The 115,343-nt window shown below is 39.3% G+C and carries 94 protein-coding genes and 1 pseudogene (1 of these 95 running past the window's edge); 48 read left to right on the top strand and 47 right to left on the bottom strand.

The genetic code is table 11. From position 1 onward, the window contains the following. Both H4J65_RS07025 and H4J65_RS07020 read right to left on the bottom strand, forming a co-directional pair. Nucleotides 1-309, bottom strand: partial view of an acetolactate synthase large subunit gene (locus tag H4J65_RS07025; protein WP_404851941.1) — the 5' end (the start) only. 1,332 nt of this gene lie to the left of the window's left edge; only the first 309 of its 1,641 coding nucleotides appear in the window; its start codon is at nucleotides 307-309; its stop codon lies off the left edge, out of view. A gap of 147 nt (nucleotides 310-456) precedes the next feature. Next, entirely contained in the window at nucleotides 457-2,211 is a 1,755-nt protein-coding gene (locus tag H4J65_RS07020) for a S9 family peptidase (RefSeq protein WP_182197016.1), read from the bottom strand. A gap of 375 nt (nucleotides 2,212-2,586) precedes the next feature. Here H4J65_RS07020 and H4J65_RS07015 point away from each other — a divergent pair, with 375 nt between their 5' ends. Continuing rightward, nucleotides 2,587-3,114 carry a hypothetical protein gene (locus tag H4J65_RS07015; RefSeq protein WP_182197013.1) on the top strand — a complete coding sequence of 176 codons (528 nt, stop codon included), beginning with the start codon at nucleotides 2,587-2,589 and terminating at the stop codon, nucleotides 3,112-3,114. A gap of 343 nt (nucleotides 3,115-3,457) precedes the next feature. Here the strand turns inward: H4J65_RS07015 and H4J65_RS07010 are convergent, their stop codons facing one another. Together H4J65_RS07010 and H4J65_RS07005 are read right to left on the bottom strand one after the other, a co-directional pair. After that, entirely contained in the window at nucleotides 3,458-4,219 is a 762-nt protein-coding gene (locus H4J65_RS07010; protein WP_182135870.1) for an ABC transporter permease, read from the bottom strand. Next, complete coding sequence (locus H4J65_RS07005) at nucleotides 4,216-5,133, bottom strand: ABC transporter ATP-binding protein (protein WP_259367554.1); 918 nt, start codon at nucleotides 5,131-5,133, stop codon at nucleotides 4,216-4,218. The genes H4J65_RS07010 and H4J65_RS07005 overlap by 4 nt, the downstream gene beginning before the upstream one ends. Nucleotides 5,134-5,470: 337 nt before the next feature. Between H4J65_RS07005 and H4J65_RS07000 the strand changes: the two genes are divergently transcribed. After that, nucleotides 5,471-6,322, top strand: coding sequence for an ABC transporter substrate-binding protein (locus H4J65_RS07000; protein ID WP_182197009.1), 852 nt, complete (start codon nucleotides 5,471-5,473; stop codon nucleotides 6,320-6,322). Between the two features lie 242 nt (nucleotides 6,323-6,564). Here H4J65_RS07000 and H4J65_RS06995 read toward each other — a convergent pair whose 3' ends face one another. After that, the gene (locus H4J65_RS06995) at nucleotides 6,565-7,749 is read right to left on the bottom strand and encodes an NAD(P)/FAD-dependent oxidoreductase (RefSeq protein ID WP_182197007.1); all 1,185 of its coding nucleotides are present in this window, start codon (nucleotides 7,747-7,749) and stop codon (nucleotides 6,565-6,567) included. Between the two features lie 284 nt (nucleotides 7,750-8,033). Between H4J65_RS06995 and H4J65_RS06990 the strand changes: the two genes are divergently transcribed. Then, complete coding sequence (locus tag H4J65_RS06990; protein ID WP_182135866.1) at nucleotides 8,034-9,557, top strand: hypothetical protein; 1,524 nt, start codon at nucleotides 8,034-8,036, stop codon at nucleotides 9,555-9,557. Nucleotides 9,558-9,918: 361 nt separating this feature from the next. Here H4J65_RS06990 and H4J65_RS06985 read toward each other — a convergent pair whose 3' ends face one another. Continuing rightward, nucleotides 9,919-10,392: a peroxiredoxin gene (locus tag H4J65_RS06985; protein ID WP_182197005.1), complete on the bottom strand. Its 474-nt coding sequence runs from the start codon at nucleotides 10,390-10,392 to the stop codon at nucleotides 9,919-9,921. A 516-nt stretch (nucleotides 10,393-10,908) separates the two neighbouring features. Between H4J65_RS06985 and H4J65_RS06980 the strand changes: the two genes are divergently transcribed. Beyond that, a complete protein-coding gene (locus tag H4J65_RS06980; RefSeq protein ID WP_182135864.1) occupies nucleotides 10,909-12,267 on the top strand; it encodes a dicarboxylate/amino acid:cation symporter in 1,359 nt (452 codons plus the stop codon). Between the two features lie 122 nt (nucleotides 12,268-12,389). Here the strand turns inward: H4J65_RS06980 and H4J65_RS06975 are convergent, their stop codons facing one another. Genes H4J65_RS06975 through prlC form a run of 3 tightly spaced genes read right to left on the bottom strand, consistent with a single transcriptional unit; the run spans nucleotide 12,390 to nucleotide 15,932 of the window. Beyond that, on the bottom strand, nucleotides 12,390-13,181 hold the full coding sequence (locus H4J65_RS06975; protein WP_182197003.1) for a class I SAM-dependent methyltransferase: 792 nt from the start codon (nucleotides 13,179-13,181) through the stop codon (nucleotides 12,390-12,392). Next, nucleotides 13,171-13,884 (bottom strand): DNA-3-methyladenine glycosylase I, encoded by a 714-nt coding sequence (locus H4J65_RS06970; RefSeq protein ID WP_182197001.1) that lies wholly within the window; start codon nucleotides 13,882-13,884, stop codon nucleotides 13,171-13,173. The genes H4J65_RS06975 and H4J65_RS06970 overlap by 11 nt, the downstream gene beginning before the upstream one ends. A 5-nt stretch (nucleotides 13,885-13,889) precedes the next feature. Further along, nucleotides 13,890-15,932 (bottom strand): oligopeptidase A, encoded by a 2,043-nt coding sequence (gene prlC / locus H4J65_RS06965; protein ID WP_182196998.1) that lies wholly within the window; start codon nucleotides 15,930-15,932, stop codon nucleotides 13,890-13,892. 258 nt (nucleotides 15,933-16,190) lie between these two features. Here prlC and gorA point away from each other — a divergent pair, with 258 nt between their 5' ends. From gorA to H4J65_RS06945, 4 genes are all read left to right on the top strand, one after another. Continuing rightward, on the top strand, nucleotides 16,191-17,543 hold the full coding sequence (gene gorA, locus H4J65_RS06960; RefSeq protein WP_182135860.1) for a glutathione-disulfide reductase: 1,353 nt from the start codon (nucleotides 16,191-16,193) through the stop codon (nucleotides 17,541-17,543). A 217-nt stretch (nucleotides 17,544-17,760) separates the two neighbouring features. Then, nucleotides 17,761-18,672, top strand: a complete 912-nt coding sequence (gene menA, locus H4J65_RS06955) for a 1,4-dihydroxy-2-naphthoate octaprenyltransferase (RefSeq protein ID WP_220465104.1) — start codon at nucleotides 17,761-17,763, stop codon at nucleotides 18,670-18,672. A gap of 531 nt (nucleotides 18,673-19,203) precedes the next feature. Then, on the top strand, nucleotides 19,204-21,948 hold the full coding sequence (polA, locus tag H4J65_RS06950) for a DNA polymerase I (protein ID WP_182196993.1): 2,745 nt from the start codon (nucleotides 19,204-19,206) through the stop codon (nucleotides 21,946-21,948). A gap of 449 nt (nucleotides 21,949-22,397) precedes the next feature. Beyond that, nucleotides 22,398-25,247 (top strand): pitrilysin family protein, encoded by a 2,850-nt coding sequence (locus H4J65_RS06945; RefSeq protein WP_220465103.1) that lies wholly within the window; start codon nucleotides 22,398-22,400, stop codon nucleotides 25,245-25,247. Nucleotides 25,248-25,573: 326 nt separating this feature from the next. On the opposite strand, the gene H4J65_RS06940 is transcribed toward H4J65_RS06945, so the two are convergent. Both H4J65_RS06940 and H4J65_RS06935 read right to left on the bottom strand, forming a co-directional pair. Beyond that, nucleotides 25,574-27,097, bottom strand: coding sequence for a S10 family peptidase (locus H4J65_RS06940; protein ID WP_182197048.1), 1,524 nt, complete (start codon nucleotides 27,095-27,097; stop codon nucleotides 25,574-25,576). A gap of 460 nt (nucleotides 27,098-27,557) precedes the next feature. Then, a complete protein-coding gene (locus H4J65_RS06935; RefSeq protein ID WP_182196991.1) occupies nucleotides 27,558-28,136 on the bottom strand; it encodes a HutD family protein in 579 nt (192 codons plus the stop codon). 252 nt (nucleotides 28,137-28,388) lie between these two features. On the opposite strand from H4J65_RS06935, the gene H4J65_RS06930 reads away from it, so the two are divergent. Then, nucleotides 28,389-28,895, top strand: coding sequence for an outer membrane beta-barrel protein (locus H4J65_RS06930; RefSeq protein WP_182135855.1), 507 nt, complete (start codon nucleotides 28,389-28,391; stop codon nucleotides 28,893-28,895). 172 nt (nucleotides 28,896-29,067) lie between these two features. Here H4J65_RS06930 and H4J65_RS06925 read toward each other — a convergent pair whose 3' ends face one another. Together H4J65_RS06925 and H4J65_RS06920 are read right to left on the bottom strand one after the other, a co-directional pair. After that, entirely contained in the window at nucleotides 29,068-29,688 is a 621-nt protein-coding gene (locus tag H4J65_RS06925) for a cytochrome c (protein ID WP_182184224.1), read from the bottom strand. 243 nt (nucleotides 29,689-29,931) lie between these two features. Beyond that, nucleotides 29,932-31,164, bottom strand: coding sequence for a cytochrome c (locus tag H4J65_RS06920; protein WP_182184225.1), 1,233 nt, complete (start codon nucleotides 31,162-31,164; stop codon nucleotides 29,932-29,934). A 196-nt stretch (nucleotides 31,165-31,360) separates the two neighbouring features. Here H4J65_RS06920 and yihA point away from each other — a divergent pair, with 196 nt between their 5' ends. Further along, the gene (gene yihA, locus H4J65_RS06915; RefSeq protein WP_182196989.1) at nucleotides 31,361-32,017 is read left to right on the top strand and encodes a ribosome biogenesis GTP-binding protein YihA/YsxC; all 657 of its coding nucleotides are present in this window, start codon (nucleotides 31,361-31,363) and stop codon (nucleotides 32,015-32,017) included. 336 nt (nucleotides 32,018-32,353) lie between these two features. On the opposite strand, the gene msrA is transcribed toward yihA, so the two are convergent. Continuing rightward, the gene (gene msrA / locus H4J65_RS06910; protein ID WP_182135852.1) at nucleotides 32,354-32,851 is read right to left on the bottom strand and encodes a peptide-methionine (S)-S-oxide reductase MsrA; all 498 of its coding nucleotides are present in this window, start codon (nucleotides 32,849-32,851) and stop codon (nucleotides 32,354-32,356) included. Nucleotides 32,852-32,854: 3 nt separating this feature from the next. Next, entirely contained in the window at nucleotides 32,855-33,298 is a 444-nt protein-coding gene (gene msrB, locus H4J65_RS06905; RefSeq protein ID WP_182135851.1) for a peptide-methionine (R)-S-oxide reductase MsrB, read from the bottom strand. A 288-nt stretch (nucleotides 33,299-33,586) separates the two neighbouring features. On the opposite strand from msrB, the gene H4J65_RS06900 reads away from it, so the two are divergent. Next, nucleotides 33,587-34,048, top strand: coding sequence for a nuclear transport factor 2 family protein (locus H4J65_RS06900; protein WP_182196987.1), 462 nt, complete (start codon nucleotides 33,587-33,589; stop codon nucleotides 34,046-34,048). Between the two features lie 620 nt (nucleotides 34,049-34,668). Here the strand turns inward: H4J65_RS06900 and H4J65_RS06895 are convergent. The 8 genes from H4J65_RS06895 to H4J65_RS06860 form a co-directional block, all read right to left on the bottom strand. Next, nucleotides 34,669-36,219: a LytS/YhcK type 5TM receptor domain-containing protein gene (locus H4J65_RS06895; RefSeq protein WP_182196984.1), complete on the bottom strand. Its 1,551-nt coding sequence runs from the start codon at nucleotides 36,217-36,219 to the stop codon at nucleotides 34,669-34,671. Nucleotides 36,220-36,234: 15 nt separating this feature from the next. Then, nucleotides 36,235-37,773: a PAS domain-containing methyl-accepting chemotaxis protein gene (locus tag H4J65_RS06890; RefSeq protein WP_182197046.1), complete on the bottom strand. Its 1,539-nt coding sequence runs from the start codon at nucleotides 37,771-37,773 to the stop codon at nucleotides 36,235-36,237. 1,124 nt (nucleotides 37,774-38,897) lie between these two features. Then, nucleotides 38,898-39,629 (bottom strand): ABC transporter substrate-binding protein, encoded by a 732-nt coding sequence (locus H4J65_RS06885; protein WP_182196982.1) that lies wholly within the window; start codon nucleotides 39,627-39,629, stop codon nucleotides 38,898-38,900. 511 nt (nucleotides 39,630-40,140) lie between these two features. Beyond that, the gene (locus H4J65_RS06880; RefSeq protein ID WP_182196980.1) at nucleotides 40,141-40,920 is read right to left on the bottom strand and encodes an ABC transporter substrate-binding protein; all 780 of its coding nucleotides are present in this window, start codon (nucleotides 40,918-40,920) and stop codon (nucleotides 40,141-40,143) included. 292 nt (nucleotides 40,921-41,212) lie between these two features. Further along, nucleotides 41,213-42,871 carry a glucose-6-phosphate isomerase gene (gene pgi / locus H4J65_RS06875; RefSeq protein ID WP_182184147.1) on the bottom strand — a complete coding sequence of 553 codons (1,659 nt, stop codon included), beginning with the start codon at nucleotides 42,869-42,871 and terminating at the stop codon, nucleotides 41,213-41,215. 16 nt (nucleotides 42,872-42,887) lie between these two features. Then, complete coding sequence (locus H4J65_RS06870) at nucleotides 42,888-44,063, bottom strand: AGE family epimerase/isomerase (protein WP_182196978.1); 1,176 nt, start codon at nucleotides 44,061-44,063, stop codon at nucleotides 42,888-42,890. Nucleotides 44,064-44,074: 11 nt separating this feature from the next. After that, nucleotides 44,075-45,055 (bottom strand): carbohydrate kinase, encoded by a 981-nt coding sequence (locus H4J65_RS06865; protein WP_182196975.1) that lies wholly within the window; start codon nucleotides 45,053-45,055, stop codon nucleotides 44,075-44,077. Nucleotides 45,056-45,076: 21 nt separating this feature from the next. Next, nucleotides 45,077-46,345, bottom strand: a complete 1,269-nt coding sequence (locus H4J65_RS06860; protein ID WP_182196973.1) for an MGH1-like glycoside hydrolase domain-containing protein — start codon at nucleotides 46,343-46,345, stop codon at nucleotides 45,077-45,079. 255 nt (nucleotides 46,346-46,600) lie between these two features. Here H4J65_RS06860 and H4J65_RS06855 point away from each other — a divergent pair, with 255 nt between their 5' ends. The 4 genes from H4J65_RS06855 to H4J65_RS06840 all read left to right on the top strand — a co-directional run bounded on the left by H4J65_RS06855 (nucleotide 46,601) and on the right by H4J65_RS06840 (nucleotide 53,377). After that, entirely contained in the window at nucleotides 46,601-49,054 is a 2,454-nt protein-coding gene (locus tag H4J65_RS06855) for a TonB-dependent receptor plug domain-containing protein (protein WP_182184157.1), read from the top strand. Nucleotides 49,055-49,183: 129 nt separating this feature from the next. Next, complete coding sequence (locus H4J65_RS06850) at nucleotides 49,184-50,764, top strand: sodium:solute symporter (protein WP_182196971.1); 1,581 nt, start codon at nucleotides 49,184-49,186, stop codon at nucleotides 50,762-50,764. Nucleotides 50,765-50,806: 42 nt separating this feature from the next. Beyond that, on the top strand, nucleotides 50,807-52,075 hold the full coding sequence (locus tag H4J65_RS06845; RefSeq protein WP_182196969.1) for a glycerate kinase: 1,269 nt from the start codon (nucleotides 50,807-50,809) through the stop codon (nucleotides 52,073-52,075). 144 nt (nucleotides 52,076-52,219) lie between these two features. Beyond that, on the top strand, nucleotides 52,220-53,377 hold the full coding sequence (locus H4J65_RS06840) for an ROK family transcriptional regulator (RefSeq protein ID WP_182184164.1): 1,158 nt from the start codon (nucleotides 52,220-52,222) through the stop codon (nucleotides 53,375-53,377). Nucleotides 53,378-53,763: 386 nt separating this feature from the next. Here the strand turns inward: H4J65_RS06840 and H4J65_RS06835 are convergent, their stop codons facing one another. The 5 genes and pseudogenes from H4J65_RS06835 to H4J65_RS06815 all read right to left on the bottom strand — a co-directional run bounded on the left by H4J65_RS06835 (nucleotide 53,764) and on the right by H4J65_RS06815 (nucleotide 59,059). Further along, entirely contained in the window at nucleotides 53,764-54,063 is a 300-nt protein-coding gene (locus H4J65_RS06835; RefSeq protein WP_182196967.1) for a hypothetical protein, read from the bottom strand. Nucleotides 54,064-54,546: 483 nt separating this feature from the next. Further along, a complete protein-coding gene (locus H4J65_RS06830) occupies nucleotides 54,547-55,593 on the bottom strand; it encodes a metal-dependent hydrolase (protein WP_182196965.1) in 1,047 nt (348 codons plus the stop codon). 209 nt (nucleotides 55,594-55,802) lie between these two features. Continuing rightward, a pseudogene (locus H4J65_RS06825) lies at nucleotides 55,803-57,254 on the bottom strand (sugar porter family MFS transporter); the annotation flags it as partial. A 157-nt stretch (nucleotides 57,255-57,411) separates the two neighbouring features. Next, a complete protein-coding gene (locus tag H4J65_RS06820; RefSeq protein WP_182135839.1) occupies nucleotides 57,412-58,497 on the bottom strand; it encodes a FecR family protein in 1,086 nt (361 codons plus the stop codon). After that, nucleotides 58,490-59,059, bottom strand: a complete 570-nt coding sequence (locus H4J65_RS06815; protein ID WP_182135838.1) for an RNA polymerase sigma factor — start codon at nucleotides 59,057-59,059, stop codon at nucleotides 58,490-58,492. Before H4J65_RS06815 ends, H4J65_RS06820 begins: the two co-directional genes overlap by 8 nt. 992 nt (nucleotides 59,060-60,051) lie before the next feature. On the opposite strand from H4J65_RS06815, the gene H4J65_RS06810 reads away from it, so the two are divergent. The 5 genes from H4J65_RS06810 (at nucleotide 60,052) to H4J65_RS06790 (ending at nucleotide 67,151) form a co-directional block, all read left to right on the top strand. Continuing rightward, nucleotides 60,052-62,889 (top strand): TonB-dependent receptor, encoded by a 2,838-nt coding sequence (locus H4J65_RS06810; protein WP_182184398.1) that lies wholly within the window; start codon nucleotides 60,052-60,054, stop codon nucleotides 62,887-62,889. A gap of 116 nt (nucleotides 62,890-63,005) precedes the next feature. Then, nucleotides 63,006-64,559 carry a tryptophan halogenase family protein gene (locus H4J65_RS06805; protein WP_182135836.1) on the top strand — a complete coding sequence of 518 codons (1,554 nt, stop codon included), beginning with the start codon at nucleotides 63,006-63,008 and terminating at the stop codon, nucleotides 64,557-64,559. A 47-nt stretch (nucleotides 64,560-64,606) separates the two neighbouring features. Further along, nucleotides 64,607-65,320 carry a SapC family protein gene (locus tag H4J65_RS06800; RefSeq protein ID WP_182196960.1) on the top strand — a complete coding sequence of 238 codons (714 nt, stop codon included), beginning with the start codon at nucleotides 64,607-64,609 and terminating at the stop codon, nucleotides 65,318-65,320. Nucleotides 65,321-65,354: 34 nt separating this feature from the next. Beyond that, nucleotides 65,355-66,065 (top strand): DUF6445 family protein, encoded by a 711-nt coding sequence (locus tag H4J65_RS06795; protein WP_182184378.1) that lies wholly within the window; start codon nucleotides 65,355-65,357, stop codon nucleotides 66,063-66,065. 105 nt (nucleotides 66,066-66,170) lie between these two features. Continuing rightward, nucleotides 66,171-67,151: a Gfo/Idh/MocA family protein gene (locus H4J65_RS06790; protein ID WP_182196958.1), complete on the top strand. Its 981-nt coding sequence runs from the start codon at nucleotides 66,171-66,173 to the stop codon at nucleotides 67,149-67,151. 194 nt (nucleotides 67,152-67,345) lie between these two features. On the opposite strand, the gene H4J65_RS06785 is transcribed toward H4J65_RS06790, so the two are convergent. The 3 genes from H4J65_RS06785 to H4J65_RS18025 all read right to left on the bottom strand — a co-directional run bounded on the left by H4J65_RS06785 (nucleotide 67,346) and on the right by H4J65_RS18025 (nucleotide 69,335). Further along, entirely contained in the window at nucleotides 67,346-67,576 is a 231-nt protein-coding gene (locus H4J65_RS06785) for a TIGR02922 family protein (RefSeq protein ID WP_182135832.1), read from the bottom strand. 620 nt (nucleotides 67,577-68,196) lie between these two features. After that, on the bottom strand, nucleotides 68,197-68,916 hold the full coding sequence (locus H4J65_RS06780; RefSeq protein ID WP_182184376.1) for a cytochrome b/b6 domain-containing protein: 720 nt from the start codon (nucleotides 68,914-68,916) through the stop codon (nucleotides 68,197-68,199). A gap of 26 nt (nucleotides 68,917-68,942) precedes the next feature. After that, complete coding sequence (locus H4J65_RS18025) at nucleotides 68,943-69,335, bottom strand: DUF3240 family protein (RefSeq protein ID WP_259363145.1); 393 nt, start codon at nucleotides 69,333-69,335, stop codon at nucleotides 68,943-68,945. Nucleotides 69,336-69,494: 159 nt separating this feature from the next. Between H4J65_RS18025 and H4J65_RS06770 the strand changes: the two genes are divergently transcribed. The 3 genes from H4J65_RS06770 to H4J65_RS06760 all read left to right on the top strand — a co-directional run bounded on the left by H4J65_RS06770 (nucleotide 69,495) and on the right by H4J65_RS06760 (nucleotide 72,343). Continuing rightward, nucleotides 69,495-69,986, top strand: a complete 492-nt coding sequence (locus H4J65_RS06770) for a LuxR C-terminal-related transcriptional regulator (protein WP_182196956.1) — start codon at nucleotides 69,495-69,497, stop codon at nucleotides 69,984-69,986. Nucleotides 69,987-70,575: 589 nt separating this feature from the next. Further along, a complete protein-coding gene (locus H4J65_RS06765) occupies nucleotides 70,576-71,607 on the top strand; it encodes a CNNM domain-containing protein (RefSeq protein ID WP_182135829.1) in 1,032 nt (343 codons plus the stop codon). A gap of 199 nt (nucleotides 71,608-71,806) precedes the next feature. Then, the gene (locus H4J65_RS06760) at nucleotides 71,807-72,343 is read left to right on the top strand and encodes a hypothetical protein (RefSeq protein ID WP_182196954.1); all 537 of its coding nucleotides are present in this window, start codon (nucleotides 71,807-71,809) and stop codon (nucleotides 72,341-72,343) included. A gap of 88 nt (nucleotides 72,344-72,431) precedes the next feature. On the opposite strand, the gene H4J65_RS06755 is transcribed toward H4J65_RS06760, so the two are convergent. Then, on the bottom strand, nucleotides 72,432-73,580 hold the full coding sequence (locus H4J65_RS06755; protein WP_182196952.1) for an iron-containing alcohol dehydrogenase: 1,149 nt from the start codon (nucleotides 73,578-73,580) through the stop codon (nucleotides 72,432-72,434). Nucleotides 73,581-73,738: 158 nt separating this feature from the next. Here H4J65_RS06755 and H4J65_RS06750 point away from each other — a divergent pair, with 158 nt between their 5' ends. Further along, nucleotides 73,739-74,635, top strand: coding sequence for an AraC family transcriptional regulator (locus H4J65_RS06750; protein WP_182135826.1), 897 nt, complete (start codon nucleotides 73,739-73,741; stop codon nucleotides 74,633-74,635). 306 nt (nucleotides 74,636-74,941) lie between these two features. Here H4J65_RS06750 and H4J65_RS06745 read toward each other — a convergent pair whose 3' ends face one another. From H4J65_RS06745 to H4J65_RS06720, 6 genes are all read right to left on the bottom strand, one after another. Beyond that, nucleotides 74,942-75,283: a hypothetical protein gene (locus tag H4J65_RS06745; protein WP_182135825.1), complete on the bottom strand. Its 342-nt coding sequence runs from the start codon at nucleotides 75,281-75,283 to the stop codon at nucleotides 74,942-74,944. Between the two features lie 386 nt (nucleotides 75,284-75,669). Further along, nucleotides 75,670-77,304 carry a methyl-accepting chemotaxis protein gene (locus H4J65_RS06740; RefSeq protein WP_182135824.1) on the bottom strand — a complete coding sequence of 545 codons (1,635 nt, stop codon included), beginning with the start codon at nucleotides 77,302-77,304 and terminating at the stop codon, nucleotides 75,670-75,672. 177 nt (nucleotides 77,305-77,481) lie between these two features. Then, nucleotides 77,482-78,150 carry an alpha/beta fold hydrolase gene (locus H4J65_RS06735; protein WP_182196949.1) on the bottom strand — a complete coding sequence of 223 codons (669 nt, stop codon included), beginning with the start codon at nucleotides 78,148-78,150 and terminating at the stop codon, nucleotides 77,482-77,484. Between the two features lie 198 nt (nucleotides 78,151-78,348). After that, nucleotides 78,349-79,248: an endonuclease/exonuclease/phosphatase family protein gene (locus tag H4J65_RS06730; protein WP_182196948.1), complete on the bottom strand. Its 900-nt coding sequence runs from the start codon at nucleotides 79,246-79,248 to the stop codon at nucleotides 78,349-78,351. A 158-nt stretch (nucleotides 79,249-79,406) separates the two neighbouring features. Next, entirely contained in the window at nucleotides 79,407-80,132 is a 726-nt protein-coding gene (locus H4J65_RS06725; protein WP_259367551.1) for a PepSY domain-containing protein, read from the bottom strand. Continuing rightward, complete coding sequence (locus H4J65_RS06720; RefSeq protein WP_259367550.1) at nucleotides 80,129-81,022, bottom strand: PepSY domain-containing protein; 894 nt, start codon at nucleotides 81,020-81,022, stop codon at nucleotides 80,129-80,131. Before H4J65_RS06720 ends, H4J65_RS06725 begins: the two co-directional genes overlap by 4 nt. A 345-nt stretch (nucleotides 81,023-81,367) precedes the next feature. Here H4J65_RS06720 and H4J65_RS06715 point away from each other — a divergent pair, with 345 nt between their 5' ends. From H4J65_RS06715 to ahpF, 3 genes are all read left to right on the top strand, one after another. Then, a complete protein-coding gene (locus tag H4J65_RS06715; protein WP_182184369.1) occupies nucleotides 81,368-81,787 on the top strand; it encodes a hypothetical protein in 420 nt (139 codons plus the stop codon). 1,245 nt (nucleotides 81,788-83,032) lie between these two features. Next, nucleotides 83,033-83,602: an alkyl hydroperoxide reductase subunit C gene (gene ahpC / locus H4J65_RS06710; RefSeq protein ID WP_182135820.1), complete on the top strand. Its 570-nt coding sequence runs from the start codon at nucleotides 83,033-83,035 to the stop codon at nucleotides 83,600-83,602. Between the two features lie 110 nt (nucleotides 83,603-83,712). Beyond that, nucleotides 83,713-85,314 (top strand): alkyl hydroperoxide reductase subunit F, encoded by a 1,602-nt coding sequence (ahpF, locus tag H4J65_RS06705; RefSeq protein WP_182196945.1) that lies wholly within the window; start codon nucleotides 83,713-83,715, stop codon nucleotides 85,312-85,314. Nucleotides 85,315-85,551: 237 nt separating this feature from the next. On the opposite strand, the gene oxyR is transcribed toward ahpF, so the two are convergent. Further along, entirely contained in the window at nucleotides 85,552-86,454 is a 903-nt protein-coding gene (gene oxyR / locus H4J65_RS06700) for a DNA-binding transcriptional regulator OxyR (protein WP_182135818.1), read from the bottom strand. Between the two features lie 278 nt (nucleotides 86,455-86,732). Then, nucleotides 86,733-87,035 (bottom strand): hypothetical protein, encoded by a 303-nt coding sequence (locus H4J65_RS06695; protein ID WP_182135817.1) that lies wholly within the window; start codon nucleotides 87,033-87,035, stop codon nucleotides 86,733-86,735. Nucleotides 87,036-87,318: 283 nt separating this feature from the next. Here H4J65_RS06695 and lexA point away from each other — a divergent pair, with 283 nt between their 5' ends. The 5 genes from lexA to H4J65_RS06670 all read left to right on the top strand — a co-directional run bounded on the left by lexA (nucleotide 87,319) and on the right by H4J65_RS06670 (nucleotide 93,204). Then, nucleotides 87,319-87,933 (top strand): transcriptional repressor LexA, encoded by a 615-nt coding sequence (gene lexA, locus H4J65_RS06690; RefSeq protein ID WP_182135816.1) that lies wholly within the window; start codon nucleotides 87,319-87,321, stop codon nucleotides 87,931-87,933. A 586-nt stretch (nucleotides 87,934-88,519) separates the two neighbouring features. After that, the gene (gene coxB, locus H4J65_RS06685; protein ID WP_404851940.1) at nucleotides 88,520-90,076 is read left to right on the top strand and encodes a cytochrome c oxidase subunit II; all 1,557 of its coding nucleotides are present in this window, start codon (nucleotides 88,520-88,522) and stop codon (nucleotides 90,074-90,076) included. Between the two features lie 12 nt (nucleotides 90,077-90,088). Then, nucleotides 90,089-91,693: a cytochrome c oxidase subunit I gene (ctaD, locus tag H4J65_RS06680; RefSeq protein WP_182135815.1), complete on the top strand. Its 1,605-nt coding sequence runs from the start codon at nucleotides 90,089-90,091 to the stop codon at nucleotides 91,691-91,693. 11 nt (nucleotides 91,694-91,704) lie between these two features. Continuing rightward, the gene (locus H4J65_RS06675; RefSeq protein ID WP_182135814.1) at nucleotides 91,705-92,289 is read left to right on the top strand and encodes a cytochrome c oxidase assembly protein; all 585 of its coding nucleotides are present in this window, start codon (nucleotides 91,705-91,707) and stop codon (nucleotides 92,287-92,289) included. A gap of 30 nt (nucleotides 92,290-92,319) precedes the next feature. After that, nucleotides 92,320-93,204, top strand: a complete 885-nt coding sequence (locus H4J65_RS06670) for a cytochrome c oxidase subunit 3 (protein WP_182135813.1) — start codon at nucleotides 92,320-92,322, stop codon at nucleotides 93,202-93,204. A 70-nt stretch (nucleotides 93,205-93,274) separates the two neighbouring features. Here the strand turns inward: H4J65_RS06670 and H4J65_RS06665 are convergent, their stop codons facing one another. Further along, entirely contained in the window at nucleotides 93,275-93,484 is a 210-nt protein-coding gene (locus H4J65_RS06665) for a DUF2909 domain-containing protein (protein ID WP_182184364.1), read from the bottom strand. A gap of 51 nt (nucleotides 93,485-93,535) precedes the next feature. Between H4J65_RS06665 and H4J65_RS06660 the strand changes: the two genes are divergently transcribed. Genes H4J65_RS06660 through H4J65_RS06640 form a run of 5 tightly spaced genes read left to right on the top strand, consistent with a single transcriptional unit; the run spans nucleotide 93,536 to nucleotide 97,519 of the window. Continuing rightward, nucleotides 93,536-94,282 (top strand): SURF1 family protein, encoded by a 747-nt coding sequence (locus H4J65_RS06660; protein WP_182196943.1) that lies wholly within the window; start codon nucleotides 93,536-93,538, stop codon nucleotides 94,280-94,282. A 52-nt stretch (nucleotides 94,283-94,334) separates the two neighbouring features. Continuing rightward, nucleotides 94,335-94,895: a hypothetical protein gene (locus H4J65_RS06655; protein WP_182184362.1), complete on the top strand. Its 561-nt coding sequence runs from the start codon at nucleotides 94,335-94,337 to the stop codon at nucleotides 94,893-94,895. Next, complete coding sequence (locus tag H4J65_RS06650; RefSeq protein ID WP_182196941.1) at nucleotides 94,896-95,903, top strand: heme A synthase; 1,008 nt, start codon at nucleotides 94,896-94,898, stop codon at nucleotides 95,901-95,903. 9 nt (nucleotides 95,904-95,912) lie between these two features. After that, nucleotides 95,913-96,830 carry a heme o synthase gene (gene cyoE / locus H4J65_RS06645; RefSeq protein WP_182135808.1) on the top strand — a complete coding sequence of 306 codons (918 nt, stop codon included), beginning with the start codon at nucleotides 95,913-95,915 and terminating at the stop codon, nucleotides 96,828-96,830. Beyond that, nucleotides 96,830-97,519 (top strand): SCO family protein, encoded by a 690-nt coding sequence (locus tag H4J65_RS06640; protein ID WP_182196939.1) that lies wholly within the window; start codon nucleotides 96,830-96,832, stop codon nucleotides 97,517-97,519. Before cyoE ends, H4J65_RS06640 begins: the two co-directional genes overlap by 1 nt. A 238-nt stretch (nucleotides 97,520-97,757) precedes the next feature. On the opposite strand, the gene H4J65_RS06635 is transcribed toward H4J65_RS06640, so the two are convergent. Continuing rightward, nucleotides 97,758-98,807, bottom strand: a complete 1,050-nt coding sequence (locus tag H4J65_RS06635) for a polysaccharide deacetylase family protein (RefSeq protein WP_182196937.1) — start codon at nucleotides 98,805-98,807, stop codon at nucleotides 97,758-97,760. A gap of 101 nt (nucleotides 98,808-98,908) precedes the next feature. Here H4J65_RS06635 and H4J65_RS06630 point away from each other — a divergent pair, with 101 nt between their 5' ends. Next, nucleotides 98,909-100,240, top strand: coding sequence for an MATE family efflux transporter (locus tag H4J65_RS06630; protein WP_259367549.1), 1,332 nt, complete (start codon nucleotides 98,909-98,911; stop codon nucleotides 100,238-100,240). A 6-nt stretch (nucleotides 100,241-100,246) separates the two neighbouring features. Here H4J65_RS06630 and H4J65_RS06625 read toward each other — a convergent pair whose 3' ends face one another. Together H4J65_RS06625 and nfuA are read right to left on the bottom strand one after the other, a co-directional pair. Continuing rightward, nucleotides 100,247-100,483 carry a hypothetical protein gene (locus H4J65_RS06625; RefSeq protein ID WP_182196935.1) on the bottom strand — a complete coding sequence of 79 codons (237 nt, stop codon included), beginning with the start codon at nucleotides 100,481-100,483 and terminating at the stop codon, nucleotides 100,247-100,249. Between the two features lie 27 nt (nucleotides 100,484-100,510). Beyond that, nucleotides 100,511-101,089 carry a Fe-S biogenesis protein NfuA gene (gene nfuA, locus H4J65_RS06620; protein ID WP_182135896.1) on the bottom strand — a complete coding sequence of 193 codons (579 nt, stop codon included), beginning with the start codon at nucleotides 101,087-101,089 and terminating at the stop codon, nucleotides 100,511-100,513. A gap of 235 nt (nucleotides 101,090-101,324) precedes the next feature. Between nfuA and H4J65_RS06615 the strand changes: the two genes are divergently transcribed. Beyond that, nucleotides 101,325-103,877 carry a M14 family zinc carboxypeptidase gene (locus H4J65_RS06615; protein ID WP_182196932.1) on the top strand — a complete coding sequence of 851 codons (2,553 nt, stop codon included), beginning with the start codon at nucleotides 101,325-101,327 and terminating at the stop codon, nucleotides 103,875-103,877. Nucleotides 103,878-103,881: 4 nt separating this feature from the next. Here the strand turns inward: H4J65_RS06615 and H4J65_RS06610 are convergent, their stop codons facing one another. Continuing rightward, nucleotides 103,882-104,649 (bottom strand): ComF family protein, encoded by a 768-nt coding sequence (locus tag H4J65_RS06610; protein WP_182196930.1) that lies wholly within the window; start codon nucleotides 104,647-104,649, stop codon nucleotides 103,882-103,884. A gap of 78 nt (nucleotides 104,650-104,727) precedes the next feature. On the opposite strand from H4J65_RS06610, the gene bioH reads away from it, so the two are divergent. From bioH to H4J65_RS06595, 3 genes are all read left to right on the top strand, one after another. Then, nucleotides 104,728-105,510 (top strand): pimeloyl-ACP methyl ester esterase BioH, encoded by a 783-nt coding sequence (gene bioH, locus H4J65_RS06605; RefSeq protein ID WP_259367548.1) that lies wholly within the window; start codon nucleotides 104,728-104,730, stop codon nucleotides 105,508-105,510. A gap of 150 nt (nucleotides 105,511-105,660) precedes the next feature. Next, the gene (locus H4J65_RS06600) at nucleotides 105,661-105,969 is read left to right on the top strand and encodes a hypothetical protein (RefSeq protein WP_182196928.1); all 309 of its coding nucleotides are present in this window, start codon (nucleotides 105,661-105,663) and stop codon (nucleotides 105,967-105,969) included. Nucleotides 105,970-105,974: 5 nt separating this feature from the next. Beyond that, a complete protein-coding gene (locus H4J65_RS06595; RefSeq protein ID WP_182196925.1) occupies nucleotides 105,975-106,982 on the top strand; it encodes a putative metalloprotease CJM1_0395 family protein in 1,008 nt (335 codons plus the stop codon). A 114-nt stretch (nucleotides 106,983-107,096) separates the two neighbouring features. On the opposite strand, the gene pyrE is transcribed toward H4J65_RS06595, so the two are convergent. Together pyrE and rph are read right to left on the bottom strand one after the other, a co-directional pair. Then, nucleotides 107,097-107,738 (bottom strand): orotate phosphoribosyltransferase, encoded by a 642-nt coding sequence (pyrE, locus tag H4J65_RS06590; RefSeq protein ID WP_182196923.1) that lies wholly within the window; start codon nucleotides 107,736-107,738, stop codon nucleotides 107,097-107,099. A gap of 18 nt (nucleotides 107,739-107,756) precedes the next feature. Next, nucleotides 107,757-108,470 (bottom strand): ribonuclease PH, encoded by a 714-nt coding sequence (rph, locus tag H4J65_RS06585; RefSeq protein ID WP_146879660.1) that lies wholly within the window; start codon nucleotides 108,468-108,470, stop codon nucleotides 107,757-107,759. A gap of 167 nt (nucleotides 108,471-108,637) precedes the next feature. Here rph and H4J65_RS06580 point away from each other — a divergent pair, with 167 nt between their 5' ends. The 6 genes from H4J65_RS06580 to H4J65_RS06555 all read left to right on the top strand — a co-directional run bounded on the left by H4J65_RS06580 (nucleotide 108,638) and on the right by H4J65_RS06555 (nucleotide 115,172). After that, nucleotides 108,638-109,201, top strand: a complete 564-nt coding sequence (locus H4J65_RS06580; RefSeq protein ID WP_182196922.1) for a thioredoxin family protein — start codon at nucleotides 108,638-108,640, stop codon at nucleotides 109,199-109,201. Beyond that, complete coding sequence (locus tag H4J65_RS06575) at nucleotides 109,179-109,949, top strand: gluconate 2-dehydrogenase subunit 3 family protein (protein WP_259367547.1); 771 nt, start codon at nucleotides 109,179-109,181, stop codon at nucleotides 109,947-109,949. The genes H4J65_RS06580 and H4J65_RS06575 overlap by 23 nt, the downstream gene beginning before the upstream one ends. After that, a complete protein-coding gene (locus tag H4J65_RS06570; protein WP_182196921.1) occupies nucleotides 109,946-111,670 on the top strand; it encodes a GMC family oxidoreductase in 1,725 nt (574 codons plus the stop codon). Before H4J65_RS06575 ends, H4J65_RS06570 begins: the two co-directional genes overlap by 4 nt. Nucleotides 111,671-111,794: 124 nt before the next feature. Then, complete coding sequence (locus H4J65_RS06565) at nucleotides 111,795-112,658, top strand: YicC/YloC family endoribonuclease (protein ID WP_182196920.1); 864 nt, start codon at nucleotides 111,795-111,797, stop codon at nucleotides 112,656-112,658. Nucleotides 112,659-112,859: 201 nt separating this feature from the next. Next, nucleotides 112,860-114,131, top strand: a complete 1,272-nt coding sequence (locus tag H4J65_RS06560) for a tyrosine-type recombinase/integrase (protein WP_182196919.1) — start codon at nucleotides 112,860-112,862, stop codon at nucleotides 114,129-114,131. Nucleotides 114,132-114,569: 438 nt separating this feature from the next. Next, entirely contained in the window at nucleotides 114,570-115,172 is a 603-nt protein-coding gene (locus H4J65_RS06555) for a hypothetical protein (RefSeq protein ID WP_182196918.1), read from the top strand. The last annotated feature ends 171 nt before the right edge of the window (nucleotides 115,173-115,343 follow it).

Below are 115,343 nucleotides of genomic sequence, written 5' to 3'. Positions count from 1 at the left end.
TTTTTTAATCGGCTTTTGTCCCGTGATCATAATTAAGGGCATACCCCCTAAGTGAGCATAAGCCGCAGGCGTTGCTAAATTTGTTGCGCCAGGTCCCAGTGTTGCCATGCAAACACCAGCTTTGCCAGTTAGGCGACCATAAGTAGCCGCCATAAACCCAGCGCCCTGTTCATGGCGAGTTAAGACTAATTTAATGGATGATTTTCGTAAGGATTCGACCATATCCAAGTTTTCTTCTCCTGGTACCGCAAATATATGGTCTACCCCTTCAGCTTCCAGTGCTTGCACAAATAAATCAGATGCTCTTATCTTGTTATTATCACTCATAATTTTTCCTTTATCAGTCTGCAGACAATGATGTTAAAAATGTTTACTTAACCACATTATCATTAACAATACTGAAAAGTATCTGCAGGCGTATTAATAACAGAATAATTTTAGCGGGTGAAACATTAATCAGAATGCATAATGTGTTGCTTGACTAGCCACAATCACCCAAGTGATGATCAAGGCGTTAATAAAGCCGCCGGTATAAACCCGACCGGTAACACGGTAGGCGATCGTAAAAACGACTGACGCTATGGTCATTAATGGCACAAACTGCAATGCGATAATCGACCACAATGGCTCACTGGCTATTAACAGTGTGTTACCCATTAGCAGCGGCGTGTATTGTGCGATCAATAGCAGCAGGTAACCAAGGTTCAATAACAGCCAGTTCACCGCTAGCTCTTGACTAAAGCTCCAGTTATCGCGCCGCAGTTGGCCATGTAACACACTAGCCACAATAATAAAAAACAGGCTGAACGGAAGCAGATATAACAGAGCAATACCCATTTGCAACGGGCTTAACAGTTTGATGGCAAAGACCCAAATACGATAGTCGACATCAAATAAATAGTCGGTTAATACAAGTGATGTATAAAGTACGCCAACAACAGCAAATGCCAATAAAAATGAGTGCGCAATAGAGGATAATTGCACTTGGCCGTTCCAAGTTAAGCCATAGCTTGCAAAACTAGCACCGGTTTTACGGTTCAACAAAAAATGCCAAAGTAGAAACAGTGACATTGAAATAAGCCCAGTCAGCAGCGCCCATACTATAATTTGAGTGCTGATGTTCTGAGCGAACAAAGCTGATGCTTGCCATCCTAGCGTTTCGCTGATGCCTTTAAACGGGAACAGTGTTAGTGCAGGCAAGGTGGTAAATATCAGTGCGCCTAGCCACCAACTTCGTCCGGTTAAACTGAACAATTTAGGTGTTGATGCTTTAAGTGAATGGAATGTTGAGGTTTGAACTAGCCTGCTTAGGGCAGGCGCGATGAGTATGACCATACCGATTAAAGCCAGTAATGTGCCGATTTCTTTCCATAGCCAAATTTGGTCGGTGGATGGAATGGGATGTGCACCGGCTAAAGTTTGATCAAACCAGTCGATAGCATGTCCTATTGCTACCGATGAAAAGTGAACGCCAGGATGAGTAACCGCTGGTTGATGAAAAATGCGTGCGCTACCGTCTGCAATATTGCCATAAAGTTTGCCTGCAATGACTTCTTCAGGGGTATCAAACAGAGTTTTAAGTTTATCGGCTTTTGTAATATCTGTTGGTATATCAACGCCCCACATCAGCGATGAAAACTCATCGTACTTGGAAAAAATAACCGCGATATTACGCGGCCAATCTGGAGTTCCTTCAGGCGCACCATAAGTACCGGGTGATGAACCCAGTATCACCAATGATTGGTAGTCATTTGGATAGACACCGGCGGCCACAAGTGATGCCCAACCGCCCATAGAGTGACCTTCAAGGCCAATATTATTTTGATCAACGAACGGCAATGTCTTGATATAAGCCAGTGTATCTATACCGCCAAAGCCATTAGCGAAAGCGGCGGGATCGGAATAACCATGGCCGGTTTGATCCGGCGCTAGTACAACGTAACCACGTCGCGCAAACTCGAGGGCAAAAACTGCTTGGGTTTCATTTGAGTTGATATAACCGTGTGTAGCAACAATGCCAGGTGCTGGGTTTGCGTTTGAAACGCCATTAGGTACGTAAAGCCGTGCGTGGGTAATAATGCCGTCGTTGCCGGCAAAGCGAACATGACTCACTTTTACCGTACCGCCATTCGTTTGTATTTGATTAGCTAGAAAGCCGCCAGACAGGATCAGTGCCACGGCTAATATCAGCACTCTGGGATAGTATTTCATCTACAGCCTTAAGGTATTTATTGTCTTTAGAAAGACGTGGAATTTTTGAATCTTATGATGTTATTCTGCATTGCGGAATTAAGTATTGCAATATTTTAAACAGTATCAGGATAGGCAGTAAGTTAATTAACCCTATGTTACTGCAAAATTTTATAGATAATGATGATGTAATGAGCGATTATGACCAACACCAAGCATTAAAATGACAACAAAACATAAGTGGCTGGCAGTGTTATTAAAATCAGGGAAATGGCAACAGCGTGCTGAGCTTAAATATCTATTGCGAGTGCGGCTTTATCGCGTCAATACGTTTCACCCATTAATGCACAACTCATGTAACTAAACACAACGAAAACATAGCTAAGGCAACTTTATATGTCATCTAGAGTAAGACTGATTCTTTCTGCCCTTATCTCATTTTTTTTCTATTTCGCCTGGTCATATTGGGCTAATAGTATTACTAGTGATGATCAAGCATTGGTCTTAAGATCGGCGTTAGTACAAGGTACATTAAGTGCCACTATTACGCTTTTATTTACTTTTATACTGGAAAAACTGGTATCAAAATTTGGCCAAAGTTATCTATCTTTAATCTTTATTGTGCCTATTATTTGCACGGTACATGCTAAAACCAAACAAAATATCGCTATCTTTAGAAGCTTCAGAAACGCCTTAAACCGCTCGGCCAAATACCTAAGTAACAACGCGATACCCGGCACCTTGTTGCTACCACTGTTGCCGATAGCGATCCAATCGAGTATTGCTATCGGGGTTAACTTCGTTAATCAAACCCCCAACTTATGGTTAACTGTTGCCCCTAGTATAGTAATTACCGCTATTTATGGCTATGTCTATACTTTTACCTTGCTGGCTAAGCCGACAGAGCCGGTTTTATCAGAGTAAACATTGGGTACTTATCACTTGTGGAAAGTAGGGGGGGTTGGTTGTTTCAAAAACCATGTTATGGGACGAGATTGAATGAGAGTTGAATGAGAGTCGAGTGATAGCCAAATAAGTGCCATAGAGACACTTATTCACCATAGTTTATCTTGAGTAACTTGGTTGGCAGGCTCATGCAGTATTTTTGCCTAATTATCAGCCATTATCATTAATAACTTGACCATTAAGCGGTTGAATTATTAGCTTTAAATAGCGACATTGACGGGCATAAAAAATATAAGTTTTCAGAAAAACACAGCATGTTTAAACAGTAAAAAATGCTGTGTAATGTTTTAGCTTAACCTTATTATTTTCTTATCTGATAACCACTTTTAAATATCCAAGTAACCGCTAATAAACACAAGGCTAAAAAGCCGCCCATCACACAAAGACTTGTGATTAAACTTACATCAGCCACTTCATAAAAACTCCATCGAAAGCCACTGATTAAATAAAATACCGGGTTAAACTGCGTTACTGTTTGCCAAAAGGGCGGCAACATACTGACAGAATAAAAAGTGCCTCCTAAGAAAACTAGTGGGGTAATAATAATCAGTGGGATCACTTGTAGTTTCTCAAAGTTGTCGGCCCAGATACCAATAATAAAACCAAATAAACTAAAGGTAATGGCGGTCATTACTAAAAAGAATAACATCCAAAAGGGATGGGCTATTTCAAGTGGAACGAAAAAATGCGCGGTGGCTAAAATAATCAAGGCTAATAACGTTGACTTAGTCGCTGCCGCACCAACATATCCGAGTAACACTTCAAAAGAAGATACTGGTGCAGAAAGTAATTCATAAATAGTGCCGGTAAATTTTGGAAAATAAATACCGAATGACGCGTTAGAAATACTTTGGGTTAATAGCGATAGCATTATTAATCCCGGTACAATAAAAGCACCGTAACTAACGCCACCTATTTCAGTGATACGAGAGCCAATCGCCGAGCCAAAAACCACGAAATAAAGTGAGGTAGAAATTACTGGAGAAATAATACTTTGAAAAATAGTGCGTTTAGTGCGAGCCATTTCAAATTTATAAATAGCCGCAACAGCGTAACGATTCATGTTGCTTCCCTTACTAATGAGACAAATATGTCTTCTAGTGAGCTTTGGTCGGTTTTGATATCTTTAAAGGCAATACCGGCGACTGACAAATGCTGAAGTAAAACAGAAATTCCCGTGTGCTCTTCGGTGGTGTCATAACTATAAATTAACTGCAGTCCATCATTTTTAAGCTGTAAATTAAAATCAGCGATATTGGCGGGTATTTCAGTTAAGGGTTCTTTTAAATCTAGAATTAATTGTTTAGTACCTAATTGATTCATTAACGTTATTTTATCTTCAACCAAAATAAGTTGACCATTTTTAATCACGCCAATACGGTCTGCTATCTCTTCCGCTTCTTCAATATAATGTGTGGTTAAAATAATAGTGACGCCATCGTCACGTAATTGTCGTACCAATTGCCACATGTCTTTGCGCAGTTCTACATCAACGCCTGCCGTGGGTTCATCTAAAAATAAAATAGCTGGTTCATGCGACAGTGCTTTAGCAATCATCACTCGGCGTTTCATACCGCCAGATAACTCGATGAGACGGTTATCTTTTTTATTCCAAAGTGACAATGATTTAAGTGTTTTCTCGATAAAAGCGGGGTCGGGTTTTTTGCCAAATAAACCACGACTAAATGACACAGTAGTCCACACCGTTTCAAAGGCATCTGTGGTCAACTCTTGTGGCACTAAACCAATAAGTTTACGGGTGTGTCGGTAATCGCTAACAATATCTTTACCGTCAACGGTGATTTGTCCAGAGGTTGCATCAACAATGCCGCAAATAGCACTAATGAGTGTGGTTTTACCGGCACCATTAGGGCCTAACAAGGCAAAAATTTCAGCAGGTTTTATTGATAAGTTAATATTATTAAGTGCTTGAAAACCACTAGCATAAACCTTATTAACATCGGTGATTTGAATCATTGGCTGCAAGATTATTTTCCGTCAAAATTTGAATGCTACTAAGGTATACGAGATGCCCTATTGATGGCTAGGAAAATCATTAAACTAACCGGCTAAATTTTTCTGCATGCTACTCACTAGTAGCAAAAGATGGTCGCTCTTTATCAAGCAGGAGCATGCCAGCAAAGACTAAGTTAGAGACCATAGCTCAGCGTTAGTATGCTTGATGACAACAAAAGTTTTACCTTAGCAGTACGCGATTAAAAATAACTCTTCCCAACAGATAAGAAAAAAGTGCTAAAAAACAATAATGTTTGTTAAATAAAACTAAGTAATCTGGCTATTTAATCATAGGAAAATGAATTTAATATATGTATCGATCAGCTTAATTAATATGCGAAACTTTGTTATCATGATTCACCAAGAGCTTGATATTCATCTTTTAATGAAAAAATTTATTTTAAAATCAATGGGGTTGTTTTTTTTCATGCTGCCTCAGCTAAAAGCATTTCAATATCCATCATCTATTGAAAATATCTCTTTTTACACTGAAAATTATCCACCGTCTAATTATATAGAAAATGATAAGCTTAAGGGAATTTCAGTTGATACATTAAAGGCGATATGGAAACATCTAAATATACCAGAACAAAAAATATTTTTAGTACCTTGGGTACGTGGCTATAGATTTACCTTGGATAAAAATAATACCGCTTTATTGACTGTGTCTAAAACTCAAGCGCGTGAAGGTTTATTTAAATGGGTAGGGCCTTTTTTCTCCTCTACTTATGTTTTGATAGCAAAAAAATCAAAAAACTTTAACTTTTCCAGTTTAGGGCAAGTTTTTGACCATACCGTTGCAACAGTGCAAGGTGATATTTCAGAAATATCACTGCAGCAAGTGGGTTTTCCCTCGCCGAATATGGCAACAACGTCTCAATTAAAACAAGCCTTTCTAATGATGCAAGCAGACCGTGTTGACATGATCGTTGTGGCTACTCATGGTTTTGCCCATTTAGCGACACAACTTAAGTTTGATGTTAATGAATATGAACAGGTGTGGGTGGTCAACAAAAAGGCGAATTACTTGGCATTTAATATCAATACACCAGATAACGTCATAGAAACTTATCAAACAGCCTTTGACAGTATTGCCAAGCAAAGATTAAGTATTAAAGAGCATTATAAGTTATCTCAAGCTGATTACTAATGCGATGATTTTTCTGCCAGGGTCGTTCTTGCTGCTGGAAAAAACAAGTTAATTTCACTTAGGGTCACTAAAAATCACGCTGGCTTAAAGCTGCACTGCTCGAGCACAACTTTGAAAAACGATTGTTTTAGATGACCTAAGGCGATCTGAAGTAACGAGTTCAATAGAAAAATTAATGTCTATTGAACTAGTGATATTAAGCTAAATATGCGAAAACCCTATTAGCAAATCATAAACAACTATTAAACCGCTTGCCCACAAGCAACGCCGCTGCTCCAGGCAAACTGGAAATTATAGCCGCCTAACCAACCGGTTACATCTATTGCTTCACCAATAAAATATAAGCCTTTGGCTTTCTTCGCTTCGAAGGTTTTTGATGATATTTCGTCAGTGTCTACGCCACCTAAAGTCACTTCAGCCGTGCGGTAGCCTTCCGTGCCATTGGGCTTTATTTTCCAGTGATGTAGATATTGGCCTAGGTAAGTAACTTCGTCATTACTGATTTGGTTGATGGCTTTATCAGGAATATCTTTTTGTTTCACTAAAGCTTCAATAAAGCGCTTGGGTAGCACAGTTGAGAGCATATTTTTTAATGATTTTTGCCCACTGGTTTCACGCCATTCATTGATTAACTCATCGACAGGTGATGCTGGCAGTAAGTTAATGCTTACCGCTTGTCCTGCACGCCAGAATGACGAAATTTGTAAGATAGCGGGGCCAGATAAACCACGGTGGGTGAATAAAATATTTTCTTTGAATTTTGTGCCATCTTCACTGGAAACTTCAGTCGCTATGCTGATACCTGATAACCCATCAAACTTTTGTTTGTCGTGATCGTGCAAGGTAAAGGGCACTAATGCGGCGATTGTCGGTAATACCTTTAGGCCAAATTGTTCGGCAACTTTATAGCCAATTGGGCTGGCACCTAATTTCGGCATGGTTAAGCCACCCGAGGCAATAATTAATGACTCACATTGGTAGCTTTCATCGGCGGTAATAACTTCATATCCGGTCGCATTTTTGTTGACTGAGGTCACTTCGCTGCGCATGGCAATATTGACACCGGCCCATTCACATTCGGTCATCAAAATATCAACGATGTCTTGAGCACTGTTGTCACAAAATAACTGCCCTATGGTTTTATGATGATAATTAAGGCCATGGCGGTCAACAAGCTCAATAAAGTCTTGCGCGCTATAACGGCTAAGGGCAGATTTTGCAAAATGAGGGTTTTGGCATAAGTAATTTTCTGGACTGGCATTTTCATTAGTGAAATTACAGCGACCACCACCAGAAATTAAAATTTTTCTGCCCGGTTTTTTACCCATATCAACCACAGTAACACTGCGGCCTCGATAGCCCGCAGTTGCTGCTGCCATTAAACCTGCGGCGCCGGCACCAATAATAACTACATCAGAAAATATCAACGAAATACCCTAATTTATGCTTTAAATGCCAGCATTATACGTGAGATGACGAAGCAGGGCGATAAGATAAAGCGCAAAGTTTTTTAATCCAAAGCTAACGCGATAAGTGAGTTTTGTAAAGAAAGGTATAGATAAGTAAAGAAGTGCAAAGATACTGTGAATTCTCGAACTTAATCCTAAAATACAGCTCTACAAAGTGCTTTTTAGCTGTTTCAGCTGTAAGCATAAACTCTCTGGCAGCAACCTCTGCGCAGTGATAGCCATTAACTTTATTGGAACAATATATGCGCTTAAAATCCAACCTATTTTCAACTATTTCGTCTGCAAAGCTAGTGTTATTTTCATCAGCATTATTAGTACTTGCTGGCTGCGGCGGCAGTGATGATAGTGATAATGTCGGTTATGTTAAATTTTACAATAGTTCAAAAAATGCTCCTGATATTATTTTAACCCTTGATCAAGACCTTGAATCAGACGATGACGACGACGCCGATAATTATGAAGTAAGCTTTAATGGCGTTGCCTACACTGAAGCCTTAAGTAAATTTGAAATAGAGACCAACAACTATTTTTATGAAATGGCTTGGCAAGATGAAGACAGCAGCGACCGAGACGATTTAGAGATAGTTGCGCAAGGGCAAATTGCAGTAACCACAGATACTATTCAACTATTAGTGCTAACTGATGATATTACGTCGCCACAAGTTGAAAGCTACAGTATCGAGGTACTTGACGATGACGAGGATGATGAGGAGGACTTATTTAACTTACGAGTGTTAAATTTACACCCAGAGTCAGTCGGTGTTGATTTTTACATGTCAGGGTCGGATGAAAGCTTTAATGAAGCCATATTAGTGGGTCAATATAACTATAAGCAGTTATCAGATAATCAAAAATTTGACCAAGACGAATATATTTTCTATATCACTAAGTCGGGTACTCAAGAGGTTTTGTTTACTTCAGACGAGATAGATTATGCCTATGCGGCACAGTATGTGATGATTGTGCGCGAAAATACCGGTTCAGGTGTTTCCCCTTATGCCTTGGATAGAATGTCCAACTCATCAATAACCGAGCATTTAGACACAGATTCTGAAGCACAGTTTAGAGCCTATAACGCGATTAAAGCACATGAACTGATCCCAAATTATACCGGTAGCTTGGATATTTATATTAATGGTGTTGACGATGAAGCTGAAATAACAGCACTTGCGCAGGGTAACTTCAGTTCGACAATAGTGCAGAACAAGGGGGATTACAGCCTAGATTTATTGATTCCAGGTAGCTCAGAACGCCTTTTAAGTAACCACTTACTAAGCTTGGCTGAAAACAGCAATAAAACCGTTTTCTTTTATTTGAATGAAGAAAATGTTGATCATGACGGCGATGGTGACGTAGATGAGGATGGTGATGGTATTGTTGATGAAATTGAAGTGACCATTAATTCGCTTGTGGTCCCTAATAGTACGCGTGAAAGTATCTACGATCATAAAATTACCATGATTGATTTAGTCGATAGTGACGATTTTAATCTGGTAAAATTCTATTTTGTTCGTAGTAATGAAACCATAGAAACCGCCCTGTATAACCGCAGCGCTGTGTATACTCAGCCTGAATCAATTTACCTACAAAACAATACGTATCAGGTGTTTGCAATAGCAGAGGTAGATAGTAGTGAGATTATTTTATCGAGTTTTCAACTGATACTGGATGCAGAGTCAGATGAGCTATTTTTAATCGCTGAAACTGATATTAATGCGCCAACCGGTTATCGCATCGAAATGATAAAGCAAACTGACGACGAGTAACTAACGACTAAGTTGATTGAGTATAAGCTCCTAGCTTGACAAAAAACTTTACAATAGCTGGGCAAATACAAAAGGCTTACCTCAATTAATAGGTAGGCTTTTTTTTTGTTGATTTTACTTTGATATCAACGAAAAAATCTAATTTATGTTTTAAAAAAAACAGCGTTATAGGTGAGATAAGGCACTAGCGCGATACGATAAAATGCGCTTGTTGCTCTCTAATATTCGCTGGCTTGCTTACTTAGCCTTGAGGTTATTTACTTCGAGGGTTATTTGTCTTGCTGTAACCGGTAAAAAAACAGTGGGCAATAAAAAGGGAGCCATTGCTCCCTTTTTGCTTTAATAGCAGATTAAATTGCTTTTACAGCTGTTTAAGAATAGTTTCAGCATTACTGATTTCAAATTCTTGAGGCTTTTCAACGTTTAAGTTTGTTACAACACCATTGTCGATCACCATAGAATAGCGTTGCGAGCGTAAGCCACCAAACGCTGCTGTGTCCATTTCAAGACCCAGTGCTTTGGTATAGCTACCATCGCCATCAGCCAACATCATCAGGTTTTCAGCATTTTGTGCTTTACCCCAAGCTGACATTACGAAAGCGTCATTAACCGCGACGCAAATAATAGCGTCAACGCCTTTTGCTTTTAACTCGTCAGCTGCAACCACATAACCAGGTAAATGCGTTACCGAACAGGTTGGGGTAAAGGCGCCAGGTACGGCAAACATCACCACTTTTTTGTTAGCGAAAAGTTCTGACGTTTTGTGGGTGATCATCTCACCATCTTTTAATTCTTGAAGTTGCCCATTAGGCATAGTTGCATTTAATGTGATCATAATATTTCCATTGTTGTGGTTATTGAGATAAAAGCCGTCTTACGGGTTTACATAGATAATTTTAATTGTGCGGCTCGAGTATAGTTTCTACGAAGAAATCTAGGCTTATCGATAATATGAGCAAGCTTATATCCATTTCTTTTTCTTAAGTTTACGTAAAGACTTTACCATGCGCGCACTAGCTAAATAAACCTGCTTTTAGTTTAGAATAATGCGAGGTACTGCGCACGTAAATGCATGAATAATTATTATATCATTTAATGGCTGTGTTTTAAGCGCTCTGAAATTTTGCTGCTTAAGCGTTATCACTCGTTTCCTAACAGTGAGGACTTGTGAAACCTTGATATTAATCAAAATGATCTTAATCTTTCCTGATTTTAGCGCTCGTTGTCATGGTAATTACGCTAATAGTTATTATGCTTATATCAGGAAAATTCTCAATCTTTGGTTACGCCATTAATCAAGGGTGAGCTGGTAGTGTAAGGGTAAAACCAGCATCAATAATCAGGACTAAAAATGACACAATCAAAATTATTTTTTAATCCATTAAAAAACTTAGCTGACCAATTTGATAAATTGGTTGAAGGTAAACTATGGCTGAAAGTTATCATTGCCTTAGCACTAGGGGTTATTTTTGGCGTGTTAATGGGGCCTGATTTAGGCTTGCTTTCAGCTGGAACCGTTAAAATTATAACGGCTTGGCTTGCCTTACCCGGACAAGTGTTTTTAGCGATTATTCAAATGATTGTTGTGCCCTTGGTGGTTGCTTCAATTGTTAGAGGTCTGGCGGCTAATAATAATCCGGCAGCGATGAAAAAAAATGGCATGATCGCTTTATTATTTATCATGGTATCAACGGCATTTGCCGCCGCAGTGGGGATTGTGCTGGCGCTTAATATACAACCAGGGAATTTTGTTGATGCCACCTCATTAATTGATGCTAACGTGGCACCTATGGTTAATAACGTGGCTAAAGGATTTCCTGCCGCCGCAGAGTTCCCTAGTAAAGTTTCAGCCCTGATACCTAAAAATCCACTGGCATCTATGGCCTCTGGTGAAATGTTGCAAGTTATATTGTTTGCCGCCGTTTTAGGCGCGGCTTTACTGTCTATTCCTGCGCAGCAGTCTAAACCATTATTTGACCTTTTAGGTGCTTTACAAGAGGTAAGTTTACGTATTGTGTCATGGGCCATGCTCTTAGCACCTTTAGCTGTTTTTGGCTTAATTACCCGCTTAGTCGCCAACCTTGGTTTGAATGTGCTAACCGGCATGGCTATTTACATGGCCACGGTATTATTAGGCCTATTGATTATTGCGATTGCTTATTTTATTGTCGCCAAAATAACCTTGGCACAGCGTTTTGGCGAGTTTTTTGTGAACGTGCGAGAGTTACTTTTACTGGCGTTTTCCACCAGTAGCTCGGCTGCGGTAATGCCATTAACCTTGCAAGTTGTTGAAGATAAGTTAAAAGTAAAACCTGAAATATCCCGATTCTTAGTGCCATTGGGGGCAACCATTAATATGACAGGAACGGCACTTTATCAAGGCGTAGCGACAGTATTTCTTGCGCAGGTTTTTCATGTCGATTTAACCTTAACCAGTTATATATTTATTGTCACTATGTCGGTGGCGGCATCGATTGGCTCACCCGCAACGCCAGGAGCAGGGATTATCATTTTAAGCATGGTACTCGAAGGTGTGGGTATACCCGCTGCCGGTATTGCACTGATTCTTGGGGTTGATCGGATATTAGACATGTGCCGAACCTCAGTCAATGTGCTTGGCGATGTGGTTACCTGCACAACCGTACAATACGTGACGACCAACGCGGCGCCAGACGAAAGTATCTCAAAGCTGGATAGCCCTGTTGGATAACTCAACTGTGAGCGTTAATTGCAGTGATGGCAGTGTGAAGTTTGGTCGTTCTAGGGAGCAAGGGCAAAACATGACAGGATTAAAAATAAGGCATGCAAAGTACAGAGCATGCCCATATTTCGTTAATTATGTTTCGGGATCGCTTGATTTACATAAACATCAAAGCGATTTTTTTTCATATTAATACTGGTTGACGGTGCTTTACCGGCTAGCGGTGGTGCATAGCTTGGGCGTTTAACCACCACACGATACTTGGCTAAGGCAATGGCAGGCGCTAGTAAGTTGTCAGCATCTAGGTCTTCACCTACTAGTGATTGAAATACACGCATTTCTTTTTTAACGGCGGCTGACTTCTCACGGTGCGGATACATAGGATCAAGGTAAATTACATCAGGTTGTTGGGCTAACGGAATATCTGCAATTAATGACGAGCTAATTAAACTCATGCGCTCGGTAATATCATTAATTTCAGTGCTGAGTTTTGCACGCTCTAAACCGTCTTCGAGTAAGGCGGCTACAATCGGCATACGTTCCATCATGGTTACGTAACAACCTAATGTTGCTAAGACAAAGGCATCACGGCCTAAGCCGGCGGTGGCATCAAGTACCTTGGGAGTAAAACCATGTTTTAAGCCCACCGCTTTAGCAATATCTTGACCTCGGCCACCACCAAATTTTCGCCGATGGGCGGTTGCGCCATCAACAAAGTCAACGCAAATAGCGCCAATTTTTGGCTCATCAAGTTTACTCAGTTCTAAGCGTTGCATATTAACTTGTAAGGCAAACAGTAAGTGAGGATGATTTTTTATTGCGGCAATATCACCGATATAATCAAGTTGCCATTTTTTGGCGATTTTTTTTGCCTTGTCGACATCGACAGAATCTACATAGGCAACAGCAATGTTATTCAGCATCGAGAACCTCTTCTAAATGAACATGATTATCACCCGTTGCGTAAGCAATTAAACGACTGAGTTGGCCGAGTGACAAGTCACACTGTGTTTGCCAGTCATTAAAGCTTGCTTGAATGGCGTTTAAGCTAGATTTTGTTTGAATACCACCAGTGATAATGTCGTGAGCGCGAAAATAAGCTTCCACATCTCGGCTTAGAATAAAGGTGTCTTTGCCTAACGCGCGCAGCGCATAAGGCCCAGTATTTCCGCCTAGGCGTTGACCCTGTTTTTTCAAATAAGCCCATAAGCCAATAATGTCAGCACTGGGCCACTGGGCAATAAATTCAGCAAAGCTATGGCCTTGTTGCTGCTGGTCAAAGATCATCAGCGCATTAGCTTTAATGGTTTTAACTTTATTAAAGTTACGGATTATTTTAGGATCGCTGGCTTTTCGCTCCATCATTTCTTCTGGCATCATTAAGACTTTTTCAATAGTAAAATTGAAAAAGCTTTCTTCGAAATTGGGCCATTTATTTTCCACTACGCGCCAAACAAAACCCGATTGAAAAACCTTTTTACTGAACTCAGATAAAAATCTGTCGTCAGTTATTGTGGGCAATAAATGATCTCGGTTACCTGGGCCTAATAATATATTAAGTCTAGCCGCACCACCTTTGCGGGCAGCGGCGCGTTGATAAATATCATCAAATTTTTCTAATGCCATGGTGATTAACCTGTAATGCCACTGTGACGCAGTAAAGCATCTATTTTAGGTTGTCGACCACGGAAAGCTTGAAAGAGTTCGCTTGGCTCTTTTGAGCCGCCCATTTCCAGTATATTGGTTAAAAAGTCATGACCCACGCTTTGGTTGAAAATACCTTCGTCTTCAAAGCGAGAAAAAGCGTCACTTGATAAGACCTCGGCCCATTTGTAGCTATAATAGCCAGCGGCATAACCGCCACCAAAAATATGGCCAAAGCTGTGTTGAAAACGGTTGAACTCAGGCGCTTTAATAACCGCGTAGTCTTGGCGTACTTTATCTAGCACTTGCTGAATTTGATCACCTTTTTCTGGGCAATATTCTGCATGCATTTTAAAATCAAACAAGCTGAATTCAAGTTGACGGATCATTTGCATTGCGGATTGAAAGTTCTTGGCCGCTAACATTTTGTCGAGCATGTCTTGCGGTAAAGCTTCATCAGTTTGGTAGTGACCTGAAATAAAGGCCAGTGCTTCTGGCTGCCAGCACCAGTTTTCTAAAAACTGGCTGGGTAGTTCAACCGCGTCCCACGGCACACCGTCGATACCCGAAACACCCGCCGCGTTAATTTGCGTTAGCATGTGATGAATACCATGGCCAAATTCATGGAATAAGGTCACGACTTCGTCATGGGTAAATAATGCCGGTTTATCGCCGACTGGGCCATTAAAATTACAGGTCAGATAAGCAACCGGGTATTGCATATCACCATTAGCTAATTCACGACGGCCGACACAATCGTCCATCCAAGCGCCGCCACGTTTTTTCGAACGGGCGTATAAGTCTAAATAGAAGCTGCCTCGACGTTGCTGTTTACTGTCAAAGACATCGAAAAATTTGACATCTTTATGCCAAGTATCTACCCCTTTACGTTCGCTGATATTTAAACCAAACAAGCGATGCACCACTTCAAATAAGCCGGCAACCACTTTGCTTTCAGGGAAATAAGGTCGTAGTTCTTCGTCAGAAATGGCGTAACGCTCTTGTTTTAGTTTTTCACTGTAATAGGGTAAATCCCATGCTTGTAAATCACTTTGGGCAAAATTTTGTTTCGCAAAGGCGGTCACTTCGACTAAGTCTTGTTCACCTTGCGCTTTTGACTTAACCGCTAGGTCTTCTAAAAAGCCTAATACTTCATGGCTGTTATTGGCCATTTTTGTTGCCAATGATTTATCGGCAAAGCTGTTAAATCCTAGTAAGTTGGAAATTTCATGACGCAAAGAAAGTAATTCCGCCATAATAGGGCTGTTGTCATATTCGCCGCCGTTTGGCCCTATTTCAGAGGCGCGGGTAACATAGGCGCGATACATTTTTTCGCGTAGCGCTTGATTGTCGCAATAGATCATCACGGGTAAGTAGCTTGGAATGTCTAAGGTAAATAACCAACCGGTTTTTTCTTGTGCTTGTGCTAAAGCTTGTGCCGCTTCTTTTGCGCTTTCAGGTAAACCGGCTAAGTCTGCTTCATCAGTAATATTAACGCTAAAGGCTTGCGTGGCGTCGAGAATATTATTACCAAAAGTTGAGCTAAGTTCTGATAAGCGGGTCGATATTTCACCGTAGCGCTTTTTATCTTGCTCGTTCAGTGCAATGCCTGAGAGTTTGAAGTCTTTTAAGGTGTTACTGATGACTTTTTGTTGCGCTGTGTTAAGTGCTTTAAACGCTGCACTGCCATTTAATTGCTGGTAGGCCGCAAATAATCCGGCGTGCTGGCCAACAAAAGTACCGTATGCAGATAAAAGTGGTAAACATGACTCATAAGCATCGCGCAGCTTATCACTATTGACCACTGAATTCATATGCGAAATGGGTGACCATAATTTACCTAACACATCATTTACTTCATCAATAGGGGCAACTAAATTGTCCCAAGTGAATTGGGTATTGTTTGCTAATACATCCGCAATCACTGTTTTACACTCTTTGATGGCTTGTTCAACCGCAGGTTTAACATGTTCTGGCTTGATTTTCGAAAATTGCGGCAGTGATGTCTTTTGTAATAATGGATTGGTCATAAAATTCGCATGTTTGCTAGATGATGCTGTAGATGTAATGGCAGATCAGTCGATAATCAAGGTGTAGCTTTCACTATTTAACACTAGAGAGGCAATTGAGAGAAAAATTTGAAATTTAATCGTTAAATATTATGTCATTTGCTGTCATAAAGAGGCAATAATGACCGGCATTGGCTGCGATGCTTGAATTTTGATGCTTTAAGTGCAATATAATCACTTGATGCTTTAAGCGCAATATAATCACATAGGAATAATAATATGACACAACATTTTGACTACATTTCGATTGGCGCCGGCAGTGGCGGTATCGCTTCTGCAAACCGAGCTGCACGTTTAGGCAAAAAAGCCGCCGTTATTGAAGCTAAGCATATTGGTGGCACCTGTGTGAATGTCGGTTGTGTACCAAAAAAGGCGATGTGGTATGCCGGACAAATTGCCGATGCATTACACTACGCGAATGACTACGGTTTTAAAGCGCCATTACAAAGCTTTGACTGGTCAAAGTTAGTAAAAAATAGAGAAGCTTATATTGAACGCATTCATGCGGCTTATGCGCGTGGTTTTGCCAGTAATGACGTTACCGTGATCAAAGGCTTTGCTAAGTTTGTTGATAAAAACACCTTAGACGTTGACGGGGTTTTATATACCGCTGACCATATTACCATTGCAACAGGTGGACGCCCAAGTCGTCCAGATATTGAAGGGGCTGAGCATGGTATTGACTCAGATGGCTTTTTTGCTTTAACCGAACAACCTGAAAAAGTTGCCGTGGTGGGGGCGGGTTATATTGCTGTTGAGCTTGCCGGTGTGTTGCATGCGCTAGGCAGCGAAGCTCATTTATTAGTGCGTAAAGAAAAGCCATTACGTAATTTTGATGACATGCTAAGCGATACGTTAGTAGAGCAAATGGCCAAGCATGGTCCAACACTACACACCATGAGTGTGCCAACGCGGGTTGAGAAACATCAGGATGGCAAATTAACCATTCATTTAGAAAATGGCCATAGTGTCGGCCCAGTAGACAGCTTAATTTGGGCGATTGGTCGTGAGCCAGCAACCGATAATATTAATATTGCCTCAGCAGGTATTGAGCTTGATGAACGGGGTTTTATTCCCACAGATAAATATCAAAATACGGATGTTGATGGTATTTATGCCGTTGGTGATAATACTGGCCGAGCCCAGTTAACGCCGGTTGCCGTCGCTGCTGGACGCCGCTTATGTGAGCGTTTGTTTAATAATAAGCCAGATTCGTATTTAGACTATTCCAATATAGCTACAGTGGTGTTTAGTCATCCGGTTATTGGTACGGTGGGTTTATCAGAAAAAGAAGCGATAGAAGAGCATGGCGAAGCGCAAGTTAAGGTTTACAGCTCTCAATTTACCGCTTTATATCAAGCGATTACTGAAGATTATCGTGACCCTACTCGCATGAAATTAGTCTGTGTAGGTAAAGAAGAAAAAATAGTGGGTATTCATAGCATAGGTTTTGGTAGCGATGAATTATTACAAGGCTTTGCGGTGGCGATGAAAATGGGCGCAACTAAGGCTGATTTTGATAATACTGTGGCTATTCACCCAACCTCAGCAGAAGAATTTGTCACTATGTAATTCATTAGGCTGTAGCTAATGATGCTTTAGTTTATTAGGCTTTAGGTTATTAAGCGTGTTTTTGCGTTAATGTAAACGCTGTATTCGTCATAGGGTACAGCGTTTTTTATTTTTCAAAGTTTAAGTTGATCTAGCTTCTTTTATGTCTAAATATTGGCTAGTCATTGTCTACATATAAGATAAGGTCAATAACCCTAATACTTCAACAGCCAAGCTAATGTTAATAAAGTCGCCGCTCAAGTCTCAGCTCAAATCTCAGATCAAATATTGGTGGCTGGCCATTCGGCCTCGCACCTTACTCGCCTCCATGGGTCCCATTTTATTAGGCACAGCATTGGCGACCCGTGAGGTTGACATTAACAAGGGTATATTTTTCTCGGCCTTAGTCTGTGCTATGTCATTGCAAATTGCGGTTAATTTAGCGAATGACCTTTTTGATAGTTTATCTGGGGTGGATAACGAACAAAGAGTGGGGCCGGTAAGAGTGGTGCAAGCGGACTTAATCTCATTATCAGCGATAAAGCTTGGCTTAGCACTAACATGCACTGTGGCCATGCTTTCAGGGCTTTATCTTGTGGTTGAAGGGGGTTGGTGGATATTGGCGCTTGGCGTGTTGTCATTTTTAGGCGTGTTTACTTACAGTGCTGGACCCTTTCCATTGGCGTCAAATGCTTTGGGTGAAGTTACCGTGTTAATTTTCTTTGGCTGGGTGGCAGTGCTTGGCAGTTATTATTTGCAAACGGGCAGCCTTTCATTACTCGCCTTTGGCTTAGCCACCAGTGCAGGATTGTATAGCAGCGCCATTATGCTGGTGAACAATATTAGAGACATTGCTACGGATCAAGCGGTAAAAAAATATACCTTGGCGGTTATTTTAGGTGAACACAAGGCCAGAATGTTACTCGCTATGCTCATTACAGCTGCGTTAATTATTCATGCAATATTTGCCATACAGGTATCGTTTATACTTTGGCTCACTACTATTTTACTTGTGGCGCCAAGTTATTATGTGATTAAAAAAGGCTTTACCTTGCAAGGATCGGCACTTAATTCATTATTAGCTAATGTTGCTCAAGTAGGTTTTTTATATTGCTTTAGTGTCGCTTTGAGCGTGATGATATTTTTGTAATAACGGGGTGACAGTGAATGGAAAAATAGATGTACGATTTTGTCATGTTTTGTCATAGTGAAGACCAAGATTATTTAAATTTTTACAACAATTAAATTTATATAATTAAGCTAGCCCTTGTCAAATATAGCTTATGTTTTTTTGTTATTTAAAGGTGTCATAAAACGGTAAAAATAGTTTAACAATTGTCTGGTAATGAGGTTGTTTTCTGGTAACCTCTTAGCTCGCTTATTTATGTTGTTCGTTAATTAAACAGCTAAATTTAAGCTGAGAGATTTATTTATCCACATAATAAAAAAATAATAATAAATATTTGAAAAGGATTTCAGACTTACCTTTTTTCATCTAATACAAGTAGTTAAATAATAGTTGCCGTAAAGTTCGCCAGAACTTTAAGGTTTTTCATTGTGGTTTTCAACATACTTATCCACAATTATTGCTAATTGATGCGCCTAAATATAATGAATAGCTAGAGACAATTTGCCGATTATGGCATGCTTAGCCAATCTTTCTCCCAGTTATAAAATTATCATGCCAACTTCTGACCAATCACCGCTTATTTTAGTCGATGGTTCATCTTATTTATTTCGTGCTTATCACGTGCCATATTTGCAAGCTTTATCCACTTTAGACGGCCAACCTACCGGTGCTATTACTGGCGTTTTGAACATGTTCAGAAGTCTAAAAAAAGACTATCCCAATGGCAACATCGTGGCGATATTTGATGCCAAAGGGAAAACCTTTCGTAATGATATGTATGCTGAATATAAAGCTAATCGCCCGCCCATGCCGGATGATTTACGCACGCAAATTGCGCCAATACATGAAATTATTGTTGCCATGGGTTTACCGCTGTTAGTTATTGATGGCGTGGAGGCTGATGATGTTATTGGCACTTTATCGCATCAAGCCACCGCTTTAGGCATTGAAACCGTGATTTCAACCGGTGATAAAGATATGGCTCAGTTAGTTAACCCGCATGTGCGTTTAATTAACACCATGACCAATGTAGAAATGGATGAAGCAGGCGTTATTGAAAAATTTGGTGTTCGCCCTGATCAGATCATCGACTACCTTGCCTTGATGGGCGATAAAGTTGATAACATTCCTGGCGTGGAAAAGTGTGGACCTAAAACAGCGGTAAAATGGTTAACCGCACACCCTAGCTTAAAAGAAGTTATGGCACATGCCGACGACGTTAAAGGTAAAGTAGGTGAAAACTTACGTAGCGCTTTAGTACACCTGCCGCTTTCTTATGAACTTGCCACTATTAAGCTCGACGTTGACCTTGAGCAAAGCGTTGCTGAACTGCAACCCAAAGCACCTGATACTGAAACATTAAGAACGCTTTACCAAAAATTTGAATTAAAACGTCTATTAACTGATTTAGACGCTGGCGATAGCAAAGCGGATACTGCAGTTAAACCAAGTAGCGAAGCGGTTGCCGACTTGCCTGCTGACGTTGACACTGAATATGACATTATTATTGATAAAGCCAGCTTTAATGTTTGGCTTGAAAAATTAAGCGCTGCTGAGCTGTTTGCTTTTGATACTGAAACCACCAGCGTTAACTATATGAAAGCTAAACTGGTCGGTTTATCATTTTGTATTGAAGCCGGTAAAGCGGCTTATGTGCCACTAACGCATGATTATATTGATGCGCCAGAGCAGCTAGAGCTCGACTGGGTGCTTGAGCAACTTAAGCCATTATTAGAGAGTGAAACCTGCTGTAAAGTGGGGCAAAATTTAAAATACGATGCCAATGTGCTCTCGCATTATAATATTGCCATGCAAGGTATTGCTTTTGACACCATGCTTGAGTCTTATTGTTTGAACAGTGTGGCAACGCGCCATAACATGGACGCGCTAGCAGAAAAATATTTAGGCTATAAAACCGTACATTTTGAAGATATCGCTGGTAAGGGCGCAAAGCAGCTGACCTTTAATCAAATAGAAATTGAAAAGGCCGGTCATTATGCCGCTGAAGATGCTGATATTACCATGCGTTTGCATCAAGCCATTTACCCACAATTAGCCAAAGTGAGTTCGCAGCTCTCTGTTTTTACCGATATTGAGATGCCGTTATTGCCTGTACTTGCCCGCATGGAACAACATGGGGTATTAATTGATTGCGATATGTTGGCTCAACAAAGCCAATCCATTGGTACACGTTTAGCTGAGTTAGAGATTGAAGCGCATAACCTCGCAGGTAAAAGCTTTAACTTAAGCTCGCCTAAGCAATTGCAGGTCATTTTGTTTGAAGAGCTAAAAATACCGGTTATTAAGAAAACCCCTAAAGGTGCGCCTTCAACGGCAGAAGAAGTGTTACAAGAATTAGCCTTAGACTATCCATTACCGAAAGTGATCTTAGAAAACCGTGGCTTAAGTAAGTTAAAGTCAACTTATACCGACAAGTTACCCTTACTAGTCGGGGCAACCACTAACCGTGTTCATACCTCTTATCAACAAGCGGTTACCGCAACAGGGCGTTTATCTTCGACCGATCCAAATCTACAAAACATTCCTATTCGTAGTGAAGAAGGACGTAAAATACGTCTGGCTTTTATTGCTCCGCCTGAGCATAAAATTGTTGCGATAGATTATTCTCAAATTGAATTACGCATTATGGCGCATTTATCAGACGACCCGGGCTTAGTTAAGGCGTTTTCTGAAGGTAAAGACGTGCATAAAGCAACGGCAGCAGAGATATTTGCCGTACCGCTTGATGAAGTCACTATAGATCAACGCCGCAGCGCGAAAGCGGTTAACTTTGGTTTGATTTATGGTATGTCGGCATTTGGCTTAGCAAAACAACTTAATGTGCCTCGCCATACTGCACAAGCCTATATTGATAAATACTTTGAGCGTTATCCTAATGTTTCTCAGTATATGGAAGATACCCGTCAACAAGCCACTGAAACAGGTTATGTAGAAACCTTATTTGGTCGTCGACTGTATTTACCGGACATTAAAGCAAAAAATGCCATGCGCAAAAAAGCCGCTGAACGTGCAGCGATTAACGCACCTATGCAAGGTACTGCGGCTGATATTATCAAAAAAGCCATGTTGGCGGTTGATGCTTGGATACAAGCGCAAAACGATCCTAGAATCAAAATGACCATGCAAGTACACGATGAATTAATTTTTGAAATTCACCAAGATATTGTTGAGAAAACCACAGCAACCTTGGTTGAAATTATGAATAATGCCATCACCATGAGTGTGCCATTAATTGCCGAAGCCGGCATTGGTGATAACTGGGAACAAGCGCATTAGTGATATCAAAGGGGGGTATTACTCTAGTATTTTGAACTTGTGAATAAACAATATTTAATGTACTTACTATTGTTTGGTTGAAATTAATATCCTTGCTTCACGTTCTTATTAAATAACGCCGAGTGATCCCTTCATGGTGTGTTGTTATTCAGGTCTCTATCCAGAGGCCTTTTTTTTCACCATTTTTCTCTTATTCAATATTCACTCATTCAAGCTCTAAGGCATGTGTTGAATGAAGCAACTGTACTTGTGATGTTTATCTGCCTTCGGTCTATGGCGACTAAATTACCTTAGACGAGCAAGCTCAGGCATAGGCACAGGTGAACTTTACATTAAGCTAAAGGTCAACAGTGGAATAATATCACTTAGCTATTGTACTTATGCACAATGGCGATAAAATCATAGCCGCTCTACTAAATTTATATCATGATTGAATCGAGGAAAATATTTTGAAGAAATGGACGTTACCGCTGTTACTGACTTGTTTAGTCGCCTGTGAAAATACCGATAAGTTGCAAACCCAAACACCTGATCGCATTGTTGATGGCATCACTTTTGTTGAGCAAGTGCGAACAGCAGCGAAAAAAACGGTGATCCCATATCAAAAATATGTTTTAGACAACGGTTTAACTTTGATTTTGCATCAAGACAGTTCAGACCCTTTGGTTCATGTTGATATGACCTATCACGTGGGCTCTGGCCGCGAAGAAATTGGTAAGTCAGGTTTTGCGCATTTTTTCGAACATATGATGTTTCAAGGCTCAGAAAATGTTGCTGACGACGAGCACTTTAAAATAGTCACTGAATCTGGCGGCACCATGAATGGCACCACCAACAGCGATCGCACGAATTACTTTCAAACCGTACCAGCGAATCAACTAGAAAAAATGTTGTGGCTTGAAGCTGACCGCATGGGATTTTTAGTGGATGCCGTGACACAAGAGAAATTTGAAATACAACGTGAAACCGTAAAAAACGAACGTGGCCAAAGTTATGAAAATCGTCCTTATGGGCTCTTGCGAGAACGTGTTGCGGAAGCTATGTATCCTGTAGGTCATCCTTATTCATGGCAAACCATAGGTTATATTGACGATTTAAATCGCGTTAATGTGAATGACTTAAAAGCCTTTTTCTTGCGTTGGTATGGCCCTAATAATGCCACATTAACCATAGGCGGTGATCTTAATGTTGCTGACACTTTGGCAATGGTGAGCAAATATTTTGGCACTATTCCTCGTGGCCCAGCGGTAAAAATGCCTGAAAAATCTAGCTTTACACTCGAGGCTGATCGCTATATTTCTATGGAAGACAATGTGCATTTACCTTTAGTGTATATGTCGTATCCAACGGTGAGTGTTAGGCATAAAGATGAAGCCGCATTAGATTTACTCTCGAGTATTTTAGGTGGAGGTAAAACCTCATTACTTTATAAAAACTTAGTTAAAAATCAGTTGGCTGTGCAAGCCTCTGTCAGTCATCCTTGTGCTGAGCTCGCCTGTACTTTTAATATGTTAGCACTTCCGCATCCAGCGTCAGGTAACACCTTGGCAGATATGGAAAAAGTGATTCGTGCTAGCTTGCTTGAATTTGAAAGTCGGGGTGTTGAAGATGACGATTTAATCAAAGCAAAAGCCGAAATGGAAGCTAACTTTGTCTTTGGTTTGCAAAGTGTAGCCGGTAAAGTTAGCCAATTGGCAGCGAATGAAACCTTTAAAGGCAATCCAAATTATATTGAGCAAGACATTGCCCGTTATGCCAAGGTCACCAAAGCTGATGTAATGCGTGTTTATGAAAAATATATCAAAAATAAACATGGCGTGATCATGAGCATAGTACCAAAAGGGAAAAAATTATTAGTTGCTGCGCCAGATAATTTCACACCACCAGCACGGGTTATCCCTGAACGTGCGATGACTTCAGATACCGACTTACAAGTGCGTAAAGCACAAGACAATTTTGACCGCAGCCTTATGCCAGTTGCTGGCGCAAATAAAGCCGTTGAAGTACCCAAAATGTGGCGCGAAACTTTTGCTAATGGTATGAAAATACTAGCAACACAAAGCAGCGAGACACCAACCACCTCAATGTTGATCAAAATTCCTGCGGGTCATTATTATGAAAGTAAAGAAAAGGCCGGCACAGCAGCACTTTTAGCTGCCATGTTAAATGAGTCTACCAGCAAACGTAGCGCTGAAGACATGAGCAAAGCTCTGCAAAAACTGGGTACTTCGGTTAGTATCTCAGCGGGTAATGACTATTTAGCGGTCAATATAAATACCTTAACTAAGCATATAGACGCCACGCTTGCCTTAGTTTATGAAAAATTAACCATGCCGGCGTTTTTGCCAAGTGAATTTGAGCGTAATAAAAGCAATGCCATTCAAGGTGCTATTAATGGTAAAAAAGATGCCGGATATTTAGCGTCAAATGCTTATCGCCAGTTACTGCATGGCGATAATATTGCGGCAACTTCTAGTGCGGGTTCAGAAGCCTCATTAGCTAATATCGAATTAGCCGATATTAAAGCGCTTTATCAAGAGCAAGTGCAGCCAAAAGGTAGTGAAATAATATTGGTGTCAGATTTAAACCAACGCGATATTTTGCAGTCTTTGAGTATCTTCAAAGCATTGACGGGCGCAGGCAAAGAGCTGTTATTAACCTTACCCGACTCAAATGCTAAGCGTGGCGTTATTTATTTAGTAAATAAAGACAATGCTGCGCAGGCTGCTATTCGCATAGGTAAACGCTCAATTACTGAAGATATTACCGGTGAATACTATCGAGCTTACTTAATGAACTTTGCTTTAGGCGGGGCATTTAATAGCCGTATTAATCTAAATTTACGTGAAGATAAGGGCTACACCTACGGTGCGCGTTCGTATTTTTATGGTGATAAATTCTCTGGCACCTTTACCGCAAGCGCAGAGGTGCGGGCTGATGTAACAGACAAGTCGATTGTTGAATTTGTGAAAGAAATTACACATTATGCGGAGCAAGGAATTAGCGATGAAGAGTTAGCTTTCATGCGCAACGCCATCAACCAAAAAGATGCGTTAAAATATGAAACACCAGGTCGTAAACTCGGATTTTTAGCACAAATTTTAGAACACGATCTAACGGCTGATTTTGTCAAAGAGCGCAATGACATTGTGGCTAATATCAGTAAAGCAGAAATTAACGCGTTAGCGAAAAAGCATTTAGTTTTAAGCGAAATGCTAATGGTGGTAGTGGGCGACGCTAAGACCTTAAAACCTCAACTTGAGGCCTTAGGTTACCAAGTGATTAATTACGAAATTTAAACGAACGTAATGCTACTCAAGGCTGCCAATGGGTGGCCTTTTTACTTTCTGTAGTCCTGCTGATTATTTTCCGGTGAATTATTTTTTGTTTTTTACAGGGAGGAAACAATGAGAAGGGATTAAGGGAAGTTTAACGACAAGTTTTGAGCTGTCAGCTGTCAGTAAGTTAACATACGTTTTAAGCTTGGTTTTGTTGTGCTTTTCCTCCTGTAGTCCTCCTGTTTTTCTCCCTGTGAGATATTTTTATTTTTACAGGGAGGAAACAATGAGCAGGGAATGAGTAGGGCACTGACAATCTTGATTAACGCAGTAAAATATTGGCTAAATTAGCGTTTGCTGGGATATTTTGCTGGTGTGGTTTTATTCGGTAAGGTAGCTTGCATAAATTCACGAAGATCTTGGTTAGACGCTTCTAAATCTTGATAACGTAAATACATCATATGGCCACTTTTATAACCCTTAAATGATAATCTGTCTTGCATTTTACCACTTGGGTCAATTTGGGATAAGGTATATTTAGCATCAAAATAGTTGGTGGCACCATCATAGTAACCTGACTGTATCATCACATTTAAGTACGGGTTTTGCGCCATCGCTAAACGTAAGTTTTCACCGGTTTTATTGTTGCTTCTATCCCAAGGGTGCACATTACCGAACATATTGTATTTAAGGTCGGTTTTATAATTGAGTTCTTCACGTAAATAATAATTTATTGCTGGCGTAAAACTGTGCAACCAAGAGGTTAATTCAGCGTTGTAATCAGGACGGCTACCAGTCACTTTTTCATCGATACCTAAATAGCGAGAATCTAAACGACCCACGGTTTGCTCGCGATTACGCAGTATTTCCTTCCAAAAATAAGACGCTTCAATATCTAAGTTATTACGCAAGACTTCTTGTACCGATAAACCAGAATATCGAGCGACTTGTTCGGCGATGCGCTGCTTTTCATCTTGAGCAATAAAGCCACCTTTGGCGAGCGCGGGCAAGTACTGCTCAAGGGTGAATTTTTCAATTTCAGGTAAAATGTCTAATAGATCTTTATTTTGCAAATCGTCAGCAAGTGCTTTGTGGTACCAAGCGGTTGCAGCAAAATAAGGTAAACGATTGGCTGCTTTTACCGGGCCGTCACGTTTGATACCAATATCCGTGGGTGACACTAAAATAACGCCATTAAGGTACATCCACTGGCGCGATTGTAGTTCTAACGCTAAGCCTGCAACACGGGTAGTGCCATAACTTTCGCCAATAAGGTATTTGGGTGACTGCCAACGGTTATGGCGGGTAACAAAGGTGTTAATCCACTCTGCCAAGTACTTAATGTCAGCATTTACGCCAAAGAACATTTTCTTTTGCTCTTCTTTTGACGGCATTTTACCTTCTTTATTCGGTAAAACTCGTGAATAGCCGGTATTAACTGGGTTAACAAAGACAATATCAGCGCTGTCTAAAATGGAGAAGTCATTGGTTTTTACGCCGTATGGCTGTAATGGAAAACCTTCGTTGTTGACATTAAGTACTTTAGGGCCGGTATAAGCGACATGCATCCAAACTGAGGCAGAGCCGGGGCCACCATTGAATGAGATAAGTAACGGCCGATCGGCTTTATCTTTTACATTTGCGCGTTGATAATAGGTATAAAAAAGGCTGGCAGTAGGCTTGCCTTCTTCGTCCCAAACCGGTTGAGTACCGGTCGTGGCGGTGTAATCAAATTTCTTGCCATTCACTTTTGTACTATGAGTGCTGGTGTTACTTTCATCAATGGCAATTTTGCGGTCAAACTCTGCATTGGCCAAGGGTGATAACAGTAACAGTAGGCTAGCTAACCTTATAAAATATTTAATGGTCATCATATTGTCCTTAGGGTTAAGGCGTAATTTTTATTTTGTCTCTTGAGCCTACGTCAGCATGAAGAAAAAGTCATAATTAAAAGTTAGAACGAGTATTTCTAGCGATTAGTAACCTTAACGACTGATTAAAACTCGGCGTACTAAAATAGGGTTTGTTTATGTATTTGAATGAGTAAGTCAGTTTAAAAGCTTAGTTATCACCTGTAGGTCGGTATTCATTTTAAAGACGGTTAAATTTCATTTAACTTAATGGACTAAAGTCCACTCTACATTGGACCCAGATTGAACCTAGACTGGGCTTGCATTCAGTCTGTATTGAGCTTACAAAGGGACTATGTATGGTGCTGTGGTTTTAGGTTGTTTTTTTTGTAGGTCGGACTTTAGTCCGTCAACTGTTAGTGCGACCACTTAAAGTCTTACTTAAGTGGGTAAACTGTGTCAATTACACCGGCCTAAAAAGTCAGGTGCAATGGGTTAGATAAACAACAATAAGGTGCTCACCGCTTAGGCTGGCGAAGTTGTTGGGTAAGTCGGTTATTTTTACTAAGTGTTGAGCAGGCAAGGTGATGACTTCTTGGCTCTGGTTTAAGGTCAGTGTGGCGTCTTTGAATAAGCTATAAATAAAGCACAGGGCGCTTGTTTCAAGTAAATAATTCTTCGCACTTCTTTGGCAGTTTACCTTGCTGTTAAAGGCCGATGTTTGGGTGATAACATTAAAGTCGGTTATTTCATTAGTATGTAAGTTGCCAACAGTTTTATTACCACCATCAAAAGTAGCCAGGTCTAATAGCTGGGTTAAACGGTCAATTTTATTATCATTGTGTTGTAAGTTGATGCCGTCTCCGTCAATTAAAATGAGGTTGCGAGTATAGCCAGTAAAATTAGAGAAAACGCCATCTTCAACCACACTTGCCATACTTAATCGCCAGTCGAACTTGTCTAAGCTGCCGCCTGGGTTTATCGCCATTTCAATGGTTTCTCCTTGACCATTTTTCCATGGGACGGTTTTAAATTGTCTGGGTTGAATAATTTCTATCATCTTGTGTATCCTGATTAAACCGGCATATTCTGCTCATTGTTTAGATCATAGCGTGAAACTGAACCCAATGTCTTTGGCAAATGAGGTTTATTTAGCGATCAGGCTAAAGACATAACCTATTACTTATTTTTTCTGATTTAACCCGGACAAAATAATTGCATAACGCAAGGCGCATTGTTAGCATGCGCGCTTTATGATCTCCCTTAACTCACTATTTAAACTCACTATTTAAATTAATAAAAGGATATTATTGTGTTTAAAAAATCTTTAATTGCACTTTCTTTATTGGTATTACCTTTAACGGCTTCGGCTAACTGGTCAGCTGGCGCAGGCTATGCAGACTTATCACTTGAAAACCTTTCTTTAGGCGCTATTTATGGCGCTGTTGCTTATGAATTTGTCGAAGAGGGTAGTAAATTTTCACTAATACCTGAATTGCGTCTTGGCACCGGTATATCTGATGATAAAAGTCATAGTGTTAAAGTAGAAGTCGAACGCTTCACGGTACTTTCTGTTCGTGGCCAATACAATTATGATAATGGTTTTTATGTTTATGTGATGCCGTCATATGCCAACCTAGATCTGAAAGCCAGTTTCCGTGGCACGTCTGTCAGCGATGATGAATGGGAATTTGGTTTTGGTGTGGGTGTGGGTAAAAAACTGAACGAAAAAGTTAGCATTGAAGCGTCTTTTGAAAATTATGACACCACTGACACTGATACTGATGTGATAACTGTTGGTTTTAAATACGCTTTTTAAGCGCTTAAATAAACTTTATTATTTAAAAGGGCAGCCATAGTGCTGCCCTTTTATGTTCATAAAGAACGATGTCACTATCACATGCGAAAGCGTGACTGAATATAAAAAGCAGCGATTAACGCTGCTTTTTATAAATATTAACTTTTAAAAAGCTAATTAAATGGCTTAGGACTTATTTTAATGATGATGCGTACTGTGACAGTGCGGTAATGTCTTCATCAGTTAAATTCGCAGCAACACCTCGCATCATGCCATTCATGTCATTATAACGTGAGCCATTACGAAATGCGTCTAACTGAATCTTTAAGTATTCAGCATTCTGGCCAGCAAGAGCAGGAAAACCAGCATTTGCCATGCCTTTACCATCAACACCATGACAGGCCGCACAGGCGGTAATTTCCATTTCGGCATTACCACCTAAATAAAGTTTTTTACCTTTCGCATTAGCGGTACCGTTGCCATCAGTGACTTTTTGATTGGCATAAAATGCTGAGATATCAGCCATGTCTTGCTCACTAAGTGCCATTGCCATACCACCCATGATGGCGTTTACACGACCTGATTTACCACCAGAGGTCATGCCTAATTTAAATTCAGTAAGTTGCTTAACTAAGTAGTTAGCACTCTGCCCCGCTAACTTAGGGTACATAGGCACAAGACTATTACCGTCAGCACCGTGACAAGCAGCACACATGGCTGCTTTGCCTTTACCTGCTTCGGCATCGCCTTGCGCTGCATTGGCAGTAGTGACTGCACTTAATCCTAATAAAACAGTAATGATAAATTTTTTCATTGATTTAGTCTCTGCTTGTCGTAAACACGATAACGGGTTTACTTATAAAATTTGCTAAAATGTTGTTTTGGCATTCTACACGAATTTAATGGCTGTGAAATAATGTCATTAAAAAAACTAGTGAATACCAGTGCAGTAAATTTTTTTGCTGTACTGGCAGTATAAAATCACGGCAATAAAAAGCAGCGATAAACGCTGCTTATATTGAGATTAACTAGCTGACGTTAGCCCATTAAAAAAATATTACTTCATTGACGCCATGTATTTCGCTAACTCATCCATGTCGCTAGCTGAAAGCTTAGAAGCAACACTGCGCATCATGGAGTTGTAATCGTTATAACGCTCACCGTTTTTGAATTGCATTAATTGTGCTTTTAGGTACGCTTCGTTTTGGCCGGCGATAACTGGGAAGCCAGCCTTACCGGAACCTTTACCGTTAACACCGTGACAAGCAACACAAGCGGTGATTTTACGTTTTGCATCGCCACCTAGATAAAGTTTCTTACCAATCTTAGAGCCTTCCAAATCAGCAACAATAATTTTTTGAGCGGCAAAATAGCTGGCAATCTCTACCATGTCTTGCTCACTTAATACTGACGCCATAGACGACATAACCGCATTTTCACGTGCACCCGATTTAAACTCTTGTAACTGTTTTACAATGTAATCTGCATGTTGTCCTGCAAGTTTTGGGTAGATAGCAACAAGGCTGTTACCCTCGGCGCCGTGACATGCAGTACAAGTTGCGGCTTTGGCTTTACCAGCAATAACTTCAGCAGTTACCGGAGCTGATGGCGTTACTCTACGTGAAACCACGTTAGCAACGGCAGCAGTGTCAGCAAAGTAAGCTGCCATGTCAGCAATCTCATTGTTAGTCATGTTACCGGCAAATTGGTTCATGGCGTAGTTAATGCGATCTTTGTTTTTAAAATTCATTAACTGTGTTGCAATGTATTCAGGATGTTGATTGGCCAGGTTCGGATAAATTAATACCTTGCTGTTACCTTCGCTACCATGACAACCAATACATGAGGCAATATTGCGAGAAGGATCGCCTAATTCAAATAAGCTCTTACCCGCTGCAGGGTCAGGTACGTAAGCAGTAGGTGCTTTAATTGTCGCTGCGCTTGTACTTGCTTCAGTAGCGCTAGCATCTTGGCTTGCGCCATTACGCGGTAATGCTTCAAAGTAAGCCGCCAGATCAGCCATATCTTGCTCAGATAAACCTGCTGCCATTGAATACATTAATGAGTTTTCACGCTCACCTGATTTGAATGCTTTCAGTTGTACTACAATATAATCAGCATGTTGTCCCGCTAAATTAGGAAAGGTATCACTAATGCCAATACCATTTGCACCATGACAGCCAGCACAAGTAGCGGATTTAGCTTTACCTGCCTCTGCGTCACCAGTGGCGGCAACAGCAATATTAATACTTAGTAAGGTTATAATTAATGAAGTTAAAATATGTTTCATAGGAAAATTCTCAACATGCTTTGGTGTTTTTTATTGAATACATTCAATAAGCCAGAAAAATCGGGGATATCATACACCATTAAGGCTATTGCGCGGCTTGTTTAATAAAAAAAATTACCTAAATTCTAATACTATTGCATCTTTAGTATAAAAAAACGATATAATGCGGTTTTAATTTATATCGTTGGATCTAATCTTGTCATCTACAGCCATTCATCTAAGCAAAGCGACTTTTACCCTTAGCGCACCTGATATCCGTCGTTTACCAGCCGATAGTGGTATTGAAGTGGCATTTGCAGGTCGCTCTAACGCAGGTAAGTCAAGCGCGTTAAATACCCTAACAAATCAAAGAGGCCTTGCACGTACCAGTAAAACACCGGGCAGAACTCAGTTGATTAACATCTTTGAAATTGCCGAAAACAAGCGCCTAGTTGATTTACCTGGCTATGGTTTCGCTAAAGTGCCTATGGAAATGAAGAAAAAGTGGCAAAAAGCTTTAGGCGAATACCTAGAAAAACGCGAATGTTTGAAAGGTTTAGTGATACTGATGGATATCAGACATCCATTAAAAGACCTTGATATGGACCTAATTCAATGGGCTGTAGACGGAGAATTACCGGTTTTAGCCTTATTAACTAAAAGCGACAAACTTTCTCAAGGCAAAGTCAGCGGGCAAGTACTTGCGGTTAGAAAAGAGCTAGCAGCATTAAATGCTGATATTAAAGTGCAGGCGTTTTCGTCATTAAAACGTACTGGCTCAGAGCAAGCAGACAAAGTCATTTGCGATTGGTTTCAAGATGAAAATCTGCAAGCCTTAAGTGAATTAGGTGACGCGCCTTTAATAGAAGAATAAAAGTCAGAAGAATAAAAGTCAGAAGAATAAAAGTCAGAAGAATAAAAGTCAGAAGAATAAAAATAGCCAGTTGAGCAATACAGTACTCAACTGATTATATTGACATAACAACCTAATAAGTCACGTTGTACTGTAAGTAGGGTCAGTTTTTTGTTCCAGACAAAAACTAAATACCGACCTCCTTGTCGGCAATGTCATGACCACATGGTTCTGAAAGAGTGACCATGTACAGGCCGCTCTTAGCCATTTATGGCTCCCACGCCACGACATCATTGCTCGCCTATCAGTTGAAATAAACCACTCTTATGCAAAGCCTTTTAGGCCAGTTGCCTAGCCTTATTGTTCAGGTAGCACCCAATCAGGTCTTGGAAAATGGCAAGTGTAGCCATTAGGCATACGCTGTAAATAGTCTTGATGTTCTACCTCGGCTTGCCAAAAATCACTCACGGGCTCAACTTCAGTAACCACTTTACCTGGCCATAAGCCAGAGGCATCAACATCAGCAATGGTTTTTTCTGCCATGGCTTTTTGCGCTGCGCAAGTGTAATAAATTGCCGAACGATAGCCAGTGCCTAGATCATTGCCCTGCCTATTTTCTGTAGTAGGATCATGTATTTGAAAAAATAATTCTAAAATTTTTCGATACCCGATCACAGTATTGTCAAAGTAAACCTCAAGGCCTTCTGCATGAGTACCGTGGTTTCGGTAAGTCGCATTTTTAACATCGCCACCGGTATAACCGGCAGAGGTTTTTGTGATGCCGGGTAATTTGCGAATTAAATCTTGCATACCCCAAAAGCAACCGCCGGCTAATACGGCTCGTTCAATGGTCATATTCTATCCTTCTACTTGGGTTAAATAGGCTTCATAACCTTCAGCGGTCATATCGTCACGGTGAATAAACTTCAGTGAAGCTGAGTTAATGCAATATCGTAAGCCACCTTGTGCTGTCGGACCGTCAGTAAATACATGGCCTAAATGACTATCACCATGTGCTGAGCGGACTTCTGTGCGCACCATGCCATGATTTTCATCGCTAAGTTCACTGACATTCTTGCTTTCAATGGGCTTAGTAAAACTAGGCCAGCCACAACCTGCGTCAAACTTATCAGCTGAAGCAAACAAAGGCTCACCTGAAACCACATCAACATAAATACCTGGTGAGGTATTTTCCAATAACTCGCCAGTCCAAGGGCGTTCAGTACCGCTTTCTTGTGTAACACGATATTGCTCAGCGGATAACGCAGCAATAGCATCGCTTGATTTGGTATATTGTGACATAAGATCTCCTTAGTGGTTTGATGGCGATTAATGATTTATTGCAGCAATAAATTAATGAAATATGACTTTGCTCATTACTGTTTAACAATAGACCGGAAATGTCATGATTAATTCACCATAGTATTGAAACTATATTGAGCAAAAATTCGATATAACAAGGCTTACCTAAGGTAAACCAGCCGACTAATGTAAACCTGCTATATTTAAGGGGCGATAATCGCAAATTCGAGTTTACTGAGAAGTGCGTTGTTTAGTAGGCCTTGTCGAAATATTAACAAGGAAGATAAAATGAACTTCAAATTAACCATAGCACTAATCGTCACGGTTAGTGCTTTTAGCAGCTATGCTGAACGTTGGAATGAACAGCAAACACAAGTATGGAATATAGTTTTAGCTTCATATGAAGATATCGAGAAACGCGATAATAATTGGACAGATAAATGGGTAACCGAAGACGCCATGGTTTGGGGAAATAGTACCCCAATGCCGCGTGACCGAAGTGCAGTAAAACGATGGGAAAAATTCAGTTTTGAAGATGGCTCAACTAACAATGTTGCTGAATATAGCCCAACAGCCATTGTTGTTCATGGTGATACCGCCGTTGCACATTATTACTATTCTAATGGCACTACAGCTAAAAAAGGAGAGCAAAAGGTTACTCATGGCCGTTGTAGTGATGTGTTAGTCAAAGATGATAAAGCGTGGAAATTTGTCGCTTGGCATTGTGCTGATGAAGCGAAAAAATATTAATTAACTTTGTTTGAAATTAACTCTGTTTGAGATTAACTCCTAGCTGATGTTGAGCTAGGTTTTTTTTGTTAATTTTTCAGGGTGAGAACAAAAGCTAAATTTTAGACATAAAAAAACCGATGACCAAAGGGGTCATCGGTATGTAAGCTTGGGGAAGCTAGAATTCAAAATTAATACAACAGGTTCAAACGAGAACAACGTTATTATAGAGCAACAACTCTACAAAAGTAAAGCCTTTACTCTAAAATAGTTTATTTAGATCAAAAAAAAGACAGTTTTAGCTGTGTAGATCGCAGGAAATAATGAGATCTGCGACAGAAAATGAGATTGAGACGTTTTATGCAATATTCACTATGGCCACTTTGCTGACCTAAATTAGTCCTGAAAATTAGGCAAGTTTATGTTCACTTAGATACGGACGTTCCCCGCAGATATAAATATGAATTCTTTGACTATAAATATTACCAATTAATCGAATAACCTGACTAGCAAAAATGCCACCATTGCAATCGTTCGGAGGTTACATAATTAGTTTTCAGGAAGACGTTAATTATTGCTTGCATTGCAAACACTGTCAGGCCGTTTAGTGCCATTAGCCACTGCTGGGAACTACTTAGTCGTTAGATATCATTAAATTTATCCCTAATAGCTAAAAACTCATCTAAATTGTCAAAAAATATATCAATTAACTTGGGATCGAAGTGCTTTCCTTTCTCATCTTTAAATAGGTTGAATATTTTTTCTTCATCCCATGCTTTTTTATAGCAACGTTCGCTACCAAGAGCATCAAACACATCGGCCAATGCCGTTATACGCCCGTATATATGTATATTTTCGCCACTAAGACCTTGCGGGTAGCCACTACCATCATATTTCTCATGATGTTCATAAGCTACGATAGCTGCCGTTTTTAGAAGTGGTCTTGATGAGTCCATTAGCATATCACGACCGATCTGCGCATGTGTCTGCATGATTATCCATTCTTCAGCATCAAGTTTACCTGGCTTATTTAAGATCGCATCGGGTATGCCTACTTTTCCAATATCATGCATTGGACTTGCCTGCTTGATAAGCTCTGCTTCATCTTCACCTAAACCAGAATGAAGAGCCAACAACTTTGAATACTCAGCAACCCTTCTTACGTGATTGCCTGTCTCTTTGCTACGAGTTTCACCAATTTCCCCCATCCTGAAAATAACTTCACGCTGCGTTTCTTCTATTTCTTCGTGGAGTTGTTCGATTTCTTTTCTATCTGTAATATCGAATCTTGTGCCTATATATCCAATATGCTTTCCATCAGAATCGAATTCAGGTTCTAATTGTGACTCTACCCAATAATGCCCCCCACATTTCTTTTTATTTTTCAATGTAATGTGGAAACTCTTTTTTTGCTGTATTGTTTTCCATAAGTTTTCAAATACTGATGAAGGCGTATCTGGATGCCTTACGATACTATGTGACTGTCCCACCAACTCATTCAATTCGAAACCACTTATTTCACAAAATGCTTTGCTAGCATGCGTTATTTTTCCTGTTAAATCTGTTTTTGAAAAAATAACATTCCTATCAAAATCATCGAGTGTTTTACTTAATGCCTGCTCTGTATTAATACGGTCTTCAACGTCTTTTAAAAGCATGCCTAGGAATGCTGTAGCGGGTGTAAAAACAAGAATGAGCGGAAAAGCAATCAATGACACTAACCCCACAACAACATCTGCTGGTAGCTGAGTAATAAATAGTATTTCGACAACGTGCACCAAAAGGCCAAATAACAGGAGCTGTATGATGTTAACTTTCATCAAGCCTTTATGAACACAATAACGATAGCCTAAACCAAGGCAGGTAGATGCGATAACGACTGCAACACCAACATAAACGCCCCCACCACCAAGAAATAACCGATACCCTCCTGTAAGGGCAGCAGCAATAACTGAAACGACGGGGCCACCGAATAAGCCCGCCATACTCAGGACTACCGTACGGGGGTCGAAAATGACTCCTGGGATAATTTCAATCGGCAGCATCATGCCTATAATGCAAATCCCTCCAAAAATCCCCCCTGACACTACTTGTTTTATAAGTCCATTTTTTTTTATAAAACGAACGGAAAAGCTTTGTAATAAACAAAGTGACATTAGTAGAGCCGCAGCCTTGATGAGTTCAATTATCATAAGTGTAAAGGTTTCTTATTTAAAGGTTGTACTTAATTTTCCTATATCTTCAGCACTTTTATTTACGGCTATTCCATAGTTATTCACTTGCGAAGCAAGTATGGTGTTTTTCTTAGAAAGATCATCTATGGTATGAACACTATGCGTTATTTGATTGGCAACAACACTTTGCTCTTCAGCCGCCGTTGCAATTTGAGCTGTCATATCGCTAACATCATTAACATTGCCAATAATATTTTCCATGGCTTGTTTTATTTTAGTGCTATCTTCAGAGCATTCTTCGGCATTAGCTTTACTAGCAAGCATCACCTGACTCCAATTTTCTAACGTTTTTTGTAATTCCGTTACTGAGCTTTGGATCTGAACGGTTGCTCCCTGAGTCCTACTCGCAAGAGTTCTTACTTCATCGGCAACAACAGCAAAACCTCGACCCTGTTCACCCGCTCTTGCAGCTTCAATTGCAGCATTTAAGGCAAGTAAATTTGTTTGATCCGCAATTCCCTGAATTTCAGACATGATCGTTGAAATTTTATTGACATCGGTTACCAATTCAAGCGCATTGCTGGCCGCTTTTTCAACATCATCCGCTAAACAATTAATTTTGTTTTGGCTGATTTCGATAACATTGATATTTTCCCGACATTCGTTTTGTACGATTAAAACTTTGTCATGTGTCTGATTGGTATTTAAACTGACTTCAGCAATCGTCGCACTCATTTCAGTGATGGCGGTTGCAAATTGTGCAAGATGTGAGTTCTCTTCTTCTATACTTTCGAGCATTTCTATTGAAGAGTACTGTAATTCAGTAGCAAGCCTTACCAGTTCCTGTCCGGAATCATGACTTCGTCCTAGTATTGTTCTTATCTGAGCTTTATATAATTCGAGAGGGTAAGCGATAATACCCAATGCTCCCTTTCCCGAGAAAATTAGACGTGACGGACTATCAAATAGTTTTTTCGTGGTCGTTACATAATTTGGAAAGGTGAACAGTTCGGGTGAAAAAATAAGAGAAAGCAAAGCGATACAACTTAGCAACACGATAGATGGAACTATTGAGCTTGTATATGCCCAAACACCAAAAGATGCCAGAGTAATGAGAACAATAGCAAATAACCTTCTCATGTTAACGTTAGTCTCTAAACCTGAGACTGAATGCCCATTATTCAGAGTATCATATAGCTGTTGAGCGTTTTGTTTTTGCTCGTGACTCGGCAATGTTCTAACGGACTGATAGCCGGTAATTTTTCCATTTTCATAGACGGGGGTTATGTAGGCATCGACCCAATAGTAATCGCCATTTTTACAACGATTTTTAACCATACCTCGCCAGGAATTATCTTGTTTAAGTTTACTCCATAAATCAGCAAAAGCAGCTTTAGGCATGGATGGATGTCGAACTATATTATGATGTTGTCCAACGAGCTCATCAAGAGAGTAGCCGGCAATTTCACAGAACTCCTTATTAGCGTAAGTTATTCTTCCCTCAAGATCAGTAATAGATACTAATTGTTCATTTTCTGAGAAATTTCTTTCACTACCTGATGTATGCTTCATAACACTCAATATTAATACGCCAATAAAAAGCCAGTATTTTAGATTGATTAAAAACAACATCAAAGCTAATAATTCCATGTAAATTAAAATAAAAACTAATAATTTGATCTAGATCAACATAAGTACTAATTAGCAATTAACATTAAAGCAGGTGCAGAACATAATCTTAGATGATTCTGGTATCTCAGCAATATAAAAAGGCGGTCAACGGTTAGCCCATTGTTAATATTTCACAAAAAAAAGGGGATTTTATCATTCTAACGGGACAAATCACCGCGTACTTGACGGGGAGGATTAGTGCATAGCCTTTGATTAGTAACGACCGCTGTTGGCTAGTTGAAGAAGTCTCTAATAATCACTAGCCCAATGTTAACAAAGATACGTGAGCGGACATCAGCCAGAAATACCTACTAATGTCGTCTATGCGGACCAAGAAGACCTTTGCAGTAGAACATCTCATGGAGGTTAAAAATAATTATCTAAGGCTCACTAATGCCACAAAGCCGACTTAATATTGAAACAAAAAATCAGCCCTTTAAGGACTGCTTAGTGCCATAAGGGACCGTTCATAGCTTACTGCTTATGCTTTACCCAGCAATTATTTTTTCACCCCAGAGGGCACAGAGACTAAAGATGTATAGGGATGACTTGTAACAGTATTCAGCTATATTCAACAGATGCTAAACGTAAACGATATATTCAACGCAACCACACTCGATACTGCCTATTGATGGTTGTGTAAGCAGCGGCGTAACTTTCCCACCAATGCAGACATCTGGCATCTGCGTTTTCATTGGCACAGAATTCGATGGGAACTGCTGCAAACACTAAGTGTTTAACGCATCAAAAATAAAATAAATTCTATTTTTCAACAAACCTGACCCCGCAGGTTCGCAAATAAAGTGGGTAATTAAACACACGAAATGTAGCAAAAATCAGGTCAATTGAAGCTGTAATTCAACACTACGATTAATAGCCGAAATTAACATTTTATGAGTGAGTAGAATCAGTACCAAAGGCGATAAGCCAAAAATAGTCGTTGTGGTCGACATCATAATGGGATTATTGACCACTGTGCTTAGTAAAATTAAGAAGCCCTGCATGGTAATCATATCGAATGGCTGCTATTGGATGGGTAAATCTAAGTTAGTAAATTCCGCTTTCAACTTTTCAATCAATTTTGCATCAGTACCAAGACTTGCCGCTAGGTAGAATTCTTCTGATAATTTTTTAAAAACATAAAGTGTTTTGAAGTCTGAATTAGCGCACCCTGTATTTTGACAGTAGAACTCAATAATCTGTTGGTTGGAGGGAATTGTTTCAATCCGACCCTTTTCCAGCATTCGCATAGTCGACATTGTGGATACAATTTCAACTAACTCTTTACCGTATTCAAAGCCATTATTATTCAAAAATGTGGCAACTGCGTCCTGTCGCTTCACGCCAATTTGAGTGTTTTTAAGTTCAGAAAGGGTTTCAACGGGCTGTAACTCACTATCTTTTAATGTAATCAGTTCGGTGCGTACCTGTGCTACTTTACCAATCCAAATAAATTTATCTTCACGTTCGGACGTTCTCACCAAGGAAAATATAATAGTATTAGGTCGCACCAACGCAACTTGATGAGCGCGCGCCCAAGACATCACCTCTATAGTGCTTTCCGGTAAGACTGTCTTCATTAGTTTTTGAATTTCAATTGCAACAAGACCACCGATCAGTTTGTTATCTTTACTAATTTGATAGGGAGGTAAATGCTCAGTAACAATGAGGACATCCAAATCAGCAACATTAGCCTTACTATGAAAAGCTAAGATTATACATACAGCGCCTAATGTTCTTTTTAAAATTGAAAGCATAGTTATTAAGCCTTTAGAGATTATCTGCATTGGATGAAAAGCAATGTCACTATATTTATTCTATTCAAAAGAATGCCGAACAAAAAAAATAAAACACAATTTCGAGTATAGGTAAAATAAAACGTCATTTTTCCTAAAATCAAAATACATAATGCCTTATATTTTCCATATTGACATTTATTTCATATTCTTAAGGGAGTGAAAGTCGGTTGTTTTTTGTCAATTAACCAACTGTTTCTACTTAATTCAGGATTCAAGACAAGCGCCTCCCGCTGTTGTGCAAACCAGTTTTGCTTATGATGATGAACTGCTTTTATTCAAACAGACTTATCTGAGGCGGTGCTGAATTTTCGCCGCTATTTTCGGCGTTAGATATCTGCTTTCAGCGCGAAGTTGGTGTTTAGACGATTGAGAAACGAACCACCCCACCGACCGCTGAAAGCTCATTACTGTCGTTTATATTCGATTTTTAATCGTTAACTATAAACGGGCAACGGAAAATTATAGTAATTTAAATTTGGTTTTGCCAATCAGATACACCGTATTTTTCTAAAATAGTGCTCAAAATTCCCTTACGGCGAATTAGGTCAAGTCCATCATCAATACTATTAATGACTTCAGGACGAATTGTTGGAGAGTAACCTAAAAATAAAGGTACAAAACCACCTTCACTACGAGCATATATTAGATCAACAATATTATTTTTATTCACTTCATATTGAATATTATATCTATAATCAAGAAGCGACGAAATACGTCCTTTTTGTAACATCTCAATATTTTTCGTTAAAGGAGAATCACCAGTAGCTTGAAAAATATTATCAGTATATTTAGACTTTAGACTGTTAATGTATGGACCATAGTCATACCCTTTAATTATCCCTAAAGTTTTACCTGAATTTAAAAAAGCGTCTAAATCATTAAGTTTATTAGGCGACCAATCAACGTTTTTACTGATGTAAAAGTCATTTTGCCAACCACCAAAATACTGGTTACTACTTTGTAATTTGTGATCTGTAATGTGAGATTTTGTTACAGCTAATACAATATCTATTTCAGATCTACTAGCCATTATAAGAGAGCGTGATAGAGAAATTATTTCAATATTAACCGTCATTTTTTTTGCTGTGGCTATTTCATTTAAAACCTCAACTAAAATCCCTGGAGCTTTCTTATTATCACAGATATAGGGGCACCAAATGTCAGAAGCTACATGTAACGTCTCAGCTCGAATATTGGAATTTGAAATTAATAACAAAAAAAGTAAGTTGTAAATTTTTTTATCTAACATTTATTGACTACTCCCTTTATTAAGATGGTTCAGCACAGCACGATAACAACAGCGAAAATAATGTTATGAACAGGTAAAGTATATTTCAACAAAGTATCAAAACTTACCCATATGGAATGAGTAAAACTATACCTTACTTTAATCAAAAACCAAGCATCAGTAAAGTGCGAGCTAAAGGGGATTACCTTAACCCATTAAGATCACTTTGTGCGCATAGACGACATTAGCAGGTAGTTGTGGCTAAGGTCTGCTTCAAGCTCATTCCTGTCCTACAACAGTCTTTTCTATTCGATTACTTTGCCGAACAATAATATTCAAGTAAGCCTTTGGTTGAACTATCATGGCTCTTGTTAATATCGCCGCTTGTTAGCTCTTTCACAATGGCGTTAGCTAAGCCTTTACCCAACTCAACGCCCCATTGATCAAAAGAACAAACCTGTAAAATAATGCCTTGAACAAATATTTTATGTTCATATAAGGCGATTAAACTGCCTAACGATTTAGGCGATATTCGCTTCATTAACAAGGTATTAGTCGGCCTGTTTCCTTTATGTACTTTATGAGGTGCTACTTTGTCAATATAGGCTTGTGGTCGCCCAGATCTTTTAAGATCCTCTCTAACTTGTTGCTCATTCACGCCAGACATTAATGCTTGAGTTTGAGCAAAAAAGTTGGCCATTAATGTTTCATGGTGTCCTTGAACGGGCGTCACACTTTCTACAGAACCAATAAAATCAGCAGGTACAATATTATTACTTTGATGTAAATATTGATAAAAAGCATGTTGACCATTTATACCTAGCTCACCCCATATAGAAGGAACCGTGGGGTAATCAATTTCATGACCATCCCAAGTGACCGACTTACCATTACTTTCCATTTCGGCCTGTTGCATATAAGCCGATAGCATGTGTAATGATTGATCGTAAGGTAGTATAGCTTGAGATTGTGCGCCTAAAAACGTGCAATTCCAGACGCTTAATAAGGCCAAAATAACTGGCGCATTTTCTGCTAAAGGTGCTTCACGAAAGTGGGTGTCTACCTCATACGCACCTTCTAAGAGTTCGATGAATTTTTCAAAACCGATATCCAATGCGATAGGTAAACCAATGGCTGACCATAATGAAAAGCGCCCTCCAACCCAATCCCATATATCAAAAATATTATTCTCATCAATGCCAAAGGCCATGGCATTAGTTTTATTCGAACTAACAGCAACAAAATGTTTTGATACGGCTTTGTAATCAAAAGAGGAAGACGTTAACCAATTTAGCGCAGTGGTTGCATTTGTCATTGTTTCTGTGGTGGTAAAAGTTTTGCTTGAAATGATAAATAATACCCGCTCAGGTTTTAATGGACGTAAAACCTCGGCAATCTGCGTACCATCTACATTTGAAACATAATGAACATTCACACTATCATCGCTGTATTGTTTTAATGCTTCAGTCACCATTTGCGGTCCAAGATTCGAACCACCCACCCCAATATTTACAATATCTGTGATGCGTTTTCCTGAGTAACCTAGCCATTTTCCTTGCCGTACTTTATCGGTAAAAGCTTTCATTTTACTCAATGACACTTCAACATCGTCGGTAATGTTTTTTCCATCTAGCATTATCGCTTGTTGACTTCTATTGCGTAAAGCCGTGTGTAAAACCGCACGATCTTCTGTGCGATTAATACGCTCTCCCGCGAACATTTTATCGCGCCAAGACTCAACTTCGCAATCTTTTGCCAAAGCAATTAATTTAGCTAAGGTTTCATCGGTAATAAGATTTTTTGAATAATCAAGTAGCATTGCTGGCAATTGAACCGAAAATTTCTCAAAGCGATCTTTGTCTGCATTAAACAAGTCGTTCATATGCTGAGTTTTCATTTCCTTGGCATGTTCAACCAAAGATTTCCAGCTTTCGAGTAAAACTCGATTGGCAGGCAAGTTATTTGTATTCATAAGAAAAACCTATCTATTAAAGCGAAAATGTTCGTAACGTTTCTAAACAAGCACCTAACGAGTGATAATCACACTTGGCACCCGCACTGCTTTTTTCGTTCGAGTATTTTTGATTACTGCGATTGAGTAACCTAAACCATGCACCGTGTTGATGATCAATCATGTGCTGCCAACTGTATTGCCAAAGATTATTGTAATGCGTTAAATAAACTTCATCTTTGGTGGTTTGATACAACATAGCGGCGGCAGCAAAACTTTCTGCTTGCACCCAAAAATACTTATCATCGTCACACCATTTACCTTGGGGATCAAAACCATAAATAAGGCCACCGTGTGTTTTATCCCAAGCAAGTTCCATCGCCCGATCAAATAAGCTTTTAGCCGCTTTAACTAACCAATCAGCGGGACGATGGCGATGAAGCATTAATAACAGTTTGGTCCATTCTGTTTGATGTCCAGGCTGAAATCCCCAAGGCCGATATAAATTTTTAGGGTCATTTTTATTATATTCCCAGTCAGGTAAGAAGTTTGTTTGATAATGCTCCCAAATCAAACCATCTGTATGGCTGGCTTGACGTTGAACAATATTTTCAGCAATCAAAAATGCTCTGTCTAAAAACATCATCTCGTTGGTGGCTTCATAAGCCGCTATCATCGCTTCGCACAAATGCATATTGGCATTTTGGCCACGATAATCACTTAAAACACCCTCGACATTAATTTCATCCGCGTACAAACCAAACTCTGGCTGCCAAAAACGTTTTTCAAGTAGGTCATAGGTGGCAATAAGTGGCGTATTAGCACTAATAATGTCGGCTTTTTTGGCGGCCGCATAAGCCAATAACACAAAGGCATAACCATAAGCCTGTTGCGTCATATCTACCGCTTGGTGATTTTCGAGGGTCCAGGCATAGGTTTGGGTGTTTTCTTGCCAATGAACCTGCTCTAAATAATTAAGACCATGTTCGGCTATTTCACGATACTCGGGTTTATTTAAAGCGATACTCGCCATGGCATAATTGACGATGATGCGTGTGCTACTCACTAATTGGCGAAAGCCGGCATTAAATGTTTTACCATCATCATAAAAATTTTGAAAATAACCGCCCGTTTTGTCTACAACACGTGGATCATAAAAATCTAGAATAGATTGACTATGGTTTGTTAAAAATTCAGCATTATAAAAATTCATTGGTAAACCCTCTAAAGTTGTTCCGTTTGCACATTTTGCCAATGTGAACTGACATCGGCAAACGTAGGTAATGCAGGAAATGCTCCTTGTTGAGCAACCGCGTGAGCACCACAATGTGCTGAAAATGATATCAATGGCACAAATAATTTTGCTTGAGACAGAAATTTTTTAGGTTGACTCACTTGGCTTAAGCCAAATAAAAATGCACCAATAAAGGCATCACCGCCAGCAGTGGTATCAATAGCTTTGACTTTAGGCGGTGTAATAACACCACATTCATTAAGGCAATGATAATGAATGATATTGGCACCATCAGTAACAAGAATAAGTGAAACGCCTTGCTTAAGTAATGTAGCGATATAATTTTCTTCGTCGCCTTGCGCAAGATAAATCAGCTCATCTTGTGAATATTTTAGTACATCTGATTGCTCAGCGAAGGCGTTAACTCGCGCTATATCCACTTTTCCATCAGGCCATAAATTATGCCTTAAGTTCACATCAAAGCTTATTACCACCCCAGATTCTTTGGCTAAAGTAACCGCATATTGAGTGGTGTTCCCAATAAAATCATCTGTGAGTGTATTACTACAAAAATGAAATATACCTGTTGATAAAAACCAGTCTTTGTTAATTTGTGATACGTCAAATAACATGTCAGCGGTGTTATCACGAAAGAATGAGAAACTGCGATCTCCTTCTTCATCGAGCATCACGAAAGCAAGCGCCGTTTTAGCGTGCGGGTGACGACTCATTAGCTGGGTATCAACGTGATAACTCTCTAAAGATTGCTGGAGAAAATCACCAAAAGAGTCCTTACCTACTTGCCCAGCAAATAAAGCCTTACCACCTAACCGGGCAATCGCTACAGCAACATTTGCTGGCGCACCACCGGGATACTGTCGAAATTCATTTAACCATAACGGCTGTTCCTCAAATCGATTTATATTTAAAAAATCGATAAGGGCTTCACCAAAACAAATGACTGATTTCATCAAACTAACCTCTTTCATTTGCTATAAAAACCAATGCAAGGCAATGGCCGCTGTCCAAGAAAAATCATCACCACCGCAACCAGCACCCGTTTCACAATTGAAATATTCAAAATAGCCTGATTTCTCAATAAGCGTTTGAGATGCTTCTTTTAATTGCAAACTCTCTTCATTAAAACCGTAATGTTCTGCACCTAATGCAAGTAACCAATTGATGTGTAACCATACAGGGCCACGCCAGTAACGTTGAGGTTCATATTGAGCACATTTAGCATAGGTAGAAGATATGCCAAATTCTGTTTCATCTAACCAGCTTTTCATTAATATTTTTAATTTGGCTGATTGTTCTTTATTAGCGAGTTCGCCATAAATAGCCATTAAAGTACCGGTTGTTAATACGGGAAAAGATTCTTTTGTAATTGCGTCTGTGTTTAAAAAGCTATTTTGCTCATCACTCCACAGTGTATTAATAGCTGATTCAGTTAAAGCAATTTGCTTATTAAACCAGGTAACATGCTGTTCATTTACTTTTGAAGTTTGGCATAAGCTAACAAGATCTTTTGTGGCTTTATGTAGGATAGAGATAATACCCACATCATACATTTTATAAGGACAATCTCGGTAAATAACCTCACTATCAAAGTTCGATTTTTTGAAAAAATCAACTAGATATAAATAACGGTCATATTCATTGGCATGGGGGCGTTCGTCTGAGTCAACATGTTCAAGATCTTTACGCTTATATTGCCAAGTTACAGGAGGTACTGCAGCTAAACTTTTATCCCAAGCAGGACTATTATCCATACCCGACTCCCATGGATGATAACTAACTACCAAACCAGTATTTTCAGGATCTCTGTCGTTATACCACCACTGATGATAAGCAATAAGTTGAGGTAACATTTGAGTGAGTTTTTCTTGAGCTAATTTTTGATCTTTAGCTTGCTCAGCCATCATTTTAACAATACTAACTAATACAGGAGGTTGAGAAATAGCCGTGGTAGGTATGTCTTTATCTACTCCCCATACTTTTGGTCCAGGAAAATAACTATCGACTTCTTGATGAAAAATAATATGTGGCACCATACCATTATCCCACTGCCCCTTTAATAGCATTTCAATCTCTAACCAAGCACGTGATTCATCAGTTTTCATCCAACCAAGAGCGGTAATAGCGGCATCCCAATTCCATTGAAATGGATATAAACCATGTGTTGGTACGGTATAACCATCTACATCGTTTTTATATAAAATATCCTTTGCTTGCTCTATTAATTTTTCATTGTTTTTCATAATATTCCCAATATTTTTAACACTACATGAACCCGATATGGGTATTAAAACACTATTCAAAGTCAGTTATCAAGTTATTAATACTTATTTTGGGTTGTAATGGCAAAAACTATATGCTTAACTGTAGTGAGTAATTAGTAAACAAAATAAAACCAAGTGCAAAGTATTGAGTTCAGTTTTGATAGATAAATTGCTGAAAATAATATGACTAAAAAAATAAACATAAACATGTAAAATGAGAAATGGGGAAATAAAATGAAACTAACTAAATTATCAAAAATCATTATGATGGCGCTTGCAACATCAGCAAGTACAGCATGGGCAGCAGAAGAAATAAAAAAAGAAAAAGATGATACAGAAATAATTATTGTCACTGGCTCTAGTGTAAAACGAACAGAAGCAAACACACCCGCTAAAACAACCTTGTTTAACAATGAAGATATATCTCGTCGAGGTTTTACTAGCCAAGCTGATATTCTAATGAGTGTGCCGGGTATCAAAGTAGAAGGTGGTGGTGGTGAAGTTGCAACCAATGCTTTTGTTAGAGGGCTACCCTCTGGCGGGCAATTTCAATTTACGCCATTAAATTATGATGGTATGCCTTCATTTCAATCGGGTATGTCATCTTCAGCACAAGATGTTTACTTTAGACCTGATATTGGTATCGAAAGAGTAGAATTTGTTGGTGGTGGTGTTTCTAACTTATTTGGCCCTGGTTCAGTGGCTGGTATCATTAACTATATTTCAAAAACGGGATCTGATGTTCCTGAAAGCACTGTTCAAGTGGAACTTGCAGAAGATGGCCGCATGAGAACTGATTTTTTCACTGGCGGCGCTTTATCGAGTGACGAAAACTTATACTATGCTATGTCTGGTTATTATCGTCACGATGAAGGCCCATTAGATACAGGATTAGCAACTGAAGGTTATCAATTACGCGGAAATATTCTTAAAGAATTCAATAATGGATTTTTGAAGGTTTCAGGTCAGTTAATTAATGATTCAGTACAATTTTTCTTACCTTTACCTTTAGATGGAGGAAGCCGAGAGCGTTTAACCGGTAACGACGGTGAGACGGTATACGTTGCTCAAACAGTGGCGGCTGCTGAACTATCTTACCCAACATCAACAGGTAAGTATGAGTCAACAATTAGAGATGGCGTTTCAACAGAAGGTGGTTCACTTGCTGTCCACTTCGAGAAAGAGCTTACTAGTACTTGGACTTTAACCGGTAAGGCAAAAGCGGCAGATTACATACATACGTTTAACTTATTCCTTGATGGTGACGGCGTAGCCAACTCACCTGAGCCGCAAGATGGTTATGCTGCTAACCCTAGTCATGGTTTCGGTGGTGAATCTTTAACTGATTTATACGGAACAGCTAACTACACATGGTCTGAAACAGGTAATGCTTTACCTGACGATTATCTTTTATTTGGTAACCGTTTATTAGACCGCCAACGTGATGGTAGCTTCTATAGTACTGAATTTAACCTTACCGGTGCATTACAAGGCAGCACATTTGATCATACCGTTAATATAGGGACTTTCTTTATTCACGCAGAGCAGATGGACTACAATATTATATCAAGTTATTTAGCCGATTTTTCTAACGGTAAAAATGCTCGCTTGGTTGATCTGTCTTTCACTGATGACCAAGGCAATGAAGTTCAGTACTCTAAAAATGGTGTTGTAGGTCCTGGTACCAGTTATACCAATAAGCGTTTAACGTCTGATCGCGTAGCGATTTACGTCACAGATCAAATGGAAAATGACACCTGGGCAATAGATTTGGGTGTTAGGGTCGAGCAGGCAACAGGCACGCAAAAATCTGAAGGAAGTGAGTTTGTAACCGTTTCTAACGATCCTGGTTTAGCGCCTAACCTACAAGTTAATAAAGCAGGTAATGGCCAATTTACTTACGGTGAAGTGTCAACTACTGAAGCGGCATTCTCAGCGGCTGTGCTTTATAAAATGGATGACAAAAACCTTAATCTTTACGCTAATGCGTCACAAGGTTATTTCTTCCCACAACTAAGAAGTATTAAATTCGATACCAATGGCGAACCACAAAGCTACGAAGGTGAAGATATCACGCTAGCGTCTATTGGTTTTAAATATTTCCCTGATGACTTATACATTGATGCTTCATTGTTTATGGCCAACTTGGATAATAGACGCAACGTTGATTTTGTAAATGATGGTTCTGGTGGCCTTAAGGAAACTGTTACTACGCTTTCAACAGCAACCCAAGGGGCTGAAGTCATTGCTCGTTGGAATATTTCTGATGAATTTACGGTAGATGGTAATGTTACTTATCAAAATGCTGAATTCTCAGAAGGTGCTAATGATGGTCTAGAACCTGCCAGACAACCAGAGTTCTCTGGTAACCTTGGTTTAGCATACGACAATGGTTTTCTTGATGCACGTTTAGCCGTAAGTTACTTTGGCGATAATTTTGCCAATAACAGTAATACGGTAAAATTAGACAGCCACAGCATTGCAACCTTTGATGTTGGTTATACTTGGGAATTTGCTAATGATGAGCAAATTAGATTAGGCCTAGGGGTGTTTAACGCTTTTAACAGTGAGGGAATTACTGAAGGTTCACCGCGCCAAGGAAATAGTCAGGTTTCTGGTGGAGATTTCTTCGTTGGTCGTCCTATTTTACCACGTAGATTTAGCATTACTGCACGATACGATTTTTAATCGGTAATCGCTAACCTAAGAGCATGTCATGTTAATTGGCATGCTCTATCTCAATGTAATTTTCAAGCATAGCAATGTTAATTGCTATGCTTTATCTCAATGTAATATTCACTTTAGGATACACTTTTCATGAATTACTTTGATTACGGTATTATTTGTATTTACCTTTTTTTACTCATATTTATGGGGTATAAATTACGTGGTCAATCCACCAAATCTGACTACTTTTTAGGTGGGCGTACGGTAGGTTGGAAACCGTTAACTTTATCTGTTATGGCTACGCAGCTCTCTGCAATCAGTTTTGTTTCAGCCCCCGCATTTGTTGGTCTAAGAGAAGGTGGCGGCATGCAATGGCTGTCTTACGAACTCGCTGTACCACTTGCGATGATTTTAGTACTAAAAACAGTACTGCCGGTATTATATCGTTCAGGTGTTGTTAGTATTTATGATTATTTAGAACAACGATTTGGTCGTTCTTCTCGTTTATTAATTAGTTTTGTATTTCAATTTAGTCGAGCATTTTCTACCGGTATTATGATTTATGCAGTATCCCTGATACTTATTGCCACTATGGGGATTACACTTTGGCAATCTATTGTTATTGTCGGGGTTATAACGCTTCTTTATTCATTGCAAGGTGGCATGAAGGCGGTGGTCTATGGTGATGCCATCCAAATGGTTATTATCATATTAGGTACTATCGCTTGTGTTTATTTTGGCTTAAGTAACTTGGGCGGTATCGATGAGTTAGTGGCTAATGTTGATCATTCTCGTTTACAAGCTATCAATTTCTCTTCGTTTGGCACTGAAGGTGATGGTTTCGGCTTTTTACCTATGGTTTTTGGTGGCATTGTTTTGTACGCATCTTACTATGGTTGTGATCAAACACAGGCGCAGCGTGCTTTATCAGCTAAAAATACAACAGACTTAAAAAAGATGATGATGGCGAATGGTCTTTTACGTTTCCCTATTACCTTACTTTACTGCTTTTCTGGATTAGTTATTGGCACGCTAGCCATAACGGACGCTAACTTTTTTCAACTGATTCCTGAGGGTAAAAGTGACATGATGATGCCTGTTTTTATTATCAATTATTTACCTCACGGTATGATTGGTTTATTAATTGTTGCTATTTTGTCTGCCGCAATGTCGTCTTTAAGCTCAACAATCAACTCACTTTCAGCGGTATCGGTTGAAGATTATTGCCGTATTACCAACAAAGAACCCGATGATAAAAGTTATATGACCTATGCAAAATATACCGGGGTATTTTGGGGTATAGTTACGCTAACTCTTTCATTATATGCTGGCGATATTGCAGCAACGGTAATCGAAGCGATTAATAAAGTAGGCTCGGTATTTTATGGTCCTATTTTAGCGATATTTATTTTAGCTGTTTTTGATAAACGACTAAGCGCTATTCAAATTAATGTCGGTTTATTAGCGGGTGTTGCCTTTAATATTTTCCTATGGCTTTGTGTACCGCAACTTTTTTGGTTTTGGTGGAATCTAGTGGGTTTAATTGTAACCAGTTTAACGGCCTATTTGGTGCTGTTATTTACCAATAATGACCGGATAAAATACAACCCCTCGTTAACATTGCTTTCCAATAAAGATGACATTTTAACGACAAAAGATATTGTTATTCTCGTGTCCTATTTTGTGGCTATGATTGCGGTATGTATATCTATTCCAATGCTTTTTAGCTAAATCAATTTACTTTTACTTTTAATACATCAGCAAGGCAAATTTATGAATTCGTCAAAAATCTTTTTACAAGATTTGTTTATTATCGCAGTCAACGAGAGTTTACCCTCTGTTTGTATGCCTAAATACTTGTCAGATATTGACGCCAGTAAAGGCTTATGTGTTATTGGTGCCGGTAAAGCATCGGTTGATATGGCAAAAACCATGTATGAATATTTTGGTGATAAGTGTTATGGCACGGTTGTCACCCGCCACGGTTATACCACAGAAAAAAATATTGGTACTATTAAGATATTAACAGCGGGTCACCCAATTCCTGACAAGGATAGTCAAGCTGCGGGTAAAGAAATATTAGCACTTGCCCAAAATACACCTGAAGATATTCCTGTGATTTTTCTCATCTCAGGCGGTGGCTCTGCATTAATGTCACTACCGATAGATGAAGTAACCTTTGATGAGAAAATGCAACTCAATAAATTTCTATTGGGTTGTGGTGCTTCTATTGATGAAATTAATGGGGTACGCCAACAGCTTTCTAAAGTTAAAGGTGGAAAGCTTTTACAAGCAATCAAAGGGAAAAGTCACACCTTAATCATTTCAGATGTTGTGGGTGACGATCCTAAAATTATTGCCTCAGGTCCAACTGTAGAAAACTCAACTACGGGTGCACAAGCGCTATCGACCTTAGTTAAATATGGCTGGCAGCCTATATCTTCGGTTGAAAAAGCACTATTGCAAACTAATACCAATAAAGTAAAGAATATCGATACTCAGGCTAATAGACATAAATTAAGTATTATGGCTAATGCACGTCAGTCTATCGATAAAGTTATTGCTTCTATTGATTTATCAAAGTGGCAAATTCACGTGATCAATTATGACGAAGTAGGCGATGCGAATGAAGTTGCTAAGCAACACGCAGCGCTTGCGTTAGCGGCGTATGAAAGTGGACAAAAAACACTGTTATTTTCAGGAGGAGAACTCACAGTTACCTTAGCTAAAAATGCGGGTCAAGGTGGGCCAAATCAGCAATATATGCTCGCACTAGCAATTGCCCTTAACGGCGCAAAAGGTATTTGTGCGCTTGCCTGCGATACCGATGGTATTGATGGCAGTGAAGATATTGCTGGAGCGTATATTGATGAAACAACCTTAGCTCGTGCTCAGGAAAAAGCACTACAACCAGAGCAATTTTTAGCGTCAAATGATAGCTACAACTTTTTTAAACCGCTTAATGATTTAATTATTACAGGCCCTACACATACTAATGTAAATGATTTTAGAGCCATTATGATTGATCCCTTTGAAGGTTAATTTATACTACTAACTCAAGCAGATACGAGGCAATATAATACAAAATGGCTTGTAAAAAAAAGGTTATAAATAATAAAGTTTAAAACTGATATTTCTACAACGCTTGCTGTATTATATTAGGCTAAATTAAAACAAGGCGGCTTTATGCTCTCATCAAAGAACAGTATTCATCTAAGAAGTGGTTTTGAGCTTAGTAAAGGTGGCAAGTTATTTCAAGATGCCGAAAGAGAAGTTTTAAAGTTAGTGTTTTGGTCAAAAAACGTCAATCAAAGAACCATAGTGGAGACTACAAAAATTCCACAACAAACTGTCTCACGTATGGTAAAGAACCTCTTGGATAGGGGGATTTTATGTCAAACTGACAGAATATCGTCTACATCCAGAGGAAATCCAAGTTTTGATCTGGAAGCTAACCCGTCATTTGCCTACAGCTTCGGCTTGTCGATCTTGCTTGATGCAATCGGTATAGCATTAATGGATTTTGCAGGAAATGTTATTGAGACTCACTTGGAAGAGCTTAAAGACATGAGTATTGAAAATGTCTTATCGCATTCTGAGGTCATTATTGCCAAGATAATGAAAAATAATCATATCCATGAATCAAAAGTACTGGGTATCGGAGTAGGTATTTCTGGTTTCTTTAGCTCGATGGACGGCAAAATGAACACCCATCATCTGATTGAAGAATGGGCACAAGTCGATATTGCTGAAATTATCTCATCACGTTTCAACTTACCCACTTGGGTTGTCAATGATGCAACTGGCGCGGCGGCAGGTGAAGGTATTGCCGGCGTTGGCAGAAACTATAAAAACTTTGTTTATTTTTTCATTTCGTATGCTTTTGGTGGTGGCTTAGTATCAAACAATGAAATTTTACTTGGCACGTACGGTAATGCTGGGGAGTTGGGTGATATGTTGCCTTCTAAAATATACTCCCACCCTAATATGGCATTATTAAAGCGAATTTTGATCAAAAATAATATTGAGGTAAATTCAATCTACGATATGCATAAACATTTTGATGTGAATTGGCCAGGTGTAGACGAGTGGATTTATAAAGTACAAGATTCTCTGGATTTGGTGGCCACAGCTTGTTCTGCATTGCTTGATACTCAAGCCATTGTACTAGGCGGACATATACCTGTTGCCTTGGCAGATAAATTGATTCCAAGAATTGAAGTATATGCGCAATTTCGTCGGGGATCTCAACGACCAAGACCAAAAATCGTCACCGCTGGAGTACAGGAAAATCCAGTAGCCGTCGGCGCCTCAAGTCTGCCATTAAGAAAATTATGTTTATAAAAAACTGACTGAATAGCTTGATGAAATGATGACGGACTTACTGCCCCCCATTATCATTATCTTTCTTGGAATCTGCAATCATTGTTAAATTTGGTTGTAAGCGCTCAAGTAACCACATTGCGACACTCACCCTTTTGGGTAAAGTTAGATACTTTCAAGTGTTGGAAATCCCTGTTAATTATTTTATAAAGTGAACTTATACGTCATTATCCTATGGTTCTGGTTGCCTGAATTTCCAAGCATTGCACCCTTATCCAGCATAGTATAACAGCACTATCAACTGTCTGGTTTGGTGGCTTTGTTGACGTCTGGTCAGTGAGTATTAGAGTATTATCCATCTAGCTAAATATTTATTACACAACTTGTGAAATATAGTCTGTTTGATTCTAAGCCGGACCTTGCAGTTTTAAATTCATTTTAGGATTTTTTAACACGATTCCTTTTTTAAAAAGAAATTTATGCAACTGCTTTTGTAATTTGGTTTCAGCATGACTGCTCTGTGCAACACGTAGCTTTTGTGCTTCACTAAAATGGCAGTGCACTAATAAACTGGCAGGGAAGCAATCGAACTGAACAGTGTGACTTATATGACTAAAACCAACGACTTGCTTTGCCTCTTCATTGATTTGGTCTAATACAGCCAATAACTTATTGTTCAAACGATGGCAGATTTTACTCATTTTCATACTTTATGACTTACTCAATAGGCACTAAATTAACAAGGTACATTGTAACCTATAGTTGGAACAAAAAAATTGGAAAACGATAGAAGTTTAAAATAGATATTGAAATGTCAGCTAGCGTATCTTAGTTACCATTAATTGAGGTGATTATTACTTGTGATTTTAGACCGCTTTTAGCTGCCGTTAGTAAAGCAAACTTTAACGTCAACAATGCGCACAAAGTTAGCATTAATAATTCGATGATGAACGGCCACAATTGTGGCTAAGTGGACTATTTATTAAGAAAAATTTGTGTGTAAATTAGGTCAGCAAAGTGGCAGTAGTGAGCCTTAGTAACCATGCTAAAAGGGACAGCAATTAGCGGGGAGAAGCTAAGGTTAATCATCAATGCTAATGTCGGTTTGTCTGGTTTACAATGCTGTTCGTTGGCTCGATCGGGCGCATGCACTACTCAACATGCCCGTTTTGTTAAACGTCGCTATAAAATCAACTTTCCCTATTGACACACACGCCGCTTTTTTTAAGCGGAGCCAATGAAACTGAAGCATCCCAAATTCTATCCCAAACATTGCCAAGCATACTTAAATCAGGCCTATCACTCACCTTCTCAACATCGCTTTTAACAATCCCAGTGCTAGTTTGCTCGCCGAGAATAAAATTGAACACATAACGGCATTCCGCACCCATACGTAAATCAGATAAAACAATATTCTGTTCTTCTGCTTTGACTGAATAAAAACCTTTAGTGAACCATTGAAGCCTCTGTACATCCCATTCATCTTTGATATTAGTCAGTAGAGCATCTGACGAATGATAGGCCTCTAAACTCACATCCGACGCTGAGTCAAATACAGAGACATAACCCTCGTAATATTGACCGTCTGACATGACCAATACCCGCCAAAGTAAGGTGGAAAAAGGCGCAGGTGCACTCAAATAATGATCGACCTCTATCTGCCTATCGTTCAGCGCAATGGTTACTTTTTTGTCGATATAAAATTTTGCGGTTAAAGACCAACAAATATAAAGGCAGCTTATGGCTAATGCAAAATGATTAATTTTTGTGACCCTTGCTGGCTTAATTTTGGGCAGAAAAATAACAATAAACGCAAACAATAGCGGCAAGGTATAAAGGGGATCAATAATAAATAAATTAGAGACGGCAAAGGGATACTCAGTGATAGGCCACAACAATTGTGTACCATAAACCGTGAAGCTATCTAAAATCGCATGGGTAGATAAACAAAGGAAAACCAGCCAAAACCAGTGCTTCTTATAAATTGCTGTAGCTTGATGACATTTGATTAGTAGCCAGGCAATAAAAGGACTGATTAACAAGTGTATTAATAGCGAGTGGCTGAATCCTCGATGGTAAGTAAAAGCTTCTACGTCACCGCTGTATGGCAGGAATACATCTAAGTCAGGCAAGGTCCCTAAAATAGCACCATAAATAGCGGCTTTGTAACCAACTTTGTTGCCTAATACCGCATAACCCACCGCGCCGCCCAAGACAACTTGTGTTAATGAATCCATAATAACCTTGTTAATTTCACATTGATTAACCTTATACTACGCCTTAACCCTCAATGCTAGATCAGTTAATACAGCCACTTTCTATGTCACGAACAGGTAAATTATATTCACACCACTTGGTTCACTTACTTTGTCAATTTGATCAACCAAGGCATTATAGAACAAGGTTCGATCGCATTTAAGCTTACGAACCTTGTCAACCTGAGAGGTTACTCCATTTCTTCTAAACGAACGCCACGGGTTTCTTTGATATATTTCACGACAAAGAAAATACTGATAAACGCAGATATGGTGTATAAACCGTAAGCGCCCGCTAAACCAATTGAGCCTAATATAATAGGGAAGGTCATGGTAATGGCAAAGTTTGCGATCCATTGGGCACTAGCGGCAATTGCTAAAGCGGCACCACGGATACGATTATTAAACATTTCGCCTAATAATACCCAAACTACTGGGCCCCAACTTAAGCCAAAAAACACAACAAATAAGTTAGCGGTAACCAAAGCGAAAGTGCCCATCGCATCAGACAATGCTACTTTACCTAATTCATCAAAGCCGGCACTACCAAAAATAAAGCTTAAGATGCCTAAACTGATAAACATGCCGATACTGCCTACTAATAACAAAGGCTTTCGGCCAATCTTGTCTATTAAAGCAATAGCAATAAAGGTTGAGATTATATTGGTTGTTCCCGTCATTACATTGATTAAGAGCGATTGCGACTCATCAAAACCTGCCGCTTGCCATAGCTCAGCGCCATAATAAAAAACAACATTAATACCGACAAATTGCTGAAAAACAGAAAGTGCAATACCGACCCAAATAATGGGATGTATATTCTTTTTACCTTCAATAAATAAATCGGCAATATGAGTTTTCTTATTGCCGTGTAATGATGTTTTTACTTCATCAATAAGCTTATCTTCGGTGCCGGCTGATATTTTTTTAAACACATCATGTGCTTGTTTTATATTACCTTTCGCCACTAAATAACGTGGTGATTCTGGAATAAATAACACACCAATTAAAAACAATGTCGCTGGTATTAATTCGACCCAAAACATCCATCGCCAAGCTGACAGCTCGAGTAAAAATGAATTTTCTGCGCTTCCTGCTGATGAGGCGATAATATAATTACTTAAAAATGCGGCAAATAAACCTAGTACTATGGCGAGTTGTTGCAGAGTTGCTAGGCGACCACGCAAGGCAACAGGTGCAACTTCTGCAATATAAGCCGGTGCTAAAACAGATGCAGCACCAATGCCCAAGCCGCCAATGAGTCGATAAAAAATAAACTCAATAGAAGAATCTGATATCCCTGAGCCAAAGGCACTGATAGCAAATATTATGGCGGTAACAATCATAATGGGTTTACGGCCAAAACGGTCAGAAATCGGTCCAGCCATTAATGCGCCGACGGCACAACCTAATAAAACAGAGGCGACATTAAATCCGGTTGCCACATCATTGGATTGAAAAGCATTGCCTAACGCTGTCACTGTGCCATTGATAACGCCGGAGTCGAAACCAAAAAGAAAACCACCTAACGCAGCGACAGAAGAAATAAAGAGTACATATAAAAACGAGGCATTAACCTCTTCTGGCGTTTGTTGTGTGCCATTTAAACCAGCTAAATGTGTTTGTTCAGTCATGCTTTTTCCTTTATTGTTATTGTTATTGTGTTAATTTTTTAATTAAGCGCTTGAAATAAAAAAACCATTATTTTTCATAATGGTCAATCTAGAACGGTGGTTTAAAGGCTTTTTTTAAAGGCTTAATATGAAAAGCTAAGCCTTTGGTTTTCATATGATGCAAGTGTTAGCCAGCATATTTTAAGACGATTTTATGTGGGCCAACTTTTTGATAGCTAATATTAAAATTACGTGTCAGCACATCAAGTAAGCCAGTGACATCACCTGTTTTAAACATACCAGCGACTTGTATTTTTTGAAGTTCTTTATCATCAGCTAATTCAAATTCTATATCAGTATAGCGGCTAATCTCTGTCATTGTGTCTGCAAGCGACTCACCACGAAATATTAAATTGCCCTGACGCCAGCTTAAGTTAGCCGCCATTTCTATGGGGTCTACTTTTCTGACTTTCTCTTGTGTTTTACCTGATGTGTCTAAGTCGACTTTTTCGCCTTTTGATATCGCCATCGAATTTTTTGGTAGTCTTTTTGCTATCTGCTCAATGCCATCGTCAAGGGTATTATCTTTTTGTGCGACTAACACTTTCCCGTCGGTGACAATCAATTCGACTAATTCATTGCGCACTTCGACGTTAAAAGCAGTGCCCACGGCTTGAATAACTTTACCTCCAACAATAACACTTAAAGGTCGTGCGGTGTCGTGTGCCACATCGATATGAATTTCACCACGTAGTAACTCAATTATTCGAGAATTTTGGCTATATTTAACTTGTACAAAACTATTAGTGTTAAGCACTATTTTACTGTTGTCAGGTAAATTAATGGTATTACTTTCACCAATATTGGTTTGATAACTTGCCTGCATTGCAACGATAGCAGATGTGCTTTGGGCAAAAGGTAAAAGGTTGGAGCCACTTTGATAAAGCATAAGCGTTAATGCGACAATAAATGAAGCGGCCACAGCGGTAATAGCATTTCTTGTTTGTTTTTTCTTAACATTAGCTTGTGGAAAAATATCAGATAAACGACTTAAGTGGTCCATCTTGTCCCACATTTGCGCTACTTCAAATAAAACTTCAATATTTAAAACATCAGTCGATAACCATTCAGTTAGCTGCTTTTTTTCTAATGTCGTTAAGCCACGATCTAATTTAGCGATCCAATCGCTAGCATCATTTAAGCGGGTTTCTTCTAACCGCTCAGCAGATTGCTGTTGAGTCGATTTTTTATTAATTTGATGAACATTATTCATGAGTGCCTCCAGCAATACTTTGAGAAGTGCTAGCAGAAGATTTACTCTCTAGTTTATTAATGTTTCGCATAAAGAGCGTGCAACGCTTCATGCCGGTTGCTATATGTTTTTCCACGGTACTTTCACTAAGGCCTAATTGAGCAGCGATCTCACGCTGCGAATATCCATACACTTTTTTTAATACAAAAACTTTGCGACATTGTGTGGGTAATTGTCTGACGGCTTCGCAAAAGTGCGAAAATTCATTGTTAATTAAAGTGTTTTCATACATTTCATCAACGTCATTTGATAATAAATACTCCAAAGCTTGTAGATCGTCAACACGGTCAACAAGTTTAACACCGGCTCTTTTTTGATAATCTAGCGCTAAGTTTCGTGCCGTTCTATACATAAACGATTTTGGTGAAGTAATATTTTCTTTATTTTCTATTTGGCAAATACGTACATAGGTTTCTTGAACAATATCTTCAATTTCATCTGGAGGAACAATGCGAGATACCACGCGAGAAATACTTTTTCTCGATGCTAAATATATTTTATAAAATAAGGTGTCGCTCGACATTAGGTTACTTCTATTTATTATTGTAATTTTTGGTAATGATTTATAGTTAACGTTTGATGTGCAAACCATTAAATTACCTTAGTAACCATTAAGACGATTCATGCTAAAAAATCCGCTAGCAATAAATGACATATTATAACCTATTAACAAATATTTATTTTTCAAAGCGGATACTAAAAAGCAGCGACTAAAAAAGTTACTGTGCCATTTTAATCAGAGAGCTGAAAACTCACTCAAAGATAACTCAAAGATATTAGCCACACATTTTAAATGTGCTTTACAAAAACCGCTGCTATCGAATTTATTGAATCTATTCATCACTTGTAATTCTGCGTAGAGTTGAATAAGGTCGATCAGTTGTAATTTAGTTGTCATAAATAAAATAGATACCATAATTTTGAGCAAGTAGTTGTAATAAATAAAATATAAACAGTAACGTTAAGCAAGTCTAAAAGTCAGTGGGTAGCCGCTGGGTTTATATTTTTGTTTTATTCGTCTTTCGTTTTTTGCCAATAAAAAGCACCATAAAAATTAAATAAGGCTTAAAAAAAGTAATGCTGGGTTTTCTCTCAAAAAATAATTCAACCATAATTTCTAAATCCTTATGGAGGAAAAAAATAGACCAGTCGTCTTTGTTTTATGTATGGCGAAAATCTATACATGTGGAATATTTGAAATTTAAAGTACATTTTTTCTGTATTGTTATGCTTTTTAGCCTACCTAGTTGGGTGCATGCCAAGGAAAAAATATCTTTCAATATTCCCAGACAAAGAGCCGACATATCGTTAATAAGTTTTGCTGAACAGGCCGATATAACGTTACTTTTTCCGTTAAATAAAATTGCGGATAAGCAAACAAATCGAGTTTCAGGTAGTTTTTCTGTGATGAATGCGCTGAATAAGTTACTCAGAAATACCGGGCTTAAAACAGATATTAGCGAGAGTGGGCAGTTATCTATCTTAATAGATTCAAGATTTGAGAGAACAAACAACATGGCACATTATAAAAAAAATAAAGTAGCAAGTGCAGTATTAGCGGTTTTAACTACAGTCGCAGCGGCACCTTCAATTGCAGAAACAGCAAGTACAGCTAAAGAAGTAGAAATCATTGAAGTTCGGGGGATTCGGGGGGCACTGAGCCGTGCTATGGACACCAAGCGTGAAGCAAGTGGTGTTGTAGATTCAGTTTCAGCAGAAGACATAGGTAAGTTTCCAGACACTAACCTTGCAGAGTCACTGCAACGTATCTCAGGTGTTTCAATTGATCGTTCAGGCGGCGAAGGTCAAAAAATTACTGTTCGTGGTTTTGGTCCACAATTTAACACGGTATTAGTTAATGGTCGTCAACAAGCAACTGAAAGCGCAGGTCGCGACTTTAGTTTTGACACTATTGCGGCTGAAATGGTGAAAACGCTAGATGTGCATAAAACATCGACAGCCACTATGCAATCTGGTGGTATCGGTTCTACTATTAATATTGAAACAGCTAAACCTTTCGCTATTGGTGGCTTTAAGTTAGCGGGTAGCCTTAAAGGTATTTACGATGGCAATAGTGAAGAGACCACACCACAAGCCTCTTTATTAATCAGTGATACCTTTAACGATGACACTTTTGGTGCTTTATTTGCTGTTTCTTACTTAGAGCGTGAAACGCGTTTAAATAGAGCGCAATCTGCTGGTTGGCGAGAAAACTCATCATTCACTCGTGGGACACCAAAAACAGCATCAGGAGATGATTACGTAGGTAACGTCTTTATTCCTCAAAACTTTGATTCTTTAGTTACTACTGAAAAACGTGAACGTACTAATGCTAATTTAGTTTTACAGTACGCGCCTGCCGATAACTTAATTGTTACTGCGGATGTTTTATATTCTGATTTTGATGTTAATTCTGATACCACATCATACGGTCACTGGTTTACTTCTGATAACGCAGAAAACATTGTTGTTGATGAAAATGGCACGGTTACTGAGATGTATCAACAAGTGGGTTTAGCGACTGATTTTCATGCGAAAAAGGGCGACCGTTTAACAGAGTCTACTTCATTTGGTCTTAATTTTGACTGGGATGTTAATGATAACTTAAACATGCAGTTTGATATTAGTAACTCGAATGCGACGCGCGCGGCTAACAATGGTCGAGGCGGTAACTTAGCGTTATTAGGCTATGCTAACCGTGTGCAATGGAATCTTGATGATAATATTTTGCCTTATTACTCAGACTTCGCAACCGCCAATGATTCAATATACAGTGGTCAGCAAGAAGGCGATGGTGTTAACCAAGACCCGACAAGTCCTGATTATGTTGCCCCTGCAGGTGTATCTGATTATTTAGATACGGCTAACAGCGGCGCACACGTGATGATCCGTGGTGGTGATGAAGTTGAAGACGATATTACGCAACTTCGCTGGGACAGTGTTTGGGCGGCTGATGGTGACACAGGTTTTGCTAAAGCAAGATTTGGCGCTATGTTCTCGTCTGAAACTAAAACGGTAAATACCTGGAATAATGATGAAAGCGGTATTCACTGTACTTACTGCAACTATAAAGATTTTCCAGATGTTAGCGCTTTCCCTCAGGAAGTATTTGATGCCGGTGATGACTTTTTAAGTAGCGTAAGTGGCAGTGGCCGTTCACCAACACAATGGTTAAGTTTTGATGGTGAAGCCTTATTTGATTTCTTAGGTAATATTGAAGGTGTCGATTTTGACGCCGTTAAAACCAACAACTCTTTTGAAGTTGAAGAAGAAACAGCATCTCTATACTTAGAACTTGATTTTTATGGCGAAATAGCCAATATGTTTATTTATAGTACGGCAGGTTTCCGCTATGAAACTACAGATGTTGCGGTGAGTGCTTCTCAAGCAAACCCTCAAAGTTTACGTATTCTGGATGCAACTGAAATGTTAGCGGCATACGGTGATACAACTAACTTTACGGAAAATAATAGTTACAGTGAAATTTTACCTAATTTCAGTGTTAAATTAGAAATAAATGAAGATTTAATTGCTCGTGTAGCCGTTTCAAAAACCTTAACACGTCCTACCTTAAGTAGTTTAAGACCTATCACTTCTTTGCAAACGACTCGTCAAGGTAACTTACAGTCATCAAGTGGTAATTCAGCTTTAGTCCCCTTTAGTTCTGATAACTTAGATTTGTCACTTGAGTGGTATTATGACGAAGCAAGCTATGTTTCTGCCGGTTATTTTAGAAAGCATGTTGCTAACTTTATTACCAACACCAAGCTAGCAAAAACTTTTGTAACAGCTGATGGTAGTTTATTAACAGATCCGTCTACGGGTACTGATGTTAGTGCGCCTGATAGTGAAGATAGTGTGGCGACTTTTACTAATACGGCTCCTAGTAATGGTGAATCAGCAATAGTAGACGGTTGGGAAATTGCAGCCCAGCATACTTTTGGTGACACAGGTTTTGGTCTTTTAGCGAACGCAACACTTGTTGATAGTGATGCTGAACTTGATAATACTGACATTACACAAGTATTTGCGGTTACCGGTTTAAGTGACTCGGCTAACTTAGTGGCTTTTTATGAAAATGGTCCATTACAAGCACGTATCGCTTACAACTGGCGTGACACTTTCTTGCAAAGCCTTAGCCAAGGTGGCGGTGATGGTGTGACTTACGTTGAAGATTACGCACAGTGGGATGCAAGTGCTAGTTTTGATGTCACTGAAAAAATCACCGTGTTTGTTGAGGGTATTAACTTAACTGAAGAATACACTCATAGCCGTGGTCGTTTCTCTAATCAAATACTCGACGTTGTTGATAGTGGCCGTCGTATTTCATTGGGCGTACGCGGTAGCTTCTAAGCTTTGTAATTTATAATCTTAGTTATGCATAAAGACTTTTACTTCCTCTAGAAGTAAAAGTCTACTTCAATACTCTCTTACTAAACGAGAGCTAAAATAACATTAGCAGATTAACTATGAATAAATTGACCAAAAAAGTCGTTGTTGTTGGTGGCGGAATAGCGGGCTGGCTGACTGCCGGGCGTTTAGCAGCAAAACATAAAAGTAATACGGAACAAGGTTTAACTGTGGTTTTAGTTGAGTCTCCTAATATCCCGGCTATAGGCGTTGGAGAGGGAACTTGGCCCACTATGCGCAGTACGTTGAGTGCGTTAGGTATTAGTGAAACAGATTTTATTCGCGAATGTGATGCCAGTTTTAAGCAAGGCGCAAAATTTGCTAAATGGGTTGATGGTAGTGAAGATGATTTTTATTATCATCCCTTAGTGTTGCCACAAGGATTTTCACAAGGCGACTTAGCGGCGCATTGGTTGGCAAAGCAAGGCCAAGCAGGGACTAAATCATTTTCTGAAGACGTTTGTTTTCAAGAGTCGGTTTGTGAAAATGGCTTAGCGCCTAAAACGATTAGAACGCCTGAGTTTGCGGCGGTTGCAAATTATGCCTATCACCTAGACTCTGTGAAGTTTTCTGTATTTTTACAAAAGCATTGCACAGAAAAGCTTGGGGTGACTCATATTATTGATAACGTTACGGGTGTTAACTCAGCCCCAAACGGTGATATTTCATCCGTGAGTACTGAAAATAATGCGGATATTACCGGTGATCTATTTGTTGATTGCACTGGTTTCTCTTCGCTGCTTTTAGGTCAGCATTATCAAGTGCCATTTAAGAGCTGCAGTGACGTATTATTTATTGATACGGCGTTAGCAGTACAAGTGCCCTATGATGATGCCGATTCGCCAATTGCCTCTCATACCGTGTCAACTGGCCAAGAAGCAGGTTGGATATGGGATATTGGCTTACAACATCGCCGCGGTGTTGGTTATGTATATTCGAGTAAATATTCATCTGAAGAACAGGCCAGAGAAGTATTAGCTAAGTATGTTGGTGATAAATTTTCATCACTAACGGTACGGAAAATTCCAATTGTTAGTGGTCATAGAGAAAAAATGTGGCAAAACAATTGTGTGGCGGTAGGCTTGTCGGCAGGATTTTTAGAGCCATTAGAAGCCTCTGCTTTGGTGATGGTAGAATTGTCAGCACAAATGATCAGTGAACAATTGCCGCAGTCTCGTGACATTATGGACATAGCCGCCAAGCGCTTTAATGAAACGTTTCTTTATCGATGGGAAAAAATCATCGACTTTCTTAAGTTACATTACATCTTAAGTAAAAGAACTGATAACGCTTTTTGGACTGATAACCGCAATCCTGAATCTATTCCTGAAAGTTTAAAAGAAGCGATGGCGCTTTGGCAATATCGAGCACCTGCTGATCATGACTTTACCAGTAATAATGAAGTTTTTCCTGCGGCAAGTTATCAGTATGTTTTATATGGTATGGGTTTTAAAAGCGATTATAGCCAAAACACTTATGCACTCGATAATATTGATTTTGCACAACATCAATTTGCGCAAAATAAAAAACTCACCGACAAAGCGGTAGCGACACTGCCGAAAAACCGTGAATTAATTAATAAAATCATTGAATTTGGCTTTAACCGAATTTAATTGAATTTAGCCGAATTTAAGTCATCAGCGAACAAGAGAAATTATACATGGCTAGTTTAGTCGCAGTAGATAATAAAAAGCATTTAAACACTAAAATAGATCTCAATAAAGTTGAACACCATGGTGCTAATTTACCCCTGATTCCGGTTGTTTTAGCCGAGTTTATTCATTTAGCGGTGCAATATCCGATTGTACTGACTAAAAATGGCGACACAGGACAGTTTGTATTTTCGGCGATGTTAGGCTTTGAGGAAAATGAAAACTTATTTTGGCAGCAAGCACAATGGCAAGGACTCTATGTGCCATTGCAAATAAGGCGGCAACCATTTTTTGTTGAAACGAGCGATGAAAAGCATCATAACGAACTTGCGATTTGTTTGAATACCGATAGTCCCGCAGTATCAGAAGAAATCGGACAGGCACTTTTTGATGAAAAAGGTGATGAATCTAGCTATTTTAAAACCGTGAAAGCAAATCTTACGCAATTACTGCTGGGTGAAAAAGAAAATAAAGTATTAATAGCAACACTAACGTCAATGGCATTAATTAAACCTATGTCGTTAGACATTACTTTTATGAATCAAGGCGCTACTAAATTAGCCGGTTTATATACCATTGACGAAGTGAAACTCGCGGCATTAAACAATGAACAAATTTTATCTTTACATCAAAGTGGCTTACTGTCTGCCATACATACAATGATGATATCTTTAGGGCAAATTCATACACTAATTGATTTAAAAAATAAGTCTCTAAGTTAATCACTAGAGATTTAGCAAGGGTAAACGTTATTCGATGTTAGATTTTACACTAAATGATAATCCTAGCTTAACTAAGCTGACGATAGGTAAAGAAAATATACCCTTGTTGATTATTGATGGTTTTGCCAACAAACCTGATGATTTAATTTCCTGCGCGGGTGATGGCTCATTATTTAGAGCCGATCAACAAAACTTCTATCCGGGCAAACGTTTTTTAGCACCAGAAATATATAGTGAACAAATTTGTAAAAAATATTTACCGCTATTTAAATCATATTTTGGTTTTGATACCGCCACTAGTGCTAGAGCATTAATGTCTGCATTTGCTGTTTCAGATAGAGCTCCTGAGCATTTAAAGCCGATACAAATGCTGCCGCATTTTGATACCGCCAATATTAATCAATTGGCGGTAGTGCATTACTTATGTGAGCCAGAACATGGCGGAACTTCTTTTTATCGACACCGGGCCAGTGCATTTGAGCGCATCACCTCAGCGCGTTTAGTCAGTTATGGTCAGCAGCTGAAAAAGGAGGCTATGGCGCATCAGTTACATAAAAACCCCTGCTACGTAAACTCAGATAATAGCCTTTTTGAGCAATTTCATTCAGTGGCTGCCGGTATGAATAGAGCCGTGATCTATCCCAGTATGGCCTTACACTCAGGTGACATTAATCCGATATTAGGTTTGTCTTCAGATCCTAAAATAGGCAGGCTAACTATTGGTAGTTTCATTTATGTTGAATAATTTAAAGAAAGTATTTTCTAGCTGTAGGTCGTTGTGCCATCTCTAGGGCGATTAGACGCATGAGAAAATCCTTTTCCTGTCACTTTTTATATTGAGAAATAGTCAATGAAGTCACTGAAAAATAGAAATATACGTTGGGGAATTATTGGTTTAGGTAATATAGCCAATAAGTTTGCGACAGATTTATTAACCGTGGAAGGTGCTGAACTTTATGCGGTTGCATCAAGAACACAGCAAAAATCTGATGACTTTGCCGAAAAATATCAAGCAATTAAAGCCTACGGTAGCTATGAAGCGTTAGTAAACGATGAAAACATTGATGCTGTTTACATAGCAACGCCACACTCTTTACATCAAGAAAATACCCTGTTGTGTTTAGAGCAGGGCAAGGCGGTATTATGTGAAAAACCTTTTGCTATGAATATCGATGAAGTGAATAGCATGATTGCTGCTGCCACTAAACATAATACTCTGCTGATGGAAGGACTTTGGACCTATTTTCTGCCACATTATAATTTTGTCTTAGCAGAGCTGAGTCGCAAAACTTATGGCAATCTTCTGAAAATTGAAGCTGATTTTGGTTTTGTTAAGGTCTTTAATGAAGAGTCTCGGCTTTTTAACAAATCGTTAGGAGGAGGTAGTCTTTTAGATATTGGCATTTATCCTATTTTTGCTGCACTTTCAACACTTGGCGTGCCAGATACCATAACAGCCAAGGCAAGCTTTTTTGAGAATGGCGCTGACTCTTCCTGCGCTATGGTATTTAATTACCATAATGCCGTAGCAACACTAACGTCAACACTATTAGAGCCTACCCCCAGTGAAGCTATTTTTTATTGCGAGCAAGGCATTATTAAAATTAATAGTGGCTTTCATAGCCCGTCAACGGTGACTTTAATTAAAGATAATAATGAAGAATCGGTATTTTTTGACTGTAAAACCCATGGCTATAATTATCAAATTAGCCATTTTAATGAACTATTACGCCAAGGCAAAAAAGAAAGTCATATCATGACGTTTAATTTTAGTCGCCAGCTGATTACAACCTTAGATAAGGTTAGAGCCGTTATTGATTTGAAATATTGATTTGAAATATTAATTTAACATCTTGAGTTAAATTATTGACACCTAAAACGGTTGCCCAGCTTTTAGTTACTTTGTTAGTCACTTTGTTAGTTACTTTGTTAGTCACTTTGTTAGTTATTTTTTAATAATAAAAGCAGGCATAAACTGATGATTGAAAAATTTAATATGGCTTAGCTGTCGATAAAGCTTAAAGACTAAAAGTTCTCATCTTCGATGCCAAGTGACATAATTCTATCACCGATTTTGTTTATGATAGTTATCTCACCAAGACAGACAGCTAATATAGACTTATCCTGTTTGAACTCCTGTGGGATAATAACCCTGCCAGATTTATTTTTAGGATAGCTTTTAATTTCATGCTTTAATTCTAAGCTGTCTTCTTGGTAATAAATAATAGTGACGGTAGTTAAATTTTCAGTCTCCAATTTGAGCTCCTTTAAAGTAATTATTAGTGGCTAAGATACTTAAACTATCGTCTATTAAACGTAGGTTGTCCAACTATATTAAGATAGTAGCGCTTTGATGTTCTGTTAAAATTTAATCAATAAAATGAGTTAGGCGCACAAAGTGAAACCTCAGTAGTATTTACCTGTGTAGGTTATTAGCGTGATCTGGCCTTTAATTTTAATGCGGGATATAGCGGTTGTAGGTTGTGATATATAAGAATCATGGTGCGCTAAAGAGTCGGGGTTACACTGTCTTTAAACAAAAAATAATACTCGCCTTTACTGAGTACTCTTCTGGCCTAAAGGCGCTATTTTTTATTAATATCCCTCATCTAACATTATATGGTTAGATCAATGTGAGCTTTATTTAGCCTGTTTGTTGAGGAACTTATCGGCTTGCTAATCTTGATGGCGCGATTTTTATAAAGTGTATTTCCAGACCTATTTTCACACACTATTTTCACTTTCTATATTGGTGATGTGGATTAAAATTTTTCATTCAAACAGCCGTTCAACACCACCTGCTAGGGTGGTGTCTAGGATTATTGTCAGTATTTTTTCGTTTTTAATTATTTTTAGTTTTTAATAAAAATTAAGCTTTAATGCTCATCAGTCTTATGCTTGGGTAGGTATTTATAACCATTGAACATGGCAGAAACAAGGGCGCTTTTTTCCCGTCTTTCAGCAATAATCACCCCAATAATATGCAGTGGAATAAGCAATAGCAGACAGTAAAAAGCATAAACATGAGCGGTAATAAAAGGTTTTCGAAAATCTCTCATCACTTGATAAGCCGCTGCATCAATGTTTTCTTTTGAATAAGGTCTTATCGCCGCTATATTGTCTTTATTGATGGCAATACTTTCAGCAAAATATTGACCAAAGGGTGGGTAGTAAATGTCGGTGCCGGCGATAACAAGACCTGAGATCATTTGCACTGTCATGGCGGATAACAGTGCTAGTATCATCAATTTACCTGCAGGGCTATGGCCTTTGTAAGCTAACTTTTTACCTTGTGTAAATGCAACTAATTCAGCTTTAAAGCCTTTTTTAAAAGGCAGGATTTTATGCCACCGCTCATAACCTTTACCAACAAAAGCTATGATTAATCTAAAAATTAAGTTACTCGCAAAAACATATCCCACCAACACATGTATGGTTTTTAATAATACTTTACCTTCGGTACTCAGGCCCAATGTTTTGCCATTTAATATAACTGTGCCTATCGCAATGAGTAATAAAATTGCGATGACATTTATCCAATGAAAAAGCCTGACTTTACGACTCCAGACGAAAACTTGTTGCCTATTAATATTCATATTATTTCTCTTTTATTGCTGTGGAGTTAAAAGTGGCCAGATTGTAAAACAGGAGTGATCCAGTATTTTAACTTGGTGGGTTGGCAAATTGGCTTAAGTATATCTTTAAGTTTTTCTATGTCTTTAAAAAATAGCAGAACTTCAAATTGATAAAACGCTCGATAGCCTTCAACACTAGCAATAGTGTCACCAGGTTTGTAGCTTACCTCGCCAATTAAATGCTGGCCTACCATAAAGTTTGCTTTTTTAACGGTGGAAAATTTCAGCTCAAAAGCGCCAAGCGAAGACAGGTCAACGACTTGGCTTTTTTCAAAGGCAAATGCTGACGATATTTGAAATAGCACCATAAAGCATAAATAAAATAGCGTATATTTGCAGCTAAGTATCTGAGGTATTTCTTTCACCAGTAATAACGACATACAATAAATTCACAGGTAATTAAACGTTGTAAGGTAATTATTACTGTTATTATATCAAGGGTCATTAGACATAGGTCGAACCTTACTTAATTTAGGTTTATTCTTCGTGATGGTACATTTGTCTATTGTATATTTAACTAATTGATATAAAGAGGTTTTATGAAGGATAAAGTGATAGTGTTAATTTTAGTTATAATAATGCTATTAAATTTTTTTGACGTGATCACTGATATTTCTTTAGGTGTACCTATGTGGCATGTTTTCTCAGAAAGTCTTATTGTGATAGTTTCTGGTTTTGGTGCGCTGCTTTTAGTTAAAGACATACGTTCTCGCACATTAAATACCGTTAGGCTAAAACAAGAGTTAGTCGTTTCAGATGATAAATTGAGAAATATTTCTCAAGAAATGAAAAATGCTCGTCATGCCTACAGTCATGTTATTCATGGCCAGTTTGAACAATGGCACTTAACACTTAGTGAGCAAGAAATTGCCATGTTGCTGCTTAAAGGACTCAGCTTCAAAGAAATAAGCAGTGTTAGAAATACCAAAGACAAAACGGTTCGCCAGCAAGCCTCTGTGATATATAGCAAAGCCAATGTAGAAGGGCGGCATGAGTTTGCAGCTTGGTTTTTAGAAGATTTTATGGCGTAAATAAAGCGCTCTTATTTTACTTTAGTTTTAGTTTTAATAAGTATGACTCAGCGACTTTAATACTCAAAACTTTTAATGATACAGCGCAATATATTGCGGTAATGCCATGCAGTACAAGTGATAAAACTTTATTACTGGTACTTTAAATCATGATTGACTCGCTTGATAAACCTTGATGAAGCCATGAAGTAAGCCTTAACAGTTTTAAGACTAAATGTGTTGAAGGTTTCTGGCGCTTTGTTTTTAATGACAACAATTTTTAATGACACACTTTTCAATGGCAACACAATGTGGTTATTTTTAGCCGCCTTGTTGGCGAATAAGTTTACATAAAGTTTAGCTGTTTGCTGTAAATTTTTAATATGCTTTCAAAAAAATGTACTATTTATATTTGTGCAAAATTAATACAGCGAGTTACCGTCAAAAAATTAAAATCTATCCTGGCAATAAATTTGTCACTGCTTTGTTTAATTAATCACCTCAATCCCTACTAATACCATTAAGCTAAGCACTCAAACCAAGTGCTTTGCCTACATTGTGATATGCTATTTAGCAGTGAAATTTAATATTATAGATTTGGAATGACTAAGTGACTTTACTGTTTATTTATTTGGCAATTGCGATTGGGGTGTCATTTATATGCTCAATACTTGAGGCGGTATTATTATCGATAACGCCAAGTTTTGTTGAGCAAATGCAAACAAAAAAACCTAAGCATGGACTGGTGCTAGCAAAAGTTAAAACGCATTTAGAAGAGTCACTTGCCAGTATATTAATTCTTAATACCTTTGCACATACCATGGGGGCGGCAGGTGTTGGCGCACAGGCTATCGGTATATTTGGTGAAAAGTGGGAAACCATGATTGCTGTGCTGTTAACACTGGTGATTTTGTATTTTTCAGAAATTATTCCTAAAACCTTAGGAGCAACATTCTGGCGCAGTTTGGCCATACCTTCTGCCTTTGTTATCACTTGGTTGGTGAGAATTGTTTATCCATTGGTTTGGCTCTCAACTCGGTTAACGCACTCATTCAAGCGGGGTAAAGCCAATGAAATTACTCGGGAAGAAATTATAGCCCTAGCATCATTAAGCTACAAAGATGGCAGTCTGTTCTCGCAAGAAAACGAATATTTATCAAATATATTAAATTTGCGAGAATTACACACTGGCGATGTATTTACGCCACGCACGGTAGTGCACATGTTACATCAAGACATAACCGTCACGGCGGCGCTAAATCATGAACAAACTCGGCAATTCTCCCGCATACCGGTTTACGGTAAAACCATTGATGATATCACCGGTAAAGTGATTAAAGGGGATTTGTATGAAGCTGAACGTAACGGGCATGGTGATGAGCCGATTAGTAATTTTGTGATTAAGTTAGCCGCGGTATCTGAAAAGTTACCGGTTCAGCAGTTGTTAGATATGTTTATTAAAAATCATATACATATCTACTCAGTTGAAGATGAGTACGGTCAAACCTCAGGGGTTGTTACTTTAGAGGATGCTATTGAAACCTTGCTTGGTCGTGAAATTGTTGATGAAAGCGATACGGTAACTGATATGCAAGCACTGGCGCGCGATAAATATCGTGAGCGATTAAGAGGACTTAAGTAGTATATTATTGTGTAATGGTACTACACTTTGTTGAGTTCATCGGTTAATCAGACCATAAAGTCTATGATTATTTCCACCCGTTTATTGGCACTTTTCGACTATTTTTGCTATTAAATGTCATCTGCTTATTGGTTTATGCTGTGAACCAAAATAAAAGCGCTGACGTATTGTTTTTTAACAGATTAAGCAGGAGCATAACATGCGAATAATAAGCTATTTTTTGGTGCTATTGTTGCTAACAGCTTGTAGCACACAATATCCAAATAAAAATATTACCGGAGAAATATTTCCAACCGTAGAAGGTCAAACCTTAGAAAAAAAATCATTCACCATTCCAAGTGATTTTACTGACGACGTAACCTTACTTTTGATTGGTTATGTGCAAAATTCACAGTTTGATATTGATCGTTGGTTAATTGCTTTAGATGTAACCGATACCCAGGTAAAAGTTTATGAAGTACCTACTATTCAAGGCTTATTTCCACAAATGTTTAGTACCTTTATTGATAATGGTATGCGATCTGGCATTCCAAAACCTCTATGGCAAGGGGTAGTGACGATTTATGACGATGGTGAACAAGTTCAGGCTTTTACCGGTAATGAAAATATTTCTAATGCCCGTGTGGTGCTGCTAAATAATAAAGGCAAAATATTATACTTTTATGATCAAGGTTTTGCGGTAGACGCGCTAAACGAGATCAGAGGTGTGTTATCAAATCAGCCGTTAAGTAAATAGCGGCAATACTAAGCGAGTACTGAAAATACTACTCGCTTAGTTTTTTATTGAGCGTTACTCATTTTACAGACTATTAGCTTACAGACTGTTATTTAATCGCTAACTGCAATATTTCACGACTTTGCGTTAAGGTAATGGCTTGGTGTTCACCTAGCGCTGTCATCTTGTGTGCTTCAAGCTGTGCAATGATCTTATCAATTGCGCTAGCTTTATCATCGCCGTGTTCAGTTAATTGTGTAGCAACATTTAAGCTATGGTAGAAGGCTTCAATAGCAACAATTGTGCGTTCAGCTAAATCATCACCTGCCGCTAAGGCAAAAACATTATGACCTAGCTGTTCTAACTTAGCTTTTTTAACCGTCAGTTGGTTGCGCAATAATGAGGGTTGTACAATCGCTAGCGAGCGTGCGTGATCAACGCCGTAAAGTGCGGTCATTTCATGGCCAATCATATGTGTTGCCCAGTCTTGTGGTACACCGGCACCAATCAAACCATTAAGCGCTTGATTTGCTGTCCACATGAGATTTTCACGCCATTGTAGTGTTGTATGTTGGTCGTATTGCTTAGCCAAAGTTAGCAAGTTTTTAAGTAAGGCTTCTGCGTAACCGTCTTGTACCATAGCACCCGTAGGCATAGTTAAATATTGCTCACAGGTATGTACCCAAGCATCAACCAAACCATTAATTAATTGACGTTCTGGTAATGTTTTCATCGCATCGGCATCAAGCACGGCAAACTTTGGTTGCACGGCTGGCGAGGAGAATGGCAGTTTATCTTGAGTTGCTGCGCGGGTAATAACGGAACCCGAATTAGACTCTGAGCCGGTAGCAGGTAAGGTCAGTACAGCGCCAATGGCAATAGCTTTAGTAACGGTATGCTTACCTAATAGAATGTCCCAGCCTGCACCGTCATAACATGCAGCAGCAGCAACATATTTCGCACCATCGATCACTGAACCGCCACCAACCGCGAGTATAAAATCAACTTTTTCCGCTTTAACTAGGGCAACAGCCTTATCTAAATTCTCCATCGTTGGATTAGGCTCAACACCTGAAAACTCTATCCAAGTATGCTGGCTTAAGGCATTTTGTACTTGCTGATAAACACCATTTTTTTTGATTGAGCCACCACCGTAAATAACGAGCACTTTGCTAGTGCTTGGAATAGCGTCAGTTACACTGGCAATTTTACCTTGGCCAAAATGGATCTGAGTTGGGTTAACGTATGAAAATTCCATGGGATACCTCATTTAATATTTATCGAATAAAAAGCATAGCAGCTTATGTTGAGTTGCATATTACTGTAATAAATGTTGTGTAAATAGACGTTTTTATCGATAATCATTGCCTATTTGTATAAATGTGATGAGAAACATGTTTATTGTTTGAGTGAGTTATGAAAAATTTAGCACAACTAATGCAGTCTTTTGCGCATTTAAAATCATTGAATACATTGAATGGCAGCTATCAAACGCTGATTCCGGGTGTAAAATTTTATCGTGCTAGTGCCGGTAGTGATCGAGAGCCATTACTTTATCAGTCAGGCATTATTGTCATCGGGCAAGGGCGTAAAAATATTTATGTTGCAGAGAATTGTGTGCAATATGGCTCAGGTGACTATTTAGTGTTAGGTGTGCCAATGCCATTGGAATGTGAGGCGTTTTCTGATCATGGCTTGCCTATTTTAGGGTTAATTATTGATGTTGACTCGCATATATTACATAAACTAGTTAACCAAATTAATGAACAAAATACGTTAGGTAATCTAGCAACACCGAGTCATAAAACGCCATTAGATTTTGGTGTTAAATCAAATAGTTTAGATGATAATTTCAATAGTGTGATTACGCGATTAATCAAAGTGCTACACGAAGATGTTGAAGCAAAAATTCTTGGGCCAGCGATTGTTGAAGAAATTGTCTACCGAGCCTTGGTGGGTGATAATGGCCACATATTATTTGATTTAGCTCGTCATGATGGTCATTATGCTAGGATTGCTCGTGTGCTTGATACGCTGCACACAGAATATGCCGAGGTAATATCGGTTGAGCATTTGGCTAATCAAGCACATATGAGCGTTTCAGGTTTTCATCGCGCTTTTCGACAAGTTACCAGTGAAACACCCTTACAATATTTAAAAAAAATACGTTTAAACAAAGCCAAAGATCTGATTGTAACAGAAGGTAAACAGGCAACAGAGGCGGCAATGTTGGTGGGGTATACTAGCCCTTCACAATTTAGCCGCGAATTTAAGCGCCATTTTAACGCCACACCCAGAACCATAGAGAGTTGACTGTTGCTTAGCTATTTTAAAGGTTAATGATTGCCATCTCAGGTGAAATTAACTTGGCGGTTCATATTTGCCCCATGACAGTAATCGCCCGCTTAACAGCTGACGGACTAAAGTCCGACCTACATAAAAAATGGCCTACATAAACAATTACCCAAGGCTAGATTGATACCCGTAAGCACAGTGTAGGTGTACTTCAGTCAATCAAGTTAACTGGAATTTAACTGTTATCAGCACAAACGCCGAGCGATAAAAACTATACCTATGAATATCGCATCAACAATAAGGCTAACGCGCTATTTTTCGTGGTTATTTATAGGTAAAGGTAACTTTATCCATTTCAGCCACTAAGCCCTGCTGTGAGGGTATGAAAGTCACTCTTTGAGTTTTGGCAATGGCGTTACTGAGCATAATCTCTACATCACCTTCCATCACAGTTTTACCTTTTTGAAAAGAAGCACGACTTGATTTAGTCGACAAGTTGCCATGGGCAAAAGCAATTCTGACATTGCCGCTATAGGTATGGCGTTTGCTGTTTTCTGAAATCACTTGTTTTATAGCCGTGATTTCCATTTCGTTTGCCGACGTAAAACTCGATATCGCACTTAATACCACAACAGTTGATCGCGTTAATTTTTTCAATAATATCATCTTGATTCCCTCACCTAGATTTATTAAATACTGCTTTGGTAGGGGGTGTTAATTTTTCATATTTCTTTTTTTGCATTCAATACAGCTTGATCGCGGTGCAAGGTATCTAGCAACCTGTGCTATGTAAATTCCTCACAGCAAAGAGCAAGTGATATTGAAGGCAATCAGTAGCACTGTTAGTCCTTTTCTTCATCATCAGATGTTTGACTAAAATAACGGCTAAGTATATGCACTGTCCTATGATCAAAAGCGAATAATCACGGGTAAAAATCATCAAAAAGTTTAACAAACCCTCAAAGTTACCATACTAAACTTTTATCTGATTGGCATCGTTAATTTGAAACTTTCATAATTATTTCACAATAGCACTGAGGTGTTGCTTAACATTATTGTGCTTTAAAGCCGATACGAAAGCCGCCCCAGTGTTGGCCGTTGACGATAATTGGCGCAGAAACATCATGCATAACTTCACCTGTATCACGCTTGTATGTTTGCAGAAGAAATTTATGCCTGTGCTGGCCACATCGAATGCCTGTGCTATCGTCAAATATTCGCTTAGTGCGATTATTAATGCTGTCAGTGGCGATGTTACCGGTTAGCGGTTGCGAATAACGTTGGTTATGAGTAGGAAAGTAACCGTTGATATCGACGGCGCCAGCAAAGACAACTTCAAGGTTTTCTTTTAAAATAGGCTCTTGAATAGCCGGTAAGAATTTATCGGTAAAGTCATCGAAAGTGCTGTGATATTTTTGCGGATTAGTATTGGCAATCTTACTATAACTAAAGTTAAAAAGAGCTTGTTGGCTAATTTCATTGCGTGAAATTTTATCACTGAACATAGTGGCTACTTGTTGTGCGGCAAGCTGTGCTTGCCAACAAATTTTTTCCACTAAAGAGCCAGTGTTGAATTCAGCCAAATCGATGAATATTGACTCGGTACTTTCGCATAGCGCTTTTGCTTTATCTGAAACTATATGGGTTTCTTTACTTTTTTCGAGCAAAAAGTCATGCAAATTTGTGATCGCCATGGAAATTTCATCACTGGTGGCATTGTGTTCTTCTAGTGCGTTACTGATGAGGTTGCTGGCATCAGACGACTCAGTCATTTTTTGATTGATATCACTTAATGAAATAGCGAGTGAACCCATACTGCTAACAATATTATGGCTTTGCTGAACAACTTGCGCCATAACCTCAGTGGTTTGTAACGTTTCCTCATTGATCTGGGTGAGCATGCTACCAATTTGATCTGTGGCCTCAGCTGTCTTCGATGCTAATGCTCTGACTTCATCAGCCACAACCGCAAAGCCTCGACCTTGTTCGCCAGCACGCGCAGCTTCTATTGCCGCATTTAATGCCAAGAGGTTGGTTTGGCGTGAAATTCCATCGATAACATTAGTGATATTTTGAATTTTAGTGGCTTTTTGCGAGAGCGATTTTATTTTTTCAGCGGCATTGATCACATCACTATTGAGTTGCTCAATCACCTCGACATTGTCATTTAGCTGCTGTGAGCCGGCGGACGTTGCTGTCATGGCTTGGCTAGATTGTTGCGATGCTATTGCAGCATTGTCATTCATCACCTTAATACTAATAGACATTTGCTCCGCAGCACTGGCCAGCCGATCAACATCTTCACTCGATAATTCAATAGCACTACTGAGCTTTTCAAGGAAAAAACTGACTTCTGCAGAGTTAATAGCTAACTCGCTGGCTTTATCGTCAATATTTTTTCCTGCTATGCTGGTTTTACTCGCCTGATTGCAGAGAATATCCTGCAAAGATTGGTTGGTTGAAATATCAAGCTTTAAAGCGTGAAGCAATAACTGACGCTGATTTTGTTGATTTTTCTTAATTACAAAGTTGATACTGACGAAAAAAATAACAAGGCTTGCTATAAATATAGATGATACATACCAAGTTATACTGGTTGTTATCTGTGCTAAGACAATTAATAGCAATGCTATTAAAGTGGCCGCAAGTAAAGCTAGTGAGACTGCAATCTGACGATTTGTTGACATGACTTATTACCGCGTGGTTATTTAACCAATTTATTTTTGTAATTTACCGTAGTCAACGTGGATGGGATTGTCAATCAGACTTTAGTCTTTATTGAGATGGTTTATGCTCGCAGGCAGTCAGATATTATTTTTAGTTATCAGGGCTTAAACAATATCGTCAGTACTATTATCGTTATATTAGCGGTTAAATTTACCTTGTTTGAGGTAACTAATGACTTGCGCGATAACCGCGTCATTTCGCATCATAAAGACATGAGAGGTTGGTATTTCAATATGATCATTCATGCCATCAATTTTAGTACTTTCGACCGAGACTTTACCGTCATCAGCATCAGGAATGAGGGTCGATAACAGCAAGTTTATGCTTTGGGTGCCCGCAATAATGCCGACATCAAAATTAGCCTTGCCTAATTGGTTAGGCACACTTAATGCGCCAGTACCTAATTGCATGCCTGCATCACCATTTACTAAGTGAAAACCGGGTAAATTACCCAGTTTGTCAACAATTTCAGTCCCTTTGTTTGGTGGCCCAAGCATAACCACTTTATTGAGGTTTTTAATACTATGGTGACTGAGAAATTGCCGTACTAAAATGCCACCCATTGAATGGGTTACAAAGCTGACCGGCATGTTGTGGCATTGTGCTAACGCATCTGAAATGGTTTGTTCTGCCAACTGTTCAATAGAGTAAGCACGTGAAGGATAGTCAATATTTAACACTTGGTAACCTTGCTCGGTTAAGCGTTGTGCCATTTTGTCCATTGAATGTGCTGAGCGCGCTAAACCGTGCAATAAAATGACGTATTCTTTCGTTGCACTCTGAATATTATTCTGGATATCATTCATGGTTAATTTCACCGTTTAGCCTAAACGTTGCTGCTTACATTGTCACTAGCGCAGGCATGGGTTGTTGCGACAACTTTTGAAACCATGTCTGCTTAGCACAATGACTGACAAGATTAATAGCCAGACTATAATACGTTATAAAAATACCACCCAGCATTAATGCTTAATGAATGCTAATGCTGGGTGGTTAACAAGCGCTTACAGTGCCAACTTTATTGAAATAGGGCAGTGATCACTTAGTTTTTGACTAAGCTCTCGGGTGTATTTTGGCTCAAAGACTAATTGCTCAAATGAGTTTTCAACATAATGTGCTTTTGCTTTGGGATCAAAAATTATATGGTCGATATAGTCTTTGTAATACCCGCCCCAGCATTGTGATTCTGCTGTAATAGTAGGCGCCCAAAGTGCTTCGCCACCTTCATCATTAATGGTTTGCCACAAGCCTTGTACTTCAGTGTAATTTAACGCTATGTCTTTAACAAAGCGACGGTTAAAGTCACCGAGTAATATAAAGGGAATACCTTCTTCAGCGCGGGCATCAACCCAAGCTTCTAATGGCTTGGCTTGCTTGGCAAGTTCTGCACAGGCAATTTTTGCATATTGTTCTTTTTCATTACTATTGGGCATTTTAGCAATGCTGGCTTGATCAAGTGCGTTATCGAAACAGCCTGATTTCATGTGCACAGCTAATAAGCGCACGCTCTTACCATTTTTTGTTAGGGTAACGTCCATGCCTCGGCGCGCAAGGCCTTGGTCAAGTTCACGGTATTCGACCGCACTGGCTTTATAGCCGCTGCTTTTTCTTACCGCGACACCAACACGCTGCACCCAGTCTTTTGTGGTGAAAAAATAGTCATAGTCGTCACCAAAAACTTTTTGTGCCCATTTTGCGCTTTCAACTTCTTGTAAGGCAATGACATCGGCATCTAATTCGCGTGCATAGCGCGCTAACTTTTGGTAATCGGAGTCTTTGCGTTGGTTATATTCATGAGAACCCAACCAGGCAATATTCCAAGAAGCGACTTTTAAGGTTTCTGCAAAAGTTGTGGTGCTTAAAAACGTAAGTGCGATGCTAAGCAGGCCAATTAATTTTTTCATTAGGTTATTCTACAATATACATGGGCAGCTATAGTAACCGCTGGCAGAGCAAATTAAAATAAAGTGTTTAGCTTTGTACTATTACTATCATCAATATGAGGAGCAGAACTATGGCTATAAATATGGCTATAAATATGGCTAGCACTATGGCGATGGAGCTAAAGCTGCTTTAAGCGGTATTGACCTTTTCGCAGCATATGTAATGTCCATATCAAACCAGAAAGCGTGAGCCATAAGGTGATAAAAGCAAATAATATCATTTGAATTGTGTTGAAGCTGCCGGCACTGCCGTAATCCATAAAGTGCAACATAAAGAAAAAATCGGCAAAGCGTTTATCACTATTACTATGGCCCACTAAACGACCCGAGCCTTGTTCAACATAAACACTGGTGGCTAAGTCATCAGCAAAATTAATTTGCCAACTGGGATTTTTATGTTTGAGAAAATCGGCAATTGGCGGCGTTATTAACGCGACAGATTTAATATTACCTGGGCCATTATAAGTCGCTTTGGCAATCGCTTTGGCGAATGGTTCATCCACCAAGGTTAGCTCACCGGTAATAGCATTAACGATATGGTAGCTGTTGGCAAAGTGGCGATATAAGCCTTGCTGTTGAGTTAGCAGGTAATAAGGCTGCGAGAGAATACTGACTTGGTTGAGTTCAAGCGTAGCCGGGTATAATTTTAGTATGCTTTTAACGGGTAACAGTGCTTGGTTTGCCAAAGTTGGCTGCTCGGCCATGGCCGTTTGACGATAAGCATTACCGCGGGCTTTTTTGTGATCAATGACATTGAAGACTAAGCCACTGGTTAGCCAAATAAGTAGTTGCAGACCGATGAGTAATGAGGCCCATTTATGAATTTTTCTTATCCAAAGCATCATGACTTATCTCCAAAAGGTAAGCGGTTATCTTGTTGCGCTTTTTTAGCCCTATCGCGGCTTTTTCTACGTGAGATTATTATCGGTTTGATCACTTTGAAATAAGTCAGTACTAAACCACTAAAGGCAGCAAAAAATCCCAATGAAGCAATAAAAAACAGCAACCAATTACTGACATCTTCGTCGTCGCCATAATCCATGATATGCAAGCGAAACATCCAATCAAACAAATACCAAAGTTGATGACGTTTGCTAACAACTTTACCGTTACTCACTGAGATATAAAGCGACGGTGAGGCGAAGTTGTCAAAATTAACCTGCCATACGGGTAAGTGTCGAGCACTTAAGCCAAAGTGTGGATTTGCGGTTATTAGCTCGGCATTAAGTACTTTGCCATCACCAGAATAAAGGTATTTTGCTATGGTAATTGCCATGTTTTTATTTAATGGCGATACCTGTTCGCCGCTCTGTGCATCAATTATAAATGCTTGTTTAGCTATGTTAAAGCGATAGACTTCACGGTTCACTAGCAGGCCAACACTTAAGTTTTTAGCCCGTGGATATTGTTGAAATAAGGTTGACGATGAGTATGTTAAGTTCTCTGATTTTATTTTATTTTGATGGTTGATAATTAAGCTATCACCGTGAATATAATCAAGATCAAAAAAGACCATATAAGCACCCGTAACAGACCAAATAACAAATTGTGCACCAATAAATAACATCAACCATTTATGCAGCTTATGGCTGAGGTTAAAGAGTTTTAAAGGCTTTTTTCTTATTGTTCTAGCTTTAGTCAATGTTGTTTTAATTAGGTTATTCTCCACAATAGCTATTCTGCTGGCAGTAGTTAAGGGTGTGAGTGTTACCGCGTTAACGAATCCACCCATCATGGGTGCAGCAGTGCGATTGATGACTTTTGATCATACGCTGTGACCTTATAATATCGATAAAAGTGCAACAATAGCAACTGAATAACGATGAGATAGAAAGGTCTGTCTTTGTTTTTTAATGGCGTGGAGCTTAGTATTTAGTCTGCTCACTATTGAACTTAATCCTAGTGAACTTAATCGCGCGATTGTTATGGACGGATATGAAGATAAATGCACAGAGATGCAAAAAATAATTTAGTCAGTTAGCTATGGTATAATAACATAGGCAAAACCATCAAATGATATAGCTGTGGTGAGCGCTCATTATTTACCGATAAACTACTTATTAAAAAGGCGTCAACCATCATGGATATTATGACTGAAACCTTGCCAATTTCTATTCAGGTGAGTGATGACCTAGTGGCCGAAATAAAAAATATTGCCGCCATTAGTAATAAACTCGAAGCGCAGTTAAATTTTCATACCATGACGGCGAATTGGTATGGCGATGAAGCAGATATTTTACAGATCAATTTTTATCTTGTCGCGATTAACGAATTTGGCAATGTAGCAAAACAAGCACCGAATGTTGAAGTAGAAACGTTTGCAGATGACGTTTTGTTGCTGAGCTCAAGCAACAAGTTAATAGATTGTCATGTTGCTATTACAGCAGCGGAATCTGAATTAATACGCCAACAGCCGAAACTATTGTCGGGCTACCTTGCTAAAAAACTGTCCAAGATACTTAATTTAATTGCTGATAGGCAGCAACTTACACAGATATAAAATTGTTTTTTATTTGGATTAAGTTATTTTAATTAAATAAAATCAAGGTGTTGTGAGATGATTTATTATTGATGAAATTTATTTGTCAATAAAGTTGAACTAAGCATTATAAAGTTACTCTTACTTAGCAAGAGATTCTCCCCTCGGTTTTGTTTTTATTAGTGTTTTTATATTTTTATACGCTCCTCAATTGAGGGGCGTTTTTTTTGCCTATATTTTGGCGGATGACTTATTAGTTATTGAAAGTGTTCAAGGAGCAAAGCGATTAATTTTTGTTCTTTGAGTAGTGAATCATTTATTTTCACCAAATCTTCGTTGAGGGATTTAGGTTTATTTTTATTTAAATTGAACTAACCATAATAATAGCACTCTTACTTAACAAGAGATTTCCCCCTCGGTTTTGTTTTTATTAGTGTTTTTATATTTTTATACGCTCCTCAATTGAGGAGCGTTTTTTTTGCCTATATTTTGGCGGATGACTTATTAGTTATTGAAAGTGTTCAAGGAGCAAAGCGATTAATTTTTGTTCTTTGAGTAGTGAATCATTTATTTTCACCAAATCTTCGTTGAAGGATTTAGGTTTATTTTTATATAAATTGAACTAACCGTAATAATAGCACTCTTACTTAACAAGAGATTTCCCCCTCGGTTTTGTTTTTATTAGTGTTTTTATATTTTTATACGCTCCTCAATTGAGGGGCGTTTTTTTTGCCTATATTTTGGCGGATGAATTATTTGTTATTGAAAGTGATAAAGGAGCAAAGCGATTAGTTTTTGTTCCATGAGTAGTAAATCATTTATTTTCACCAAATCTTCGTTGAGGGATTTAGGTTTATTTTTACATAAATTGAACTAACCAGGGTAATGGCACTCTTACTTAGCAAGAGACTCTCCCCTCGGTTTTGTTTTTATTAGTGTTTTATATTTTTATACGCTCCTCAATTGAGGGGCGTTTTTTTTGTCTTTTTTTTGCTTTGATCATAGCTAAAGAAATTAAGCTGATATTAATATGCAATCTTATTTTTCATATAACTTCCTGTAACATTGAAATTTTAGTCATCTATAAAATAAAGTTAAACAGTCACAGCAACAATGTCCTCTCTTTCTACATTTAATTCTACAGTACACCCATAGCTTTTGCCTATCGATATAATAAATTCAAACGATTGTTCCTATTTTAAATGCCGGCGTATCATTGTCCCAACTTAACAAGTACTCATATTTTTAAAACAAGTGGAGATAAACATGTATAAATCAATTATCAATTCAACCATCCAACCATTTAACGCAACAGCATTTAGTAAAGGCGAATTTGTCGAGGTTTCAGAAGCTGATGTTGCAGGAAAATGGGCAGTATTTTTCTTTTACCCTGCTGACTTTACCTTTGTTTGTCCAACAGAGTTAGGCGATATGGCTGACCATTATGCACAACTACAAGAAATGGGCGTTGAAGTTTACTCAGTATCAACCGACACACATTTTACCCATAAAGCTTGGCACGGTAGTTCAGACACTATTGGCAAAATTACCTACCCAATGATTGGTGACCCAACAGGCAAAATTACGCGCAACTTCGGTGTCATGATTGAAGACGACGGCCTAGCATTACGTGGCACGTTTGTAATCAACCCTGAAGGCGAAATTAAAATTGCTGAGATACATGATCTAGGTATAGGTCGTTCAGCAAAAGAGCTAGTGCGCAAAATTCAAGCGGCACAATATGTAGCTGAACATGACGGTGAAGTATGTCCAGCAGCATGGCAGCCAGGTGCAGAAACATTAACACCATCATTAGATTTAGTTGGCAAAATCTAAATAAAGTAAAAAACTACCGCGATACTTTTAAAATATCGCGGTATTTACCAAGCCAATTCAGCATGACCTAAAAATCATCCTATTCATCAGTTTTCTCAAAGGAATAACCCATGTTAGATACGAACTTAAAGCAACAACTAACGACCTATTTACAGAATTTAACATCGGCTGTTGAATTATCAGTATTTTTAGGTGACGACGTTAAATCAAAAGAATTAAATACCTTGGTGACAGAAATTGCTGAAATGTCAGCATTAGTCTCGGTTGTTGCAGCAGATGCAAGCAATGAACGAGTGCCATCAATGTTAGTAAAATCAGTTAAAACTGGCGGCGAAATGCGCTTTGCTGGCGTGCCGATGGGGCATGAATTTACTTCGCTGGTATTAGCCTTGTTACACAGCGGTGGACACCCAATAAAGCTTGATAAAGCGGTGATTGAGCAAGTTGCCTCTCTAGAAGGTGAGCATAGCTTTGAAACCTATATTTCCTTAAGTTGTCAAAATTGCCCAGACGTAGTGCAAGCACTGAACATGATGGCGGCAATTAATCCGCAAATTAAGCATGTGATGGTTGATGGGGCATTATTCCAAGAAGAAGTTTACAAACGAGATATTTTATCAGTACCGGCAGTTTACTTAAATGGTAAAGCGTTTGGCCAAGGCAGAATGACGGTAACTGAAATTTTAAACAAAGTTGATACCAATGCTGGCGCGAGACAAGCTAAGGCGATAAACAACAAAGCAGCTTTTGACTTATTAGTTATAGGTGGTGGCCCAGCAGGTGCATCATCAGCGATATATAGTGCCCGTAAAGGGATACGCACAGGTATAGTGGCAGACAATTTTGGTGGCCAATTACAAGAAACCATGTCCATTGAAAATTTTATTTCAGTGAATGCAACTGATGGGCCTAAACTAGTGGCTAACCTAGAAGCCCATGTTAATGAATACGATGTTGATATTATGAATAATCAACAGGTGAAAAAAATTATAGAAAGTGATGTTGAAGGTGGTTTAATCACCGTTGAATTAGAAAACGGCGCTATCTTACAAACACGCTCAACCATTATTGCTACAGGCGCAAGATGGAGAGAAATGAACGTTACTGGTGAGCAAGAATACCGTGGTAAAGGTGTTGCTTATTGTCCGCACTGTGACGGACCATTATTTAAAGGCAAATCAGTTGCGGTGATTGGTGGTGGTAACTCAGGTATCGAGGCAGCCATTGATCTCGCAGGCTTAGTTAAGCATGTTACTGTTCTTGAATTTGATAGCGTACTGCGTGCTGATGCGGTATTACAAAATAAAGCGCGTTCGTTACCAAATATCGAGATTATTGTTAATGCTCAAACCACCGAAGTATTAGGTAATGGCAAGCATGTTACTGGACTAAACTACCTTAATCGTGCAACAGATAAGCAAGAGAGTGTCGAACTTGCGGGTATTTTTGTACAAATTGGTTTAGTGCCAAATTCAAAGTTTTTGCAAGGAACTGTTGATTTAACCGAGCGAGGCGAGGTGATCATTAACCACAAAGGCGAAACCAATATTGCGGGTGTTTATGCGGCGGGCGATGTAACAAACACGCCATTTAAGCAAATTATTATCGCTATGGGCAGTGGTGCAACAGCAGCATTAGGTGCATTCGATTATTTAATTAGAACACCGAACCCGCTTGAAAACACTGAAAGCATTAGCGAAGCTGCAGCCTAATAGCGCATTATTTCCTAGCTTAAATTAACACTGAAACGCCAGTGCAATAAGTACTCAAAAAATAAACGCTATCGTTGGCAACGGTAGCGTTTTTTCGTTAATAGCGCGCTTGCTGTTGCACTGATTTAACCTTCCCCCATGCAGGCGTGATATAGCTTGGACTTTAGTTCATCAAGTTAAATGAAGTTTAACCGTTTTTACTCGAAGCTCATAAGCGGGTTGTGAAGCATAGCTAATTTATTCATCAAATAAACCCGTCACTGCTTGGCGCACTTCATTAACCACAGCTCTAACACTTTCCATACGCGCGTAACCAGCACGACAAAGTAATGATATTTCACGCACCGGTTGCGGGCTTTCAAAAGGAATGTAATGAATATGCTTCTGTGGAGCATAATTAATTGTCGCCAACTGTGGTAGCAGGGTAATACCCATATTGCTGGCCACCATATATCGTAAGGTTTCAAGACTGGTGGCTCGAAAACTATGATCTTCCTCCGCACCAGCGCTAAAGCAATAGCCCATGGCTTGATCTCTCAAACAATGGCCATCTTCTAAAGTGAGAATTTTTTGATTATGTAAATCATCAAATGTTACTTTAGTTTTATTAGCCAGTGGATGTGAAGGAGACGTTGCCATCACCAAGGGCTCGGTGAATAAATCGTAACGTTCAAAACGCGCCATTTCTGGCAACCAAGGCAAAATTAAAATATCGAGTTTACCTGTTTCCAATTGTTGCAGTAAATCTTGCGTTCTATTTTCATGTAAATAGAAGTTTATTTTCGCGAGATTGCTGTTTAGTGCCGGCATAATATGCGGCAATATATATGGCGCTAACGTAGGTATTAAGCCTATATGTAAATCACCTGACAGTGGGTCAAGTAGCGCTTTTGCCGCTTCTTCAAAGTTATTCGCGGCGTTAAGTACTTGCCGAGCTTGTTGTACTAACTTTTCTCCTGCGGGTGTTAGCATAACATTGCGCGGTTGGCGTTCAATTAAGGTTAGCTTAAGGCGTTGTTCTAGTTTTTGAATTTGACCACTTAGCGTTGGTTGACTAACAAAGCAAGCCTCAGCGGCATGGCCAAAATGCTTATATTCGGCAATGGCGGTTAGATATTCTAAATCACGAATTTTTATCATAGTTTAAATCTATTGATATAAGGTAGTTAATAGCTAAATTTATGTTAGCTTAAGGTACTGAGTTTAGCTAGCATATTGAAAAGCAAAGCCTGCACTGAAGCGTTAATACCCAGACTAAACCATGTTTGCAAAGGCTAAAACTTGCTAACGACGTGGTTAATTGAGGCGCTTATTGCATCACTGCACATTTAAGCCGTTGTTTAAAATGACTTAGGGTACTTTGAAATCTTGAAATCTTGAAATCTTGAAGAGTTAAGAAGTTGAGGGAAATTGAAGCATTACAGCTTTGATCGCTCATAAGCTGGAATGTTAATAAAATTTTCATCACCTTTGGCAACCGCTTCTTTTAAGCTCGCTTTTCTATTTTGGCGAGACTCAATACTTTCACCAAATACCTGAAAGTGAGCTCGCGCAATAACATCGACAGCCTCTACATGAGATATAACGCCTAACGCTTTACCCGCATGGATAAAGCCTTCAACTCTGAATTTTTGCTTATCATCTTTTTTATGATTTTTTGCGAGGCTAAAAACTTTTAGCAACTGTGCTTGGCAACAATCTAAATATTCGTGTTTATTCATTATTTTCCATTCACCTTCTAAGGTTGATTTACCTATATACCTGCTGTTTAAGCAAGGTTAATAGTTATATTTATGGGTATTTTTAATGACCTTAATCGAGAAAGCCGCTTTACAACAATATGGCTTGAGCACTTAATTTTTTGCTAGCATCACTAATTGCAACTAAAACCCAAACTAGCAAAGGCGACTGATTATTTTCTTGCGTTTATTTACAGCCTGTATACAATAACAGTAATACTGTGTAAAAATACAGGCTTGCTCTTAAGTAGCTTAAGGAACAACTATGCGCCCTTTAACACCCAGACAACAGCAGATTTTTGATCTGATCCGAGAAAAAATTTCTGATACGGGTATGCCACCAACGCGTGCCGAAATTGCTACTTGTTTTGGTTTTAAGTCGGCCAATGCAGCAGAAGAACATTTAAAAGCGCTAGCGAAGAAAGGCTATATTGAAATGCTACCTGGCACATCGCGTGGTATTCGTCTTGCACAAGAGTTTATCGCTGAAGATGGTTTGCCACTTATTGGCCGTGTGGCAGCCGGTGAGCCTATTTTGGCACAAGAACATGTTGAGCAGCATTACAAAGTTGATGGCAATTTATTTCATCCTCCGGCTGATTATTTATTGCGTGTTAATGGCGAGAGCATGAAAGATATCGGCATTATGGATGGCGACTTGTTGGCCGTTCATCAAACAACCGACGTGCAAAATGGTCAAGTGATTGTTGCTCGTGTAGAAGACGATGTTACCGTTAAGCGTTTTAAACGTGAGGGCAATGTGGTTTATTTACATGCTGAAAATGAAGATTTTGCACCGATTAAGGTCGATTTAAAGTCTCAGCAATTTAATATCGAAGGCCTAGCCGTTGGTGTTATTCGCGCGGCTGATTGGATGTAGTTCACGTTTCATTTACTTCATAAATGCTAATACTTAGCTAAACTAGATTTTCCTACACTATTTTTTCCTAAATTATATTTCGCAGATTTAACTATCACTTGGTTTAATTCAAGGTGTTAAAATCTGCGTATTCCACATGCTTGATAACCATTTATCTACCTAATATGTAGCTAAATTTTTTTGGTTAGAGCTATCCTTCTGTTCGGCAATAAATACCGCTAATAGCTTGCTTTTTATACAGCAAATTTCTGTGTTGATTATTTATTATTCAGCATGAAAAACAGGCTTTGAACAAAACATGAACATTGCAGCCATCCTTTTAAAAATCTACTTATCGTCCGGTTTAGGGCTTTTACTCTATTGTATTTACTGGTTTTTATTTATCATGCTTTTGAAATTAAAAATTGACCCCTATCAAGTTTTAAGTAATTCTAGTCTGGAAAACGTACAAAAAAAACAATAGGGCGCAATTGACAACTGTTGATTAATGCGTCACTTAAATAATAATAAATGTATGCGCTAACTAGCCGGTTTTCATAATGAAAATACGTTATTTGGCCTAAATTAAAGGTGAAGGAGATGTCGTGTGAAAAGACGTAACCTAGGTTTGCTGTTGCTAGGGGGCTTGTTGTCTAGTTCAGTGTGGGCAGATATGTCGCTGAACCTAACCAAAGGTGTTACTGAGGTTAGTAGAGACGTATATGATTTACATATGCTGGTGCTGTATATCTGTACTGGTATTGGTATTGTGGTCTTTGGTGCAATGTTTTGGTCTATGGTGTTTCACCGTAAATCAAAAGGTTTCAAACCAGCAACCTTTCATGAAAGCACAAAAGTTGAAATTCTTTGGACGGCGATCCCTGTCGTTATTCTAATTGCTATGGCTTTTCCTGCCACTATTACGCTTATCGATATGGAAAATAACGATGATGCGGACTTAACCATTCAAGTAACGGGTTCTCAGTGGAAATGGCATTATAAATATTTTGATCAAGACCTTGAGTTTTATTCAGTGCTTTCTACCCCGCGTGAACAATACGAAAACCAAGATGGTACCTCAGCAGAAAAAGGTGAACATTACCTGTTAGAAGTTGATCGTCCTTTGGTTATTCCAACCAATAAAAAAGTGCGTTTTGTTATTACTTCTGATGATGTTATCCATGCTTGGTGGGTACCGGCATTTGCGGTAAAACAAGATGCTAACCCAGGCTTTATTAATGAAGCTTGGACCAAGGTAGATGAACCCGGTGTTTATCGTGGCCAATGTGCTGAGTTGTGTGGCAAAGACCACGGCTTTATGCCGATAGTGGTTGAAGTTAAGTCTGAAGCCGATTACGCCATTTGGCTTGATGAGCAAAAGCAAATGAAAGCCAATGCAGCAGCTGCTGAAGCGGCGTCGTTAAATGCTTCGGCTTCAATGGACGAATTAATGCAACTGGGCGAAACAACCTATACCGCTTACTGCGCAGCGTGTCACCAAGTCAGTGGACAAGGTTTACCACCCGCATTTCCAGCTCTTAAAGGCAGTGCTATTGCCACAACGGGTCCTGCTAGCGCGCATATAGATATTGTCGTTAATGGTAAAGCAGGTACCGGTATGCAAGCTTATGGTAAGCAATTAAGCTTAAAAGAAATCGCGGCGGTTGTAACTTATGAGCGTAATGCTTGGGGTAACAATACCGGTGAAGCTGTTCAAGCGGCTGACGTGCAAGCGGTTAGTGGTGCAAGTACCTCAGATACGGTTGAGCAAGCGGTTGAAGACGTTAAAGAACAAGTTGCTGAAACCGTTGCCAAAGTCATACCAGAAGAAGATTTATCAAAGGTTTATAGCCAAGACGAATTAATGACCCTGGGTGAAGATGTCTACATGACAGCTTGTGCTGCTTGTCATCAAGCTACTGGTGAAGGCATGGCGCCTGTTTTTCCTGCACTTAAAGGTAGTGTGATTGCTACAGGTGATGTAGCAGTGCATTTGGATATGGTGCTTAACGGCAGCAAGAAAAATCCAGCGATGGCGGCTTTTGCCGGCCAATTAACTAAAACGCAAATTGCGGCGGTTGTCACTTATGAGCGTAACGCTTGGGGTAATAACACCGGTGATTTAGTCCAGCCAGCAGCCGTTGCTGCTGCTAGCGCGAAGTAGGGAGGCGTTATAATGACTACAGATGTAATTGATGATCAATCCGAGCATGATTCACATGACGGTGAGCACCATGATCATAAAATGACCGGCATAAAACGCTGGCTATATACCACAAACCATAAAGACATTGGTTCGATGTATTTATGGTTCTCTTTTATCATGTTTTTAACTGGCGGTGCTATGGCGTTGGTTATCCGAGCTGAATTATTTCAGCCTGGACTACAGATAATTGAGCCTGATTTCTTTAACCAAATGACCACAGTACACGGTCTTATTATGGTATTTGGTGCGATAATGCCAGCCTTTACCGGTTTGGCTAACTGGATGCTACCTATGATGGTTGGTGCGCCAGATATGGCACTACCTAGGCTGAATAACTGGAGCTTTTGGATATTACCCTTTGCTTTCGCTATTTTATTGTCGTCTTTCTTTATGGAAAGTGGTGCACCAAACTTTGGTTGGACCTTCTACGCGCCTTTATCAACCACCTATAGTAACGGTAGTACAGCGTTCTTCGTTTTTGCGGTACATATTATGGGGATTTCCTCAATTATGGGCGCAATTAACATCGTTGTAACCATCATGAATATGCGTGCGCCTGGTATGACTTACATGAAAATGCCATTATTTGTTTGGACATTTTTCATTACGGCTTACTTGTTAATCGCGGTGATGCCGGTGCTCGCGGGTACCGTTACTATGGTGTTAACCGATACCTATTTTGGCACCAGTTTCTTTGATGCCGCCGGTGGTGGTGACCCAGTAATGTTCCAACATATTTTCTGGTTCTTTGGTCATCCTGAAGTTTACATCATGATTCTACCTGCATTTGGTATTGTCTCTACAACAATTCCAGCCTTCTCACGTAAGCCTCTATTTGGCTACAGTTCAATGGTTTACGCGACCGCATCAATTGCATTTTTGTCGTTTATCGTTTGGGCGCATCATATGTTTACCACGGGTATGCCGTTATTTGGCGAATTATTCTTTATGTATTGTACGATGTTAATTGCCGTACCTACAGGGGTGAAAGTCTTTAACTGGGCAGCGACTATGTGGCGTGGGTCTCTTAGTTTCGAAACCCCTATGTTGTTCTCTATTGCCTTTGTGATTTTGTTCACTATTGGTGGTTTTTCTGGCTTGATGTTAGCAATGACCCCAGCTGATTTTCAATATCACGATACTTACTTTGTTGTGGCTCATTTCCACTATGTATTGGTTACTGGGGCGTTGTTTTCAATTTTTGCTGGCGCTTATTACTGGTTACCAAAATGGACGGGTTACATGTATAACGATACGTTAAGTAAGTGGCATTTTTGGTGTTCACTTATTTCAGTAAACTTATTGTTTTTCCCAATGCACTTTTTAGGTTTGGCCGGTATGCCGCGTCGTATTCCTGATTATGCTTTGCAGTTTGCTGACTTTAATAAGTGGGTCAGTATTGGTGGCTTTGCCTTTGGTATTTCGCAGTTAATCTTCTTGGTATTGGTTATCAAGTGTATTAGAGGCGGAGAAAAAGCGCCGATGAAACCTTGGGATGGAGCTGAAGGTTTGGAATGGACAGTGCCTAGCCCTGCGCCATACCACACGTTCACAACGCCACCAAAAATTGATTAAGTGGAGCTAAAATGACTAACGGTGAATCGCAAAACAAGTTATCAAAGCAAGCACAAGCGACAACGCATGATGCTTCGGTGAAAAAAACAGTAAAAAAACTGATGTTGATTGTTTTTGGTATGTTTGGTTTTGGTTTTGCGCTGGTGCCGTTATACGACGTTTTTTGTGATATCACCGGGTTAAACGGAAAAACATCTAATGTTGCGGCAAGTTACAACGTCAAGAGCATAGATACCGAACGTACCATTACTGTACAATTTTTGACTCGGACAGCCAAAGGTATCCCTTGGAAGTTTGAGCCCATGGTTAATGAAGTAGAAGTACACCCAGGTGAGCGCAAAACCGTTATATTTTACGCTAAAAATGAGTCTACAAGCGATATTGTCGGACAAGCTGTGCCGTCAGTATCACCAGGGCGGGCGGCGGTTTATTTTCAAAAGATAGAATGCTTTTGTTTTAATAGCCAACCGTTAAAAGCCAGTGAGGATGTTGAAATGGGATTGCAATTTTATGTCGATTTAGACATACCCGATGACGTATCCACCATCACCCTATCTTACACCTTGTACGACATTACAAGCTCGGTTGATTCTTAAGTGCTTGGCACTTAAATGAGGGGAACAACAATGACAATAAAAGAATACGAAAGTTATTACGTACCAGCGCAAAGCAAGTGGCCAATAGTGGGCGCTATTGCCTTGTTTTTGATTGCCGTAGGTGCGGCAAATTATGTAGCAAATTTGAATAACCCTGAAAATGCAGGCGGCGGCTGGGTATTGCTGGCGGGTATTGCCTTGATTATTTATATGATGTTTGGTTGGTTTAACAATGTTATTACCGAGTCAATGTCAGGAAAATATAGCCACCAAATGGACAATTCATTCCGCCAAGGTATGAGTTGGTTTATTTTTTCAGAAGTGATGTTTTTTGCTGCTTTTTTTGGCGCCTTACTTTACGCCCGTACCTTTTCAGTGCCCTGGCTTGATGGCGCCGGAAATAATGCCGCAACGGCAATAATTTTATGGCCTGAATTTACCGCGACTTGGCCATTAATTAAAACGCCAGACGGTACTGAAACTACAGCTATGGGTTGGTATGGCTTGCCATTAATTAACACTATTTTGTTGTTAACTTCATCAATTACTGCCCATTTTGCTCATGTTTCGTTAGAGCAGAATAAACGTGGTTTATTGAAATTTTGGTTAGGGCTGACCGTTGTGCTAGGTGTGGTGTTTTTGTTTTGCCAAGGCTTAGAATACGCCCATGGTTATGCCGACGAAATGAAATTGTATTTAGACAGTGGCATTTATGGCAATACCTTTTATTTGCTGACAGGCTTTCACGGTATGCATGTGACCTTAGGGACTATTATGCTGTTTGTGATGCTTATTCGAGTATTTAAGGGGCATTTTACGCCGAAAAACCATTTTGCCTTTCAAGCCGCGAGTTGGTATTGGCATTTTGTTGATGTAGTGTGGGTAATACTGTTCGTGTTCGTTTATATTATTTAACGCTATTGTGTTTGAATAAGCAGTTTAAGGTACGATATTTATCTTGATAAATATCGTACCTTTTGACTTTTTAGTACGGACTAGGGTTAGGTGTGATCACTCCGGTGAGAATACCCAGTAGTAGTAATAACACTAGTACAACAGAGGTCATCACCCGTCGACCTATAAATTTAGACATGGATGCTTTATTCGGGTCATTTTTATTCATAATGAATAACGCTCGAAATAGGTTATAAACCATAAAGGCTAATAAGCCGACAACAATAAATTTAATTAACACAGTATTCTCTCTTTTATCATCTGTTTTTAGTTAGTCAACATGCGGTAGTCTATGAAGTCGGTATCACTTAAGCACAAATTCAAGCAACTTAATTGGCCGATGGTTATATTTACCATGCTAGTATTTTCGTTATTAATCAAGCTCGGATTTTGGCAGATTGACCGTGCGCTTGAAAAAGAACAACGTCAACAGCACATTAGTGAATTAAGCCAACGCCAAGCCTTATCACTAGCGCAAGTATTAACACTGAGCGGTTTACAAGATGGTATTAACGATTTGCCTATTCAGTTAAAGGGGGATTTTGTTGGCGATAAAGTATTTTTACTCGACAACCAACCCAATAAAAGCCGTTTGGGTTATCGTGTTTATCAAATCATTGAAAGTAATGGTGATGCTATATTAGTTAATCTAGGTTGGGTGCAAGGCTCAATTGACCGAAATATATTACCTGAAATCAGCCCGATCACTGGCCAACACACCATCACAGGCCATGTGCGAGAAGTGGAAGTGGGTATTCAATTACAAGCACAAAACTTAACTAATCCGTCCTGGCCATTACGAGTACAGCAAATCGAACTAGATAAGTTTTCAGAATTAATTGGTAAGAAACTATTGCCCTTTGTCGTTTATTTAGATAAAAAAGAGACTATAGGTTATATAAAAAATTGGCAGCCCATCGTAATGCCACCAGAAAAACACCGAGCCTATGCGTTTCAATGGTTTAGTTTAGCGTTAGCTTGGATCAGTTTGATGGTTTGGGCGGCGATAAAAATGGCTAAAAAAGATCGGTCTGAATAAGCAGGTTAGACAAATACCGAAACCAAATAATAAGAATAAAAGGCTAAGTTGTATGAGTTCTTCAAAGTTAAATAAATCGCGCCGCAGTATGCTAATTCTCTTGGCGGTTTTCATTATTCCCATTGCACTAGCTAAATTGGCGTTGAATCAGCAATGGTTTAATTACGGAGTGACCAATCAAGGGCAACTGATTGAAAATGAGTTAACCTTAGCGCAACTTGGCTTAAGTATTGACGACTTTGATCACCAATGGTTGATGTTATATACCTTACCAACCCGTTGTGATGAGCAATGTGAAAATACCTTGGTCAGTGTTAACAACACTTATATTGCCCTAGGTAAAGAAATGCCACGTGTGAAACTCGTCGGCTTAACGCAACAAGATTTACGTGCAGAGCAAGCAGAAAAAATTCAACTTAATCGTTGGCATATTCAAACTATGCCCGCTTTGGCAAAGGTGGCGATAACACAATCACAAGTCTTGATTGTTGACCCCCTAGGTAACGTCATTCTTAGCCATATACCACCAAAAAATGCCGAGCAGTTGCCACAATTTGGCAAAGCCATATTGGCAGACTTTAAGAAACTGCTGAAGTATTCAAGGATTGGCTAAATGAGAACACAAAGCTCTTCCGACCTTAGAAAACTTGTTTTTGTTAGTATATTATTAGCGATTGTGGTTGTCAGTTTAGGCGCTTACGCACGGCTAACCCATGCAGGTCTTGGTTGTCCAGATTGGCCAGGTTGTTATGGTTTAGTTGAAGTGCCTAAAACCAGTGCCCAAATTATGGCTGCTGAGCAAGCGTTTCCTGAACGTCCTGTTGAACCAGAAAAAGCATGGAATGAAATGATCCATCGCTATTTCGCTGGTGCATTAGGGCTATTGATCCTTATTATTGCCTTAATGTCGCTAAAGCGTCGTGCGCAACGAGGTCCGTTAGGACTGCCAATTTTACTGCTAATAGTGGTGATTTTTCAAGCGGCACTTGGTATGTGGACTGTCACTATGAAGTTAATGCCTGTGGTGGTAATGGGGCATTTACTGGGCGGCTTTACTACGCTGTGTTTATTGCTATTACTGTATTTGCGTTTGAGTGATTTTCGAGTACCGGGTGGTGACATTGGCCTGAAAAAATATTTTAAATTTGCTGTGATTGGTATTTTTATTTTAGTGGCACAAATTGGTTTGGGCGGTTGGACATCATCTAATTACGCCGCGCTTACTTGTGCTGAACTCCCTATATGCCAAGCGGGTTGGGTGGAGCAGATGAACTTTGAACATGCTTTTGATCTTATTCCGCCGGAGAAAGAAAGTTATGAATTTGGCCACCTAGATCATGCCTCACGCTTGACCATTCATGTTATGCATCGCTTAGGTGCTATAGTAACAACACTGTACTTATTTTGGTTGGCTATTCGCATTTATCGTAAGGCGCAAGCACCATTTTTTAAGAACGCCGCATTGAGTTTAGGTTTTATACTCAGCGTGCAAGTTGGCTTGGGTATTAGCAATGTTTGGTTCTCACTACCGCTAAATGTTGCGGTGAGTCACAACGTAGTAGCCGCCATGTTAATGATGTCATTAATTACCATGACATACAGTTTAAAACGTAAAACTTAGGAGCATATTATGAGTCAAAGCAACACAATAGAAGCGAACCATAGCGCACCTAGTACACCCATTTGGCGTGATTATTATGAAATTACCAAGCCTAGGGTCGTCGCGTTATTAGTATTAACTGCGCTAGTGGGCATGTGTTTATCTGTGCCGGGTGTTATTCCATGGCAGGTGTTAGTGCCGTCGATGATAGGTATTGGTTTTTTGTCATCTGCCGCGGCCGCGATTAATCATATTGTTGATCAGCGCATCGACAGTGAAATGGGGCGTACTCATAATCGCCCATTGCCGAATGGCAGACTTTCCGCGCGTAATGCGTCGACATTTGCTATGACTCTAGCGGTAACTGGCTTCGCTATTTTATATAGCCTGGTTAACCCGCTCACCGCTTGGTTAACTTTTTCAGGCTTAGTCGGTTATAGCTTTGTTTATACTATGTACTTAAAGCGTGCTACCCCGCAAAATATTACTATTGGCGGTTTAGCCGGTGCTATTCCCCCTTTATTGGGTTGGACAGCAATGACCAATGAAGTGCATCCTAATGCTTTATTATTAGTGTTATTAATCTTTACTTGGACGCCACCACATTTTTGGGCGTTGGCTATTCATCGTAAAGACGAGTATGCAAAAGTAAATATTCCTATGTTACCCGTCACACATGGCGTTAATTTTACCAAAACTCAAATTTTGTTATATACCGTCTTGCTCTTTATAGTGGGCTTGTTACCTTATTTAGTGGGGATGAGTAATTGGTTATATTTAATTGGCGCTGTGGTATTGAACTTAGTGTTTTTTGCTTACGCATGGAAACTGAAATTTAATGCCGATGAAAATACGGCAATGGACACTTTCAAGTTTTCTATTGTGCATTTAATGGCGTTATTTATTATTCTTTTACTCGATCATTATCTATTACCGGTAACAGGTTAATGAATAAAATTGTTATTCTGATTGTAGCCTTGGGGGCATTAGCCGCAGGTGTGATGTTATTTGGTCAGATAAATAAAAAAGCCCCGGTTGAATTTGCCTTGCATTATCAACAAGCAAGAGATGTTAAAGCTTTTGAATTAACGGATCATTTGGGTGAAGCCTTTAACAACGATTCGCTAAAAGGTCATTGGAGTTGGGTGTTTTTTGGTTATACATCGTGCCCAGATGTTTGCCCGACTACCTTGCAAGAAATGAACTTTATTTATGATGATTTAAAAGCGATCAGCAATAAAAGCCAAGTATTATTAGTTTCTGTTGACCCAAAACGTGATACACAAGCAAAGCTCGCCAGCTACATAGGTTATTTCAACCCGGAATTTAAGGCCTTATATGGCCATCATGGTGTGTTGTTTCCATTTGCACGTAATTTAGGCTTAATGTATGCGATAACTGAATCAGAGCCAGCGTCAGAGCAAAAGTCAGAGCAAAAAGTTAATAGCGATGCTCAAGAAAATCATGGCGCAACTGCGACCCGTTATTTAGTCGATCACAGTGCGTCATTGGTTTTAATTAACCCTGCAGGTAAAGTAGAAGCGATTTTTAAACCTAAACAAGCACTGGGTGAAGTTCCTGTGATTGAAGGCGATAAACTGGTCAGTGACTTTGCAAAAATTGTCGCTTTGTATTGAGTCTAGAATTACCGCAAATTTTAAGCTTTAAGCTGTCAGTCAAAAGCGGTTAGCTTAAAGGTCACTTATTAATGGGCTAAATCAATATTGATTCAGCCCATTATATTGATTTAGCAATTTAGTGAACAGGTTAAGGCTTACTTGCAGGCATAAATTCTACCGGCAGAAAGTATTATTCGTTAACACTATTGGCCTTAATACCCATAGTGTTAACAGGTGATATTTACCGTGAATAAGGCTACAGCGGATACCACTCACCGTTTTCTTTGAGAATAAACCAAGGTTTTGAAAACCAATAGTAGCGTCCAGGTTCGCTAATGCTGGGGGCGGTACAATTGCAACGCACACGACCTGTTGGCAGTGCTGCGCTGTAATTAATAGTAAACATTTCATCACCTTGCCATTGAATTTCTTGACGGCCTAAACCAGAAATATAGCAATGTAATTGTTCAGGATTAAAGTCGTCCACATCAACCTTAAAACTTACTGAAGTTGACTCACCTTGTTGAAATATAGTTTGTTGATTTTCTGCCTCAACACGAATGCTAAAAGGTAAAGCATTGAGTTTATCGCGCAAGCTTGGTAATTGATCGTAAGGCTGTGAGACCGGAAAACGTGGAATAATTGTCGTGTTAGTATCCAAGCCAACAGCGCCTGATTGTTGCGAGAAAGCGACAAAGTTATTGTCTTGTATCCACTGCTGAATTTCAGGACTATATTCACCGTAGGGATAAGCGAAATAGCGCCAACTCTGTCCGGTTTTTTCTGCAATGATTTTTTCTGCATTGAGCAAGGATTGGGTGTTTTTCGCTAACCATTGTTGCATCGTCATACCATCAGGTATTCGCACTAATGAATCGTGCTCCATGCCATGATTTGCAATAATTACCCCGTCGTCTGCCATCACTTTGAGTTGCTGCCACGAGAGATAATGCTCAGAATTTTGTTCGACAATGCCGGGATTAATAAAGATGGTAAAGGGATAATCGTGTTGATCTAATATCGGTTTACCCTGGGTTAAAATATCTAAATAAGCATCATCAAAGGTAATAACCACAGACTTATTGGGTAATGCTGTTTGGGTTTTAATTGAATTCATTAAGCTTGATAAGGCAATCACCTCAAAATTGTTGTCTGCTAGGTATTGCATATGCAGCGCAAATTGGCTTGGAGAGATACTGGTGCTGGCTGGAGTGGTATCGCTGACATGGTGATATTGTAGTATGACAGTGGCGAAGCTGGTGATGTGGAGGCAATAGCATAATGCTGCCAACAAACGATATTTCATGTTAATCTTCCCGAGGTATTGATAGAGCGTTAGGCGCTTAGGTAAAGTAGCTTTTTTTCAACTATTTAAACAGTTTATTTGCCATAAAGGTTGGCTTTTTTTTGAAATTCACAAATATAGAACGCCATAAGCAGTTATTTATTCTTGCTTTACCCATGATTTTGTCAAACATTACTGCGCCTTTGCTAGGTTTAGTTGATACCGCTGTTATTGGCCACCTAGAATATTCTTATTATTTAGGCGGTAGTACGGTTGGCGCCATGATCATTACCGCCATCACTTGGTTGTGTGGCTTTTTACGTATGTCGACTACCGGCTTATCAGCGCAGGCGTTTGGCCAAAAAAATAATGCATTAAGCTGTTTGATATTGCTACGTGGGATTATTGTTGCGTTTGCCATTGGTTTGGTCGTTATTATATTTCAGAATTTCTACCTTGATCTTGCACTATCATTAGCCGGTGGCTCTGAGCAAGTGCAGTTTTATGCGCAAGAATATAGCGCCATTCGCATTTGGGGTTTGCCAGCCGCACTGGCTAATTTAGTTATTTTGGGTTGGTTGCTGGGTAATCACCAAGCCAAAGTAGTGATGTGGTTAATTATTGCCACTAACTTGATTAACTTAGGCCTAGATTTACTCTTTGTGATTGGTTTTGCTTGGCAAGTTAAAGGTGTGGCTATGGCAACGCTGATTGCAGAATATAGTGGCTTATTTATCGGCTTAGCCTTTGTATACAATAACTTTAAACAAAAGTTTATGGGCTTATTTGCTAGCGCACAGCAAATGTTTGCTGCGGCTTTAGAGCGAACCGCTTTGTTAAGCTATTTTAAACTGAATCGAGATATATTAATTCGCACTTTATGTTTAGAAATATGCTTTATTTTTATGACCTTTCAAGGTGCGCGATTAGGCGACGATGTGATTGCTGCTAATGCTATCTTGATGAATTTTTTGTTATTAATATCGTTTGGTTTAGACGGTGTGGCCAATGCGGCGGAAGTCATGGTAGGTAAAGCGAAAGGAGAGAATAATCAAAAAAGCATGTTTGTCAGTGTCAATATTGCGCTTTTTTGGACTGGCATATTTGCGCTCGCTTATAGTTTATTGTTTTATCTGGCGGGCAATTATTTTATTGTCAGTATCTCGGATATATCGGCTGTGGTTGATTATGCCCAGCAACATTTATTTTGGATTGTCGCTTTACCCTTACTGGCCTGTTGGTGTTATTTATATGACGGTGTGTATGTTGGTTTGATGCAGGCGCATATTATGAGAAATAGCATGATAATCGCCACTTTTGGCTGTTTTTTTCCGGTATGGTGGCTATTAAAGGATTATGGTAATCATGGTCTGTGGGCGGCATTTTCAATATTTATGTTAGCACGCGGTATTACATTAGCTTGGCATTATCATCGAAATAAGCATACTTTCTAGCACTTTTTAACGCTTAGTACGATTAAATATATGATACAAACGATTAGCAAATAATCTGATATAAGCGTAAATAGCCAGCAGACAACCGCCAGCTAAAATAACCACGCCGAGCATTTGCCAAAGATAGTGCTGATAGTAACCGAGAAATATAAAACAAACGCCGATAATAAAAAGACCAAGTCCACTGAGAAAACGCTGCATACTGCGTTGTGGATCTTGGCCTATTCTTTCTAATAATGACATTAAAACCTTACTGACAACAGCAGGTTATTAGTAGTATGAGTGTTCGCCACGTTCATGCTCTGTCATATCTTTTACGCCTTTGATTTCACCCGCCATCATTTCGATCAATTGCTTCTCAATGCCGTCTTTAACGGTAACATCGATTTGGGCACAACCATTACAGCCACCGCCAAATTGTAATACAGCATAACCGTCTTCAGTGATTTCCATTAGCGTACAATCGCCGCCATGACTCGCTAGCTGAGGGTTAACCTCAGCTTTTAAGAAGTAATCAACACGCTCAAATAATGGCGCGTCATCGGCAACTTTACGTAACTTAGCATTTGGCGCTTTTAAGGTTAATTGCGAGCCCATTTGGTCAGAGGTGAAATCTATTTCTGCTTCTTCTAAATAAGTCTTACTGTCGGCGTCTATGTAAGCTGAAAAGTTTTCAAACTTTAATTCAATGTCGTCAGCTTCTATAGCGTCAGCCGGACAGTAGGATACACCACATTCAGCGCTTGCTGTACCCGGGTTTACAACAAACACACGGATACTCGTACCTTCAGCTTGCCCAGAAAGTAGTTTTACAAAGTGTTCTTGTGCAGTTTCTGAAATGTTAACCATCATACTATTTACTCTCCCTACTGGGCTTGAACTTTTCAATACCCGACTATTTTACTCAAGTATAACAATTTTACGCTTGTCTGTCATTTGGTGCTAGTCCTAGATAGCATAATTTATATAGCCAGCAGCTGAAAAGTTAACAATAAAACAGATAAATGGGCAATTATCGCGAGATAACTAGTTCATATGGCATTATTTTGTTATTTTATCTAACTATTGAACCAGGAGATCTCGCATGTTGTTATCGTTGTATCGAATTGTAATATTTTGTTTATTAAGTGCTTCGTTTACCGTTTTTAGTGCCAATGTAAGTACATACTTGCCCAAGGGCGCAGTTTATAGCGAAAAAGTGCCAACGCCAGAATCCACTTTGGGCTTTGGTATTGGTGAACGCCATCCACGCCATGATCAAGTAATAAACTATCTACAGCAAGTCGCGGCATCGTCAACTCGACTCCAAATTGAAGAAATGGGTCGAACTACACAGTTTCGCTCACAAATTTTATTAACTATTTCAAGTCCTGAAAACTTAAATAACCTTGAGAAAATTTTAGCACGGCGCTCAGATATAGCCGCCTCTGCTAAAGACCCTATTGTGGTTTGGTTAGGTTATAGTGTGCATGGTGATGAAATTAGCGGTACTAATGCGGCTATGGTGCTGGCTTATCATTTAGCCGCATCGCAAGATAAAGCCGTGGCCGATATGCTGAACGACACTATTATTGTGATAGAGCCGAGCATTAACCCAGACGGCATGGATCGATTTGTTAATTGGGTGGCGACCCATAGTGGTATAGCTGAGAATTCAGATCCAAACCATATCGAACATCATCAAAACTGGCGCACGGGCCGTACCAATCATTTTGGTTTTGATTTAAACCGCGATTGGTTGCTATTGTCGCAAAAAGAAAGTCAAAATCGCCTACCCTATTTTCATCAATATCAGCCAAATGTTTTAGGTGACTTTCATGAAATGGGCGCCAATAGCAGCTATTTTTTTCAGCCAGGTATTCCCACACGAACGCATCCTTTAACACCAGAAAAAAATACCGAGCTAACGCGGTTACTCGCGACCTATCACGCCAAAGCACTCGATGAAAAACAGCGTTTATATTACAGTGAAGAAAGCTTTGATGATTTTTATTATGGCAAGGGTTCAACGTATCCAGACATTAATGGTGGCATTGGTATATTGTTTGAACAAGCCAGTAGTCGAGGTTTACAGCAAGATACCGTTAATGGCTTACTGACCTTTGAATACGGTATACAAAACCATGTATTAACGTCGTTATCAACTATTGAAGGTGCGTGGAAAAACCAACAAAAATTTAAAGCTTATCGACAAGACTTCTACCAACAGGCACAAAAAAAAGCCAGTGATGAAAGCTTTAATGGTTATATTTTTACTGAAACTAAAGATCATTATCGCCTAGAGACTTTTTTAAATAAGTTGCAGCAACATCAAATTAAGGTGTATCCCCTTAAGCAAGATTATAAAATTAATGAGTTAACGTATTTTGCGCAGTATAGTTATTATATCCCATTAGAACAGCCGCAATACCGAGTGGTTAAAGCGCTATTTAATCAGCAACAAAGCTTTCAAGATAATACCTTTTATGATGTCTCAGGCTGGACGTTACCACTCGCCATGAACATAAAATTTGCGCCTGTTGGACGTACTTGGGGTTTAAAAACTGAAGAAAAACCATGGCAACCTAGCACTGTAAAAGCTGCTGATGTCAGCAAGTTGGCTTACGCCTATGCCTTTGAATGGCATGATTTTTTAGCGCCCAAACTGTTAAATAAAATTACCAAGGCTAAGATCAAGGCAAAAGTAGCTACTAAGGCGTTTTCCGCGACAGTTAATGGCGCAGTTAAAACCTTCGAACAAGGCACTATTATTATACCAGCGGGTACTCAGCAAGTAGAAAACTGGCGTAATATTCTCACGGACTTTGCGGCTAAAAGCCAGATAGCGCTTAACGCTTTAGATACGGGATTAACTGCAAAGGGCATTGATATTGGCAGTAGTTCATTTCGGCCAGTTTCAGCGCCGAAAGTATTATTGGTGGGTGGTAAAGGGGTATCTCAATATGAAGCAGGTGAAATACTTTACTATCTTGATAGTCTACTGGAAATTCCGGTCACGGTCGTTGAAATGCCACGCTTAACCGCGATTAATTTAGCTGACTATAGCCATATAATTATGGTTGATGGCCGGTATAATGCGTTAGACAGCAAGGTACAGAGTGAATTAACTGCATGGTTAGCTAATGGTGGTGTGCTATTTGGTCAAAAACGCGCCGCACTTTGGTTCTCAGAAATAGAATTATTAAAAATTGATTTTGTCAGTAAAGCGCATATCGACCAGTTATTTGATACGGATAAATTAACTTACGGTGATAAAGAGCAACTGGCGGGTCGAAAACGTATTGCTGGCGCTATTTTTCAAGCCGAATTAGATGTCAGTCATCCGCTAGCATACGGTTATCAAAACATTAAGTTACCGGTATTTCGAAATAGCACCATAATTATGGAGCAAACATCGCAGCCATTTATAACGGTAGCAAAATACAGTAATGTACCTTTGCTTAGTGGTTATACCGATAAAAATTTAGTGAATCGTTTAGCGAATAACCCGACACTGGTGGCTCACAATGTCGGTAAAGGTCGGATTATTGCGAGTACTGACAACCTAGCTTTTCGTGGCTACTTTTTGGGCAGCATGAAGATTATTGCCAACAGTTTATTCTTTGCTAAAGCCTTTAGTGCCAACTTGGCAGAATAAAGCGCTAGCTAGGAATCGCTAAACATAAACTCAGGAGTGTAATATTTTGCACTCCATTTTTTTTTAGCAGCTTACAAATTTCATTGGCGGTTGTGCCTGTGGTCACCACATCATCAATCAAAATAACATGCTCAGGTAGCTTTGCCTTCGGGTTGATATTTAAGCTAAAAGCTTGTTTTAAATTTTTTCTGCGTTCAGCACCTGACTTACCCACCTGACTGTCTGTTAATTTTTTCCTGATCACAAGATCTGCTTGATAAAGATAACCAACACTTTGGGCGAACTTGCGCGCAATCAGGTCTGCTTGGTTAAACCCGCGTTCTTGCCACTTTTTTAAATGTAATGGCACCGGCACGATCCAGATGTTGTCGGGCGTTAAATTTGTCTGTTCAAGGCTAAGATATTGCTGCCAGTGATGAATAAGTAGATAAGATAACAGCTCGGCTAATTCGGTTTTATGTTGATATTTTAACTGACTAACCCAAGTATTGAAGGGCCACACATAAGGCGCAATGGCTAATAGGTGATCAAAATGTTTGATGGGGATCAGTTTTGTAACGGCGGGCCATAATAATAAATCATAAGGCAGATGTTGGTGATTAAAATAAGGTAAATCTGCTTGGCAATACTGACAAAGTAATGGGTGATGTTGGCAAGTATTACCACATAAGGAGCAGCCGCTTATTTTTAGGCTGACTTTTTTTATTTCTTGGCGCAATGTCTGCTGTAAAGTTAATAGTATTTCCCTATTGCGCTTGCTGCTAAATTCCATTTTCAGCCTCCTTTGGTTAAACTGTGCGCCTACCGGATATTGAGCACATTAAGCATGACACTCAGCATGAAAGAGAGCATGGCAGAAAGATTAAAAATTACCAGCCAAGGCCAAGGTATTCCTTTGGTATTCATCCATGGTTGGGGCCTTAACTCGGCTGTTTGGCAACCCTGTTTAGCGCAGCTCCAAGCCAACTTTCAAGTGATCACCGTCGATTTGCCCGGCTTTGCGACTAATAAATCAGTACAACTGGCTCAATATTCATTAGTTGAGATAGCAGAGGCTATTGTACAAGCGGTGGCTAAACCCGCGGTTTATATTGGTTGGTCTTTAGGGGGATTAGTCGCCAGTCAAATGGCTATTCAGCATCCAGCGCAAGTATTAGGACTAGTGACTGTGGCGAGCTCGCCACAGTTTGTAGCACAAGATAATTGGCCAGGCATTAAGGCAAGTGTTTTGGCGTTGTTCCACCAACAACTTGCTCAAGACACGACAAAAACTATTAGTAATTTTTTGAAAATTCAAGCCATGGGTAGTCCACATATTCGCCAAGACATTAAACAAATTCGCGAGCTAGTTATGCAATATGAACAGCCTACGCGACAGGTATTAGACGACTCATTAAGTTTATTAGAAAGCTCAGATTTGTCTGCGCAGCTACAAAATATTCATCAGCCATTTTTACGCCTATACGGCAAGCTTGATGGTTTAGTACCCAAACAAGTTATTGCTTTGATTGATCAACTTGCCCCTCACAGCCAAAGTTATATATTTGAACAAGCCTCACATGCGCCATTTATATCTCATCAGGCTGAGTTTTTAGCGATATTGAAAAGCTGGTTAACTGAACATCTGAGTTAAAGAGTAACGGTTTACTTTTTAACACTTTTGGTTGATAATTGAGCAGGTAGCTGAATATTAAGTTGAACCGTAAATTTAGCAGATAACTACCGAGTATAAGTAAAGAGTATAAGTACAGCGTAAGTGTCAGTAATCATTGAGGAGTATTTTGTGGAAATTCAATCCGCCTTTAATCTTGGTGCACAAGGCCTTCAAAAAGCTAATGAAGATGTTTATAAAGCGGCCGAAAATATAGCGACTAGTACTAGCCTAGCGGCTGAATCTTATGGCGTCGCTCAAGCAAGTAATGCTCCTGTGGCTAATGTTAACGAGCTAGCTCAACAAAAGGGTGATAGTCCGGTAAAGCTAACGCAGTCACTCATAGATTTGCGGGTGGCAGAATTTCAAGCGAAGGCATCTGTTGAAGTGATGCAATCAGCCGATGAAAACTTAGGCTCGTTATTGGACGTTACCGTTTAGCGGTTATGAATATCACGCCACAAAACACTCATCTACCCATACAAACTGTGGTAAACCTGCAGACAGATAGCTTACGTCGTGAAAATCAGCAAAGAGAAGTCATCACAAAGCCTGAGCCATCGAGTCAATCAGGCGCCGAAAAAGGTCCGGCCTCTGACAAAGAACGTGGCCGCACTCCCGCACAAAACAATCAGCAAGTAGATTTTGCCAGCTTACGTAAACAAGCTGAGCTCGCTAACGATGTTATTGGCAATAGTTCACACAATAGTTCAGGTGATGGCTCAGGCAATAGCTCAGGGCAAGACTCAGCAAAGCACTCAGAACAAGAGGCTAATAAGCAAAATAGCGAGAGCTCTGGAGAAGCAAAACCGGGGCAAAAAAGCGCAAGTCGTGACCAACAATCGAGTGCGGAAGAGTTGGCCAATACACAAATTATTCGCAGCTTGGAAAATCGCGATAAAGCGGTGCGTAATCATGAAAACGCTCATGCTGGCGTTGGTGGTTCATTTACTGGCGCGCCATCTTATTCATATGAAATTGGGCCAAATGGTAAAAAATATGCTGTTGCTGGTGAAGTCTCTGTTGATTTAACGCCTATTGCAGGTGAGCCAACAGAAACCATTGCTAAAATGAATAAAGTGCAAGCGGCTGCTTTAGCACCGGCTAATCCATCAGCACAAGATATTCGCGTTGCTGCTTCGGCGGCTAGTATTATTTTAGAAGCTCAGGCAGAGTTAACGAATATCAGTGCTGACAATGTTGAGGCTAAGCCGCAGTTAGGTCAGTTATATCCTGATAAAGCGCTGCTGCAAAGTGACACTAGCCTTGAAAATAATGACAGTAGTAAAGCTTTTGATCGTCAAATTTCCCAAACCTTATCAGCGCAAGAGGCCCTAGTGCCAAGCCGGCCATTAGCGGTTGATGAAAGAGCGGGCCGCATTGAAAAATTTTACGCTACTATTAATCAAGCCTATGAAAAATCAGCAAGCTATCAATTCGAGCTAACGGCCTAGTGATCGCTGAGCCTGTGATACGATTTTTAGTAACAAAAAAGCCTGCAATTTTGCAGGCTTTTTACGTTTGGTGACGCTACTATTTACTGACTATAGCAAGAGTTAATTTATTACTTAAATACCGTAATCTTCACGATATTTTTTAATGCTAGCCAAGCTGTCAGTCATGTCTGGTTTTTCTTCCAAGTAGCTGATTAAGTCAGCCAAGGTAACAATAGAAATGACCTTGGTATTAAAGTCGCGCTCAACTTCTTGAATGGCAGAAAGCTCTGCTTGGCCTTTTTCTTGTCGGTCTAAGGCAATCAGTACACCGGATAATTCAGCACCGTGAGCCTGAATAATTTGCATTGACTCACGAATGGCAGTGCCTGCGGTGATGACATCATCAACCAGCATCACTTTACCTTCAAGGGGTGAGCCTACTAAGCTGCCACCTTCACCGTGGGTTTTAGCTTCTTTGCGGTTAAAGCAATATGGCATATCAATGTTGTAACTGTCAGCAAGTGCAACTGCTGTGGTGGTGGCAATAGGAATGCCTTTGTAAGCAGGGCCAAACAACAAATTGTAGTCAATGCTAGAATCTTGCAATGCCGCGGCATAAAAACGTCCTAAACGGGCTAAATCACCACCGGTATTGAATAAACCCGCATTGAAAAAATAAGGACTAATACGGCCTGACTTTAAGGTGAATTCGCCAAAACGTAACACTTGTTTAGCTAAGGCAAATTCAATGAATTCGCGTTGATAATCTTTCATAATTAGCTCCTGTCTGGCTTAATTTAAAGCGGTTTTTTGAATATCAAACAGTTCATTAATACTGTTCTTAGCAAGTGCGAGCATTTGTTGCATTTCGTCAAAGCTAAACGGTTCTTCTTCAGCTGTGCCTTGCACTTCAATTAACTTGCCGGTTTCGGTCATGACAACGTTCATATCAGTATCAGCGGCAGAATCTTCAACATATTCTAAATCAGAAATCGCTTCACCTTTATAGATACCCACAGAAACAGCGGCAATCATGTGCTTAAGGGGATTGTTATTAATAATACCTTTAGCGCGCATATGGTTTAGTGCATCAACCAAAGCGACACAAGCGCCGGTAATTGAAGCGGTACGCGTGCCACCGTCAGCTTGAATAACATCACAATCAATCGTAATAGTATTTTCACCCAATGCAGCTAAATCAACCGCAGCACGCAATGAACGCGCGATTAAACGAGAAATCTCTAAGGTGCGACCGCTTTGTTTGCCATTGGCAGCTTCGCGACGCATACGCGTGTGAGTAGAGCGAGGTAACATGCCGTATTCAGCGTTGATCCAACCTTTGCCCTGGCCTTTCATAAAACGCGGTACACCGGTTTCCACTGTGGCGGTACATATAACTTTGGTATCACCAAACTCAATAAGCACTGAGCCTTCTGCATGAGCGGTAAATTGACGCGTAATGGTTACAGGACGTATTTGCCCTAAAGTTCTGCCGCTTGGACGCATGTTGCATTTCCTATCATAGTATAATTGCTGCGCATTATAATCGTTCGGATAGCAATTTGACATAATGACGTTACAAGTATTTTGAAATATAGTTAATTAATATAAGGTCACTCTATTGTGGGTTTGTTGTTAGTGGCCATTGAATATTATTGACGTAGAGAGAATTTATGAAATTTCAGCTGTTTATTGTTTTATGGTTAGCGAGTGTATTGTTATCAAGTTTATTGCTCACCAGCCCAGTAAGTGCGCAAGCTTCTGCACACCCGTCAACAATTGCTACTGCAAACGAATTGCCGTTATACAGTAAAGTTTATGACGATAAGCGCGACCCGTTTAAAGACGCGCAAGCAGCCATTGGCATCGCGCAAGCCAGTAACAGAAATGTGTTAATTGAAATTGGCGGCAATTGGTGTACTTGGTGTCATAAAATGGATGCTTTTCTAGCGAAAAATCCTAAAATTTACCAAACGCTGCATGATAATTATGTCCTGCTTAAAATAAGCGTCAGTGACAGCAATGAAAATGAAGCTTTTATGAAGTCGTTGCCACCCGTGCAAGGTTACCCGCATATGTATGTTTCAACCAATACCGGCCAAATGTTGTTGTCTAAAGACACCGCTGAATTACTTGACGACTTGCAGTATTCTGCGCAGTACTGGCTGACTTTTCTAGCAAAATGGCAGGTAAAAAATAATAAGGAAAATTTAAATGACGCAAGTGCAAAAGGTTAAAGCCATGGTTCGAAAGCAAACAACGAACACAGCAATGTCGCCAGTGAACTCATTTTTTGATGAAAATTTTCGCACGCCCAAATGGCTACAAAAGAAAGTTTCCAGGCGCAGTGCACTAAAATCTGCAGCGGGCGCGACTATGGTTGCCGCTATGCCATTACGTGCTTGGTCAACACTGGCTAGTGAGAAATTTGCCCAGGTATTGCAAACTGACCCCTGGTTAACCCTTGAAGCGGTACTGGCGCATTTATTACCTGAGTCGCCAACGGGCCCTAGTGCAAAAGAAATTCAAGCAACACAGTATTTATATAATGTCGTGTTTCAACAGCCTACCGAAAGCGATGAAATTGAATTTATTTATAAAGGCGTTGGCTGGCTAAATGGTTTCAGCAACAGTGAATTACAGAAAAATTTTGTGTTATTAAGCTTTGATGAAAAAGAAAAAATATTGCGGGCCATTAGTCGCTCACGCGCGGGCGAGAATTGGTTAAGTAATTTAGTTAGTTATATTTTCGAGGCCATGCTGACACCGCCAAGTTATGGTGGTAATCCTAATGGTATAGGTTGGCAATGGTTAGATCATCAAGCGGGTTTTCCCTTACCTCAAGCTGGGCAGCGTTATTATGAATTACCCGGTAAACAACCTATTGTGCTGAGTAACAAAGCGCCGTTTTCCAAGACAACAAGCACACAAATTGTCAGCCATCAGCAATATATGGGCAAAAAAATAGGAACTCGAAAAGCATGAAATATGATATTTGTATAGTGGGTAGTGGCGCAGGCGCTTCACCAGTGGCTTATACCTTAGCCAACGCAGGCGCTAAAGTGTTAGTGCTAGAGAAAGGCGCTTGGTTAACAGAAAAAGAGTTTTATAAAGATGAACTCGCGATCAGCTTACGTGATGCTTATAACCCTAAACTTGAAGACGAACAGCATGTTATTGAAGAAGAATATGAAAACGCCGCAGGTGAAAGTTTTTGGCAAGGCCAAGCAACCAGTGAATCGGGTTGGAGCTTTTGGAATGGCACCGTAGTTGGCGGCTCGTCAAACTTTATGAGTGGCTACTTTCATCGTTTAAAGCCGGTAGATTTTCGTTTGAAAACTGAATTTGGCGCCATTAAAGGTGCAAATGTCGTTGACTGGCCAATCAGTTATGATGAGCTAGAACCTTACTACGCGATAGTTGAAAAGGTGGTTGGTGTATCAGGCAGAGCCACTGCACACCCACATCAAGAACCTCGTTCAACCGACTTTCCGTATCCACCCTTGGCTGAACATGCCATTTCATCGTGGATAGACAAAAGTGCAGAAAAAATAGGTTACCACGCAGTGCCAGTGCCTAGAGCGATATTATCTCAACCGGCTATGGGCAGAAATAGCTGTGAATATTCGGGTTATTGCAGCAGTTATGGTTGTTCGTCAGGTGCGAAAGGCGGTGGCCGAGCGGCATTATTGAACCACGCAGTCGCTACAGGCAATTGCACCATAACACCGCATGCAAAAGTGTATAACATTGCGACTGATAGCCAAGGTGAAATATCTGGCGTGCAATATTATGACCAAGCAGGGCGCAAAAAAACTGTTCAGGCTAAATATTATGTAGTGGCATGCCAAGCCATTGAAACCTCACGTTTGCTATTGGCTTCCAAAGGCGAGAAATTCCCTAACGGTTTAGCCAACAATACCGGCCAAGTCGGTAAAAACTTAGTTTTTAGTGCCGGTGGAACGGGTCGTGGTGATTTCTTTTATAAAGACTTAAGCGACGAGAAAAAAACACAACTTACCCAAGTAGGGCCTTTTATTAATCGTGCTTTACAAGACTGGTATCAAATTGATGATAAAGCTTTTACCGGCATTAATCGCGATGGCAAAGCCAAAGGCGGCACCATAGACTTCTTGTTTTATCAAAATCCTATTTCGCGTGCACAAGGCACACAGTGGCAATATGATGAAAGCCAAAATAGTGAAACACTACTTTGGGGTGAAGCACTCAAACAAAGCATGAAAACTGAATTCACCAGTTATAAAACACTCCGTTTTGAAGTGTTTAATGACTGGTTGCCAACTGATAATTGTTTTGTCGCTTTAGATGATGAAGTCACCGATAAGTGGGGCGACCCTGTGGCGAAAGTACGTATTGGCGCGCATAACCACGATTTAGATGTAGGTGAGTATCTCGCTGAAAAAGCTGAAAAGTTATTAGTAGAAATGGGCGCGAGCAACGTTTCATCATCGGTGAGCAGTTCACCACCCACCAACTTAATGGCGGGTGGTTGTCGTTTTGGTCATGACCCTAAAACGTCAGTATTGAATAAAAATTGCCAAACACATGAGGTTGAAAACTTATTTGTTACCGACGCCTCGTTTATGCCAACAGGCGGTAGTGTGCCTTACACTTTTACCATTTATGCCAACTCGTTTCGCGTTGCAGACCATATTAAAGCGCGCTGGCAGCAAGCAAAGGTTTAATATTGACGTGGAGCGGGTATATTGCCACCATGATCTCGCTAACTACAGCTTATTAATGTAGATACCCAGTAGTAGCTAGGGCATAATTCACCACAATGTTAATTTAAAAAATTTAGGAGACTCAATGATCCATAGTATGACAGCGTTCGCACGCCATGAAATTAAGGGCGAATGGGGCAATGCCGTTTGGGAAATCCGTTCTGTTAATCAACGTTTCCTCGAAACCTATTTTCGTTTACCCGAGCAATTTAGAAGCATAGAGCCAGTATTAAGAGAACGATTTCGCAAGCAATTAAATCGCGGAAAAGTAGAATGTAATTTACGTTTTAATGCTAACCCAGCAGCAAAAAGTAAAATCACCTTAAATACAGAGCTAGCTGGCGAATTAATGACCCACGCCAATACTATTGCAAGCTTAGCCAATAACGCGATGGTAAACCCCGTTGAAATTATGCGTTGGCCTGGTGTGATGGAAGCAGAAGAAGCTGACATGAATACCATTCAAGCAGAAGTACTGGCCGGTTTTGACCAAGCATTAAAAGACTTTATTGTTGCTCGTACCGATGAAGGTGAAAACCTTAAGATGCTTCTTGAGCAGCGCTTAGATGGCATTATCGAGCAAGCCGATATAGTCAAAGGCCACATGCCAGAAATCATAGCATGGCAACGTAAGCGCATTACCGACAAGTTTGCCGATGCTAACATTGAACTTGAATCATCACGTGTTGAGCAAGAACTGGTATTACTGGCGCAAAAAATGGATGTTGACGAAGAAATTGACCGTCTATTTAGTCACGTAAAAGAAACCCGCAGCATTTTGAAAAAAGGCGGCGCACAAGGCAGACGTTTAGATTTTATGATGCAAGAGTTTAACCGCGAAGCAAACACCTTAGGTTCAAAATCTATTAATGCCGATATCACCAACTCAGCGGTTGAGTTAAAAGTGTTAATTGAGCAAATGCGCGAGCAGATCCAGAATATAGAATAGAAAGTTATCTATTATTTTTGACTGATATTTCGGCTAAATAACATGATATTTAAGTGTTTTTAGCCAAAATATTTAAGAAAGCTTTTAAAAAAATATGTTTTCTTAGCCTTTTTTTGCTTCAAGTGGTGACCAAAGTGGTGATTTTTTGGTGACCTCCTCCTCATTTACTCATCACATTTGATGAGCAATTGAGGTAATAAAATGTCAGTATTAGAACAAGCAAATCGAGTTAAAGAACTAGTGCAACTCGGAATCCCTTCCTTCGAAAATTTTTATCCGTGTTTATATCTTGATGTCAAATCATCAGGCAAAGCAAGTTGGATAATTCGTTATCAACTTTATGGCAAACGACGTCAATTTAAAATTGGTGCTTATGGTAAAAACCATGAAGAGCTTCTAGATCTAGAAGATGCCATTAAAATTGCAATTGATTGCCGTCAGAAATTGAATGATGGTATTGATCTAAAACTCGATATTGAACGTCAAAATCAACCTAAGTTAATAACATTTGATGATTGCGCTAATAAATACTTAGATAAAAAGCGCAGTAAAATACAAACTGTATATATATATGAGCGGGTCTATAAAAACGAAATCAAAGAATACATGGGAAACATTCGAATGGACCGTATTCACAGTTACGATATAGACAATGTTATTCAGCGTGTTTTGGATTCGGGTCGTCCATCCGTTGCTAACCAGGTTTTACTTTTTATAAAGCGTGTATATCGCCTAGCAACAAAATATAAGGTGGTTATTTGCAATATCGCGCAAGAATTTTCTCAAACTGAAGATGCGGGTGGTGCTGACAAAAAGCGCCAACGTTTCCTCGAAGAGCAAGAGATTGAAGCTGCTTTTTTGGTATTTCGTCAACATCCATACAAAATACCGACAGGTTCGTATATAGCACTTGTGTTGTTACTTCTATTGCTAACTCGAAAAATGGAGTTATTATCTGCAAAATGGACTCAAATAGATTTAAAGCGCCAAACGTTTAAGTTGTTTGCTAGCGGTACCAAAACTGAAGCGGCATTAGTGATACCTATTCCGGATTTAGCTATACCACTTTTTCATGATTTGAAATTGCTCAGTGCAAATTCTGAATATCTATTTCCGAATCGCAAAAAGAGTAAAAAGGCACATATTGGTGAAGATACACTAAATGATGCTGTTTCGAGTTTGTTTGGCATCGCTTACGGCAATAGAAAGCCAAGCCCTAATTATTTTGAGGAAATTTTTGTTGAACACTTCACAATCCATGACCTCCGCCGCACAGCGCGTACAATGCTCAGTAAGCTTGGTATTAGTAAGCCTGTAGCTGAGAAATCGATGAATCATAGCCTTAAAGGCGTCGAAAAAACATATGACTGTTATGGCTTTTTTCCTGAGCGTGTTGAAGCACTGAACAAGTTGGCTGAGTTGATTCTGCCTTTAGTAAAATACACACCCATCTCAAATTTGAATGATGCATAACTATGTTACGTAGATATTTAGTGGGCTTGCTCACTGGATTCAAATAGTAGTTAAAAATCTGTAGACCTAATTGTAAAAGAACTTAATGTTTATATGGACAGAAGTGGCTCTAATCGAGCCACTTTCATTTTCTATACTACTTACGTCAACTCAGAAATATCTACTTTTTTATATGTTATTCAGTGCTGATTTTATGACTGCTTCTTTTATATAATCTGTCTTCTCACCGTTCACCAATTCATTTTTTTTATTTGCAGTTTAATCACTGAAAAATATAAAAATATTTTTTGATAACTGTTACTTATTGTTTTTATTAATAAACTAGTATTGCTATGAATTCATAAATATGGAAAATATCACTCGTAAACAAGAACTTTTGAAACATTATTAATTTTTCAAAAGTATATTATTAATGCTAAGAACAAGGTGGAAATTATTATGAGAAAAGCAGAAGTCGCTTCAGAAGATATTTATGAAGCTGGTCGTAAATTAGAACAGGAAGGAAAGCAAGTAAGCGGATATAAGTTAAAAAATATTATTGGAAAAGGGCGACCTGAACGCCTGATGAAAGAATGGTCAAATCGTTTCATTAACTCAGAGCAACCTATTGAATTTTCTGATTTTGATATTCATGTTCTTGAGCCTGAAGTTGAAGAATTGTTAGAGTCGCTAAATGAAGAAATTGGAAAGAAGTTAAATGAAATAATAGTAACTTGCGATAAAAAAATTCAAAGCATAGCTGATCGTAAGCTTACCAAAATCAGACTGGAACTTGAAAAAAATGCTAACAACTTATGCGCATCAATTGATGAAATGGATGAATTAATATGTTTTCATGAGTTAGAAAATGAACGTCTTAGTCAAAAACTTGATCATATACAAGCTTTGAAGCTTGATCATTTTGAAGATGAAAAAACTATTATTAAGTTGAGAGCAAGGTTGCAAAGTAAAAGTGAGTTATTGGAAGAGCGACAACTGAGAATAGATGAGCTATGCAATCTTAATAGTGTTTTACAGGAGACTGATAAACGTACTGATTAACAACATAGCATAAAAACAAATTTAGCAGCAAAAATGGAAGCTGTTAATTTGTTGATTCTCATAAGTCGATCATAAGCGTTAACCCTTGCACTTAAAAAGTACAATCCCCAATATTATAACTTTCAATATCATATTCCTTATTTATAATATTGAAAACAAACAAACAAACAA

It is taken from the genome of Colwellia sp. MB02u-9 (genome assembly GCF_014077085.1).
In the GTDB taxonomy this organism is placed as follows: domain Bacteria; phylum Pseudomonadota; class Gammaproteobacteria; order Enterobacterales; family Alteromonadaceae; genus Cognaticolwellia.
This window is presented reverse-complemented; position numbering and strand designations above follow the sequence as displayed.

Coding starts and splice junctions, on each gene's coding strand:
- H4J65_RS06720 (WP_259367550.1), bottom strand. CDS start 81,022: ATGATGGGTGGATTCGTTAACGCGGTAACACTCACACCCTTAACTACT.
- H4J65_RS06695 (WP_182135817.1), bottom strand. CDS start 87,035: ATGAATAAACACGAATATTTAGATTGTTGCCAAGCACAGTTGCTAAAA.
- cyoE (WP_182135808.1), top strand. CDS start 95,913: ATGAGTCAAAGCAACACAATAGAAGCGAACCATAGCGCACCTAGTACA.
- H4J65_RS06575 (WP_259367547.1), top strand. CDS start 109,179: ATGACGCAAGTGCAAAAGGTTAAAGCCATGGTTCGAAAGCAAACAACG.
- H4J65_RS06940 (WP_182197048.1), bottom strand. CDS start 27,097: ATGACCATTAAATATTTTATAAGGTTAGCTAGCCTACTGTTACTGTTA.
- H4J65_RS06810 (WP_182184398.1), top strand. CDS start 60,052: ATGGCACATTATAAAAAAAATAAAGTAGCAAGTGCAGTATTAGCGGTT.
- H4J65_RS06935 (WP_182196991.1), bottom strand. CDS start 28,136: ATGATAGAAATTATTCAACCCAGACAATTTAAAACCGTCCCATGGAAA.
- H4J65_RS07015 (WP_182197013.1), top strand. CDS start 2,587: ATGTCATCTAGAGTAAGACTGATTCTTTCTGCCCTTATCTCATTTTTT.
- rph (WP_146879660.1), bottom strand. CDS start 108,470: ATGCGTCCAAGCGGCAGAACTTTAGGGCAAATACGTCCTGTAACCATT.
- msrA (WP_182135852.1), bottom strand. CDS start 32,851: ATGACCATTGAACGAGCCGTATTAGCCGGCGGTTGCTTTTGGGGTATG.
- H4J65_RS06925 (WP_182184224.1), bottom strand. CDS start 29,688: ATGAAAAAATTTATCATTACTGTTTTATTAGGATTAAGTGCAGTCACT.
- H4J65_RS06715 (WP_182184369.1), top strand. CDS start 81,368: ATGGATATTATGACTGAAACCTTGCCAATTTCTATTCAGGTGAGTGAT.
- H4J65_RS07020 (WP_182197016.1), bottom strand. CDS start 2,211: ATGAAATACTATCCCAGAGTGCTGATATTAGCCGTGGCACTGATCCTG.
- ahpF (WP_182196945.1), top strand. CDS start 83,713: ATGTTAGATACGAACTTAAAGCAACAACTAACGACCTATTTACAGAAT.
- ctaD (WP_182135815.1), top strand. CDS start 90,089: ATGACTACAGATGTAATTGATGATCAATCCGAGCATGATTCACATGAC.
- H4J65_RS07005 (WP_259367554.1), bottom strand. CDS start 5,133: ATGATTCAAATCACCGATGTTAATAAGGTTTATGCTAGTGGTTTTCAA.
- H4J65_RS06860 (WP_182196973.1), bottom strand. CDS start 46,345: ATGAAAAACAATGAAAAATTAATAGAGCAAGCAAAGGATATTTTATAT.
- H4J65_RS06895 (WP_182196984.1), bottom strand. CDS start 36,219: ATGATAATTGAACTCATCAAGGCTGCGGCTCTACTAATGTCACTTTGT.
- H4J65_RS06650 (WP_182196941.1), top strand. CDS start 94,896: ATGAGAACACAAAGCTCTTCCGACCTTAGAAAACTTGTTTTTGTTAGT.
- oxyR (WP_182135818.1), bottom strand. CDS start 86,454: ATGATAAAAATTCGTGATTTAGAATATCTAACCGCCATTGCCGAATAT.
- lexA (WP_182135816.1), top strand. CDS start 87,319: ATGCGCCCTTTAACACCCAGACAACAGCAGATTTTTGATCTGATCCGA.
- H4J65_RS06885 (WP_182196982.1), bottom strand. CDS start 39,629: ATGCTTTCAATTTTAAAAAGAACATTAGGCGCTGTATGTATAATCTTA.
- H4J65_RS06865 (WP_182196975.1), bottom strand. CDS start 45,055: ATGAAATCAGTCATTTGTTTTGGTGAAGCCCTTATCGATTTTTTAAAT.
- H4J65_RS18025 (WP_259363145.1), bottom strand. CDS start 69,335: ATGTCGTTATTACTGGTGAAAGAAATACCTCAGATACTTAGCTGCAAA.
- H4J65_RS06635 (WP_182196937.1), bottom strand. CDS start 98,807: ATGAAATATCGTTTGTTGGCAGCATTATGCTATTGCCTCCACATCACC.
- H4J65_RS06855 (WP_182184157.1), top strand. CDS start 46,601: ATGAAACTAACTAAATTATCAAAAATCATTATGATGGCGCTTGCAACA.
- H4J65_RS06780 (WP_182184376.1), bottom strand. CDS start 68,916: ATGAATATTAATAGGCAACAAGTTTTCGTCTGGAGTCGTAAAGTCAGG.
- H4J65_RS06755 (WP_182196952.1), bottom strand. CDS start 73,580: ATGGAATTTTCATACGTTAACCCAACTCAGATCCATTTTGGCCAAGGT.
- H4J65_RS06580 (WP_182196922.1), top strand. CDS start 108,638: ATGAAATTTCAGCTGTTTATTGTTTTATGGTTAGCGAGTGTATTGTTA.
- H4J65_RS06870 (WP_182196978.1), bottom strand. CDS start 44,063: ATGAATTTTTATAATGCTGAATTTTTAACAAACCATAGTCAATCTATT.
- H4J65_RS06560 (WP_182196919.1), top strand. CDS start 112,860: ATGTCAGTATTAGAACAAGCAAATCGAGTTAAAGAACTAGTGCAACTC.
- H4J65_RS06920 (WP_182184225.1), bottom strand. CDS start 31,164: ATGAAACATATTTTAACTTCATTAATTATAACCTTACTAAGTATTAAT.
- pgi (WP_182184147.1), bottom strand. CDS start 42,871: ATGAATACAAATAACTTGCCTGCCAATCGAGTTTTACTCGAAAGCTGG.
- H4J65_RS06750 (WP_182135826.1), top strand. CDS start 73,739: ATGAAAAATTTAGCACAACTAATGCAGTCTTTTGCGCATTTAAAATCA.
- H4J65_RS06840 (WP_182184164.1), top strand. CDS start 52,220: ATGCTCTCATCAAAGAACAGTATTCATCTAAGAAGTGGTTTTGAGCTT.
- menA (WP_220465104.1), top strand. CDS start 17,761: ATGTTAATAAAGTCGCCGCTCAAGTCTCAGCTCAAATCTCAGATCAAA.
- ahpC (WP_182135820.1), top strand. CDS start 83,033: ATGTATAAATCAATTATCAATTCAACCATCCAACCATTTAACGCAACA.
- H4J65_RS06565 (WP_182196920.1), top strand. CDS start 111,795: ATGATCCATAGTATGACAGCGTTCGCACGCCATGAAATTAAGGGCGAA.
- H4J65_RS06900 (WP_182196987.1), top strand. CDS start 33,587: ATGAACTTCAAATTAACCATAGCACTAATCGTCACGGTTAGTGCTTTT.
- H4J65_RS06980 (WP_182135864.1), top strand. CDS start 10,909: ATGACACAATCAAAATTATTTTTTAATCCATTAAAAAACTTAGCTGAC.
- H4J65_RS06610 (WP_182196930.1), bottom strand. CDS start 104,649: ATGGAATTTAGCAGCAAGCGCAATAGGGAAATACTATTAACTTTACAG.
- H4J65_RS06615 (WP_182196932.1), top strand. CDS start 101,325: ATGTTGTTATCGTTGTATCGAATTGTAATATTTTGTTTATTAAGTGCT.
- H4J65_RS06760 (WP_182196954.1), top strand. CDS start 71,807: ATGCGAATAATAAGCTATTTTTTGGTGCTATTGTTGCTAACAGCTTGT.
- H4J65_RS06975 (WP_182197003.1), bottom strand. CDS start 13,181: ATGCTGAATAACATTGCTGTTGCCTATGTAGATTCTGTCGATGTCGAC.
- nfuA (WP_182135896.1), bottom strand. CDS start 101,089: ATGGTTAACATTTCAGAAACTGCACAAGAACACTTTGTAAAACTACTT.
- H4J65_RS06640 (WP_182196939.1), top strand. CDS start 96,830: ATGAATAAAATTGTTATTCTGATTGTAGCCTTGGGGGCATTAGCCGCA.
- H4J65_RS06820 (WP_182135839.1), bottom strand. CDS start 58,497: ATGAATAATGTTCATCAAATTAATAAAAAATCGACTCAACAGCAATCT.
- gorA (WP_182135860.1), top strand. CDS start 16,191: ATGACACAACATTTTGACTACATTTCGATTGGCGCCGGCAGTGGCGGT.
- H4J65_RS06805 (WP_182135836.1), top strand. CDS start 63,006: ATGAATAAATTGACCAAAAAAGTCGTTGTTGTTGGTGGCGGAATAGCG.
- H4J65_RS06570 (WP_182196921.1), top strand. CDS start 109,946: ATGAAATATGATATTTGTATAGTGGGTAGTGGCGCAGGCGCTTCACCA.
- H4J65_RS06735 (WP_182196949.1), bottom strand. CDS start 78,150: ATGAATGATATCCAGAATAATATTCAGAGTGCAACGAAAGAATACGTC.
- H4J65_RS07010 (WP_182135870.1), bottom strand. CDS start 4,219: ATGAATCGTTACGCTGTTGCGGCTATTTATAAATTTGAAATGGCTCGC.
- H4J65_RS06815 (WP_182135838.1), bottom strand. CDS start 59,059: ATGTCGAGCGACACCTTATTTTATAAAATATATTTAGCATCGAGAAAA.
- H4J65_RS06850 (WP_182196971.1), top strand. CDS start 49,184: ATGAATTACTTTGATTACGGTATTATTTGTATTTACCTTTTTTTACTC.
- H4J65_RS06625 (WP_182196935.1), bottom strand. CDS start 100,483: ATGTCATTATTAGAAAGAATAGGCCAAGATCCACAACGCAGTATGCAG.
- H4J65_RS06660 (WP_182196943.1), top strand. CDS start 93,536: ATGAAGTCGGTATCACTTAAGCACAAATTCAAGCAACTTAATTGGCCG.
- H4J65_RS06745 (WP_182135825.1), bottom strand. CDS start 75,283: ATGATATTATTGAAAAAATTAACGCGATCAACTGTTGTGGTATTAAGT.
- polA (WP_182196993.1), top strand. CDS start 19,204: ATGCCAACTTCTGACCAATCACCGCTTATTTTAGTCGATGGTTCATCT.
- H4J65_RS07000 (WP_182197009.1), top strand. CDS start 5,471: ATGAATTTAATATATGTATCGATCAGCTTAATTAATATGCGAAACTTT.
- H4J65_RS06670 (WP_182135813.1), top strand. CDS start 92,320: ATGACAATAAAAGAATACGAAAGTTATTACGTACCAGCGCAAAGCAAG.
- H4J65_RS06595 (WP_182196925.1), top strand. CDS start 105,975: ATGAATATCACGCCACAAAACACTCATCTACCCATACAAACTGTGGTA.
- H4J65_RS06790 (WP_182196958.1), top strand. CDS start 66,171: ATGAAGTCACTGAAAAATAGAAATATACGTTGGGGAATTATTGGTTTA.
- H4J65_RS06655 (WP_182184362.1), top strand. CDS start 94,335: ATGAGTTCTTCAAAGTTAAATAAATCGCGCCGCAGTATGCTAATTCTC.
- msrB (WP_182135851.1), bottom strand. CDS start 33,298: ATGTCACAATATACCAAATCAAGCGATGCTATTGCTGCGTTATCCGCT.
- H4J65_RS06845 (WP_182196969.1), top strand. CDS start 50,807: ATGAATTCGTCAAAAATCTTTTTACAAGATTTGTTTATTATCGCAGTC.
- prlC (WP_182196998.1), bottom strand. CDS start 15,932: ATGACCAATCCATTATTACAAAAGACATCACTGCCGCAATTTTCGAAA.
- H4J65_RS06835 (WP_182196967.1), bottom strand. CDS start 54,063: ATGAAAATGAGTAAAATCTGCCATCGTTTGAACAATAAGTTATTGGCT.
- H4J65_RS06770 (WP_182196956.1), top strand. CDS start 69,495: ATGAAGGATAAAGTGATAGTGTTAATTTTAGTTATAATAATGCTATTA.
- H4J65_RS06830 (WP_182196965.1), bottom strand. CDS start 55,593: ATGGATTCATTAACACAAGTTGTCTTGGGCGGCGCGGTGGGTTATGCG.
- bioH (WP_259367548.1), top strand. CDS start 104,728: ATGGCAGAAAGATTAAAAATTACCAGCCAAGGCCAAGGTATTCCTTTG.
- H4J65_RS06970 (WP_182197001.1), bottom strand. CDS start 13,884: ATGGCATTAGAAAAATTTGATGATATTTATCAACGCGCCGCTGCCCGC.
- H4J65_RS06675 (WP_182135814.1), top strand. CDS start 91,705: ATGACTAACGGTGAATCGCAAAACAAGTTATCAAAGCAAGCACAAGCG.
- H4J65_RS06800 (WP_182196960.1), top strand. CDS start 64,607: ATGGCTAGTTTAGTCGCAGTAGATAATAAAAAGCATTTAAACACTAAA.
- H4J65_RS06740 (WP_182135824.1), bottom strand. CDS start 77,304: ATGTCAACAAATCGTCAGATTGCAGTCTCACTAGCTTTACTTGCGGCC.
- H4J65_RS06725 (WP_259367551.1), bottom strand. CDS start 80,132: ATGATGCTTTGGATAAGAAAAATTCATAAATGGGCCTCATTACTCATC.
- pyrE (WP_182196923.1), bottom strand. CDS start 107,738: ATGAAAGATTATCAACGCGAATTCATTGAATTTGCCTTAGCTAAACAA.
- H4J65_RS06985 (WP_182197005.1), bottom strand. CDS start 10,392: ATGATCACATTAAATGCAACTATGCCTAATGGGCAACTTCAAGAATTA.
- H4J65_RS06990 (WP_182135866.1), top strand. CDS start 8,034: ATGCGCTTAAAATCCAACCTATTTTCAACTATTTCGTCTGCAAAGCTA.
- H4J65_RS06880 (WP_182196980.1), bottom strand. CDS start 40,920: ATGTTAGATAAAAAAATTTACAACTTACTTTTTTTGTTATTAATTTCA.
- H4J65_RS06795 (WP_182184378.1), top strand. CDS start 65,355: ATGTTAGATTTTACACTAAATGATAATCCTAGCTTAACTAAGCTGACG.
- H4J65_RS06555 (WP_182196918.1), top strand. CDS start 114,570: ATGAGAAAAGCAGAAGTCGCTTCAGAAGATATTTATGAAGCTGGTCGT.
- H4J65_RS06890 (WP_182197046.1), bottom strand. CDS start 37,773: ATGAAGCATACATCAGGTAGTGAAAGAAATTTCTCAGAAAATGAACAA.
- H4J65_RS06730 (WP_182196948.1), bottom strand. CDS start 79,248: ATGAAAAAATTAATTGGCCTGCTTAGCATCGCACTTACGTTTTTAAGC.